We start from the raw sequence: 84,523 nt of genomic DNA on the forward strand, positions 1-84,523 counted from the left end.
TCGAGCGTGTTGTCGTTCAGGTCCACGTGGGTCAACTCGACTTCGCTTGGATTCAGCGAATCTGGATCAACGGCGAAGTTGTGATTGTGTGCCGTGATCTCGACCTTGCCGGTGCGCAACTGCTTCACCGGATGATTGCCACCATGGTGTCCGAACTTGAGCTTGTAAGTCTTGCCGCCCAGCGCGAGTCCGATCAACTGGTGTCCCAGGCAGATGCCGAACACCGGAACGCGCCCGATCAGTCCGCGAATGTTGTTCTGCGCATAGGTGACCGGCTCGGGATCGCCCGGGCCGTTCGAGAGAAAGATTCCGTCAGGCTTCATTGCCAGCACGTCTTCCGCGCTCGTCTTGGCCGGGACCACGGTCACGTCGCAGCACGAGCCGGCGAGCATTCGCAGAATGTTGTGCTTGATGCCGTAGTCGTACGCGACGACTTTGTACTGCGGCGCTTCCGGCGTGATGATCCGGCCTGGATCGATCGGCCCCTCGCTCCACGAATATTCTTTCTTGGTCGTGACCACGGACGCGAGGTCGGTACCGTCCATCTTGCGAATTGCACGCGCACGAGCCACTAACTTGTCGGCGTCTTTCTCGGTTGTTGAAATCACACCCCGCATTACGCCGTGGTCGCGCAAATGCCGCACCAGTGCACGCGTGTCGATTTCGGCCAGCACCGGAATTCCGTTGCGGTCGAGGTAATCGTCGGCGACGTTCTGTGAGCGCCAGTTCGAGGCGATGGGCGAGAACTCGCGCACGATCAGCCCTTCGATATAAGGCTTCTTCGATTCCTCGTCTTCAGGGTTGGTACCGTAATTGCCGATTTCGGGATTGGTGAGAACGACGATCTGCCCGGTGTAGGAGGGGTCGGTGAAGATTTCCTGGTAGCCGGTTATGGAAGTATTGAAAACGACTTCGCCTTGACAGTCAGCTATTGCGCCGTACGCTTTGCCGCGGAAGATTCTGCCATCTTCCAGGGCCAGGATTGCCTGCATCTCTACCCCAAGGAGTGGATTTCATAGATTTTATCAGGAAGGTACTCAGGCCGGAAGACCGGCTACACGGAAATCGTCGGAGTTTTCCTCAACCACTCGTCGGACGTGACCTGCTTCAGCATGAAATCGGCGACGTCGGCACGATTGATCCAACTTCGCACCGAAAGCCGAAGTCCTTCCCCGGCGCGGTAATTCCCTGTCTTCGGCCCGTCGCGAAGAGCCGGCGGCCTCACGATCACCCAATCCAGCCCGCTCGACATGACTTCCGGTTCCAGAACCGCCTTTTCGTGGTATGCCCAGCCCAGCAGCGTGCTCGTGACCAGCTTCAACCCGGGACTCGCGAATTCACGGCTACTCCCGGCCGCATAAGCGCTCTCGATGATCAGTCGGCGCACGCCGAGTTTTTTCATCGCGACAATAATATTGTGAGTTCCCTTCCAGACGTCACCTTTGCCGCTGAAAGGGTTTCGGCGCCCAAGACACGAAAGAACCGCGTCCGCCCCGGAGATGGTCTCCTCGACGGCCGCCATGTCGAGCACATTGCCCTTCACGATCCGCAGCGAGGAATGCTGAATTACGAGTTTGCCAGGAGTGCGCGCAAGGGCGGTGACCGAGTGTCCCTGCTCAAGCGCCTGCTTTACGAGTTGCTGTCCGGTAGGTCCGGTGGCACCGAAGACGGCGAGTTGCATAACTCACCTCGACAGAATGACGAAATGACGAATGAAAAGCCGAAATTGACGATTGACGATTTTCTCATTGACGATTAAGAGGCTACAACCTTCGGAAACGGTCTTCAATCGTCAATCAGAATCGTCAATCCGACAATGCTTCTTACTTGATCCACCCGCCCCCGGCAACGATATCTCCCTCATAGAACACCACCGCTTGCCCGGGCGTAATCGACCGCTGGGGCTCGTCGAAGGTGACCTTCACCTCGTCCTTGCCGGCGCGCTCGACGGTTGCCGGGGCTGGCTGGTGCTTGTGGCGAATCTTTGCCTCGACGCGAATCGCCTCGCGCAACTCAGGGATGGCGATCCAGTTCATGCGGTGTGCGCGCAGTTCGCGCGAGTAAAGATCGTTCTGTGAGCCGACAACAACTTCCTTCTTGTCGCCGCGAATACCGATTACGTATAGTGGCGAGCCCGTCGCAACGCCTAGTCCCTTGCGCTGGCCAATGGTGAAGTTGTGTATGCCTTCATGCCGGCCGATCACTTCGCCCTCGGAGGTCACGAGTTCTCCGGACGTATCCGGAAGAGCGCTGCCCTGCTCGACCAGGTAAGCGTCAAGAAACTGCTTGTAATCCCCACCCGGGACGAAGCATATCTCCTGCGAATCCGGCTTTTCGGCGAGCACGGTCAGGCCCTGCTTTCGCGCTTCGTCGCGGACCTCGGGCTTATGCATATCGCCCAGCGGAAACAGCGTACGCGACAACTGCTCCTGCGTGAGACCGAACAAGAAGTACGTCTGGTCCTTCGCCCGGTCCGCCGGACGCTTCAGCAGCCACCGGCCGCGCTCGGTGTCATACTCATTCCGAGCATAGTGACCAGTCGCAATATACTCGGCCCCAATCTGTCTCGCCACAATCAGTAGCTGATCAAACTTCAAGTGATTGTTGCAGAGTGAGCACGGTATTGGTGTGCGGCCCGAGAGATAGTCCTGCACAAACGGCCGCACCACGTCCTTTTCAAACCGCTCTTCGTGATTCACGACGTAATACGGAATCCCCAGCCGCTCCGCCACCCGACGCGCGTCGTAAACGTCATCGATCGAGCAGCAACGACCCGTCACCCCCTCTGGCATGCCTTCGTGCCCCGCTAAGCGCCGCTGATTCCACAACTGCATCGTCAAGCCGATGATCGTGTGCCCTTCCGCGCGCAGCATGGCCGCGACGGTGGAGGAATCGACTCCACCGGACATGGCAACGGCAATGGTCTTAGTTAACTGCATAGAATCGTTATTGAAGCACTTGGGTACGAAGTGCTAGGTACGAGGTGCGAGCGACACCAACATCAGATACTCCAATCATCACCTCGTACCTCGCACCTCGCACCTCGCACCTGCTCATTCCACACCGGACTCAATTCTCGGAGTCTGGCAACTGTTTCCGGAACTCTTTTCAAAACAAACTCAATATCCTCTTCCGTCGTCTGCTTGCCGAGCGAGAAGCGTATGCTCGCACGAGCGTCTTCTCCGCTCAGCCCCATTGCGGTCAGGACGTGAGATGGCTCAATCGCGCCTGATGAGCAGGCTGCTCCCGTGGAAACGGCCACGCCCTTCAGATCCAGAGCGATCACCAGCGCTTCGCCCTCGATGCAGTCGAAAACAATATTCGACGTGTTGGGTGTACGGGGCGCGGCGCCGCTGTTAACGCGCGTTCGCTCCACTCGCTCGAGAATTGTTCGCTCCAACCGGTCACGCATGGCCGACATCACGCGATCGCCGCCGCTGGCCAGCCAGTCGCGAGCGATTTCGGCCGCGCGTCCCAGCCCGACGATTCCCGGCAGGTTCTCCGTTCCGGCACGTCGCGAACGCTCGTGTCGGCCACCATAGAAGAGCGGCTTCAAGTGCGTTCCGCGCCGGACGTATAGCGCCCCTGTCCCCTGTGGCCCATGCAGCTTGTGTCCGGAGATGGTCAGCATCTGGCATCCGATCTCTTTCACATCGATGGGAATCTTCCCTGCCGCCTGCACCGCATCCGCATGAAACAGAATTCCCCGCTCCTGCGCGAACTTCCCGATTTCCGCGACTGGCTGCACGACCCCGGTTTCGTTGTTGGCCATCATGATTGAAATCAGCCGCGTTTTGGCACGAACCGCCGATGCGACCGCGGCCGGATCAACGAGCCCATGCCCATCCACCGGGACATATGTGACGTCAGAACCCATCTGCTCCAGATGCTTGCAAGCGTTGAGAACCGCATGGTGCTCAATCGTGCTGGTGATGACGTGATCGCCCGGATCAACAACGCCGAAGATCGCCAGGTTATCGCCCTCGGTTCCGCCAGAGGTGAATACGATCTCCGCAGCCCGGCATCCCAGCAATGCCGCAACGTTCTCCCGTCCCTGTTCGACCGCAGCCCGCGCCTGTTGCCCCTGCTGGTGGATCGAGGACGCGTTTCCAAACTTCTCCAGGAAGTATGGGCGCATGGCCTCGAACACCTCGGGTAAAAGAGGTGTGGTGGCATTGTTATCGAGGTAGACACGCTGCATGATTACGGCTCTTCCTCTATTGTACGATGGCCTTGCGGCGCTTCAGGATTCAGGCGTACGTTCTCGGGCAGCAGCACCCCTAAGCACTTATGATCCGCGTTGCAATATCGCTCTTGGCCATTGTCCTGCTTTTTGCGGGTTTGATCGGCATTGTCTTCGCCGGCCGCTGGCTGATGAGGAAGCTGCTGGGACTGAGTCCCGAGGAGCAAGCCCTTGAGGCGGAGAAGAGAGGGCGCGAAAGGCTGTTATCGCCGCGCTGGTCGGACCTGGAGCAGCACCATCGGCGCGCAATCCCCAATATCATCAAGGATCTGTATTCCGATCAGGACGTCATAACTATGCGGGGTATTACCCTGCGGAGGACCGACGGGAAGCTATGGTCGATCCGTGAATTCCTGCCCGCCGATCTGCGGACCGTTTCCGACCTCCCGGCGGAGCTTCGTTCCACAGACATTTTCCCTTTTGCCACCAGTACGTCCGGGGACGTTTATTACATCGCGCTTGACCAGGGCAGCTACCCAGTGAAGATGTCGTGCAAACTGGGCGGCGAGGAACTGGTCGCACCCAAAGTGGTGGATTTCATCGCCGGCCTGGATCGCGCACGAGACGTCAAGAAGAAGGCTCGCGGCGTCTAAGCCTTGCGAGCGCGCGAGCGATTGATTTAGCCGATCAGGCGGGCGAGTTGAAGAACTTCTGTATCTCCGGCCAGTAGCGCTGCACCGTCGGCTGCGTGCCCAAATGCCCCCCGCGCGCAAACAGCCGCAGTTTGACGCCGGTTTTTGTTGCAAATCGCTCAACCGAACGCCAGGGAACGTACGGGTCATCCTTCGCATGGAAAAGCAGGACCTTGCCGGGGATGATCTGGCGCGCATGATGTGCCGGGTTGTAGAACGTCCCCGTGCGAAGCTTGTTCCAGTTTTTTTCCGTGATGCGGTAGCCCTCTCCGAACGCCTCGCGAATGTAGGCGACGTAGCTCTTGTTCGATGTCTCCTTATGCTCGCTGTGCGCCAGGATCGACCAGTCCGCTACGGGGCAGGTCGCAACCACTTTCTTTACGCGCGGATCCAGGGAAGCCAGAATCGCCGCCGCTCCACCGAAGCTTCCGCCGATTACGAAGATTTCATCGGGTTCGATATCGAACTTCTTACCGAACGTAACCTCGGTCATACCCTTCGGCAACTCGTCGATCACATCCAGAATGTCTTCATGGGGAGACCTCTGCAGGAAGATGCCGCCACTTTCCCACGCGCCTCGATAACGCGGGTAGAAGACCCAATACCCCTTGCGGGAAAGAAACTCGGACAGCGCCTGCTTGCGCGGTATCGACGGCATTCCGTCGCAGAGGATGATGACGCGCTGCTTCTTCAAGTTCCGCCTGGGCGGTAAGAATTCCGCAACGATTTCCTTCTTGAATCGAGTCCGATACATAGGTTATTCCGATTTTCCGATTACCGGATTATTCGTTGCTTCCGAACAGTACCGTCTTCGCATGAAACAACGTTCCAGCTACACGGGTCGCAATCGCGATGAGCTCTGCTTGACGCTGAAAAACTTTCACGAACTTCGCGGCCGAGTAATCCGGCAGGTTCACCGCGCGTCCATTGCGAATGTATCCGGCGATCTCGTCCGTAACCGTCACCGCTGGCATCTCCGGCAGCAGCAGGCGGGGATGAATCAGTGCAGTAGCCCTCTCGTCCCCCATGGACTCGAGGGCATCGAGTGTATGCGCATCCTGGATCGTGAACTCCCCCGCCTTCGTCCTTCGCAAGGCGCTCAGGTGCGCCCCAACGCCCAGCACATTTCCGAGATCGTGCGCCAGACTCCGTAGATACGTTCCCGACGAAACGAGCGCCCTGAACCGTGCGCGCCCATCCATAAAGTCCAGGATCTCGAACTCGAATACTTCAATCGGAGCCGCCGCAAGTTCTACCGCCTGGTTCTTGCGAGCATGTTTATAAGCAGGCACTCCCTTGATTTTCTTGGCCGAAAAAGGCGGTGGCGTTTGCTCCTGCTTTCCTATAAATCTGCGCGAAACATCAAGTATAACTTTAAGTGTCAATCGATCGGTTCCACGCATCGAGGTGGTCGGTTCTCCGTCGGCGTCGTAAGTGTCGGTGGCGAAGCCAAACCGGATCTCTCCCTCGTAACCTTTAGTCGAATCGCCGTAGAACTGCGCGAGCCGGGTGTAGCGCCCGAGCACAACGGGCAATACGCCGGTCGCCATCGGGTCGAGGGTTCCAAGGTGGCCGACTGACTTTTCCCCAAAGATGCGCCTGACGCACGACACTACGTCGTGTGACGTCATCCCGGACGGCTTGTCGAGTACCAGCGCCCCATTCAGCATCACTTCTATGCTCTACGACGCCGACGCGGAGGTCAAACTTCGGTGCGAATACCGCTCCCGCCCCACTCCCGGAAGCTCTCAAAATCCTGTAAGGTAGACTGTTCTTCGGGCGCAGAACTCATCGTATGATTCCGCTGAAAGACGACGCACCGCGTTATCGAACGCCGTTCATCAATTACTTCCTGATAGCGGCGAACGTCATCGTCTTTCTTTACGAGGTCACTCTCCCCAGCCACGCCGCTCTCGACTCCTTCATCATGCAGTTCGGCGAAGTTCCCGGCCGCCTTCCACTTTGGCTCGCCGGAGGTGAAGTCCCCGCTCGCTTCGTCCACCAACTCGGTGAACGGTACGTCACTACCAGTTCAGCCCTGCTCCCGATCTTCACTTCCATGTTCCTGCACGGCGGCTGGCTGCACCTCATCTCAAACATGTGGGTGTTGTGGATTTTTGGCGACAACATTGAAGACCAGCTCGGGCATTTCGGTTATCTGCTTTTCTACCTGGTCGCGGGGATTCTCGCTTCGCTGACGCACATAGCGTTTAACTTCTACTCCCTCATCCCAAGCGTCGGCGCCAGTGGGGCCATCGCGGGCGTCATGGGGGCCTATTTCATTCTCTTTCCATCCGCACGCGTACTCACATGGGTATTCCTGTTCTTCGTATGGCTGCCCGCATGGATTGTTCTCGGCTACTGGTTCGTAGTCCAGTTCATGACCGGCGCCGCCACGGCAATCGCACCTACCGCCCAGACCACCGGCGGCATAGCCTTCTGGGCCCACGTCGGCGGATTCGTTGCGGGTATTGTTATGATCAAGATGCTGCCGGTGCGTCCCCGCCGCTATCGTTACGGCCTCTAGAACCGACTCACCGCGTGGCTCTGTGGCAAGTAGGTTTTCAAGACAACAGCCGCCATCAAACTCGCCTCCAACCTCAATCCCACCACAGGAGGTGAAACATGGCAGAGAAGAACCGCACTGGCGATTTGCGTCCGAACCGAAAGGACGACATTAAAGACCGCGATCCCGAGTTTGAAGTTCCCGATCCGGAGCAGGTTGAAGAGGATCGCGAAGAAGCCGAACGTATCTACAACGACCAACCGAAGAAACCGGCCGCCTAAAGATTGATTCGCGGCTGCCGATATATATAGAGAGAGTGGTCTGCATTTGAGAATGCGCTACCAAAGTAGCAGGCGGGAATTACCCACGTAATCTCGACCACGCTCGAATGCAGACCTATCTTGGAGCTAACCCGCGAGGTGGGCCAATATGGACCACTTGAGCAACATGGCAGCTGAACATAAACAGGGACACGAAGCTCGGAAATTCCAAAGGTATCGCGTAGACATCCGGCTGCGAATGATCACCGGACCAGCCAATAACAACCGCACAATTTTCGCCCGCGGCTCCAATATCAGCGAAGGTGGCCTGCGCGCCTTCGTACCGGCCGACCTGGCTCTCGGCGATATGGTCACGATCGAGTTGATCCTTCCCTACTCCGACAAGAAGATTTCCGTGCGAGGCATGCTGCGCAACCGGGAAGGTTTCAGCTACGGTGTCGAGTACGCAGCCTCAACGACGCAGGAAGAACGCGAGCACATCGCGCGCGTCTGCAACACGCTGGCGCTGATCCAGTAATCCCGCCCTGACCAATTACAACCCGAACACTCTAACGGAAATGGTTCCGATCGCGCGGTGGCTCGTTCGCCCGATGGCACGATTCCTACAGCGGTCCGCCCGTTGGCGTAATCTCCAACTGCGACACCGTGGTATCTGCTGGCATCTTCAAGGCTGCGACGAGCGCAGTGGCGATGCTCTCCGCCGACATCATCTTCTCCCGCGGCGCTTCCGGCCAGAAGTGCTGCCAGATGTCCGTGTCCGTCGCTCCCGGCAGTAGCGATATGACGCGAATTCCACGCGGTCGAAGCTCTTCCCGCAGCGAATCCGTTAGGCCCAGGGCTCCATGCTTCGAGGCGTTGTACGCCGACATTCCTGGGAAAACCAGCTTGGCCGAAATGGACAGGTTGTTGATGATCGTTCCGCCCGCATGCATCAGCGGCAGCGCGGCCCTCGTGACGAGGAATAGGCCCGTGAGATTGGTTTCGATCACCTCGCGCCAGGCCTCGATCGGAAGTTGGTCCACGCTCGCTGTTGCATGCGCGATTCCCGCGTTGTTCACCAGAATGTCGAGCCGTGCGAACTGTTTGCGAATCGCCGTCGCGAGAGCCGCAACCGATTCAGCGCTGCGCACATCGCAGTGCCGCGCATAAACGGCACCGCCCTTGCGCGTGACCGCTGCCGAGACCACTGCGAGCGCCTGCTCGTCGCGACCGGTGATGATGACCTTGCAGCCCTCGCTCGCCAGCGCCTCGGCAATCGCGCGCCCAAGCCCGCGGCTGCCGCCGGTCACAAGGGCAATCTTGCCCTTCAGTTCGGTACCTTCGCGGTTCTTTGTGGATGATCTTTTGCTACGAGATTTTCTTGATGTAGAAGTACCCGCCATTGTTCGCTCGCTAACGGCAGGATTGTACACTCAGCCAAGGTTCGTCTGATATTGCGATGGCACGATCGCACGATGGCACCATTTTACGGCCCGTGGCCGTTCTTCCCATTGCGAATGAGGGATAAGAACTCCGACCGCGTATCGAGGTCGCGGAAAGCACCTAGCATCGCCGAGGTCACCGCAGCCGAATGCTGTTTTTCGACGCCGCGCATCATCATGCACAGGTGCCGCGCCTCGACGACAACGCCGACGCCTTGCGGCTTGATCGTCTCCTGGATGGTCTCCGCGATCTGCGTCGTCAGGCGCTCCTGCACTTGCAGCCGGCGTGAGAAGACTTCAACGAGGCGCGGCAGCTTGCTCAGGCCGATCACTTTTCCGTTCGGGATATACGCGATGTGAACCTTGCCGAAGAACGGCAGCATGTGATGCTCGCAAAGGCTGAACATCTCGATGTCCTTCACGATCACCATTTCGTCGTAGTTCACCGTGAACAGCGCGCTATTCAGGATCGTCTCCGGATCTTCCTGGTAGCCACGCGTCAGGAACTGCATCGCCTTGCGCACCCGCTCCGGAGTCTGCCTCAAGCCCTCCCGGTCGGGATCTTCTCCCAGGCGAACCAGCATCTCGCGCACCAGTTCTTCATAGCTTGCGCTGGTAATCGTCGTTTCCTGGGCTGTAGATTTCATGGTTATCTCCGTGTCAGTGGTACTTTTTCAGACCCGTACTTCCCGCCCCCCGGCGTATTCAAAACTATTCAGCATGGTCTCTTCGATTCTTACCTTTTCTAGATGCGCGGCCCGGAACCTTTGTTTCAGAATCTCGAATACCCGGACCGAAAGCACTTCGGTAGTCGGCACTTCGCCCTCAAAATCCGGCAGCGTATTCAGGTTCGCATGATCGAACCTGTCGAGAATCTCCCGCTGGACGCATTCGTCGATATCCACCAGGTTGCACACCATTCCCGTTCGCGGATCCACCTGGCCACTCACGGTCACTTCCACAAAATAGTTGTGTCCGTGCCCGTGAGGATTGTTGCACTTTCCGTATGTCGCCCGATTCTCCGCCTCGCTCAGCCCATCACAATGCAGCCGATGCGAAGCGGAGAACATGTAGCGACGAGTGAGGTATGCCTTCATAAACTCCGAATTTCTCGGTCATTCCTCCCCATAGAAGTCCGCCCACAGCTCCGGTGTCTCATACACACGGACTCGATGCAGCTTCGCGACGCTGAGCTTTTTCTCCATCCGCTTCCAGGCCGCAATCGCGATGTTCTCGGTCGTCGGAATCTGATTCTTGAACTCGGGTACTTCTTTGTTTAAGTAGCGATGATCCAGAGCCTCGATCACCTCGCGATTCATCACTTCCTTGAGTTGTTTCAGATCGACGACGAATCCTGTCTTGCGGTCCACCTCGCCCTTCACCGTGACTTCGAGCGTGTAGTTATGTCCGTGACCGTTGGGGTTGTTGCACTTTCCAAAAATGCGTTGGTTTTCTTCCGCCGAGAATTCCGGATTGTGGTAATGATGCGAGGCCGAAAACTCAGCCTTTCGTGTCAGGTAGACCATGCCTCTCCCGTTGACTTATGAAGAATGCGAGTCCGAATTAGCCGGACCGGCTCCTACGACGTGTTCTGATGACCTCTCGTTCTCAACCGATTCGAGACCGGAGTACTCGCGCCCCTTCCACCATATCGAGTGATGCCGATGCGCGGCCACGGAGCGCAAGAGCAGCCAACTGAACATCGGCAGGCCGAAGATCGCCAGCACATTGTTGAACCACCCCGAGTGCGCCTTCGCGATCCGCCGGATGAAGTTGATCCACACCAGCACCGCCAGCACCGCCGCCCACAGTGCCAGCGCCGGATGCCGCAGCAGTGCCATCTCTTCCGCGATCAGCAGCAGGGCCCACATTACCGTGAATTCCGTCACCCGCTGGTAAGCCAGCGTCTTCGCGTTCGGAAACAGCAGCGCCAGGTTCTTCGTCCAGCCCTCTACAAGTTGATCCAGGGTGCGGTACATGCGCGCGCTAACCTCGCCAATCCCGACGCGAAAGCGCAATTTGCCGCCGTCTTCTTTCACTCGGACCGCCAACGCAACGTCTTCCAGCAGATCGCCCGCAACCGCTGCGTGCCCGCCTGCCTTGTGGTACACAGCACGCCGGATCAAGAGGTACTGGCCGTTCGCGGCCGCCACCGGCGACGTCGGATCGCAGACTTCGCGCGGCTTATACTGCGTCGCCAGTTCCGAGAAAACCACCGGCATCAGCATCCGCTCCGGCAACGAACCCAACTCCTGCTTCGGCGAATAGGAAAGCAGGTCCGCGCCATGCTTTTCCGCCTCGGCCACCGCTCGCGCCAGCGACCCTTTTTCGTGAAACGTATCCGCATCGGTGAAGAGCAACCATTCGCCGCGCGCGTGATTCACGGCCGTCCAGATTGCGTTCGCCTTTCCCGTCCACCCTTCCGGAATCGGTGTGCGGGCCTCAAACGCACGCACATCAGCAAGCGACGGATTCTTTCCGATAAATGGGCACTCTTTCACTCCGGCGAAGAACGCGATGATGTCGCGCGTCCGGTCGCTCGAACCGTCGTCCACCACCAGCAACTCAAATGGCATCCCCTCCTGTTCGACGATGGACCGCAGGCACCGCTCGAGCGTTTCCTGCTCGTTCCGTGCTGGAACAATGACCGAAACGTGGGGTGTCACGGGTGTGACGCTAGTTACAACGGAAGTGTGATCGTCTGTCATAGGAGCCCCAAGCCGCTACGTACTATTATAGAAGGCGTGAAACGTCTTCTCTCTTTCGTTTTCGCGGCCCTCTTGCTGACGTTCGTCGGCTGCAAGAGTGATAAGCCGGCGCAGATCGGGACACAGGCGCCTGACTTCACCGTCTCCGATGGCCAGAAAACCGTCACGCTAAGCCAATTTCGGGGCAAGCCGGTGGTCCTGAATTTCTGGGCCACCTGGTGTCCGCCCTGTATCGAAGAAGTTCCCTCGATGGTCGCGATGCAAAAGGAAATGGGAAGCAAAGTCGTCGTCCTTGCCGTCTCCATCGACGTCGACAATGACGCCTACAAGAACTTCACCCAGAAGCGCATGCCCGGCGTGCTCACCGTGCGCGACGGCGACCAGAAAGCCGCCAATTTATTCGGAACCTTCGGCTGGCCTGAAACCTACATCATCGACAGCAAAGGCATTATCCGCCGAAAATTCATCGGCGCCCAGGACTGGACCAGCCCGGAAATTATCGACTATCTGAATAAACTGTCATCCTGATCATCTTGACGCACTCTGGCTTGGCCCTGGGGGTCTTTGGTGGTTAAAGCTTCGCTGTCCTCAGCCTTAGCGCATTCGTAATCACCGACACCGAACTGAAGCTCATTGCTGCGGCCGCAATGATCGGGCTCAGCAACAGCCCGAAGAACGGGTAGAGAATGCCCGCCGCAAGCGGCACCCCCAGCGAGTTATAGACGAACGCGAAGAACAGGTTCTGCCGGATGTTGCGCATCGTCGCCTCGCTCAACCTTCGCGCCCGAACGATGCCCCGCAGATCGCCTTTCAGCAGCGTGATGCCCGCAGACTCCATCGCTACATCCGTCCCAGTCCCCATCGCAATCCCGACATCGGCCTGCGCCAGCGCGGGAGCGTCGTTGATGCCGTCGCCGGCCATTGCAACCCGCCGACCTTTCGCCTGAAGCGCCTTCACGATTTCCGACTTGCGTTGCGGCAACACTTCCGCATGGAACTCCTCAATTCCGAGTTCTCCCGCGATGTGGGAAGCCGTCGCCCTGCTGTCGCCCGTAAGCATGACGATGTGGACTTTTTCCGATTTCAGTGCCGCTAGCGCTTCCCGAGTCGTGGACTTAATTGGATCCGCTACTTCGATCCTGCCTGCAAACTGCTTCCCTACCGCAACATTCAGCGCGGAACCGTTTGCCGCGTCAGTTGCAGAATTTACTCCAACTCCCAGTTCCCGCAACAGCGCTTCATTGCCGACGGCGACTTCCCTGCCGTCCACGGTTCCAACCACCCCGCGTCCCGTAAGCGAACGGAACTCGCCCACTGCCGTAAGCGTCAATCCCCGGCGCTCCGCCTCAAGCACGATGGATGCCGCCAGGGGATGTTCGCTCGCGCGCTCCAAACTTGCGGCCAATCGCAGGACGTCGTCCTCGCTGTATCCAGCAGCGGCTTTCACCGCCTGGACCTTCGGCTTCCCTTCCGTCAGCGTCCCGGTCTTGTCGACGACGATGGTGTCAACCTTTTCCATCGTTTCCAGCGCCTCGGCATTGCGAATCAGCACGCCGGCATGCGCGCCGCGTCCTGTGCCGACCATGATTGCCATCGGGGTCGCCAATCCCAGCGCGCACGGGCATGCAATGATCAGCACCGCCACGGCATTCACGATCGCATGCGCAAGCCGCGGCTCCGGCCCGACAAAGAACCAGACGATGAATGTCACGATCGCCGTACCAACCACAGCAGGAACGAAAATCCCCGCCACCTTGTCCGCGAGCCTTTGGATCGGCGCGCGGCTGCGTTGCGCCTCGCTCACCATCTTGACGATCTGCGCCAGCATGGTTTCCGAGCCGACGCGCTCCGAGCGAATCAGCAGGCTTCCGGTGCCATTCACGGTTGCGCCGATCACGCGCGTGCCTTCGTTCTTCTCCACCGGTACCGACTCACCGGTAATCATTGACTCGTCCACCGAACTCGCGCCGTCGAGGACCACACCATCCACCGGAATTTTCTCGCCCGGCCGCACCCGAAGCGTCTGCCCAACCTGCACCGTCTCGAGCGGAACATCGTGCTCGGCTCCATTCGCCTCCACCACTCTCGCCATCTTCGGCGAGAGATCCAGCAGAGCGCGAATGGCGCTCGAAGTTCTGCTGCGGGCTCTCAATTCCATAACCTGCCCGACCAGCACCAGAACGGTAATTGCCGCAGCCGCCTCGTAATACACACCCGGCTGGCCGTGCATCCCGCGCAACGTTGGCGGGAAAATTTGCGGCGCGACAGTCGCCACCAGGCTGTACCCGTACGCCGTGCCCACGCCCATGCCAATCAGCGTGAACATGTTCGGCGAACGGAACTTGATCGAGTTCCACGCGCGCTCAAAAAACGGCCACCCGCACCAGAACACGATCGGAGTAGACAGCAGCAACTCAATCCACGCCACGGTCCGCTCGCTATGGGCGAACAGCCCGAACGACATGTGCGCCATCGCCAGGCCCAGCAGCGGAATCCCCAGCACCAGCCCGATGACGAGCCTCCGCGTCATGTCCTTCAGTTCGGGATTCTCCTCCTGCGCCGCCGTGACCACACGCGGCTCCAGAGCCATGCCGCAGATCGGGCAGCTACCCGGTTCGTTGCGAACAATCTCCGGATGCATCGGGCAGACGTACTCCACCTTGCCCGACTGCGCCACCGGAAACTCTGCCTCCAGCGCCATCCCGCACGAAGGACACGCCGCCGGAACCTCCGACCGCACCTCTGGACACATGGGGCAGATGTAAGCCGGCTTCTTCGCGCCCTCAGAACTCTTCTGAACCGGTGCCGCATATCTGCCCTCTTTTGGCAGATGTGGGTCCGATGCAGCATGATCATGCGGACTGGCCGCCGCCCCAATTGTCACCGGCTTGGCCCCGAGTTGCACCATTCCGCCGCCCATCGCGTGCATACCCGGCTTGTAATTGGGATCGAGGAATTTCTCCGGCTCTGCCTGAAACTTCTCGTTGCATCGTGGATTGCAGAAGTAGTACGTCGTGCCCCTGTGCTCGAAACTGCCACCGCGCGCCGCCGCAGGATCCACCATCATTCCGCATACCGGATCCTTCACCCGGGTGGCCTCCGCCGTTTTCGGCGCGAGAAACTTCTCCGGCTCTGCCTGAAACTTCTCGTTGCATCGTGGATTGCAGAAGTAATAAGTCGTGCCCTTGTGCTCGAAGCTGCCGCCCCGTGCTGCCGCAGGATCCACCATCATTCCGCATACCGGATCCTTCACTCGTACAGTCTCTTGCGTTTTCTGTTCTGGATTCATGATCGCTCTACCATTCCAAGATGCTCCCCGCAACAATCCGATGCAACTCCGCTCGAGCAGGCACTTCCCGCAGTCCCGCACCTATAGTAAATTCGTAAGTAGAATTGGGAGTTACATTCGGAAGGATTGAATGACTTCAGTCGACGTCGTTTTCAAATACCTGTACCCGCCAACTGAAACCGTCATGCGCGCCATGGACGACGTTCGCGAGGTCTATGGCATTCGCCGCATTCGCTTCAATGAGGCGGAGCGCACCATGCGCGTCGAATACGATGCCACCCGCCTCAACCACGACACCGTCGCCGCGCTCTTGCGGCGTACCGGCCTGGAACTCGGCGAAAAACTGCAGTTGGTCTGAGAAACGAATTTAGATCTAGGCGGGATACCAGGGTTGGTCTAACATATTGAAAGGGGTCCCCCGAAAGCCTCTGGCCGAGTAACCTTTCGGAAAACCCCTTTACGCGCCACTTCGTCTGCCCTTGCATAATGCAAGGGCATTGCCATTTCTGGGCTATCGGAAATAAAGGAGTTAAGTGACGCCATTCGGAAATTTCAAGGAAGGAATTGCGCCTTAGACGGCAACTTTTACGGAGAAAGCTCCTGCATTCGGGCCCTTTTTGACGTACTCAGCAGATGGACGAAGCTAAGCAATTCCGGAGTTCTTGGTCAACAAATAGCTGGCTTGCGAATCCGCAAATTCCACCCCAACCGCCGCATAGCCCTCAGCAAAATAGTCTTGAAATTGCCGCCGAATCCGCTCCTGGATCGCCGCCGCGTTCGCCGAACCTGATCTCAGCAGCTCCGTCGCATTCCGCGGCAAGGAAATTCGAATCTCTCCTGTTTCTTCCGGCGGATTCTTACCCTCAGCTCTCGCAACCACGCGCGGCGAGTCCAGCCACCACTCGGCCACCAGGCGGTCGGTCGGAATATTCCCGTGCAGCGGGCTGGACGTGACGCCGTAGACATTTAACAAGTAGCGCCGCACGATCGCGCCCAGCCGATTCAGGTTGAAGTGCGCGTTCATCAGCGCCAAGGGATCGAAAGTCCACTCGATCCGTCGAATCCCACGCATCAGGGCGTCGTCCCTCTGCGCCAGTTTCAGTAGGCGCCCTATCCCCGCTCCCTGGTACTCCGGCAGCACTGCGGCAAAGTGCGAATGCAAATACATGTCGCGATCGTGTGCCGCCATAAATGCCAGCGTGAAACCGACCTGTCGCTCACCATCAAACGCTCCAATGATTTGCCCGCCCGTCTTCTGCGCCACGACAAAGATGTCAGACGGCACCAACTCCGACTCGGAAAAATGCCAGACCTCGCGCTGAATCCGGACACACTCTTCCAACTCGTCGAGCGTTGTGCACGAACGAACTGTAATGTTCAAACCAGATTTGTCGTTGTGAAGTTGTGGACTAATCATGGATCGGTTCGGTCACCTGCCCCGGGTAGGCGCGCGAATCGCAGTCTGCAACTATGGCGACCCCGGCAGGACTCGAACCTGCAACCCTCAGTTCCGAAGACTGATGCTCTATCCAGTTGAGCTACGGGGCCACCCATCAGTTGCATAAACACCAACACTCTACACGATTCCCCAATCCATCGCACACACGAATCTACCAGTAAGTCATTTCCTTTCAGCGCAGAATCTTTGTTCCGTGGACGCACCCAGCAATGTGCAAACCGCTCAACCCTGCATTAATAGCGCATGAAATCGCTACACAGTAAGTTTTTCCGTGCCCATTTCCACAAAGGTGTTGAAAATGGGTGGGTCGTTTTGGCACAGAACGTGTGTACCTGTTTATCGATTCCCAAAATGGTATAAGAGTCTCTCCATGCCTCCCGCCAAAACGATCGTAAAGAAAGCCAAACGAAGAAGAAAGTCTCCTGCCGCGAAAATCAGAAAGTCGTCCCGGCCACAGAACCCCGACGCACAGCCACAGGAATTCCCCCTGTCCCACGCCACGCTCCGCGCCATGTATGACGCCATGCTCGAAAGCCGCCTCTGGGCACAGTCACGCAATGTCGCTCCGGTGATCAGCGAAGCGACTGCGATCGCCACGGCTACGGTCCTGCACCGTATCGACACGCTGGCCGCTCCCGCCGACGGTCGCACCCTGTACCCTGTCGTTCATCCCGAAACCGCAATCATTCCGCTGGAGATCGCCAAAATTACTATTGCCTGCAATTCTGCGAAGCAAAACCGCCACAGCGCCGTCATTGCCATCTGCCCCGAGGACGCCTTCCGGTCGGCATCCTTTCAAGAGCTCATGGAGGACGCCCGATCGCGCGCCTGGCCACTGGTTTGTGTCGTGTTGACCAACAGCTTTTTCAATCCTCGGGCGGCAATTCCGGAAATCGATGTTGACGGCCACGACGCCGTCGCCATATTCCGTGTCGTCAGCGAGTCCGTCCGCCGAGCGCGCAATCACCGCGGCCCCGCAATCGTTCATGCTCACAATGCAACGAACACGCAAATGCCCGATCCGCTAGGGGACCCGCTCATTCGCTTCCAACGCTACCTGGCTGCAAAGGGATTAACGACAGAAAAGATTCATGTCCTTCACACGGCCGGAAACTAAGCCTTGAAAGGTGATCCGGAATTACCAGCTGATATTTGAAAGCTACCGCGCCATCTCCATCCGCGTCCCTCCGCGAAAATCCGCGGTTCGAGTTGAGTCTTGGCGTACTTCTACTTCGTTAACTGTTCCTCTCGGGCCGCGACTCCAGTCGCCAGAACTTGAAGGATTGCTGGCAGGAAGTGCGGAAGGTCAGCAGTCGTCCGGCTGGTTATGACATTTCGATCCACCACAACCGAAGCATCCTCGACTAATGCTCCCGCATTTCGCAAGTCGTCCAGGATCGCCGGACTGCCCGTCATACGAAGCCCGCGGCAAATCTCGGCGGAAATCGCAACCGATCCACCATGACAAATCGTCGCGACCAGTTTGCCCGCGCGGAAGAATTCGCCGACCAGCATCTTCAATTTTCCATCGATTCTCAGTCGAGCAGGCGCCCAGCCGCCCGGAATGACGATGCCGTCGCATAGCCGCGCCTGTATCTCCGTAAATGGCAGGTCAGTCCTGCACGGATACCCGTGTCGCCCGAGATAGGTTTCTTGGCCCTTTGGGCCGATCACAAACACTGGGTAACCTGCCTCTTCGAGGCGGTACTTGGCATACAGGGCTTCGATTTCGTCGAAGCCTGCGTCGATCGCCACGACTACGGCGTGCTTTGTTCTACTATCCATGACGGATCTCCTGGTTCAGGAGAGAGGGAGCCTTCGCGGTGTTGACGATCAATTCTGTCACCGCCTCGATTCCGATCTTGGCATTGATCCACAGGTGATACAGCAACGGATCCTTCCATTCGGTGTCGTGAAATTCGCGAATGTAGGCGGAACGTTCCTCGTCGACACGGGCAACAGCCTTCAGCAGCTCTTTCTCGCTGGCATATTGCCGGCGCAATCGTTCCAGCCGGTACTCAAGTGGAGCAAAGAGGAAGACATGCAGTACGTCGGGCCGGTCTCGCAGCACGCACTGGCCGCCTCGACCGACGATCACGCACTTTCCCCGGTAGCTCGCTTCCAGGATCGCGTTGCGTGTGAACTCGTGAATGTTTTCGGCGTCAGCCACGTCGACCGTGGTACCGCCCGTCTCGAGCCACACTGCCCGCGCGATGCGCTCCAGCCACCACGTACCGCGCCCGTCGAGTTCCCGCGCGGCTCTCGGACTAACATGAAATTTTTCGCTGATTTGGTCGATCAGGCTGCGATCGATCAGATCCCATCCCAGGCGTCTGGCGACGCGCTGTGCTATTTCTCCGCCACCGGTTCCGTATTCGCGGGCAAGTGTAATCGTGCGAATCATTGGTGTGACCTCCAATCTCCGCACTACTTTTCACTTTAAACACTTTCGTGCCCCCATGCAGTGATAGCGGTCACGCATCCAGCGCTAATAAAAAACCGCGCATGGTGCGCGGTTTTCAGTCGGTTCACTCAATCTTCAATTCTTCGGTCGCTTGCTTACTGCTGCTTCTTCTGCTGCCCGTTATTGTCGTCTCCGTAGATGGAGTACTGGTGCGCCGGTGGGTCCAGCTTGATCACAATCTCCTGCGAGGGCTGGCTGATGTCGAAGTCTTGGCCGTATGTCTGGAACCCGCGCGCAATCACCTGCACACGCAGCTTCCCATAGGGAACGCCTGGAAACGAGGTCTTCCCTTCCATATCCGTCTTCAGGTTCACTCCCCCTGATTCCTGGTTGCCATCTTTGTCCACCGGATGCAGAATCACCGCCGCAAACTGCACCGGCTTACCATTCGACGCCTTCACGACAGAAAATTTCAAGTTGCTGGCGTTACTCTCGTCTTTCTTCTTCTTATTCTTCTGCGCGAAGGAAATCCCCAGCAACAGAAGTACCGCAACAATAAGAATGGAGGTCTTCCTCATCTAAAGCCACCTCGCATTCTATTGTAAGCGGCTGGATTGCCCCTGTCATCAGGGCTGGCCAAGCTTTGGACGTCTCAGGATCGGACGATCGCTGTCCTTCGCCCCACTGACGTTCGTCTGATCGCTACCGCCCTTGTGCTCGGACTTCAGGAGGGTTGGGCCATTGGATTTCTTTTTCAGCAGCGTGCGCTCATTCAGGATTGAGGCCAGGCGCGCCTTGATGTTCTGGAACTCGCTCGTGTCGACAATGTATTCCGGCCGCGGCGGCAGGTACTCCGCGATCTCTCTTTGTGCGCGTTCTACCCTGTCCGCCGTCATCGGGTGTGTCGAGAACGCCTTCGCAATGAAGTTCTTCTTGTGCTTCTCCTGCGCTTTTAACTTTTCGAAAAAGTTCACGAAACTTGTTGGATCGTACCCGGCCTTGTACTCGTACTCGATCCCAAGCAAATCGGCCTCGCGCTCGTTGTCACGGCTGAACTTCAGGAAACCCATCGGAACCGCGAGCCCCGCCGCCTCTTCCACCGCGAACCCCACCGGACCGCCAATGAAGATCAACGGAATCGAAGCGACATTCCATATCTGGCCTCGCGTCATGTTGCGCGTCGCATGCCGCGCCGCCACGTGCGCGATCTCGTGTGCCATCACCCCGGCCAGTTCCGACTCTGATTCCGCCGCCATGATCAGGCCCGTATCAACGTAGAAGTAGCCACCCGGCAGCGCAAATGCGTTGATCTCATTGTCTTCGATTATCTTGACTTTGAATGGCACCACCGCGTCGGAGTTGCGCACCAGGTTCTGTGCCAACCGATTGACGTATTCGTTGATCACGGGATCCTTCAGGATGCGCGCGTTCTGATCCACTTCCTGCGCCATCTCGCGTCCAAGCGCTTCTTCCCTCTGGATCGAGTAAAAGTTGATTCCTTTCCCTATTCCCCGATCGCCAATCAGGTGGACGTCGTACTTCTTGGGGATATGCTTCTTCAGTTTGGCCCCGGTGATCGGTGTCGCCGGTGGAGTAATGGCCTGTGAAGTCGCTTCCGCCCACTGCAGACTAATCTCTCCGGTTCGCGGATTTTCAATCTTCGAAAGCTCCCCCATCATTGCAGGCGGTTGCGCAACCTGGGCAGTGAGCGGCAATCCAACACAGCATAGAATCAGCGGCAATAAGTACCGGACGAACTTCGCAATTGTGAACAGGAGCGGACGCGCTGGGGAGGGCGGGCGAAGCATTTGCAATTACCGATGCGGATGACAGCAGCCTGACCATTAAGAGTCATGGCATAACCAATGACGTTGCCCACTAAGTAGACTCGATGGTCCTCAATGAAAGCAGCAGTGTCATTCACCGAGCTGCTCGGCAGCGAAGGTGTACTCGCGAATGACACCGACGGTTACTTCTGGGAAAAATTGAATACCCGGGTTGAAGACCAGCCCCGAAGGCGGCTAATATCAATGCTGACGGTAATTGGTAGTAAGTCTCTGCCAATCAGATACTTACATTGAATTTCAATCGCTTCTGCTTGACAGCTAAACCTGGAGTCATTTACATTAGCACTCGCTGAGCCTGAGTGCTAACAACCGCTCGGCCCCGAAGTTCTGCCCGCCCCCGCGGGCCAAATTTAAACCGCAAAGATACCCAAAGCACACACTTCGAAAGGAGTTGCAGAATGTCAACGAAGCTCACACCTCTGCATGACCGCATCGTGGTACGCCGCGTTGAGGAGGCCGAAACCACCCGTGGCGGAATCATCATCCCCGACACCGCCAAGGACAAACCGCAGGAAGGCGAAGTAATCGCCGTCGGCCCTGGAAAGAGCAATGACGAGGGCAAGGTGTTCCCCCTGCAGGTGAAGGCAGGCGACCGCATCCTGTTCGGCAAGTACGCCGGAACCGAAATCAAGATTGATGGCGAAGATTTCCTGATCAAGCGCGAGGAAGAAGTCCTCGGCGTCCTGACCGGAACCGCCAAGAGCGTCAAGAAGGCGTCGTAATCCGCTTCGCGCTCTGATGCTGCACCGTGATGTCCAGCCCTTTGTCATCACGACCGTAGCAAGGGATCTGCTGTTCAACGAATTTTGAAACTTGAGGAGATTTTGATATGGCTAAGCAGATTGTTCATGGCGAAGAGTCGCGGCAGGCTATCCTGCGCGGCGTCAACATTCTCGCCGACGCAGTCAAGGTGACACTCGGTCCGAAGGGCCGCAATGTTGTCATCGAGAAGAAGTTCGGTTCGCCGACCATCACCAAGGACGGCGTTACCGTCGCAAAGGAAATTGAACTGAAGGACGCCCTCGAGAACATGGGAGCCCAAATGGTCCGCGAAGTCGCCAGCAAGACCAGCGACGTGGCCGGCGACGGCACCACAACCGCCACCGTTCTGGCGCAGTCCATCTTCCGTGAAGGCGTGAAGACCGTTGCCGCCGGCGCGAACCCGATGGCCCTGAAGCGCGGCATCGAGAAGGCCGTCGCCGCGGTCATAGGCTCTGTGGACGCGGAAGGCAACCGCATCCCAGGCGCACTCGACAAGTTCTCCAAGAAAGTTGATCGCGACGAACTCATCGCCCAGGTCGGCACCATCTCGGCCAACAACGATGAGACCATTGGCCGCATTATTGCCGAAGCCATGAAGAAGGTCGGCAAGGACGGCGTCATCACCGTCGAAGAAGCGAAGACCATGGAGACGCAGCTCGAAGTCGTCGAAGGCATGCAGTTCGATCGCGGCTATCTCTCGCCGTACTTCGTCACCGACCCCGAGCGCATGGAAGCTGTGCTGGAGAACGCGATCATCCTCATCCACGAGAAGAAGATCAGCTCGATGAAGGACCTGCTCCCGCTGCTCGAGCAGATCGCCAAGAGCGGCCGTCCGCTGCTCATCATTGCGGAAGACGTCGAGGGCGAGGCTCTGGCCACCCTGGTCGTCAATAAGCTGCGCGGCACCCTGCAGGTTTGCGCCGTGAAGGCGCCTGGCTTCGGCGATCGCCGCAAGGCCATGCTGCAGGACATCGCGATCCTCACCGGCGGCAAAGCCATCACCGAAGACCTCGGCATCAAGCTGGAAAACGTCCAGATGGCCGACCTCGGCCAGGCCAAGAAGCTGACCGTCGACAAGGACAACACCACCATCGTCGAGGGAAAGGGCAAGTCGTCCGAGATCGAAGGCCGTGTGAAGGAAATTCGCAGCCAGATCGAAAAGACCACTAGCGACTACGACCGTGAGAAGCTGCAAGAGCGTCTGGCGAAGCTCGTTGGCGGCGTTGCCGTAATCAAGGTCGGCGCGGCTACTGAAACCGAAATGAAGGAAAAGAAGGCGCGCGTTGAAGACGCGATGCACGCAACCCGCGCGGCTGTCGAGGAAGGTATCGTTCCGGGCGGCGGCGTTGCCCTGGTTCGTTGCATCTCGGCCGTCGAAGCCCTGAAGCTTGAGGGTGACGAGGCCATCGGCGCCAACATCGTGAAGCGCGCTCTGGAAGAGCCTCTGCGCCAGATCGTCGGCAACGCCGGCGAAGAGGGCGCGGTCGTGATCGGCAAGATCCGCGATCACAAGGAGCCTTCCTACGGCTACAACGCGCAGAGCGGCGAGTTCACCGACCTCGTGAAGGCCGGCGTCATCGACCCGACCAAGGTTACCCGCACCGCGCTGCAGAATGCGGGCTCTATCGCCGCACTGATGCTGACGACCGAAGCACTGGTCGCCGAACTGCCGGAAGAAAAGAAAGCTCCGGCAATGCCCGGCGGACACGGCGGCGGCATGGGCGACATGTACTAAACCGAGCAGTTTCGTTGAAAGTAGGTGCCCCATCCTGGCCTCAGTTGCCAGGGTGGGGCTTCTTCTTTGGAAACTGCAATCTGCTTTGGCCGAAAAATCAACTGGGTACCGGAAATCGGCGAAGTCAGGCTACAGTCCTGTCGCTGACCGCTGTGCGATTTTCCACCGCCCCCTTCGCCCTGTTTCTGCTCGCGATGCGGGCGCTCGATTGTGGCTGATGGACTTGGCGCCTGCACACATGGTGGCGTCGAGCGCAAAGCGGCTTTCCCTCAGGACAGGAGTTCTCCTTTGAAGCCAAAGCCTCTCGTCCTTCATCTAGTATTCGTAACTTCGCGAAGGTGGCATGATGTCTTCCTTTCCCGTACCCAGCGCGCTCGATGCTCGCACGCAGATGTTTCCTGCTTTGACCGAAGCCCAGATCGGTCGTATCCGCCCAATCGCAAAGCAGCGAAAGGTAGCACCTGGCGATGTCTTGTTTCGTCCCGGAGAGACCCGCGTACCATTCTTCGTTCTACTCTCCGGCAGCATGGAAATTGTGCAGCCGTGCTACCAAGGCGACCGGCTGATCGTGCAACACAACGCTGGAGAATTTACCGGCGAGGTGAACATGATTTCCGGCCAGCCTTCACTCGTTCTTGGACGCATCACCGAGCCGGGCGATTTCCTCGAACTCAGTCCCGAGGGACTTCGATCGCTGGTTGCCCGCGATGCCGAGTTGAGCGAAATCATGATGCGGGCGTTCATTTTGCGACGGTTGGCGCTCATCACAAACGACCTCGGCAATGTGATAATTCTCGGCTCGCGCCACTCGGCGCACACCCTTCGTCTCCGCGAGTTTCTCAGCCGTAACGGATATCCTCATCATTACGTCGACCTCGATACCGATAAGATGTCTCAGGAACTTCTTGACCGGTTCGAAGTCAGGCTCGACGAGATCCCGGTCGTCATCTGCAACGGACAGACAGTGCTCCGCAATCCGTCCACGCAATGCCTTGCCGAGTGTCTCGGCATGAACCAGCACGTCGATAGCGGACAAGCACAGGACCTTGTTATCGTTGGAGCCGGGCCTGCGGGCCTCGCCGCCGCTGTCTATGCCGCCTCTGAAGGCCTTGATGTTTTGCTGGTTGAAACGGAAGCGCCTGGAGGCCAGGCGGGATCAAGCTCCAAAATCGAAAACTATCTCGGTTTCCCTACTGGCGTTTCTGGCCAGGAGCTGGCGTCACGAGCTACGCACCAGGCACAGAAGTTCGGCGCCAAAATGATGGTCGCCCACAGCATCGTGAAACTCGATTGCGAACGAAATCCCTACAAGGTTTTTCTTGACGACGGCCGCGTTCTTTCCGCCCGCAGCATCGTGATCGCCACCGGAGCGCAGTACAAGAAACCGAACCTGCAAAACCTTCGCAAATTTGAAGGCCAGGGCGTTTATTACGGAGCGACCTTCATGGAATCGCAGCTGTGCGAAGGCGAAGACGTCATCGTTGTCGGAGGCGGTAACTCCGCCGGACAGGCTGCGGTATTCCTTTCGCAGACCGTGCGCAAGGTCTACATGCTCGTGCGCTCCGGGGGCCTCGCCGACACCATGTCGCGTTACCTCATCCAGCGGATCGCGGAAAACCCTCACATCGAGATTCATTACAACACTGAAATCGCCGACATCCAGGGCGTCGGTCATCTCGAATCTGTGTCCTGGATCGACAAGACTACCCGCGAGACCTCGACGCATCCGATTCGCCATGTCTTCATCATGGCTGGAGCGTCACCGCGAACCGAGTGGCTGCGCGGCTGCCTGGCGCTCGACGACAAGGGATTCATTCTTACCGGGCGCGACCTCGACACATTGAGAGGGGCGCCCGCACCCGGTTGGACTCTGACGCGCACTCCGCTAATGCTCGAAACCAGCCTTCCCGGCGTCTTCGCCGTCGGTGACGTTCGCTCCGGAAGCGTCAAGCGCGTCGCCTCAGCCGTCGGCGAAGGCGCTATCTCAGTTCACCTGGTGCATCGCGTTCTCGCGGAGCTTTAAAGAGAATACTCAGGAGTTCGACCATGTCCATCCGACCCGTCCGACGTCTCATCAAATCCAAGCCAACCCTGGAAGGTGCGGGTGTCCATCTACGTCGCGCATTCGGCTTCGGCAACACTAAAGACTTTGACCCTTTTCTTCTGCTCGACGACTTTCGCAACGATGTTCCCGAGGACTATTTGGCTGGTTTTCCCTGGCATCCCCACCGTGGAATTGAAACTATCACCTACGTTCTCGCGGGGACCGTGGAGCATGGTGACAGCATCGGCAACAAGGGAGTGATCTCGGCGGGCGATGTCCAGTGGATGACCGCCGGCAGCGGCATCATTCACCAGGAAATGCCGAAGGGCGATCCAGCAGGGAGAATGCACGGCTTTCAACTCTGGGGAAATCTCCCGGCATCTCAAAAAATGGTTTCACCGCGCTACCAGGAAGTGAAGGCTGTCGATATCCCTTCCGTCACAGATGACGACGGCACGCATGTGCGCGTCGTGTGCGGAGAGTTCTGGGGAAAGAAAGGTCCGGTGGACGGCGTTGCCGCAGATCCGATCTATTTGGATGTTTCGGTCTCGCCGGGCAAGAGAAAAACCCTGCCCGTCGAAACGACTCGTCATGCCTTTGCCTATGTCTTCGGCGGGAGTGGAAAATTCTGCAACGCGTCAGACCCCTTGGCTGTGCCCACTGAAACGGTGAAGTGGCTCGACACGAACCCACCCGTCGAGGCTGACAACCGTTCGTTGATCCTCTTCGATTGCGGCGATGAGGTCACAGTGCAAGCCTCGGACGACGGTATTCGTTTCCTCCTCGTCTCAGGAAAACCGCTGGAGGAGCCGGTCGCATGGTACGGTCCAATCGTGATGAACACACAGGAACAACTCCGCCAAGCGTTTACCGAATTGCAGCAGGGTACGTTCCTTAAGGACAAGCGCTAGTCCAATCCGGACTTCCGGGTGCACCGTGGCGATCAGGCCCTGTCATCAAGCCATCCAGAAACTCGCATACATTCTCTGGGAGATGCGCGGCCGCCCTGAAGGCGACCCAGAGGCGGACTGGATAGCCGCCGAGCGCGAGTTTACCGACGCACTCAATGATGGCCGCTTGGACGGCTTCGATCAGGCCTATGTGAACAATACCGCCACTGCCGGACAGCTGCGGCGTTCGCTCGGCAGTTCTGTCGCTGAGCCTGGCCGAATTCCCTGCTTACCTCAGAACGACAATCTCAACCCGCCGAAAACTTCTCTCAGCGGCCCCGGCTGATAAGAATTCCCATCGGGATCGGGCTCGGTAAACGCAATGTAGTTGGTCGCCGTCAGGTTCCTGCCCGATACAAACAATGTGCAACTCAGTTTGCCGCAGTGCCATTGCTTTGATGCTCGCGCATTCAGCAGTCCGTAGCCATCGATATAGGCCTGGTTCGTTGGATCGATGAATGCCCGCGAATACGCCTGCGTTCCCGCGCTCAACGTCAGGTCATGAGGCAGGTTGAAAGTCGCATCGAAGTAGAGCTGCTGATTCGGCGAGTTCGGCAGCCAGTGCCCAACGAGGTTTCCGGGATAGTTTTGGCTTACGTATTGCTTGTAAACAAAATGTGAGTAAGTGTAGGCCCCGGAAAGCGTTACGAGATGCGTCGGAATCCATCGCATTTCGGTTTCCAGCCCGTAGCGACTGGTCTCTCCTGCATTCCCGTAGAACGTCTCCAGCGGACGACTGGAAATCCTATAGCGCTCGAAATCGTTCTTCGTGTCCAAATGAAATACCGCCGCATCGTAGAACAAGCGATCGCGAATGTGTCCCCGTATTCCACCCTCCACTCCCCAAGACGTCGCCGGCACCAGGTGGGTATTGAACCCGCCAAGCGCATCGGGATTGGCGTACAACTCTTCCGTCGCTGGCGGCAAAAATCCCTGCCCCCACGATGCATAGAACCCAGTATCCCTGCGAGGATTGAACGTCACGCCAATACGCCCCGTCGCCCGGTCAAACGTCCGCTGCCCGGATAGATCGAGTCCATTGGCTTGCAGGTAATCTTTCAATTCATTGCTGATGTGATCTTTGCGGGCGCTCGCCAGAATCGACCACTTCCCGCCGATCATCATCCTCTCGGTCACGAAGCCTGCAATTCGTCGTTCCGTTATGTGCTGGTTTGCGAGCAGGTCGGAGCTCTGCAGCCCGCCGCCAAGATTCGGGTGGCGAAAATCGTCTGCCATCTGTGCATCAAGATCGAAGCCGACGCTGAGATGGTGTCTCACACTTCCGCTGCCAAGATCTGCGTCGTATTGCGCCGAACCACCTGGCGAACCGATATCCTGGTGATCCACCGACGACGGCACCGACTCATCATAGTGCGTGTAACGCCCATACGACGAGAACGAGATCTTCTGGTTTTCAGCGAACGTCCACTGTCCGGTGAGTGCACCCGTGCCGCGCTTCGTCTTCTGGTATTCGTTGAAAGTCAGCGCATCGGGGTTGGGCTGGCGCGGATCTTGCTCGACTTGCTGAAGGTTCAAGCCTTCCGGATTCTGATTGAAATACCCAGTACCGGAACCGATCAAATTCAGTTGCAGACTGCGTCCAAACTTGAAGGTCAGCTTGCCGTAGAGATTGTTCCCATAGAAACGCGTGTGAACCCTGTAGCCATCTCCTGCCGCGCGTGCCGCCGATAGAAATAGCGATGTTTCTCCGAACCGCTGTGAGTATTCTGTCCGCCCCTTATAAAAGCCGTTCGAACCGCCGAGCGCCGAGAGTTCTCCGTGCGGATCGTCTCCCGCGTTGCGAGTCGAAATATCGATAACGCCGCCCGAAGATCCTCCGCCATAAAGAAACCCCACTGGGCCGCGCACGACATCGACTTCGGAGACGCCCCCCCAATCCACATCAAACAGATCAGGCGCGAACCCTGTCGGATCGTTCAATGGAATGCCATCCAGCAGAACCTCAATGCCGCGTATTCCGCGCTCGCTCAGAATCCCCTGTCCCCGCATTGAGACATGCACGCGCTCCTGGTTCGCCTGGTTATCCACCTTCACGCCGGGGACGGCAGCCAGGACTTCTTCCGCAGCAACCGATCGCGGGAGGGCACGCAACGTTTCGGGTCCCACGACTCCGGTGGCTGCCGGAGTCTCCGACAGCGGCAACTCAAGCCGGGGCGCGTCGACTGAAATCTCCTCCTGCACCAGCACGGTCCGCGCCAAGGTCAGGTTGAGTTCGCTCGTCTTGGAGAAATCGATTGTCAGCGTCTGCGGGTAGAATCCCGGTGCAACAACCGTCAGTTGCGCTGTTCCAACTGGCGCAGCATGAATCGTGAACGCACCCGTTTCATTCGTAACAGCCGTGACTCCCGATTTCGCGATTGCGACATTGGCACCTTCAACTGCACGACCTTGCGAATCCTGCACGACGCCGTGCAATGTGCCTGTCTTTGACTGTGAATTAACCTCGGCAGGAAAAGATATGAATATGAGGACGATGGTGCCGAGTAAAAACCTGGAACTTCGGCCTATTTTATTGGTCAGCAAAGGAGGCCCCCTATAATCTAGCCTAGCACTGAAGGCACACCGACTACATGGCAGCAATCCCGCCGCTGCTCTCGATACCCTTTACCACTTCTCAGAAGATTCTGCTGTGATGAACTGGCAAAGTAGGTGTTCTTTCAGTTTCATCCCAGTGCGCCGAACCCGCGTCTCGGCTGCCCCCTTCAAATAAAAAGACTCGGACTTCACCGATTGAAGTCCGAGCCGTTTTATCCGTTGCTGGCGACCGAGCAGGTTCGCCAGCAGTTAGCAACCGCCTTGTGCGGCCAGCGCTTCCGAACGCACCGGCTTGTGTTCCATCTCGGCTGCCTCAACGACTGCAAGGGCTGCCGCGTTGACGATGTCCTCGACCTCGGCACCGCGCGCCAGCAACTGCACTGGCCGCTGCATGCCCATCAGGATCGGGCCCAGGGACCGTGTGCCGCCCAATTTCGGCAGCAGCTTGGCGGCGATGTTGGCCGACTCCAGGTCTGGGAAGATCAGCACGTTTGCACCGCCCTTCAGTGAGCTGAACGGGTAGTCTTGCTCCAACATCTCCGGTGACAGAGCAGCGTCCGCCATAATCTCCCCATCCACTATCAGCGTTGGATCCGCTTTGTGCAGCAGGGTGACGGCCTTGCGTACCTTCTCCGCGAGTGGATGGCTCGTGCTCCCGAAAGTCGAGAATGAAAGCATTGCGACTCGCGGTACAACGTCGAAGTGCCGGGCCATTTCCGCGGTGCAAAGCGCTATTTCCACCAGGTCTTCCGCCGTGGGTTCGATGTTGACAGTGGCGTCTGCGAGGAAATAGAGATCTCCAGCTTGGGTGATCATTCCATAACAGCCGGATACCTTATGCAGGCCTTCCCTCATCCGCACAATCTGCAACGCTGGGCGGATGACGTCCGGGAAGTGCTGCGTCTCGCCGGAAACGAGCGCGTCGGCATCTCCCATGTGTACCATCATCGAACCGAAAACGTTGGGATTGTTGATAAGGGTAGTCGCCTCGCTCAGAGTCACGCCTCGACGCTGCCGGAGTTGGAATAGCTCGCGACTATAGGCGTCCCTCAATGACGAAGTGTTCGGGTCTACAATGCGCATTCCGCCGAGATCCAGCCCAAGTTCGGCAGCCTTCGCGTCGATAATGGAACGATTCCCGATCAGGATCGGCGACGCGATCTTTTCCTCGGAGAGGTAATGGCACGCCCGCAGGATCTTATCGTTTTCTCCCTCAGGGAATACCACCGTCTTCGGGTGATGCTGTGCCTTCTGGATCATCATGCGCGAAACTTCATGCGCCTTGCCGAGCCTTCGTTCGAGTTGCTCACGATACTCGTTGATATCGATTGGTTCCTGTGCCACGCCCGTGCGCATTGCTGCTTCTGCAACTGCAGCGGCTTCCCAAATCAGGACGCGGGAGTCAAATGGCTTCGGAATCAGGTACTCAGGACCAAACCTCAGCGAGTCGACTCCATACGCCCGGCATACGGACTCCGGCACATCCTCTTTCGCCAGGGCCGCCAGCGCGCGAGTCGCTGCCAGCTTCATTTCTTCGTTGATGGCCGTTGCGCGGACATCGAGCGCACCGCGGAAAATGAATGGGAAGCCGAGAACATTGTTCACCTGGTTGGGATAATCGGAACGCCCAGTGGCCATGAGCAAGTCTTCGCGGCAGGCCCTGGCGGTGTCGTAATCGATTTCTGGATCTGGATTAGCCATCGCGAATACGATCGGCTTCGGTGCCATCGAGCGCACCATATCCGGCGTAACCGCTCCCTTGACCGAGAGTCCCACGAAAACGTCCGCGCCTACCATTGCTTCTTCCAACGTGCGGAGTTTCGTATCGACGACAAAACGCTCCTTGTATGGATTCATCCCGCTCGTGCGGCCCTTGTAAACGACTCCCTTTGTATCGCACAGGATGATGTTTTCGCGCTTCACGCCAAGCCGTACGTAGTGTTCAGAACACGCAATGCCGGCGGCGCCCGCTCCATTCACGACGAGCTTGATCTTCGAAATGTCTTTTCCGGCGAGCTCTACTGCATTCAGCAGCGCTGCTCCGGAAATGATTGCGGTCCCGTGCTGGTCGTCGTGGAAGACCGGGATCTTCATCGTCTTCTTTAATGTCTCTTCGATGTAGAAGCATTCCGGAGCCTTGATGTCTTCGAGATTGATCCCGCCAAATGTCGGCTCCAGCAATTGGCAGAGCTTGATGATTTCGTCCGGATCGTGCGTGTTTACTTCGAGATCGAACACATCGACATCGGCGAATCTCTTGAAGAGGACACCCTTGCCCTCCATGACGGGTTTACCCGCAAGCGCACCAATATCCCCCAACCCGAGCACTGCGGTCCCGTTGCTGACCACGGCGACGAGATTGCCTTTCGCCGTGTATTTGAATGCATCATGTGGATTGTCGGCGATTTCGAGACACGGAACCGCCACACCCGGTGTATACGCCATGCTCAAATCATGCTGAGTCTGGCAGGGCTTCGACGGGCGAACTTCAATCTTCCCCGGACGATTCCCATGGTGATAATCAAGAGCCTGCTGTTTTATGACGGCCATTTGGCCCTCCTGGCATATGAATCGGCGATATGAATTTTCAAAATGGCGGTGCTGTCGCGAGGTTCTACCAGGCTTCCGAGTCGCTGTCGGGATCGTGCTCGGCGTTCGTGCCAATCATCGTCCGATCCCCCCAAAGCAACTCCGCCAGAACTCCACAATGTGGGCAGTACAACTCGATCACGTGATTCGGTGTGACCTCTCTCGTCACCACGCCCTCGCTACCACATTGCAGGCAGAACTTTATCTGTACACCTCTCATCGCGGCTTCTCCTTCGTCCCTTGGTTCGTTAATGGCCGGACATACTTCTCCGGCTTCGTTCCTATACCTATGCACGTAAGGGACAAATCTCGCCGCGAGTCGTGTTCCTTGTTTAACAATGTCTTACCGGCAGCCGATTGATCCAGCGCTGCACTTTGCAGCACTGTCGGCAAGCCGCACCACTGCAAATTGCAGCACCCGACAAAATAAGGCGACCGTCCGCTGCAGCACCTCAATCTAGTAGACAGTCACATCACCCATGGTGCTGTTATCTGGCACACGTACGCACGTGATAGGGGTCACTGCACAGACGGACGGGCGGATTCATGTTTAATGAGTGGCTGTCTCTTCCCAAGTCTCGGTCCGACTTGCAGATTCGAGCCGTATGCCGTATACGGTCCTGATCGTTGATGACGAAGAGCTTATCCTGCGCACCATCTCCAATGGCCTGCGCCAGGAGGGCTTCGAAGTCCTCACTGCTGCATCCGGCGAGGACGCCGTTCAACTCTTCACCCAACATAACCCCGACATCGCACTCGTAGACGTCATCCTTCCGGGAATGAATGGCATAGAACTCCTGCGCGAGATCAAGGGGGCAAACTCGGCAGCGGTCGTCATCATGATGAGCGCGCATCCCGTGATCGATCAGGCCGTCGAGGCCATGGAACTTGGCGCCTTCCATTACCTCGGAAAACCATTTCGGATGGCAGATCTCCTCGGCACTATAAAACGGGCGACGGAAGTACTCGCGCTGCGGGTCCGCGTAAATGAGACCGTCGAGACCGCGAAGGGTGCTTACAATTTTGGACGAATTTCGACCCAAAACGGCGACACCAGCGAGACGCTGGAACGGGCGCGCAAAGCCGCCGACTCAGACCACACCACCATCCTGATCCAGGGCGAAAGCGGAACCGGCAAAGGCGTCCTCGCACGCGCCATCCACTATGCCAGTCCGCGCGCCTCAATGCCGCTGCTGGAACTGAATTGCGCGACCTTGCCGGACACGCTGTTGGAAAGCGAATTGTTTGGCTTTGAGGCTGGCGCCTTCACCGACGCTCGTCACCGCAAGAAAGGCCTGCTCGAGCGCGCGCATGGTGGCACGGTTTTTCTTGACGAGATCGGAAACATGTCCCCGAGCGTGCAGGCGAAAGTTTTGCAGGTACTGGAAGACGGCACATTCTGGCGCCTGGGCGGGACACAATCCATTAACGTCGACGTGCGCCTGATCGCCGCAACCAATGTGAACCTGAAGGAAGCCATCAGCGCCGGGCAGTTCCGGGAAGATCTCTTCTACAGGCTGAACGTGGTCCCGCTCTCGATTCCTCCGCTGCGCCGCCGCAAAGAAGACATTCTGTCGCTCGCACTGGAGATGATGGAGCACTTCAACCGCGAGTTGGGCAAGAAATTCACGGGATTCACCCCTGCCGCCGCCCATCTTCTTCGCCAGTATCCGTGGCCCGGAAACATCCGTGAGTTGAAGAATGCCATTGAACACAGCATGATCCTCTCAACCGAAGGCGTTCTGGACGCCGACGACCTTCCGGAAGAGATTCGTGCGACGGCCTCTCCTGTGGACGTCATGATCGCGCAATCCAGTGCGCTCCCGCCGGACCTCAGCAAGTTCGTCACACTACGCGAACTCGAGGACGACTACATCGAACAGGTTCTCGCCGCAACCGGCAACAACAAGAGCCTCACCGCCAGGATCCTCGGCATCCATCCCACATCCCTGCTCAGGCGCTTCAAGAAAAAAGAATCGTAGATCAGAAAAGAATTGGGATTGGTGCGCCACATCTGCGCATTTTCGCAGATGTGGGTCTGTTGAATTCGGTAGTCGTTACTCGGTGCTCTCTGCTTTTGTTCTTTCTGCTTCCAGCAGCTCCCTTTTTCTTTCCGCACCCCATCTATATCCCGAGAGATTCCCGTCTCCGCGAACCACGCGATGACACGGTACGAGCATGGCGACGTGGTTGGTTGCGCACGCGCGCGCCACAGCGCGACTCGCCGTGGGACGCCCCAATGCCTCCGCAACCTCCGCATAACTCCGAGTCGTTCCGGCAGGAATCTTGCGAAGCTCCTGCCAAACCCGTTGCTGGAACAACGTTCCACGAAGATCGATCGGAAGTGAAACGCGCAACGGGCTCCCCGACGCCAGTCCACGGATGGCCTCGGTAATTTCCTTCGGGGGTCGGTCCTCGCGGACCAGCATCGCGCGGGGGAATTCCGCTGCAAGCGCTGTCTCGGGCTTACTTCCATCCAGGAACTGTACGCAGCAGATCCCCTTCTCGGTTGAAGCGACGACGACCTCTCCCAATTCGGTATTTACCATCGAATAGTTAATCGTCAGGCCTTCGGCTCCGGCGGCATATTGGCGCGGGGCCATGCCCAGTCTGGGTTGCGCCTGTTCATATAGCCGACTGGTTGAGCTATAACCTGCATCCATCATCGCTCTCGTCACATTGGCTCCCTTCTTCAAGCCGCTCTTTAATGTTCCAAGACGGCAGCTCTCGACGAACTGCCGGGGCGAAATGCCCAATTCGGACTTGAATCGGCGATGCAGTGCAAATGGACTCACGCCCACAGCTTTCGCGACCCGCGCAAGATCCAGCTTGGCATCCAGGTGCTCGCGAATGTATTCCGAGGCACGATGAACAAGACCCTGTTCGCGGGGTTGATCGGGACGGCACTTGCGGCAAGCGCGTAGTCCCGCCCTTTTAGCATCTTCCCCGCTCGCGAAGAACCGAACGTTCTCTCGAAGCGGTTGGCGCGAACTGCACGATGGTCGGCAATAGACTCCGGTCGTCAGTACGCCATAGACAAAGCTGCCGTCGCTGCGCTTGTCGCGTTCCTGCACGGCCTTCCAGCGAGTTTCTTCTCTCTGCATCATGAGGCAACGATAATCGAAGCCAGTTTACGGCGATATCCGAAGCTTGCGGGTAATTCCAAAAGATTAAAGATCGCCGCTCGGGACACTACGAAAACAACCGGACCTGAGGCAGTGGCGCCTCACGCTGGGCGACATCTTTAACTTAGCAGATGTAGCGCTCCCGCCGGGATTAGCGCTGAGCAGTTACTTTGTCCCGGCTGCGGCGGTAGTTGTAGCAACTTGGGGGTGCTGCGCAGGAGGTTGTGCAGCTTCCAGAAGCGGCATCCACTTGTCGCGCACTTCTTTGAACTCTGGCAAGTCCTTCTTCGCGACCGGGAAGGCCGGCGGCAGGTGCATGCGCTCGAAGTTCACGAATTTTCCGTAGCGACGAAGGCGGAAATCGAGGTGGGGCCCCGTAGCGAGTCCGGTCGCTCCGACCAACCCGATTCGCTGTCCCTGGCGCACTTTCTGCCCCGCACGAACTAGCCTCCGCGACAGGTGCATGTAGTAGCTGACGTAACCGTTCGCGTGACGGATCTCGACGTAGTTTCCGCCGCCTCCCTGGTACGTCGAAGCTATGATGCTGCCGCTCGCGACCGCCTGCACCGGCGTTCCCACCGGCGCCGCGTAATCGGTCCCAAGGTGGGGTCGATAAATCTTCAAGATGGGATGATACCGGCTATAGCTAAAGTGGGAACTGACACGCGCCGCGAACTTCAGAGGTGACCGCAGAAACGCCTTCTGCAACGACTGGCCAGTATCGGAATAATACCCAGGCTCGCCATTGGGATCGTGGAACAGTACCGCCCGGTACCTATGTCCCGCATTGTCATATTCCGCCATCAGAATGCGGCCGTACGCAGAAGGCTTCCCATTCTGATATTCCCGGCGCTCCAGCACGACCCGAAATGTATCTCCCGGCCGCGGGTCGGTGTAGAAATCCAGGTCGTACGTAAAAATCTCGGCCAGCCGCACCGCCAGTTCCGGTTGCTCACCGATCTCCGCGATGCTCTCAAACAGCGAAGAGTCCAATCTCCCGGCGATTGCCTCGACCTTCGTAGTGCTCGGCAATTCGTTCAGTTCGGCCTTGTACGTCCCATCAATCTCGCGCGAAATCGACAGTTCGTGGTCGCGGTCAACCTCGCAAATCATCGACTCCACATCGCCCTTGGGCGAGCGCGTTACCGTGATGCGATTGCCCTCGCGTAACCGCCGGAAATTGAATACCGGTTTGGCCGCCTGAATGATTGCGCCTACGTCGCTGTCGGAAAGATCGAGCCCGCGGAGAAGTTCGTCAAAGCTGCTTCCGCTCGTGACGACCAGGTCGGATGTAACTTCGCGCTCGACAGCCGCTTGCGGCATGGTCTGAGCCGCAATTTGCGCTTGCTCGGAAAATTTACGGTCCGCCGAATGCCGTAGGTAAAATGACGCGCCCAGTGCGAGAAAAGCCACGGCCACTACGATCAGTGTCAACACCGAGGGCAGACGTAGCTTCATTCGGACTCCAAATCCACATTAGCCGACACGTTCGTGGCCTGCTCTGAAGTTAACGGCTCTGCTCTTTCAACGTCAATACAGTGTTCAGGGTACGCGTGCCGAAACCGTTTAAACTCTTCAACATTTGCCTTGGAACCTTTTGGCGGAGAATTCGTACTACGATCATGGCCAGCGTCTCCGAACCTGTAGTTCTCACAAAATCGGATACTACTTCTCCCTTCACCAGTGGAACCGCCATCATCCTCTACGTCGCGCTCGTTCGAATTATCCTGTATTTGATTGCCGGGCCCAACTATGGCTATTTCCGTGATGAACTCTATTACCTCGCTTGCGGTGAGCACCCTGCCTGGGGTTACGTCGATCAGCCGCCGTTGATCGCCTGGACCGTGTGGCTGCTCCGGCACTCCATTGGAACTTCACTGTGGGCGCTCAGATTGCTCCCGGCACTATCCGGCACTGCTACTGTAATTCTCTCTGGTCTCTTGGCTCGAGAACTCGGCGGGCGACGTTGGGCCATGTTCCTGGCCTCTCTTGCGACGCTCATGGCGCCGATCCTGCTCGGTCTGACTCATCTGTTCACGATGAACGCGTTTGATCCCCTGCTCTGGACAGCAATCGCCTGCGTGGTCGTCCGAATCGTGAAGACGGGCGAGCAGCGTCTTTGGGTCGCAGCAGGCGTTCTTCTCGGGATTACGATCTTGAACAAGTACGGGATCGTATTCTGGGTTTCGGGATTATTGGTCGGCATCGTCCTCACCCCACTTCGAAAGTCTCTATTGAGCGCCTGGTTTTGGCTTGGCGGCGCAATCGCGGCCCTGATGGTGCTGCCCAACTTCCTCTGGCAATGGCGTCATCAGTTCCCCTTTCTGCAATTGATGCACAATATCCGCGAGCATCATCGCGACATCAACCTCCCACCTCTTGCCTTCCTCAAAGCACAGTCGGAGATGCTTGGCTACGTCGCCGCCGTCCTCGTTGTTCTTGGCGTGCTGTTCTTTTTCGTCAAGCAAGGACGTCCGTATCGCGTATTGGGATTCGCTTATCTTGTCTTCCTGGCAGAAATGATGGTTCTGCACGGCAAAATGTATTACCTCGCGCCAGTCTATCCAATCATGTTTGCCGCCGGCGCTGTCGCAATTGAAGCCTGGACAAGGAATAACAAATGGGCTTGGACGAAACCTCTTCTGGCAGCTGGAATCGCAGTGGTGAGCGGTATATTCGCCCCCACGGTTCTGCCCATTCTGCCTGTTCCCGTCTTCCTCGCATATGAGCATAAGCTGGGAATCCGGCAGCAGAAATTCGAGAATCAGCCGCAGGGCGTATTACCGCAGATTTACGCTGATATGTTTGGCTGGGAGGAAATTGCTCAGCGCGTAGCCGCCTACTATCACACTCTCTCCCCAGAGGAGCAGCGCAAGACCGCCATCTTCGCCAACAACTACGGCGACGCCAGCGCAATTGATTTCTTTGGCCCCAAGTACGGCCTTCCCAAGGCCATCGGCAATCACCAGAACTACTGGATCTGGGGTCCACGCAACTACACGGGGGAAAGCATCATCGTCTTGGGCGACGATGACGAGCGCAACATGCAAACGAAATGCACGAGCTACTCCATCGTGGGCAATACCAAGGATCCACTTTCGCGACCGGATGAATGGCTTCCGATTTATCACTGCCGCGGATTCAAATGGAACCTGCAGAAGATTTGGCCGAGCATGAAACACTGGGACTAGGCAGAATGGAAACCCACATCTGCCTTGACGCAGATGTGGGTACGCCCGAGTAGTCTACGAGCCAACTGGGATGCGTCTCCCGCACACGAACTTACGCAGCCTTCCCCAGGCTCGCAGCCTGCGGCACCTCAATCAGTTTTCCGCTCTTAACGTCATAGATATAGCCGTAAATGCTGATGCTCGCAGGAATCAGCGGATGTTCACGAATCCGCTGCACGTCGTCGCGAACGCTCTGCTCCTGATTCGAGATCGGGAGCCACTCAATGAATTCGCCTTCGCGTGATCCCGGCCCGCTGCCTACGTCTGTAAAACCGTGCTCCGTGAGTTTGGCCGTCTCCAGGCTGTTCGCCAGCAATTGCCGTATCTTCTCATTCGTGAAGAACAGCATCCCGCATTCCGTGTGGTGAACCACGAACCATTCGCGTGTGCCTAGCAGTTTGTAGCTGATCACGATTGATCGAATCGCATCATCGCTGGCGCGCCCTCCTGCATTGCGCACCACGTGTGCGTCGCCTTCCGCCAAACCGGCAAATTTCGCCGGATCGAGCCGGGCGTCCATGCAAGTGAGAATTCCAAAATGCCGCGCCGGGGGAATTGCAAGTTTGCCCTTGTCCCCAAACTCCGCACTGTACTTCTGGTTAGCTGCGATTACTTGCTCAAGAATCTTGCTCATGCTGAATCTCCTTTGACCAAAAGAAAAACCCACCCGCCAGCGTCTCCGGCGAGTGGGTTATTGGGAAATCGCGATTGCTAAATAGCTACTTCACGACCCTCACGCCAGAGCGGATTTGCCCGCAACAAGTGCAGACAGTAATCCGACAGCTCTGGCAGCAAGGTGACATGCGATGTAATCCGGCACAGGCCGGAATGCCGATTGGATGAGCACCACACCTTCCGGATTCACAGAAATGTTGTTGAGGGTGGCCCGCACAGATGACTCGAGCACGTGTCCCGCAAAGTGCGCCAAACCCCACAGTGAACTCCAGTCATTCGACTCGAACTTCGCCGGCTTGATTGTCAACCCCATATTCTCAGAGTTAAGCCATTAAGAGTCATAGATTTACCGGGAAAATTTCCGTAAATCTATCAAGACAATAGATCGCGAAAGTAGGGGTGGGGCCATCGATGCGCGGTTCGTCGTATGCACCTCCGAAGACACTGGCCGCCCTTGCAACTGCTCGTAAATCGCGCTAGCCTCTAAGCTAGCTCTAGCGGTATCTCCCTTCCTTTTGCAGTGGCCTCACTGGACGACAGGATTGCGCCTGACCATTTTTCCGCAGTGAACTTGGCCGTTTGAGACGTTTTCTTCCCGTCCGGAAGCTGGTCTCCTTCCTCATCAGAGGTCTATAGAAACCTTCAGAATTGCGCAGTTGCTGCAACTCTGGTGCAATAAGATGGGGTTTTCAACAGGGATACACCATATGTCGTGTATTCCTGCTTGACCTTGGCAGGAACGCTGGATAAAGTTAGCTCAACTTGCGCGGCGGAAAGGCCGAAGGGCGTGGTTGCGCACCCCTAAAAGCCGGAATACCAGCCACCGTTCGCGACGTGTTTCAGGGCCCCGGAGCTAGCTCGAACAGATGGGCCTGTAAGGACTTACCCAAATTGGTTCGCCAGAACCGCGGACCGAAGCGGGCCACAGCCATCCAAGTTGAGGATGGCAGCGCGAGCACGCAAGGAGTGGGAAGTTGCTAAAACTTAAAAAGCTCCAGATCCTGGGCTTCAAATCGTTCTGCGACCGTACGGAACTCAAGTTCCCCGGCGACGGCATCACTGCCATCGTCGGTCCCAACGGTTGCGGCAAGTCGAACATCTCGGACGCCATCTCTTGGGTACTGGGCGAGCAGTCGGCAAAGTCGCTGCGCGGCGCTCGCATGGAGGACGTCATCTTCGCTGGCACGCGCGACCGTAAGCCGACGGGCATGGCCGAGGTCACCCTGCACCTCATCGATCCCGAGGTCTACGAAGGCACCGTCACCGAACCCGAGATCGATATCCAGAACGAGATGCCGGAAGAGGACGACTGGGACGAGGCGTCCCTGCGCTCCTCTCGCGCCGAAGAAGTTGATCAATACACCGAAGAGGTCCGTCCCGGGCAGCGCGAGGAGGTCGAGGTACATCAACCCGCCACTTCGCAGCAGGCTAGTGCTGAAGGCGCTGTCGCGCCGGACGGATCTGCTCCCGCCGCCGAAAATGTAACCGCCACTCCCGCTGAAGTGATGCCGGACACTGCTCCAACTGAGGTTTCTCCGAACGAGCCTGCCCCGGTCGCACAGGCCGCCATCCAAGGCGGGCCGCAGGTTGTACTGAAAATCCGCCGCCGCAAGTTCAACACGCAGAAATTCGGTAAAGGCGAAATCGTTGTCACCCGCCGCCTCTTCCGCTCCGGCGAAAGTGAGTATCTGCTGAATGGCAAGCTCTGTCGTCTGCGCGACGTGCACGACATCTTCATGGGCACGGGCCTTGGGCCTGAGTCCTACGCCATCATCGAACAGGGACGCATTGGCCAGATCCTCAGCAGCAAGCCGACCGATCGCCGCTCCATCATTGAAGAGGCCGCCGGCATCACCAAGTTCAAGACGCGCAAGCGCCTCGCCGAAGCCCGTCTCGAAGACGCCAAGCTGAATCTCAACCGCGTCAACGACATCTTTGACGAAGTCACGCGGCAGATGAATTCGCTGAAGCGACAGGCCGCCAAGGCCGAACGCTACGCAAAGCTTCGCGACGAGATGCGCGCGAAACTCCGCGTCGTCCTCGCCAGCCGCTTCCACGAGTTGCAGACTCAGGCCGCTGACCTCGAGGCACAGATCACGGCACTCGCCGAAGAACTGCACATCAAGGGCGACGCCGTGCAAGTGCTCGATAACGAGCATGGCGAGCGCACGCAGCGCGGTTACGCGGTTGAATCCGAAGCCCGTCAAACTCGCGAGCGCCTGAACCAAATCAATCTCGAGATGGATCGTGCGACCGCGCGCCGCCGAAATAATGATGAACGTTGTGCGGAACTCGTGGCGCGCTCGGCTGGAGCCGAAGCCGAAATCTCCCAGACCGGTGAGCAGTTGGCACGTCTCGAAGGTGAACTTGGGCAGAACCGCGAAGTGTTGGCCTCCGCAGCCGCCGACGTCGCCGCCGCGCAGGAACAGCTACGCACTCGCCAGGATGACTCGCGTGCCGCCGCCAATACACTCAGCGAAGTCGAGCGTCAGCAGGAGCAGCAGCGGCGAGCCATGATGGAAGCCGTCGCCGTAGCTTCCAACGTCCGCAATCGCATCACGCAGGCCGAAGAGCGCATTGCCGCACTGGAGCGTGAGGCACTTCGCCTGCAGACCGAGATTACCAACGCCAACCAGCAGGTGGAGACATTCGGCGGACAGCGCGGGCAGATTAGCTTCGAATTCGAATCGGCATCGCAAAAAGTAGCGTCAATGGCCGACCAAATCACGGCGACACGCGCCTCGTTGCAGGAAAAGCGCCAGGCCGAGGCCGAAGGCAAGCGCTACCTGGATACTATGCGTGCCGAGTTCGCCACGCTTCAAGGCAAGCGCGCCTCGCTCGACGCCATCATCGCCGAACACGGATACTCGACGGACTCCGTCCGCCGCCTCTTCCAGTCCGGAGCGCTTTCTGGCGGCCGCGCCCCTGCCGGAGTTCTCGCCGACTTCCTCGAAGTTGATGATCGCTTCGAAAACGTTGTCGACGATTTCCTGCGCGATGAATTGAATTTCGTCGTCGTAAAGTCTTGGGATGCCGCCGATGAAGGCATGCGCCTGCTGCGCACCGACGTGGACGGCCGCGCAACCTTCCTCGTCCATCCGAGCGACTCGCAAGCGAAATTCTCGTTCGTCGCCGAAGAAAGCCTCGAGTTCGAAGCCAACCATCACGGCATCGTTCCTCTGAAGAATTGTGTGCGAGTGTTGAACGGTTTCGGGCGCTCGCTTGAGGTTGTGCTGCCGAAGCTCGGCAATGGCTACATCGTTCCCGATTCCCAGACCGGACGCACCTTGGCCCTGGAAAATCCGGACGCATTCTTCCTCGCCCACAATGGGGAATGCTTCCACAACGTAACCGTCACCGGCGGCAAGCAACGCAGCGAAGGCCCGCTATCGATGAAGCGCGACCTGCGCGAAGTGCAGCGCAACATGGAAGGCATCGAACGCGCCCTCCGTGACCAGGAAGCGCGCGTAGCGTTGCTCGGCAAGGAAATCGGCGAACTCACTTCCCTGCTCGACAACCTTGAGGCCGAGAAACGAGAGGCCGAAAAGCAGGCAATGACCAGCGGTCACTCATTGCAGCAACTCGATCAGGAAATGTCTCGGGTCCGGGAGCGCATGACCACCTACGAGAGTGAGATGCGCCGCGTCGCCTCGGAACGATCCGATCGCGAACAGTTCATCGCGCAGCAACGGCAAGAACTTGACGGGTGCGAGCTTCGAAAAATCGAACTCGAAACCGAAATGGCCGCCGCGCAGGAGAACCTGCAGAATCTCCGTATCGCTCGCGACCAGGCCGCCCAGGCGACTTCCGAAGCCATGGCCACCGTCGCCGGACTCCAAGAGCGCCATCGCGGAGCATCAGCTTCCGTCAGCCGCATTGAGGCGATGGTCACAGAAGTCCACAACCGCGTGAACGCGCTGCGCGGACAGCTTCAATCCGCCGCAGCCGAGAAAGCTGAGCGCGAGCAGGAGAACGAACGTCTCGCCGCGCAACTCGTCGACTGGAACACCGAGCGCGAAACCGCCCAGGCTCGAGAAGCTGAACTGCTTTCAGAATCTGAGCAAGTCCGCTCGCGAATTGCAGCTATCGAGGATGAACTCAAAGCGGCGCGTGCCGAACTTGATCAGCTCCGCGACCGTCGCGGCGAACTCTCCGCTCACGCCGCCAAACTCCAGAGCGATCTCGAGCACATGGCCGAAACCTGCGTCCAGGAGTTGAGCACGACGAAAGACGATCTGCTCGCCGACGAAATGCTGCCTCGCCTCACCGGAGAAGAACTCGCGGCCGAGGACACCGCCTATCGCGAAATGCGCACGCGCCTCGATAACATGGGCCCGGTCAACATTCTCGCCCTCGAGGAATACAAAGAGGTCGCCCAGCGCCACGAGTTCCTCGAAACCCAGCGCAAAGACCTGCTCGAGTCGATCGAGAACACGCAAAACACGATCAGGGAGATCGAGGCAGTTTCACGCCAGAAGTTCGAAGAGGCCTTCACCGCCATCAACGAAACCTTCCAGCACACGTTCAAGAAACTGTTCGGTGGCGGCCAGGCCTTCATGCGCCTCACCGACGAGGAGAACACTGCGGAAAGCGGCATCGACATCGTCGCCTCGCCGCCGGGCAAGAAGCTCCAGAACGTCCTGCTGCTCTCTGGCGGAGAGAAAGCACTCACCGCGCTATCCCTGCTCGTAGGCATCTTCAAGTACGCACCCAGCCCCTTCTGCATCCTCGACGAAGTCGACGCGCCGCTCGATGAAATCAACGTCGGTCGCTTCAACGAACTCGTGAAAGAGATGAGCATGGGCACGCAGTTCATCATCATCACGCACAGCAAGAAGACGATGTCGATTGCCCCCGCGATGTACGGCGTGACCATGCAGGAACCCGGCGTTTCAAAAGTCGTTTCGGTGCGCTTCGGGGGTGAGGAGAAAAAAGAGATTCGTTCGGCCACAGCGTAGAACAGGGCCCTGACTTGTATTGACGAAGCATTCGGCTCCATCCAACTTGCGGCTGAGGCTCGCATTCGCGCGAGCCTCTTTTTCCTTTCCGAAAAATTTCTTGCGCAACTCGCTCGGCTTATGCTTGCTTCATTTGCGGTGATGGAATTCACTCGCCCTATTTTTCCACCGGCTTCCACAGGTCCGGAACTCCTCATCTGGCGCGGCTTTCAAGCCAGCTGCTATTCTGTCAATAGTTTTTGCGAGGCTATTGGCAGTAACCAACTCTGAATTACCGATGTGGCGTTGACAAATTTTCTTCGGCGACTAGAATGACCAACGCTTTCATCATCTAACTAAGCCGTGACTACTCAAGCCCAACAGGTTCTGCTGAAAACTGATTTTCCCGGACTGGAACTATACGCCAGCGGGAAAGTTCGAGACATTTACCGCGTCGATGATCAGCATTTGCTCTTCATCGCCACCGACCGCATCTCCGCATTCGACTACGTTCTCGCCTCGGGCATTCCCGATAAGGGACGTGTGCTGACGCAACTGTCGCTCTTCTGGTTTGATTTCCTGAAGGATGTCATCTCGAATCATCTGGAGACCGCGAACGTCGACGAATATCCCGCGCCGGTGAAGAAGTACGCTTCCGATCTGCGGGGACGCTCGATGCTCGTCAAGAAGGCCGAGATGGTGCAGATCGAATGTGTCGCGCGCGGCTATCTCTCGGGCTCGGGATGGAAGGAATACCAAAAGACCGGGAAGGTCTGTGGCATTCCCCTGCCCTCGGGACTGCGTGAGTCAGACAAACTGCCGGAGCCGATCTTCACCCCGGCAACCAAGGCTGTGACGGGGCACGACGAGAACATCTCGTTCGACCAGATGGTGGACATCGTCGGCCGCGAGATGGGCGAGAAACTCCGCGACCTGACGCTGCGGATCTACAGCAAGGCCGCGGACTACGCGCGCACGCGTGGCATCATCATAGCGGACACAAAGTTTGAGTTCGGCCAGACGTCGAAGGGCCTGGTCCTGGCGGACGAAGTCCTGACGCCTGATTCGTCCCGCTTCTGGCCCGCCGACACGTACAAGCCGGGTGGCGCCGTAGACTCGTACGACAAGCAGTACGTGCGCGACTACCTGGAATCCATTAAGTGGGATAAAAAACCGCCGGCACCCGGGCTTCCCCCGGAGGTGCAGGCCAACACGAGCGCGAAGTACGTCGAGGCCTATCGCCAACTGACCGGCAAGGATTTGCCCTCGTAGGCGATGAACTGGCTGGATTGGACAATCATAGCGATTGTTGTGCTGTCGGTCATCGGGGCCGCGGCACAGGGGTTCTTTTTTGAATTGTTTTCACTGGCGGGCGTGATCCTCGGTTATCTGCTCGCTGCCTGGAATTACAAGCGGGTTGCTCTCTGGTTCCTTCCGCACGTGAAGAGCGATTGGGCGGCCAACGCTGCTGGGTTTCTGGTGATCTTTATCGCAGTCGCGATCCTGGCCGGTGTGGCAGGGCGCATCGCGCGATGGGCCGTGAAGGAAGTCGGCCTTCGCTGGTTCGACCGTTTTTTGGGTGCGGTGTTCGGACTGGTGAAGGGGGCACTCGTTGTCATGGTGCTGGTCATGGCCATGGCTGCATTCGGTCCGGCATCTAAGTCGCTGGCAGAATCGCAGTTTGCACCTTATTTCCTTGTTGTCGGACGCGCTGCATCCTGGGTTGCTCCTTACGAACTTCGCGAGGGACTCCGCCAGGGAGTTAAGGCGATCGGCACGATGAAGACCGTCGCACCCGAGAGCAGTTCTAAGCCTTCCGGCGCTGCCGCTGGCAAGTAGCTCGCTTGCTTGCCTCTGAGACGCCCGGGATGAGCACTGGCGCCGCCGCGCCATTTATAGAAGAGAAAGGGGTCAGACGTGAAGGATCAGTTGGAAGCCCTCATCCTGCAGATGTACAACAGTGGGATTCTTTATTCGGAAGCCGTACGAGAGTTCAAGAAGCGCTTCATCCTCACCGTTCTTCAGGAAAACAATGGCAACCAGTGCAAGGCCGCGCGCCAGCTCGGCATGCACCGAAACACTCTCAGTCGCACAATAACGGAACTGAAGCTTGATGTTCGCGCCCTGCGGAATGGCGGCCGTAGGCCACCCCGCAGCGCTCGACCGGCAACTGCGCTTCTCATGGAGAAGAAAGCCGCGCGGTAGGTTCGACCCTCTAAAGGTATTCATACAAATCCTGGCAGCCGCAAGGCTGCCTTTTTCTGTCGCTGCAACCGATTGCCCACATGCGTGATCGGTCAAGGACGATCCAAGAAAAAGGCGGCCAGAAGGCCGCCTTCTCATCACAATTCTTGACAAAGCTACTGTTTCTTATGGGCTGGAGCCCGGCGTCCCGCTGCAGGCTTTTTGGCCGGCGCAGGAGCCGCTTTCTGCAGCAGCGTCCCATTCGTCATGACCATCATGAACGGATTGGGCGTGTAGCTATCCGGCTGGCCCTCAAACAGAAGCGTGCTATTCGCCTTCGGCAGCAGCTTCGCCGGGATCGGCGCTGTCATGTTCAGCGTGATCTCCGGCGTGTTGGCATTAATAGCGTCTTCCGTTGCCGCAATCTTCAGCACCGTGGGCGTCACTTCGAGGACCTTGCCCTGCATCTGCAGCTTCTTGCCCTTTATGGCGTTCCACACGGTGTCAGAGCACTGCTGGTTACCCGAGGTGAAGATGAACTCCCATTCGCCGAAGCCCATCTTGTCCGGGGCCGTCTGGGCGCACATCTGGGCTGCCTGATCCGCCGGCGATGGCGCCGGGGCAACCGTGAACCCTGCAGGCATTGTTGCGGCGGTCTGGGCGGTCTGCAGCAACTGGTCAAACCCATCTTCCGCTCCGTGATACCGGGCATACTTGCTCTTTACGTACTTTTGGAACTGCGCGGCCGCTGCCGGGTTCTGTTTCTGTGCCAGGTCAACGGCTTTTGCGCCCCAGAACAGTCCATCGACCACGATAGGCTTCTGCTCAAGATAGGCAACCGCCAACTGGTAGGTCGTAATGTAGTCGTTTGGATTGGCCTTCAGGGCTTCCATCAAGTTCGGAATCGCCGCCTGGTAGTTCTTTTGGTTCAGTTCCATGTTCCCGACAGCAGCCGAGAAGATGGCCTTGAAACTGTCCTTCATCTTGGCCCAATCCGCGTCGCTGTAGCCTTCAGGTTTGTTTGCGGTCTGCAACTGCTGCAATCCGCGCTGGCCGTATTCGCCCGCCTGTGACAAGAGAGCACCGGCCTGGGTGACATCTGTCTGCCCCAGGCCCTGGTAACGCTTCAGGTAGGCCATCAACGCCAGAGCCGTCAGGTTGTTTGGGTTCACCTGGAGGAGTTTCTGCCCCGTTTCTTCGATCTTGGGAACGTTGTTGAGCTGCTGGTAGGTCTTCATCAGCAGTTCCAGGGCGTCTTCCTTGATCACGCTGTTGGGGTACGTCTGCAGGAATGATTCCAGCGCTGCCGCTTTGGCATTGGGGTCTTTAGCATTTACCGCTGCCATGTAGGCGTTGTATTCGGCGGGATCCTTGATCTGTTTGTTAGATTGCGCGGGCTTCTGCTGTCCAGCGGCTTGCTGTCCCGCGGCTCCTGCCGCCGGTTCCTGCGCCGGTGCCGCCTGGGCCAGAGCGCTTGCTGCGACTGCAAGCACAAGCAACATCATCATCAGCGACTTTCTCATTCGTCGGCTCCTTAGAACTTTTTCGATTGCGACCCGGCGCCCCAGCTCGAACGCCGTCGACTGCTCAGGGCTCTTCGCCCGCACTATATCAGTGCACTCCACGACATCTGACTCCATAGAGCCTGACAATGTTCCAATGAAATCGTGGAGACCGCGATTATAGGAACGTAGGACACTATAAGGCAAGCATCCTAATCCCCGCAGTCATAAATTTCTGGAACGCTGCCCAAATATGATGCAGTGTTGTCACCGGATGGATGTTTTTCACCCCTAAGAACTGCCCGGCCGACCCAATCCACCCGATTGCGAAAATCCGAACCTCTCCGATTCGGTGTGTTGAGCATGACCTGCTTGGCGAGACTGTCGGCCTTTTTCCATCCTGGCAGCCCCTTTTATAGCGATCTGCCCCTCAATCTTTCTCCCTCGGCCAGACTGCACGGACGCATACGCAAAAAAGGCGGTCGCTTGATCGCGAACCGCCTTTTCAATCCGAACTGGGGGCTAGAACCGGAACTGTGGGCCCGCCGTAAATCGGAAGTTATGGTTGGCACCATTATCGAAATACATTTCGTCACCGGCTTCCACGCGAACGCCGAACCAGCCAATGAAACCCTCTACGCCAGCGCCCGGATAGAAGACACCATTGGTGTCGCCGTTTGCAATGTTGCTGAAGGTCCCGTTAACGCTGTTGGTTACGTTAAAGTTGAGGAAACCGCCCTTCACGGTCACAAACGGCCGGAACGCTCCGTGGGTAAAGTTGAACTTCGGTCCGAATAACCCATGCACCAGACGAAGCCTCGATGTGGTTATGGTCGTTCCGCCCCCAATATCCGTGAGGGACGAGGTGACGTTACGATTCCAGTCGTAAGCTCCTTCAGCCTCCAATTGAACGTTCGGGGCAATATTGAACGAAAGGCGGCCGCCAGCCCCATAGAAGTTGGTGCTGGTATGAGCCAAGCGGTTGAAATCAAAAAATGCGCCTACTTCTCCGTGATTGTAGTTGTCATTGTCCTGCGCAAACAGGGCCGGCGTCACCGCCAGCAAAGCGCAAAACATCATCACCAGTACGGTCCGTTTCATCAAAGCTGACTCCGTTCAGTCCTCACCCGGCGCACACCTGAATCGTGTGTACCGGGCCGGAAGTTTTGAATGGGGCTGCAGGAATTGGATGGCTGCCCCTGAGCCGAGGTGGGCCGCTTGGGAGATGATTCGAAAGCTGCTGAATCGTTGGCGCTGCTAACCGGCAATCAATTTTTCAAGCTGTTCATAAAACATGGGATACGAGATAGCAACACAATTGGCGTCGTTGATGACCGTGTCACCGTCAGCGCGCAGGGCAGCAACGCTGAAGGCCATCGCAATCCGGTGATCGCCAAAGCTTTCCAACTCAGCCCCGTGAAGCGTCTGGCCACCCGGCACTCGCAGCCCGTCTTCGAATTCTTCCACCGTTGCGCCCATCGCGCGGAGATTCTGCACGACAGCAGCAACCCTGTCCGACTCCTTCACTCGCAGCTCTCGCGCATCCCGGATCTCCACCCCATCTTCCGTATAGGGGCCGATCGCCGCCAAGACCGGCAGCTCGTCGATGAGTCCGGCGACTTGCGCTCCGGAGATTCGTGCTCCCTTCAACTTGCCAGGCTGGAATCGTACCGTACCGATCAGTTCATAGTGCTGCTGCTCAACCTGCAGAAACGAAATCCGGCCACCCATCAGCGTGAGTACGTCAAGAATCCCTGCCCGCGTCGGGTTCAGCAGCACGTGATCGAGAATGAGGTTGCTCTCCGGGAACAGCGCCGCCGCACATAAGAAGAACGCCGCGGACGACAAATCCCCCGGAACGTAGGCTTCAATCGCCTTCAACGGCCCTCGGCCGGCGACACTGACGCGCGTCTGTGTTCGCTCAACCTCGGCTCCAAATGCACGCAGCGCAAGTTCCCCATGGTCGCGCGTCCGCACCGGTTCCTCCACCGAAGTCTTCCCCTCGGCAAACAAGCCGGCGAAAAGAACGCATGTCTTCACCTGGGCACTCGCAATTTTGGAGTTGTACTCGAGCGCCTTAAGGCTTCCACCGCGAATATGCAGCGGCGGTTTGTTTTCGACAGTTCCGGAGATCTGTGCGCCCATCGCCCGCAAAGGCTCGATAATGCGCCCCATCGGCCGCTTCATGAGCGACTCATCGCCCACCAGTTCGCTCTCGAAATTCTGTCCCGCAAGAATGCCCGCCAGCATCCGCATCGTCGAACCGGAATTGCCGCAATCGACCGCACTCGTCGGCGCCGACAATTCCCTACCTCGCCCTTCGATCTCCACGCGCCCATCTTGCTGAACCTTCACTCCAACGCCAGCGAGGCAATTCAGCGTGCTCTGGCAATCGGCCGCCGCGGAGAAATTCTCGAGTTTCGTGACGCCCTCCGCCAAGGCGCCGAGCATGGCATAGCGATGCGAAATGGATTTGTCCCCCGGTAGCCGTACGCTGCCGTTGACATTTTGTGCTGGATGGATGACACGGTTGTTGCCACTACTCATTAAGGTTGCCTTGTACCTGCCCCAAATTTCTGAACAGCTTTCAAAGATTGTACTAGGAAGAACTAAGGTCGAGGACAACTCGCTAAAAGCTGCTACATCAGATGACATAGCGCGACGGAAGATGCCGCGCCGAGTGGTTTCGATCTTCAGGTCTTAGGCCCCTGCTTCGACCCGACTTCGCCCTCGAGCTTCAAGATAGAAGGAAAGTCTCGATGCACGTCCGGGGTTTTGCTGTTTTACTCTCCCTATTCGCAATCGCCCCCCTTCTCGTCGCTCAATCCATGTCGCTTCCAGATTCCACCTCGCTGGTGGATCCCACGATGTTTGGCGGTCGTGATCGAGCCAGTTTTAGCTTCACAAGTATTTCCGGTTCTCTACTTGGAATAGATGGCCACCCAATCAGCAATACCCGGATTACGCTCCAGTCAGTGACCACCGGCAGGATGATTGCAATCGCCGTCAGTAGCGTCAACGGCTCGTTCGAGTTCTCCGAGGTACCCCCAGGCGATTACGAAGTCGTCGCTGACAAAGGCCTCGCCCAGGCACGCCAACGGGTCCATTGCATGGAGGGGCTCAATAATGTCACCCTGCACATGGATGCCCACGGGTCTTCTGACCTCACCGGCGGCGATACGATCTCTGTGGCCGCCCTCCGTGTGCCGCAAAAGGCGCGCGATCTCTTCAAAAAAGCCCAGCAGAACTTCCAGAAAGAGAAATTGAAGGACGCCTGGAAATTCGCCGAGAAGTCGCTTGTCGTTTGCCCGACCTATTCTGAGGCGCTCACTTTACGCGGTATACTCCGCGTGGCGAACCGCGATATCCCTGGCGCAGAGAAGGATCTGCAGGCCTCCATCACCAGCGATAGCAACTACCCGCTCGCCTACTTCGCGATGGGAGCCCTTCAAAATATTCAGGGTAAATTTGCCGCAGCCCAGCAGACGCTTGAGCAGGGCTTGAGAGTACAGCCAACCTCCTGGCAGGGATATTTCGAGTTGAGTAAGTCAATGCTCGGCCAGGGAAACTACCGTGACGCCCTGAAGGATGCCGTGCAGGCCGAAAACATGGGGATTAAGTACGCACCGATTCACCTGGTAAAGGCGAACGCGCTGATGGGTCTGAAGTTTTATGGCGAAGCCGCCAACGAGTTCGCGCGCTTCCTCGAGTTGGACCCCGGAGGACCTCATTCGGCAACCGCACGCAAATCCATGGAGGCAGCAAAGTCCTTCGCGGAAACCGCGTCAAACTGAATAAAGAAAATCGCATAACGGCGGAAAGACGCGGATCATAGCTACTCTTTGATCCGCGTCATTTTTTTATTCGAACTTGTCGATCTGCGTAGATCCGCGCAATCTGCGGTCACGCTTCCCTTGCTTTTTCCCGGGCCTCGGCCAGTATCTCCCCCGGCACTTCCCTCATTCTCAGATCGAAAACGAACCTCGGCTCTTCAGGTCCGCGTCCCCAGCGATTCACTTCCCAATGCGCCCTTACAAACCGCACATCCGCGCGGTCCACAACGTCGAGAAGGATCGGCGTCTCGCTCCGGTAAAATTTCTGCGGGAAGCTAAGGAGCGGCTTCGGTTCCCACGCCGTCCCATCCGCCGAGCCAAAAATCATGACATCAAGCGCCTCCTGCTCCACGGTTTCAGAAATCCTGAGCACAAGCAGGAACACGCGTTCGGCCGCGCCGCTCAGATCAATGGTTTCGCCGTCTCCCTTTACTGTGACGGTCGTATTTTCAGGGACGAGATAGGTGTCGAACATGACAGGAGATTGTACTCGGTGCCCCACATCTGCCGCAGTTAACAGATGTGGGTCTTCACCCCACGTGCTTTACGCTCATCAGGAACTCGCGAAGGATCAACGCAAATTCTTCCGACCTCTCCAGCGCCGCAAAATGCCCAGCTTGATCGATTACCCTCAATTTGCTCCCGCGAATCCCCCGGTGGATGCGCTCGATCTCCGCTGTGGGTGACGGAATATCTTCGGTGCCACCGACACAAAGCGTCGGCACTTCAATTGTTCCCAACGTTGAAATCGAGTCCTGTCGCTCGGCCATCCCAAGCTGATTGGCGATAACTCCCTTGCTCGCTGATGCCAGCGCCATCCTCCTCGCTTCGGCAGCAATATCCGGCCGATTCCTTCGCGTCGTTTCACCCAGTAGCTTCGGCAGCAGGTTGTCCATGAACATCTCTGTCCCGCGTTCCTCGATCTGCTTCACCGACTCGAATCGTCCCTTCTGCCCCTCGTCAGTGTCCGCGCCCGCGCGGGTATTGCAGAAGCCAAGCGCTGTCACTCGCTCGCGAAACCGCCGCCAGAACTCGAACAAGATGTACCCGCCAATCGACACTCCGACGAAAACGGCTTTCCCGACGCGCGCGTCATCGCAAACTCTGCGCACGTCCTCTGCATGCTTCTCCATAGTCGCTGGACCATCGCCCGGCGCAGAGTCACCCAGTCCGCGCAGGTCCGGCATGATCAGTTTGTATTGTGGAGAAAGCCGCTCGGCAACCGGCAGCCAGAAACGATGGTTCAGCGGAAAAGGATGGAGCAGGACGACAGGGGGGCCGTCGCCCTGCACGGAATACAAAATATCAGTATCGTTGCTCCGGACTTGCATGTCCGGATTCTACCCCTGTGGTGGATGACTCGCAGGCTCCGACGCCGGCGGCGCATAGTAGACACGCTCCGATTCGTTCGGCATAACAACCCACGCAATCAGGTACGCAATGAACCCACCGCCACCTAACAACGCGACAATCAGCCACACAACACGAACCATCGTGACGTCGAGATCGAAGTACTCAGCCATCCCGGCGCACACACCTGCGATCTTGCGGCCGGCCCTGGGCCGCAGCAGTCGCCGCCTGCCCTCAACCGGGCCCACTCGCTTGCCGCAATATGCGCAAAGATTCGCGTCGTCCTGGATCACCTTCCCGCAGTAATTGCAGTACATATCGTCCCCCTTACGAGTAGGATACGCCGATGCCTCCCAAAAGGTTCCCCAATCCGAGCAGCTACTCCGGACTGCTCTGCGCCTTGCTGAGCGTCTTCTTCGGCTGGGGCGGCATTTCCGTTTCGTACTGCACATTGATAGTCACGTCGGAAGCCGCACAAGGAGGCGCTGGCGGTTGAATATCGGGCGGAAGAATGGAGAGCGTGATCCTCGTCCCAGATGGAAACGGCAGGTGAAGGTCGCCACTGTCCGTGTAAGTATCAAATGCCTTACTCAGGAAAGCACCTGACATCGGTACAGCCTGAGTGACGGCTCCATTCGTGATGATGATGATGAACTGCTTGGGGCATGTTTTTGCCGGTGAGACCTCCTGAAGACCCTGGGTCACCGATGACTGTCTTGGCCCCAACATACTGAAGGCCTCGATCCTCCGTACCATTATCGGAACTGCGGGTGTCAGGACCGATATGGTCTGGGCCGTGGGCGTCTGCTTGATCGGCCCCGAATAGAGGGTTGTCGAAAACTGCCTGCCATATGCAGTCCAAGTTGACAGTATCTTTCCATGACCCGAGTTCGTTTGCGCCATCGAATCCAGAAAACTGAATAAAAGAACAATTGGCAGCCACCGTGGAATCCGCACGTTAAGCCTCCTTCAAAGGCGCGAAAACGCAGCGTCTCTCCCGGATAACGGTAACTCTGAATGCAAGACTTAGCGAATGAATTGATTGAGGTCTGACCGGCTAGTCGTAGTGATACGGCTTTCCAAGATGCTTCTTCGCCAGTTGCCCTTCCGGGCTACTGGCATCTGCCGCCAGCACTTCCTCGTACTTCTCGACTGCGCGATCACGTTCTTTCAGAGTGTCGTACATTTCCCCAGCCGCCAGGGTTGACCTGATTACGATCCGCGTCTCGGATTCCGGAAAGCTGGCGACCATTCCGAACGCCTTGGCGGCTTCATCGAACCTTCTCTGCCCGCGCAGCGTGATCCCCAGCCCGAACGCCGCCGCCTGCGGGTTGGCCGTCGGATACTTCCTTTCCTTGTAATTCTCCAGAATTTTCCTGTAACTTGCGATCGCGTCATCGGCGTGTCCCGAAGCATTCTCCAGGTTCGCGTACTCAAGCGCCACCATGTAGTTCTTCGGATACTCGTCCATCATCGACTTCACTACATTCAACGCTTCCGGATACTTCTGCTCGCGCCGCAGGAACAGGGCCAGGGCGATACGTGCGTCCATGCTCGCCGCGCAATTGGAGTCGGCAACTTCACGAAGGTAGTTGAGCCCCTTCTGCTTGTTTCCTGTGACGCCTGTAACCGCAATCATCGTTCGGTAGAACCAGTTGAGGCTTCCGATGATGTAGTTATGGACGCCGATCGTCATCTTGGCGTCGACGAACTTCGGGTCCAACTGCAACACCCGTTCGTGATCGCGCCGCGCCGCCAGCGCCGAGCGTATCGCCGACATCCACGCCTTCTGCCCCATTCCCATGAAGGTGGATCGCAGTCCGCGCTCAACTCCTCGCGCATAGAGAGCATCGATGTCGTTTGGGTTCTTGTCGAGGCGAGCGTCGCAGAGTTTCTCGCTCCGGTCCAGCAACTCGTTAATGCGCTTCGTGGTTTCCGGGTTCAGTGGCCGTTTGGCCTTCAAGTCAAGGAAGCTGTCTGTCGCATAGGTCTCGGTATCGAGCGCTCCGATGCGGTACATCTCTCCGAACACAACCGCCGCCGCCAGGTAGTTGTTGGCGATCGGATTTTCTGGGTATTCCTTCTGCAGCTGCTCGAACTCTCGTATCGAGCGTTCGTACTCCATGTCGTAGAAATGATCGAAAGCGCGCCTGGAAAGCTGGTTGTTCGCGGGATTAACCGCCTTGAAGTCCTCTCCGCCGTATGTAGAAGTTGCTAACAGTCTGAAGGAGGTTAACAGTAAGAGGGTAACGATAGCGATTCGACAATAGGGTTTCATGACTGCTGCGGTATTAGGAGTTTACCCGATTTGACATCTACTCTGGAACAGGTACAAACATCGTGTCCCCCAGGGGAGCACGAACATTATGGAAACGAACAACCTGGCTCACAACTCACTGTCGGAATTTGAGGCGGCGCAGTGGTTGGGCATCACCATTGAGGCCTTGCACAAACTTCTCGACGAGCATGTCTTCAACAATGGAACTCCTCGCCCGAAAGGTATTCTCTTCACCCATGCCGACCTACTCATGCTTTCCTATTGGTGCAAGCCGCCAAGGTCTAAGGTCCTTTCCATGCCAAGACGCCCGCATTGATCATCCGGATTCCCCCTTGCAACACAGTTGCCAATTTGCCAGCGTCGCGTAATTTCTGCCCGCTCGCGATCCATCAACCTGCCGTTCCTGATGCGCTATCTCATTGAAAATTAAGCGTTTCCCTGAATTTTCATTTGGCCCCTCCCGTGCCTCTTCATCAGTAAGTCGAGAGGAAGGCAATATGTCGGACGGAGTTCGTAACATCACTCAGGAGTATTGGCGACCCGTGCAGCCACCCCAAACGGAAATACGCAGCGTCGCCGCGGAAACGCTTTGCAGCAACTGCGGCTCGGAATACGCCATTGGAGCCCGCTTCTGCCACGTCTGTGGCAACGAGCGCGAACCCGAAACAAATTTGAGCACCCGCTCGCGCTTCCTCGACCTCATTGATTTCGACCAGATTTGCGAACGCCTTGGCCTGAGTGCCATTGCCCTGGTCTTCACATTCGTCGGCTTGGGCTGCGTGATCGGCGCCATCATGGTCGGCCTGATCTACACCGCCGACACTGTTCTCGATTGGCAGGCCGTCCAGATCTGGCGTATCCAGTGGATGCTCGGCGCACTCGTAGCCTTCGCTGCCGCCATCTTGCTGAACAAGAAGAGATCCGCGTAAGAGTTAACCACACAGAAGCGATAAGGCGCGCTGCAAAGCGCGCCTTTTTCTCATTCCTTGCAACAACGGCCGTCATCCCGAGCGCAGCTGCGCGCCCTTCGCACAGCGGGTCGAGGGACCCGAATCTACTTCGGCTGCATCGTCTGCGCCACCATCACCTGCTTCTTGAAGCTCTCCACCATATCTTCGTTCAGCCGAACTTCCGTGGGCCGCTTCGCAATGGACATGGTGTCAATCTTATCCTGCAGCTTCAGCAGCGCATAGAAGAGGTTCTCCGGCCTCGGCGGGCACCCAACCACGTAGACATCCACCGGCACGATTCGGTCCACTCCCTGCAGCGTCGCATACGTATTGAACGGCCCACCTACCGACGCACACGCGCCCATCGAAATCACCCACTTCGGCTCAGGCATCTGGTCGTAGATGCGCTTCACCACCGGCGCCATTTTCAGCGTCACCGTCCCGGCGACGATCATCAAGTCGCTCTGCCGCGGGCTCGGTCGGAACACTTCGGAGCCAAAACGTGCAATGTCAAACCGCGAGGTCGACGAAGCGATCATCTCGATCGCACAGCAGGCAAGGCCGAACGTCATGGGCCAAATCGCGGACTTCCGCGCCCAGTTGAAAACGTAATCGACCGTCGTAACCAGGAAATTCTTTTCGAACCGATTCTCAATCCAGCCCATGCAAACCCCTTAGCAAAACATCAACCCTAGCTGCCGTCATCCTGAGCGAACCACTTTCTCCGCGATGCCCAAACAGGCGTCATCCTGAGCGGAGTCGCGTTAGCGACGGAGTCGAAGGACCTGCATTTCATCCGCCCTCGACACCCTAGTCTCGCCTACCCCCTTACCCCTCGGCTGTGATTCAGGTCACAAGCATACTCCAAATCCCGAGCCGTAGCGCCGGGAGCCCTCCAGCCCGAAAGGCATTCTTCTCAGCGGTTTCGGCCGCATAGATTGCCTTTACCCAATTCGCGAAGACCATTAACATCTTCGCCATGGCGCCCAGCCGCAAACTCATTATTCGCCTCTTTCTGCCGCTCCTCTCGTTCGTGCCTATCTGCCACGCCGGGACGTACTACCGAACCGTCATTCACCGTCCGAGTGGCACCGCCACCGTTGACGCATGGAGTGACGGGCAGAAAGCCAAGTTCCAGGTTGTCGAGAGTGATGATCCGACTATGCCTGTGGATTGGAAAATAGTAACTTCGGGCACATCAAACCTGGCGCTCACGAAACCATCCGGCGACTGCGTTCAGATATCCCGCGATCGTTATGAAGAGCTGATGAGAAAACGAATTGGCCTCAAGCCGGTCGGCGGCGTAAAGCTCGAAAAACTACTCGAGGAAGACGGCGGAACAATCGCTGGATTCCCTGCCAGGCATTTTCGTTTTCGCATTTCTCTCAATTTTCAGGCCCAGGATGCCGCAGCGGCCTCGCAACAATTCGGGATCGAAGAGGATTTATGGGTAGCGCCTTCCATTCCGCAGCCCCCGCCTGTCCTCAACATGATGTTCACTCAAACTACCGGTTTCGATGAAGTCGACAAGGTCATGCAGTTCGCCGACATTAAAGGCTTCCGTCTGAAACGCACCGTCGTTATTACCCTCAACGGAGAATACCAGGGCCAGAGCGCAATAGAAGTAAAGCAGCTTCGCGAAGAATCCTTGCCACCGTCAATCTTCGCCCTGCCGGCGAACTGCTCGCCTCTTCAAATGCAATAGATTCCTTCACGCGGCATTCACATCACCGCCCAACTTCGAAGGTGCCGGTAACTTTGGCGCCGCTTTCCTCGTCCGCACAAAGGCGCTCGTTGAGAACCCTTGCCCCACGTCCGCCGACGTGAAAGGACGCGCGAGCCTGCCCGAACTCCGGAGATCCGCCACATTCTCTGGAATCTCAAAGCAGGCGACGCCTACCAGCTTGCCCACGAGGTAAGGAATGCACTGAATCAGATGGATGTCGCCTGGTTGACCTTCTGTTCCCCTGCGTTGCTGCATCCCACCCTCTTGCCCTGTACAAGCGGGTGGGATGATTTTTTGATGTACGCGGCTTGCGATTCTACGAAACTTCCGTAAACACGTACTCGTGCTGCCCATCGCGAATGATGAGCGCGCGTTTCCCTTGCCGTTCGGCGACGACGAATTCGAATCCATCATTCGTCGGGTCCGTGGTGATGAACGAGATTGTGCCGTCATCGTTCTTGCGCGACGCTACCTTGCTCTTCCACTCGCCGAAATCGAACGTGACCACGCCGTTGTTGTTCAGTACGGCGATCTCACCGAGTTCCTTGCTGACATATTTCTTCGCCAGCTTCTGAACCTCGGACGGGTCCGCCGGAACGACCAGTCGCTCGCGATCTTTCTTCAGCCGCGCCTTATATCGTGCAGCTTGCGCCGCGACATCCGCCGCCGCTTCCGGCTTGCCGTCATACACCACCTCGAGCAAACGTCGCTGGAAACCTCCCAGCAGGTACCCGCCCGTGTCGGAATTCGTTAGCAGCACGGCGCCGATCCCCGCATCCGGTATCGCCCACCAGTTGCTCTTGAATCCCGCCATGCTGCCGCCATGGCTGATCACCGATACGCCATAGCGATGGCTCTCTTCCAGTCCCATCCCGTAGCTCGCATCCTCCCCAAGCATGATCTGTGGGGTCCGGCGCATCAGCAGGTTCTCTTCCGAAACCAGTTGCTTTCCATTCGGCAGTTTGCCTTTCGTGAGTTCCAGTTCCACGTAGCGCGCCAGGTCGCTGGCCGAAGTCCACACCCCACCCGCCGGTCGCGCCGGAAGCACCGCGTAGTTGAACGCCATACTCGCCACACTGGGAGTACCGTCAATGTCGTCCCCATGCGGGCTCGCATGATCCCCCGCCAACGCGCGCTTGTAATCGAACGTCGTCGACTTCATCCCCAGCGGATCGAATACTTCTTCCTGCATCGCCCGGTCATAGGCTGTTCCAAGGTCAAGATTCGGGTACAAAATATGTGCCCCGATATAGCCCGCCGCCGACGCCATCAGGTTGCTGTACTGGAACACCTCGCCGAATTTACTCGTCGGCTCCATTGTGCTCAGCGTTGTGAACGTAGTCTCCGGCTTGGCTTGTTTGAATTCGAATATCCATTCAAGATCCTGCCTCGGCAACCCCGTGCATGCACAGATGAGATTCTTCACCAGCACTTTCTTGGTCGTGTCCTCGCTCCCAAGTTTGAAGCTCGGATAGACATTGATCACCGGCTCGTCCCACTTCAATTTCTTCTCGTCCACCAGTCTCGAAAGGAGCAGAGTTGTCATGCCTTTGGTATTCGAGGCCGCCATGAATAGCGTGTTCTCGTCCACCTTTTCCGGCTCGCCCAGTTCGCGTACGCCGAATCCGCCCTCGTACACCACGTTGCCGTGATCGATCAAAGCCATTGACGCGCCCGGTATGCCAAGCTCTTTCATCGAGGTCTCGACGAACTCTTTCAACTGCGCGATATGCGCCGCATCCAGCGTATGCGGCTTGCGACCCGCAAACGTCTCGCGCTCATACCCTTTCGGCCGCAGGCTTGCGAGAATCAGTCCTGCCGGCGCGCTGCGCTTCTCAAAAGTCATCTCTGTCCCGTCCAGTATCACGACGGTCCATTTCGTCCCTGCACGAAGCGCAATGGCCTGCACCACTGCCCGCTCATTCGGCGAGGTTTCGTACTCGAACAACTGCCGCTCGTCCCAACCCTCGCGCCCCGGACGCGGCGTCGCCAGTTTCAGCGGACGCTTAGACTCCGGCTTGTACTCGGCCCAAGCGAACGCCACTGCTGCCTTCGCATCTGCACCCTGCGCATCCACAACCACGATGTGCGTATCCGGTTCAGGCGGAGTCAGTGTGACAATGTTCTTGCCGGTCTCGATAGACCATCCTGCCGGCACTTTGAATGCAGTTCCGCCCGGCGTGGTGCGGGCAGTCTCTACATCCACCTTCTCGACAGCAGGCTTTGCCTGCGCCTGCTCCTGGCGCGCCGGCGTGATAGCGATTGAAATTTGCGTGAGAACAAAAAGAATGGAGAGGACTGGGATCAACTTCCGGGAAACCAACATAGCGTTGCTCCTTCCGGAGATGAATACTTTTTCGCGCACCACAATACTGCCAGTCGCCCCGCCTTACAAGTTCGAGGGCAACTCTCCTCCCGGTATGGTCATCAAAATTCCTCGCTTGGCACGGTCTGTGGTGGTGAGAACAATGCAAAGCACAACTGATTCCTCCGAATCCGGCATGGAACTCAGGGATCTTTTGCAGGATGAGGAGTTTCGCTTTCGGAATCGCCGCCCACGTGGACGACAGGCCGGCATCGAAGCCTTCCACCGTCTCGCTCACGTTTTCGCGGCCCAACCCGCCGTGCTTTTGCAGGAACTCTGCGATGCTGCGGTTGAGTTCAGCGGCGCAGACAGCGCCGGAATAAGCTTGGAAGAGGCCGGTGCTAATGGTGAGTTGCGGTTCCGCTGGGTCGCTATTTCGGGCAGTTTTGCCGCCTTTCTGAACGGCACGACTCCGCGCTTCTTCAGTCCCTGCGGCACCGCCCTTAGCGCCGCCAGACCTCAGCTCTATCGTGTCACCCGGAAATACTACGACTTGCTGGGTATTGAAGCCGAACCGATCACTGACGGCATTCTCATACCCTGGGTTGCGGATTCGATGCGCGGCACGCTATGGTGCGTATCGCACCACAGCCGGGAAGCCTTCGATTTCGATGACTACAAACTGCTGAACGGCCTCGCCGATTTCGCCGCCATCGCCATTCGCCATCAAAAACAACAGGAAATCCTTCTCAGCCGCCAAAAGGCGGCGGCCTACGTTGAGGCCGCCAGCGAACTCGCGCATGAACTGAATAACCCTCTTCAGAGCCTCACCAGCGCCCTCTATCTTCTGGAACGCGGCCCCGAGGACAGCCGGCGCTTCGTCAAACTCGCATCCGCCGAACTTATCCGCCTCGCCGACATCGTCAGAGAGCTACTGAATCTAAAAGAAGCCGCCTGAGGCCCGTCGGTCAGCCCCGTTCGTACTTCCAGTTCCGCGACTTCCCTTCCGCCAGCCACTGCATCGACGTCGCCAAGCGCTTCCTCCGCGTCTCTTCCGTCTTCGCCTCGCCGACCCACTCCACATAATCCTTCTGCTTGGCATAGCTGAAACCGTCGAACGTCGTCTTCGCCTTCTTGTCCTTTTTCAGCGCGGTCTGAAAGTATGGCGGCACGATCAAGTCCTTCTTCTGCCTCTTCGAGCGTTCCGCAATCGGCGAGCCCACGCCTTCCTCGTTGAGCTGTTTCGCTTTCTTTAGATAACCAACAAGAACCTTTTTCGCAGGCAGGTCCTTCACTGACTTCAACCGTCCAAACGCTCCCATTGCACCCGCCGATTTCCCGCCCTCCGGAAGAATATGCTTGCTCTTCCACAACACCAGCGCACAATGCGCCTTGAAAGCCGACATCCCGCAAAGAATCCCCTGGTATTCGAAGAAAGGCATTCCCCACTTCATCGTTTCTTCCACCTCAGGGACGGCCTCGTGCACGGTCTCGCGAATCTGGCGAAGGATCGGCTGCGCAAATTCAGCAGCTTTGGTGATGTATGCATCGACGCGTTTATCAGTGCTCATACCGCCGCAAGTCTACCGGCAAAACACCCGTGAAACCAGCAAAACACAACTCACCAGAGTCCGAGGTCCTTCGTCAATGTCCTTGGTTTTATTTTCCAAGCGTGGAATTCTGCAATTTCCTGCGCTCTATCTCATCCTGAAGGTGCGCCTTCAGTTCTTCCGAAAGCCGCGCCGTTGCAAGTACCTCCCGCAACGCCTGGCTCGACAGTTGTTCTGAGAAGTACACGGCGCGCGACATCGGCGTATGCACGTTCTTCAACAGCGCAATCTGTATTTCCTTTCGCAACGACCACTTCGTATGCCGGCACACCGCGTGAACAAAGTGTTGCGGAGCGTCTTCGCGCATCAGCGCCCTCACTACAAACTGCTCCGTTAATCGTGAATTCAACAGCGCAGCGTCGCTGACGCGAGCCTCCGAATCAACCAGCAGCGCCGCGGCGATCCGAGTACTCCCTTCCTTCGCCAGCGTCAGCCGCTCGCCGCTGCTGATGGTCTCCAGCCGGTTGATGATCGCCCCCTCGGCAATCATCTTGACGTCAGCCGGCACCGGCGGCAGCAACGCAATCTTCATCAGCTCAAACGTGTACAGCCGCCTTGCAATCGGCAGAGAGACGTAGCGCGGTGTTCTCGGGTGACACACCAGCCCGACGATCACCTTCCGGTGCTTCATCACCGCCACGTTTTTCGAGAGTTCTTCCAGGACATCGCCGCGCAGGTCGCGTCGAACCAGCAACGCGAGCGCCAGGTCTTCCGTCATCCGCCGATCCATGGCGGCCGCCCGTATCTCTTCCGCGACCTGCGAGTGCACCATTAGCTCGAGTTCGGGAGGTGCCGCCGCTTTTTCACGGGGATCAACGTTCATTCGTCGTACCGCACGCGTAGGTTCAAGTCGGAGTGCGCCATGCGTCGCGCCATCATGATCGCGCCCATCACCGGTGGCAGCGTCGTAAGCCGTACCTGCGATTCCGGCCGCTCCGCGTGAATGGAATTGTAAAAAGCGATCCGGACGGTGGGCGAGTTACGGAAGATGCCTCCTGCCATGGCCACCCGAACATGATTGGCCCGAGGCCACAGCTTTCGCGCAACCAGCTTTGCGATCGTCGCCAGTTCGGCTCCAGCCTGCGTCAGCAGATCCTGTGCAATCGAATCCCCTGCGGCGGCCGCCGCCTGCACCGCGGGAAACAGCCGCGAAAAATCGTTCGGACCCGCCCGCGCGCACTTCGCGACCAGGTCGTCGGCATCCTGAATCTGCCAGAGCGGCAGCAGGTACTTGTCGAGACGCGTCTCCTGGTCGCCGTCCCACGCCCGCAGCAGCGCACTCACGGCTTTTCGCCCAATCCACGTCCCCGAGCCTTCATCGGACACAATCGGGCCACGCCCACCCGCACGCGCATTCTCCCCATCGCCGTTGATCCCGAATGCGATCGACCCGGTCCCGGAAATGACCATCACTCCCTCGGAACCGAAGAACGCCGCCTCGTGCGCGATCAACATGTCACCGACGATGGCGAATTGGCCCTCGATCAGCTCTGAGATGATGCGGTCGACAAGTTGACGCCCCGCCTCAATCGCCATTCCGGCCGAGCCAATGCAGGCAAAGTTGATGTCATTACGGGTTACGCCGGCCTTTGAGCAAACGTTTTCGATCCCGCTGCGCAGAACCCTCTGCACCGTGGCATCGTCATTGCGTGTAGGACTGGAACCGCCCTCGGTTACCCGGGCGAGAATGTAGTCTTCATCGGCGAGCGCGAAACTGGTCTTCGTCCCGCCGCCATCAATTCCGAGGTATAAGGGCATCTGAACCGAATTGTGCCACATCAACCCGCCAGATTTCCCACACAAGTTGCCCTCCATCCTTGATAATGGCGGCACCTCCTCGAGGAGACGGCATTTTTAATGGGACTCGGCTGGCTCGACCTGGCAATCATTCTGGTGTATCTGGCCGGCATTACGCTGTTCGGCCTTCGCTTTCGCAAAGCGCAACGCACCCTGCGCGACTACTTCCTCGCCGACAAGAATATTCCCTGGTGGGCGATCATGTTGTCCATCGTCGCCGCTGAAACCAGTGTGCTCACCATCATCAGCACGCCCGGTCTCTCCTACCAGGGCAACATGATGTTCCTGCAGGTCGTGATCGGCTACCTCATCGGCCGCATCGTGATCGCCGTGATCATGCTCCCGCACTACTTCAAGGGCGACCTCTTCACCGCCTACCAGCTCATGGAGCGCCGCTTCGGCCAGAAATTACGCTCGCTCACAGCCGGTCTTTTCCTTGTGACGCGTTCGGTTGCCGAAGGCGTGCGCGTGTTTGCCGTCGCCATCGTGGTCAGTATATCTCTGGGACAATTTCTCGGCGGCTTCTCGGATCTCAACCGCGACCTGATCTCGATCGGCATCGTGACCGCGCTGACTCTTATCTACACCTTCGAAGGCGGCATGGCCGCGGTCATCTGGACCGACGTGGTGCAGATGGCGATCTACATCGGCGGGACACTCGTCGGCTTCGTCATGCTGCTTCACTACATACCCGGCGGCTGGCACCAGGTAGTCGCCGTTGGCGCGAGCGCAGGTAAGTGGAGGATCTTCAACTTCGCGCCGGACTTCTTCCAGACCTACACCTTCTGGGCCGGCGTGATCGGCGGCGCGTTCCTGACCACAGCAAGTCACGGCACCGACCAACTTATCGTGCAGCGGCTGCTCGCGGCCCGCTCTGAGCGCCAATCCAAGATCGCGCTCATCGGCAGCGGCATCGCCGTACTGATCCTCTTTGGGCTGTTCCTCACCCTCGGCGTCATGCTCTTCGCTTATTACGGGAAACCGGCAGCCGACTTCGGCGGCCAGGACCGCATATTCCCCACGTTCATCGTCACAAAAATGGAGCACGGCATATCAGGATTGATGATCGCCGCCATCCTCGCCGCCGCTATGTCCAACCTGAGCGCAGCGCTAAACTCGCTCTCTTCCAGTACAATCGTCGACTTCTGGCTGCGGCGCAAAGGCACCGCAAAAGACGATAAATCCATGCTGCGCGTCTCGCGCATGGCCACATTCGGCTGGGCCGTGCTGCTGTTCGGACTGGCGATCCTCTCCCGGCGAAGCCAGAGCGTGATCGTAGTCGGCCTTTCAATCGCCTCCGTCGCCTATGGCGCTCTGCTCGGAGTCTTTCTCCTGGGCCTGTTAACGAAGCGCGCAACCGAACGTGGCGCCATGGCTGGCATGCTGGTCGGATTCTGCGCCAACATGTACATCTGGATCAGCACGCTGGTGAAGCCCGGTTCCATGCCCCTGGAATTCACCCGTCGGATTCCGTGGACCTGGTATGTAATGATCGGCGCCTGCCTGACGTTCACGGTCGGCTACCTGGCAAGTTTCGTGATGCCACCTAATACGATCGATAAGTCGATGGAGGCACACCGTGGCTGAAGGCGCCGCCCGCACGACCAAACCCGGCCTCATTCGAGACCTCGGCGTGTCGCAAGCCGGCGCCATCGTCGTCGGAGTAATCATCGGCAGCGGTATTTTCCTGGTGCCCAAGCGGATGATGGAAGCGACCGGTTCAGCCTCGGTCGTGTTCCTCGTGTGGATCGTCGGCGGCCTGCTCTCCTGGTTCGGCGCACTCACCTACGCTGAACTCGGCGCGATGAAGCCCGAAGCCGGCGGCGAATACGTCTACATCCGCGACGCCTACGGACCACTTCCCGGATTCCTAAACGCCTGGACCTGGTTCACCATCGCAAAACCAGCATCGATCGCGACCGTCGCCGCCGGTGTCATTCGAATCCTGGGCGAGTTCGGCGCCTTTGCTTTCCTGAAGACGACGTTCGTCCATGGTGCTGTCCCGGTCAACTGGGGACATGTTCTCGCCGCGGCCATGATCGTCGTTCTCACCTGGGTGAATTACATCGGCGTACGCCGCGCCGGAAACTTCCAGCTCTTCTTCACATCGCTGAAAGTCCTGATGATTCTGGGAATCATTGTCGCCTGCTTCACCGCCAGGGCCGGGACGATGTCGAATTTCGCGTCTCACTATTCTGGCGCAACCGGTGGCATTGCGGGATTCATGGCTGCGCTCATCGCGGCACTCTGGGCCTACGACGGCTGGAACAACCTCAATATGGTCGCCGGCGAGGTTCGCGAGCCGCAGAAGAACATCCCTCGCGCAATGATCGTCGGCATCGCCCTCGTCGCAGCGCTCTACATGTTGATGAACGCCGCCGTACAATATGTGCTCCCCGCCACCATGTTAGCCGCTGCCGAGCGTCCCGCCAGTATGGCGTTCCAGTACGCCGCGGGAGCGGCAGGCGCTGCCATTCTCTCCGCTGGCATTGCGCTCTCCATGTTCGTCAGCATCAACGGCCAGATTCTAACCGGTGCACGCATCCCTTACGCCGTCGCGCGCGACGGCTATTTCTTCGATACGCTCGCCGGCGTCAACGCCCGCTACCACACGCCTGGCGGCGCACTGGTCTTCCAGGCCTTCATGAGCATCGCTCTGGTCGTTCTCGGTGGAGCCTTCGAAGATCTCTTCAACCTCGCCATCTTCTCCGAATGGCTCTTTTACATGATCACGGCCAGCACCATCTTCGTTTTCCGTAAGCGATACTCCGCCAGCGAAGCTCCCTACCGCATCTGGGGATACCCGATCGTTCCGCTGCTCTTCATCGCCGCTGCGGCTGTGCTGCTCTACTTCAGCTTCGTACAGAACCTGCGCGACTCCATAGGCGGCGCCATCGTGATCCTCGCCGGAATCCCCGTATTCTTCTGGTTCGCCCGCAAACACCGCACAGCCTCGTGACGGCGGCATCTTGCCGCCGCTCATTTACCACTTGCCCCCAAACGACCCCACTCCCCGTTTATACTGACAGGTACATTCGTGTACCGCGATTGCAATACCAGCACGCCAACTTTAGAACTTGAAGGAACCTCATGCGAAAAATTCCCGCGCTCCTGATGCTCATCCTCGCCATTGCAGTATTCAACGCTTGTGAAAGCAAGAAGGAGACGCCCACTCAGAGCGAGACCGCCAAGCCCCAGGCCGAAGCTCCCGAGTACGAAACCGGCCGTCTGGCATTCCAGAAGCTCTACGTAGCCGCGCGCGGCTTCGCCCCGGACATCCAGCCCTTCCGCCTCCAATCCAGCTACACCAAGGGCGCTCCCGTCGAAGAAGGGAAGGAAGGTATCTGGCACGCGAGCTTCGCTTCTCCCTCAAAGCGCGAACTCAAGTCCTACACCTGGTCAGGCGTCAGCGGCCCTGACATGCCCGACCGCGGCGTCAGTCACGGCACCGAGGACGATTACAACCCGTCCAACTCCGCAACCCGAGTTTTCGACCTGCAATTCCTTAAAGTTGACACGGACAAGGCCATCAAGGTTGCCAACGAACATGGCGGCGCCGCACTGATGAAGAAGGATCCGAACCAGCCTGTGAACTTCCTGCTCGATTGGAATGGAAAGAACCAGTTGATCTGGCACGTCATCTACGGCGAGAGCCGCAGCACCGCACCCCTGGTCGTCGATGTGGACGCTTCCAGCGGAAACTATATCGGCAAGGGACAGTAGATCAAGAAGAACCGAATTGACGATTGACGATTGATCCAATGACGATTGACTAGCCCTTTCCTTCGGCGGTCCTGCTTTTAATCGTCAACGAGAAAATCGTCAATCGTCAGTTGCTTTTCTTCTTCTCTTTCTTTCCTTGTTTCGTATCCGCCACCGGATTCGTCAGCCGATCGATGGCCTTCTCCGCGTCTTTTGCTCTCGGCCCATAAGGGAGAATTTTCAGATAGCTCTGATAGGACGCCAATGCCTCTTCTTTCTCGCCTAGTTTTTCCTGCGACTCGCCCAGTTTGTAGGTAGCCTCTGCGTCATTGGGTTTGTATTTCAGGGCCGATTCGTAACGGCTTTCTGCCGCCTTGTAGTTCTTCAGGTTGAAATAGAAATCTCCGACCTCGATGTCCTTTTCCGCCCTGTGCGGATTGTAAGGATGCATCTCCATCACGTCGTCGACATCGCTGTTCGGATGCATCTTTGCATCCCCCGCTGGCGGACTGAGGTCGATCCGCGTGTCGTTGCTCGAACTTACTCCCGGCTCCGAGTCCGAGCGCGGCGGTGCCTGGTTTGGCGGAATCGAGGGCTCCTGCGATGACTGCGCCAGGCAGGGTGCGGCCGCAAGCAATATGGCAGCGAAACAGAAGAGGAACGTACGACGGGCCATGCAGTAGATTGTAACTCTCGTCATCGGTCAGTCTGAACCGCGCCGCCGACGCCCTTAGCTCAAAGGTGTGGTTCCATCTTGGTCTCGCGTGCACGACCCTCGCCCGTAATCCGTCCCCACGAACTGGTTTGCCAGTTATCCGGGCGCCCCTCGCGGATCCATTCCGGCAGCGGCATCATCAGCATCTCCGAGAGCGCACGAAGGTAGGGCTCATACATCGAGCGCAGTTCCGCCAGCCGCTGATCCGCTTCGTCGCCCCGGTGCAGTTGAACCCCAGCCTCAGCCAGTATTGTCCGCAAGCGTCCGAGATCTTCCGCCGAAAGCCGATCTACCTGCTCGAAATTCGGTGATCTGCCAAGCACCTGCGACAGATCCACGAGGGCATGCCGTGCAATCGCGAACGTCAGTTGCGCCTGCTTCTGACACGTGTCGTCGATGCCGACCATTACAAGGGCGCTGCTGTCCAGGATCGTCGCAACCGCCGCAAGCCACGATTCGTTGTCGTGCTGCGAGCGGAAATAGCAAAGCACCGGGTAGGAAATGTGGCTCTCCAGCAGTTCGGCGCACCATCGTTCCCAGTCTTTCAGCAATCCGTGAAGCTCTCCGTAGTCTCCACCGCCAATCATCCGCCGGAGCAGTTCCGCCGCACTCGGCGGAGACCCTGCCCGCGCGTCCAGCAGTGAAATCTGCGCCTCGCGTCGCGAAAATGCCTGGTACAGCACGGGAAAATACCCGACGACAATCGCAAGGAATCCCAACCCGACGAAAGCCTCAACTACGGTAAACAGTCGCGATGCGGGTGTATGCGGCGCAATGTCACCCAACCCCAGCGTGAACAATGTCGACCCGCTGAAGTACATCGCCATCCCGAGCCGTTGCAGGCCTGTTGTTCCCATCCGCGCCACCGAACCATCCACCAGGTGTAGCAGTGCGAATCCGAACAGCAGTAGCACGCCCCAGAAAACAAGCAGCAGCACAAAGGACAACGGTCCATAAAAACTCAGTAGCCGCTCGCGGCCTTTCTTCGGACATGGCCGCACCATAACCGAATACGGACGCCACGTCGCGCGATAAAACAGTCGCGTCAGCCGCCACCGCCGCGTCACCTGCCGCGGCAGAATGATCGTCTCAAACGCCTCCAGCAGCACGAAAAGAATGATGCAAGTGCCCGCGATGGCCAGGAATATAGTCACGGCTGTCTAAGATGGGAACAACCGGAAGGAAGATTCACAGACATCATCCGAACCGCTGAAACAGCGGCCAGAACTTGTACCACGGTATTCGCATCTGCCGGCACAAGAAAATGTCCGGATGATACTGACTCTCCTCATTGATCACCCCGTAGGAATTCGTGTTGTGTGCCACCAGTTCGCACGACTGAAAAAGCCTATTGACGTCATCCGCATCCCACCCTACTACAATCAACGTCTGCGGTTCCGTCTTCGGATACGTCCGGTACCACAGTGAATTCGTCCCGCTGATCGCCGCTGGCAATCCGTACCTCGGCCCCAAAAGATCGATCGCTCCAGCCTCGCCGTAATTCCCCACCATTATTCCCGTTCGTGACCGTTCGTCCGCCGGAATCGACTCATACACGTGCGCGACGGTCTGCACGAGATCCGTCCAGCCGATCTCTTCAACGTAGTTCTGTTGCACCTTCGCTGTCGCTTTGAAAATTGCCGAGTTCACCGGCGCAATGGGCGTGAAAAGCGCGAATGTCAGAACGGACCCAGCCGCTACGAATAACCACGTCACTGCCTGGATCCCAACATTCACCCCTCGTGAACGCGTCCACACCCACCGCTCCCACAGAACTGCTCCAGCCGCCAGCACCATCGGATACAGCGGCCCCAGGTAATACGAGCGCGCCCGCGCAATCACAAACAAAATCAGAGTCCCGAGGAACATCCACCCGAGCGGGCGATATTTCCGGCCGTTCGTGAAATAGAACCACAGCCCCATGAACACCAGCGGAAGCATCAGGATATTGGTGCAAACAAACGTTTGCTCCGGCAGGAACCCCTTCGTCCGTCCCCACCTTATATCCCGTGCATGAATGTATTTCAGGAAGGTCAGAGTAATGAAGTCGTGCTGCACCTGCCAGATCAGGTTCGGCAGGAAAATCAGAAGCGAGAGCACGACGCCAATCAATAGCCACCGATTCAGCAGCAACCGCCGTGCCGGAGTCAAAAGGACACCAACCGCAAGTCCCACGACGAAGAACGCCATCGTGTACTTGTTCATCATTCCCAGCCCGATCACCGCGCCGATCGCAACCCACCAGCGCGGATCTTGGGAATTCAGCAACCGGACGACGCAGTAAGTGAGCAGAACCCCGAACAGGTAGTCGAACGAAACGTACTGCAATACATTTGTCTCGATGGAAACGATGGGCACCATCGAGACCGCGACTGCCGTGAGCACTTGCGCTTTCCGTCCGCCGCCCAGCTCGCGGGCGATCAGCCCGCTTACAAACACAACCAGCGCCAGCGCCAGCGTCGGAACCACGCGCACTGCAAATGTCGAAACCCCGAAGAGCGCCATCTCCAGCCGCCCGATTGCGGGCGCAAACGGTGGATATGCGACAAATCCCCACGCCATGTGTCGCGCGTCATCCAGCGTAGCCAGTTCGTCGCGGTGAAAACCGTAAGCACTGTTGGTCGCGAAGTGCGCGATAACAAACAGAACAGCGATCAGAAACAGAATGCCCTCATCGGATCGCAACCACTTCTCCACCCTCATGAAACTCCTTACGATTTGCTTCGCAGAATAGTCCCGCCCCGTCCGTCGGTGCCCCACGTCTGCCAAGCGGTGCCCCCACATCTGCGCGCATTTCGCAGATGCGGGTCTTTCTTCCCCAACATCAACTCACTTTATCCCCGCCCACTTCTCGATTACTCCAATCGTCGCCGCATAATCGAGGTCCTTCCACCCTTCCGCTACACTCGCCTCGTACACCTCTTCCACCTTTTCCAACCCGGGCAGTCTCACCCCCGCCGTTTCAGCCGCGTCGAGCATGATATGAATGTCCTTGTGCATCAGCCGTAGCGGGAAGTTTGGCGAGTAATCTTTGTTCAGCACGAACGGCGCCTTATAGTCCGTTACGCCGGACCGGATCATCGACGCCTGGATCAGTTCGACCAGCTTCTCACGCGGAACCCCCAGTTTGCTGGTGAGCGTCAACCCTTCCGCAAAACCTTCAAAGATCAGTGCGATCATCAGGTTCATGCCGATCTTCGCTGCTTCACCCAGGCCCTGCTCGCCCACGTGAATGTACTTTTTCCCCATCACGGCAAATAGAGGCTTCACCTTCTCGACCGACTCCGCCCGGCCTCCAACGATGAACAGCAACGTTCCCTGCTCTGCCCCAATCTTCGATCCCGTTATCGGCGCATCGACGAGATCGGCGCCCTTCGCCCGAATCCGCTCCGCAAACTCCTTGCTCGCGCTCGGCAGAATCGTGCTCGAGTCCACCACGATCATTCCCGGTCGCAGGCTACCCTCAACCCCGTCCTTGCCGAACAGGACCTGCTCCACCGCCTTCGTATCCGCCACGCAGATCCACACTACGTCAGCGTCTCTGGCCGCCTCCGCCGGAGTGGCAGCCGCTTTCGCCCCCGGCACTTCCTTTCCCTTGCTACGGTTGTACGCTTTGACCTCGTGCCCTGCTTTGACAAGGTTGGCCGCCATCGGCCCGCCCATAATTCCCAGCCCTACAAATGCAATCCTCATTGCGAGCACCTCAAACAATTTTTAACTTTCTTTGGATTAAAAATGAGGAACAATGAACCGTGCAAGTGGGAACGGTTTTCTGCGGCAGCCGCATCGTCGGAACCGTCGTGAGCGTCTAATTAGAAGTAGTCCATGCTCAACATCACGCTTCGCCGCAAGGCCAGGCAGTTCAGCAAACTCGTGAAGCACTCGGCCCTGACGCCGCGCACCGGCGTGAGCCGCAAGCCGGTGCTTGCCCAAAAAAGCCAACTCGGCATCACCTTCATCGGACACTCGAGCTTTTTCCTGCAACTTGCTGGAAAGAGCCTCGTTGTCGATCCAAATTTCGCCCGCTGGCTGTTCGTTCTCAAGCGCCTCCGGCAACCCGGACTCCGCATTGCAGACCTGCCACCCATCGACGCCGTTCTCGTCACGCACGCTCACTTTGATCACCTGCACCGCCCATCTCTGCGCGCCATCGCCCGTGCTACTCGCCGCAAGTCCGGACGCCGCCCATTAATCATCGTCCCGCAGCATGTCCGCGACATCGTCTTCGACCTCGGTTTTGAGGATGTGATCGAGATGAACTGGTGGGATCAATTCCGCCTTGGGGATCTTTCAATCGCCCACACGCCCTCTAACCACTGGGGCGCCCGTGTCATCCGCGACATGCACCGCGGCTTTGGCGGATACGTAATCCAGAACGGCAAACGCTCCGTCTACCATGCCGGAGACACTGCTTTCTTCGAGGGCTTCCACGAGATCGGACGCCGCTTGAATCCCGAAATCGCGCTCCTTCCCATCGGTGCCTATGAACCTCCATCCTTCCGCCGCGTACACACCTCCCCGGAAGATGCCGTCCAGGCCTTCGTCGACCTCAAGGCCGAGCGCATGATCCCCATGCACTACGGAACGTTCAAGCTCTCCCACGAACCCATGGAGGAACCCGTCCAGCGACTGCGTGCCGATGCCGAAAAACGTGGAATCGGCGACAAAATCACAGTCATGGAAGAGGGCGTTACGAGTTTCTTTTGATTCAATCCGCGAGTATCCGCGAAAATCCGCGGTTACGTTATTCGAAACTCACGACTGGAACTTTCTAAGGAGAGTTCTACGTGGCCTTAGCCGGCCCGTTCTTCGGTTCGGCAGTCTGGGTTTCAGGAACCTGCTTTTCCGGCGCTACTGATTTTGCAGGAAGCTCTTTAGTTTTCTCTTTATCCTTCTCTGCTTCTTTTGGCTCAATCTGCAACCGGTTGATAACGGACTTCACACCGGGGGTTCCGGCTGCAACCGTCGCCGCCCAGCCAAACTGCTCCTGGTTCTTCACCTTCCCGTTCAGGATTACCGTCATCCCGTCGAAATCGAAATCGATGCTGCTTCCCTGCAGACGGTCGTCCTTGGCGAGCCGCGCCTTCAGATCTTCCGACACTTTGTAGATGCTGGGTTTTTCCGTGACCGTCGTGGCAGGAACTGTCGAGCCCCCGTTGCAGGCCACCAGTGAAAATGTCAGTAACACCGTCGAAACAAAGATGATGGATCGTTTGAGCATTGGAGAATGTGTGAATTCAGCTTACCCCTTTCGCGGCAAACTGCAAGAGCCAATCCTATTTCGTCACCGATTTAGCACTCTTCCGCGGGGGCTTTTCCGTTGCACTTTTCTCTCTTAGTGCTGCGAAAGCTCTGCGACGGCGGATCTTCTGTTTGCGAAGACGATTGTGCCGTGCCTTGTCACCGTTGCGATTCGACATGAAGCATTCCTCGGCTGATGAGTCAGTTGTTTGAACAGTACTCGGCCCACACTAAGCTGTCAAACCCAGCGCCTTCCGAATCACCCTGACCGTCGCTTGCTTCATCTCCAGATTGCCGGCCTCTTCACCGGTCACCCATTTCGCTTCGCTCACGTCGCTCCCCGCTCGCAGGTCGCCGCCGCTCGGCCGGCACAAGAAATCAATCAGCACGTAGTGATACTGCGTTCGCCCCTCACGATCCGGAAAGATGCTGTCGAATACATCCAGAACATCGAACACTTCCACCTCGAGCCCAGTCTCTTCCTTCACTTCGCGCGCAATCCCCTCGCGCAGCTCCTCCCCCAATTCCAGCATCCCGCCCGGAATTGACCACTGCCCTTTCAGCGGCTCCGTCGCTCGACGCACCACTAGCGCGCGCCCGCCATCTACCACCACCGCGCCCACCCCGACAATCGGCCGATCCGGATAATCACGTTTCAAGGTTTTTTGGACTCCTCGATCAATTCACTGCATCGGCACGAAGCTTCTTGACCAGCATTCCTTCGCGTCTTCGTAGTTTCTTTCACTCTCACTGAAAGAAATCTCTCGGCGTGAAATTCACGATCTTCCACCCCTTTTTCCCCGCCGCGAACTCGAACCGTACCTGCCCTTCCCTCCGCACAGGCAAGCCCGACTGCGGAGTCTCCTCAATCTGCCACTCCGCTATCGCTGCCTCGTGCCCGCCTTCCTCTGACGTCTGCAGCAGGCGAAAGTACGCCCGGAAGTCCTGGTATTGGGCAAAATACCCGTAAAGCCGGTCTTGAAAGACGTAGTACCCATCCATCTTCTCTTTGTCGAAGACCGCCAGCATCTGCCGCGGATTGTGCCCCAGCAACGCCTGCCGTATCTGGCCCAGCACCTGCTTCGCGACCTCGTCAGAAAACTCTGTCGGAATCGCCTTCTCTGGTTTAGATTTCTTCGTCTCGGCAGCTTTGCCGGTGGCCGCCGGCGGAGGCGTAGATGTCTGCGCGAAAAGCGCGTACGCAAAAATGATGATGCAGCAAATAAGGACGACTCGTCGAATCATGAAGCAAAAGGTACAAGGTGCAAGGTACAAGGTGCAAGAGCTGTCACCCTGCGTTCGAATCCGTTAGAGGATAATAAGGCTGGGATAGTCATATGACTAACCACTCAATTGCATTCTTCGCTGGCGCTCTACCATGGTGGTTCATGGTTGCAATGTATCTAGGCATAGGAGTTTTTGTAGCCCTGGTTTTGCGGGGTAGTAGAGCGCTCATTCGATTCGTTCGAAAGTAATTGCCTCAACGACTGATTTCGCGTTCTTGCACCTTGTACCTTGCACCTTGCATCTTCTTCTCCCATGGCCCTCGAAGAATACCGCCGCAAACGCGACTTCAAAGCGACGCCCGAACCGCCGCCCAAACTCGACCCGCGCAAAGGCTTCCGCTTCGTCGTGCAGAAACACCGTGCCTCGCACCTGCACTACGACTTCCGCCTCGAAATGGCCGGCGTGCTTAAATCCTGGGCCGTCCCCAAAGGACCATCTCTCGATCCCGCCGACAAGCGTCTCGCCATGATGGTCGAAGATCACCCCGTCAGCTACTTCGATTTCGAAGGCACGATTCCCGAAGGCAACTACGGCGCCGGAACCGTCGAAGTCTGGGACGCTGGAACCTGGTCGCCACTCATGCCGCCCGGCAAACACTCGCGCGCTGAGATGGAAAAAGCCGCCGACGCCCTGCTCAACAAAGGCGACTTCAAGTTTTCGCTCAAAGGCCGCAAGCTCCAGGGCGAATTCGTTCTCGTAAAGACCCGCTCACGTCGCCCAGGCTCCAAAGGAAACGAGTGGCTCCTCATCAAGCATCGCGATGAACACGTCGAAGAGGGCTACAACATCGACTCGCACGACGGCTCCGTCCTCACTGGCCGCACGCTTGACCAAATCGCCGGAGACGCAACCTCCCGCGAATGGACCAGCAGCCGCCCCGCCGCCAAAGGGAAAAAATCCTGGCTGGCAAAATCGCTAGCTGTTCACGATAAGAAGGTTGCGAAAGAACGGGAGGCCAACGGCAAAACGGCAAAGCAAAAAAAGGCAAAACCGAAACCAAGTCAAAGGGCAGAAGTCAAAGGGCAGAACGAAAAACCAGGAAAGAAAAGCGCAGGCCTCAAAAGCTCCACGAAACATTCCGCCGCGCCCTCTGCGGCCTCTGCGTTAACCCGTCTCCCCGGCGCAGAGAAACGCCCCATGCCTAATATCATCCACCCCATGCTCGCCACCCTCGTCGACGAGCCCTTTGACGACGCCGAGTGGTTCTACGAACTCAAGTTCGACGGCTACCGCGCCATCGCCTTCATCGAAGATGGCGACGTGCGCCTCGTCTCGCGCAATCAGAACGACCTCACCGCCGGATATCCCGAACTCTCCGTCATTCCCGAGGCCATCCGTGGCAAGCAGGTTATTCTCGACGGCGAAATCTGCGCCCTCGACGAAAACGGCCGCTCCAGCTTCAGCCTGATGCAGCAGCGCACCGGCCTCACCTCCGACGGCCCGCGCAAGATCCGCAACGCTCGCCCCGCCATCCCTATCATCTATTACGTCTTCGACCTGCTCTACCTCGACGGTTATTCCCTGCTCCGCGTCGATCTCGAGAAGCGCAAGGAACTCCTGCGCGACGTCCTCAAAGACTCGCAGCTCATCCGCTACTCCGAACACTTCCCCAGCGGCACGCGCCTTTACGCCGCAGCCGCCGAGCAACAACTCGAAGGCATCATCGCCAAGCGCAAAAGGAGCTGCTACATCGAGAAGCGCTCGCGCGAATGGCTGAAGGTCAAAATCACGCAGATGATCGAGTGCGTCGTCGGCGGCTACACCGAGCCACGCAACTCGCGCGAGCACTTCGGCTCCATCGTCCTCGGCCTCTACGACGACAAGAAACGCCTCATCAGCATCGGCCAGGCCGGCAGCGGCTTCACCCACAAAACTCTCGAAGAGACCTGGAAGAAACTGAAAGCGCTCGAAACTTCCAAGACCCCCTTCGCCACCAAAGTCGATTCGCCGCGTGAGACCCACTGGGTCAGACCACAACTCGTCGCGCAAATCAAGTTCACCGAGTGGACCCACGAAGGCGAAAGCGGCCAGGTCCGCATGCGCGCCCCCGTCTTCCTCGGCCTCCGCACCGACAAAAAACCCGAAGACTGCAGATTTGAAAAGGTGAAAAGCACGAAAGAGGAAGTGAAGAAGGCAGAGAGTGGAGATGCACCGTGAAGTTCTAGGCGTTACCCATCCGACGAGTCGCAATTCTCCAGAGCCCTAAATTGAACACAACGCCCGCGGCAGCCCACTCCATCCCAGTCACAAGGACCAGCAGAGATTCGGCAATGATCTCAAGAGTTGGATTGAGTCCGAAACATTGGTGTTCTGTGGTGAACAGACCCAGAATCTTATCGGCGTGCCAATTGAGGAAGGGATTGGTTAAGTAAGCGAGTCGGATACCGCCGGTTTCAGGCCATAGGCGAACCCACAGGCAAGCTGTGAGCATTAGCGTCGCGCCAGTTGCTGCCCACCACCGTGCGACCTTAAGCCAACGCCTCACAATATTACGGACACCAAATAGCTTAAGAATGTTTCGCGTTTGAAGGTTTACTGATTCTGCTAATGGCGTTTTTGCGAATAGCGAATGGCTACTCTCTATTCGCTATTTGCTTAACGCCTGCCCTGTATAACTCTTCTTGATCTTCGCCACCTGCTCCGGAGTCCCCTGCGCGACGAGTCTTCCGCCATCTTCGCCGCCTTCGGGCCCAAGATCGATGATCCAGTCGGCATTCCGAATCACATCAAGATGGTGTTCAATAATAATGATCGTGTTGCCGAGATCGGTGAGCCGGTGCAGCACGTCCAACAACTTACTCACATCCTCGAAGTGCAGCCCCGTCGTAGGCTCGTCCAGCAGATAGAGGGTGCGCCCCGTCTGGCGCTTGCTCAACTCGCGCGCCAGTTTGATGCGCTGCGCCTCGCCGCCGCTCAGCGTGACCGACGATTGCCCGAGATGGATGTATCCGAGCCCGACATCGACCAGCGTCTGTAGCCGCTGCTTCGCCTGCGGAATGTTTTCCAGCAGTGCCAACGCGTCCGTGATCGGCATCTCGAGCACGTCCGCGATCGAGTAGCCCTTGTACTTCACCGCCAGCGTTTCGTGGTTGTAGCGCTTTCCGCCGCACACCTCGCAGAGCACATACACGTCCGGCAGGAAGTTCATCTCGATGCGCCGCTCGCCCTCGCCCTGGCACGCCTCGCAGCGACCACCCGGCACATTGAACGAGAAGCGCCCGGCCTTATACCCGCGCTCGCGACTCTCCGGCAGCATCGCAAACAGCTCTCGAATATGCGTGAACACACCGGTATACGTCGCCGGGTTCGACCGTGGCGTGCGCCCAATCGGCGACTGGTCGATCCGTATCACCTTGTCGATATTCTCCGCGCCCTGTATCGCCTTGTGCGCCCCAGGCTCCTCTCGCGACCTGTACAACTGCTTCGCCAGTGCGCGATACAAAATGTCATTTACCAGCGTCGATTTCCCCGAACCCGACACACCCGTCACCACCGTCATCACGCCCAGCGGAAACGCAATATCCAGCGAGCGTAGATTATGCTCCGTCGCCCCAAGAATGGTGATCGCGTGCCCATTCGTCTGGCGCCGCTCGAACCGCGTCACGATCTTCCGCTTCCCGGCGAGATACTGTCCCGTCAGCGACTCCGGCGCCTTCTGCACCTCCGCCGGCGTCCCCGAAGCCACCAGTTTTCCGCCGTGCTTCCCCGCACCCGGCCCGAGGTCGATCACGTAATCCGAGCGCCGAATCGTCTCTTCATCGTGTTCAACGACGAGGACGGTATTTCCCAAATCGCGCAGCTCTTCCAGCGATTGCAGCAGCTTCTCGTTATCCCGCGCGTGCAGGCCAATCGACGGCTCATCTAGCACGTAAAGAACTCCGCGCAATTTCGACCCGATCTGCGTAGCGAGTCTTATTCGCTGCCCCTCGCCGCCGCTCAGCGTCGCCGCCGAACGACCCAGCGAGATGTATCCCAACCCAACGTGATTCAGGAATCCAAGCCGTTCCGCAATCTCCCGCACGATCCGTCCCGCCAGTTGTTCTTCGCGCTGGCTCAACTTGATCTTCCCCGCCGCCTCCACCGCACGCGCCACCGGCAGCGCCGTGAAGTCGGCAATCGAAAGCCCGTTCACCTTCACGCCCAGGCTCTCTGGCCGCAACCGCTTGCCGCCGCACGCTGGACACGGCGTCGCCGACATGTACTGCAACAGCCATTCGCGATACGTCTCGCTCGTTGCCTCTTCGATCGACTGCTTGTGCCAGGTGAGAATGCCGCGGAATCCGGACCGCCGCCCCGAAGTCTGCGGCCCATACAAAATCGCGTTCTGCTGGTCTTCCGTGAGCTGCTCGAACGGCTTGTCCAGATCGATTCCGTTGTCTTCGGCGAACCGCCTCGTCATCGACTGTAAGTACGCCGAGCCCGATCCCGGCCCCAGCCCTCCATCGAACAGCGGCTTCGACCAGTCGGTGATCACCTTGGCCGGATCGAAGTCATACTTCGAACCCAACCCATTGCACTCCGGGCACGCGCCATACACCGAGTTGAATGAGAACGAGCGCGGCTCCAGTTGCGGCACGTTGATGCCGCACTCCGGGCAGGCCAGTCGCGAAGAATAAAGATGCTCTTCGCCATCGACCACCACCACCTGCACCAACCCATTCGCGAGCTTCATCGCGACCTCGACCGAGTTCGCCAGCCGCTTCTCGATCCCCTGCTTCACCAGCAACCGATCGATCACCACTTCGATGGTGTGGTTCTTGCGCTTATCCAGCGCAACGTCCTCGTCGATATTCCGCAACTCGCCATCGATGCGCGCCCGCGTGAATCCCGCCTGCGCCAGTTTCTCCAGCTCTTTCTTGAACTCGCCCTTGCGCCCGCGCACTATCGGCGCCAGCAGCATCACCCGGTCTTCCGGCTTCAGTTCCATTACCCCGGCGACAATCTGGTCCACCGACTGCCGGCTCACTTCGCGCCCGCACCGAGGACAATGCGGTACCCCAATCGAGGCATAGAGCAAGCGTAAGTAGTCGTAAATCTCGGTGATTGTCCCGACTGTGGAGCGAGGGCTGCGCGAGGTAGTCTTCTGTTCGATGCTGATGGAAGGGCTCAGTCCGTCGATGGCATCGACGTCCGGACGCTCCATCTGGTCAAGAAATTGGCGCGCATAGGCGGAGAGCGTTTCGACGTACCGCCGCTGCCCCTCGGCATAAATCGTGTCGAATGCCAGCGACGACTTCCCCGACCCGCTCAGTCCCGTAATCACGGTCAGCGTGTTGCGCGGAATATCGACGTCGATATTCTTCAAATTGTGCTGGCGCGCACCGCGCACCGAAATCCGGGTAATAGCCATGCAAAACCTGATGTTTCAACCTTCTACTCAGGTGTCATCCTGAGCGGAGCGCGGCAGCACCGCGCGGAGTCGAAGGACCTTTGTTTGGCTTATCCCTCAAAACTCCACCGCCCCAGGCACGGGAAAACACCACCTTCCCCGAGGTACATCGACCCTCGGTGACGTGGACAGGTCCCCTTAAGTGGGCGGAAAGTAATCGAGACAAATCGACTCAAGTATCTTAGTTGGCAACAGTAATCAGCGTCAAACAGTGCTACTAAATACTGATAGGGAACGAACCACGGCGGCCTCAGGTGATTGGTTCCCGAGCCGATAGTAAGGGCGAACCAGGATGCGCGCGAAGCGCATCACAGGATGGCGGAATTGATCACAGTTTTCACAACTTTGTTCTTAATCGTTACCGTAATTTTGGCTCTATTCATTGGCATTCTTATGGGCTACGGCTCCATCGCCGGCATCCTTTGGCTATTCCAGCACAACCGCACCGCCCACAGCGGACCCCCGGCCCTTGCCCACAGCAGTACCGGAGATTAACAAGCTTCAGCACAACCACGCTGTCGTACAGCAAAGAGCCACGCTAACCCGCGTGGCTTTTTGGTTCTACAACCACTCAGGCTTTTATCGATAGTCCTTCTGTGGTGAGTAGGGTTTCAACGCTGCGGGGCCATTCACCTGCCCGAGTTCCCTGCTGAATGGCCGCGCTCTCGCTCATGGAGTTGCCGTCTCCCACGCGTAGCCTTCTTCTCCGTGTTGCGTCAGGTCCAACCCTTCAATCTCGTGTTCCTCGCGTACCCTCAGGCCGATCGTCTTGTCGACCGCGAACAATACGAGAGTCGTGCCGACAATCGCCAATCCGCACGCGATCGCCACACCCACCAACTGGTTCAGCAACTGGTGCGCATTTCCATCGATCAACCCAAGGCCCAGGGCATTCCCCTGCCCGTCCTTGAAGATCGGGTTAATCCCCTTGCTCGCAAACACGCCAGTCAAAATCGCGCCCAGTGCTCCACCCGCACCGTGCACGCCAAAGGCGTCCAGCGAATCGTCGTACCCGAAGATCGCCTTCACCTTCGCCACCATCATGTAGCAGAACACGCCGGCAACGGACCCCATCACCAGCGCCGACATCGGGCTCACGAAACCCGCCGCCGGCGTAATCGCCACCAGTCCTGCCACCGCACCCGAGATCGCGCCCAGCGCACTCGGTTTCCCGTTACGAATCCACTCTGCCGCGCTCCATCCTATTGCCGCCGCTGCCGCTCCGAAATGCGTCGCCACGAACGCGCTCGTCGCCAGGCTTCCCGCCGAGAGCGCCGAGCCCGCATTGAATCCAAACCACCCCACCCATAACAGACACGCGCCAATGAAGCTCAGCACCACGCTGTGCGGCGACATCGCCTCGCCTGGATAATCAATCCTTTTTCCGAGATACAGCGCGCAAACCAGCGCCGAAACTCCCGACGTGATGTGCACCACCGTCCCGCCTGCGAAATCGAGCGTCGGGAAACGCCCGCCCAGCGCGGCATTCAGCAAACCGCCCTTGCCCCAAACCATATGCGCCATCGGCGCATAAACAACCACCGTCCACAGAACCAGGAAAACGGCCATGCCGCTGAACTTCATCCGCTCCGCAAACGCACCCGTGATCAGCGCCGGCGTAATGATCGCGAACATCAACTGGTAGATCATGAATGTCTGCAACGGAATGGTCGGCGCATAGTCAGGATCCGGCGTCGCGCCCACTCCATGCAAAAAGACGTTGTGCAGTCCGCCGATGAACGACCCGCCCGGGCCAAATGCCAGGCTGAACACGACCACCCCCCACAGCACCGTGATCAGCGCCATCATCGCGAAGCTCTGCATCATCGTCGAGAGCACGTTCTTCTTCCGCACCAGCCCGCCGTAAAATAGCGCGAGCCCCGGCCCGGTCATCATCAGCACTAGGGCGGAGCTCACCAGCATCCACGCGTTGTCGGCCGAAGCTTTCGCATCGGCCACTGCGGCTTCCAGTTGTGCAATTTTGTCGGCGGAACTCGGCGGCGCCGCCGCTTGCGCCCACGCAGGCGCGCTCAAAAGCGCCAGATAGACTGCGACCAGCAAGACCACAAACAATCTACGCATACCGGCAATTGGCTCCCCGAATTCGATTCAGTGCGTGAGCACAAAAGGTATGCGTACTTTCTTACTAGCGACCGCCCCACACGTAAAATCCAAAGTATTTATCGGGGCTATCAGCGAATGTTATGGGGCAGAACTGAACGGCAAAACTCTCAGGATTCGCTTCGGCCTTTCAAACTGAGGCGTTCGACTTTAGACTCTCGACGACGTTCTCTTTAAACGCTTTCTCCCCGCAGAATTTTCACCGCGTCTGGGCCGTCACCATTCCTGCTCTTGCTTGCGGCGTCTTCCTGCTCCACGCTCTCCCCTTCACCCGGAGCCAGGAACAGGTTCTCCTGCAGCCCGTGCTGCTTCGTGTAAAGCTCGAAGTATCGCCCCTGAAGCGCATACAGCTCTTCGTGATCCCCCCGCTCGACGATTCTTCCCTCTTCGACGACGAGGATCTGATCCGCCCTCCGAATCGTCGAGAGTCTGTGCGCGATCACAAACGTTGTTCTCCCACGCATCAGGTACGAGAGTCCTTCCTGGATGAGTGCCTCCGACTCGGAGTCGAGACTCGAAGTAGCTTCGTCGAGGATGAGAATTCGAGGATCCGCCAAAATCGCGCGCGCAATGGACACCCGCTGCCGCTGTCCTCCCGAAAGCTTCACCCCGCGCTCTCCGATGATCGTGTTGTACTTGTCCGGAAAACTCTCCGCGAATTCATCCACCCTCGCGATACTGCACGCGTTGAGAATCTGCTCTTCCGTAGCGCCCGGCCGCGAGAACGCAATGTTCTCCCAAATCGTTCCATCGAACAGGAACGAGTCCTGCAGGACCACTCCGAGTTGGCTGCGATAGGAATCCAACCGAACCTTCGAAAGATCAACGTCATCCACCAATACTCTGCCGGCTGTCGGTTTATGAAATGCCGCAATCAATCCAATAATCGTCGACTTCCCCGACCCTGACGAACCTACCAGCGCCGTTGCCGTCCCTGGCCGCGCCTCGAACGAAATATTGTGCAGAATCGTCTTCGACGGATCGTATGCAAAGCTGACGTCTTCGAACCGGACATCCCCCACCATTTCCGGCAGAGTAACCGTTCTCTCCGGATCCTGGTCCTCGGGATGCTCGCTCAGGACTTCCTTCGTGCGCTCCAGTCCCGCAATCGCTTCCGTAATCTGCGTTCCCACGCCGACCACCTGGAACAGTGGCGCCGCCAGGAATCCCAGCAGCATTATGTATTCCAGGTACCCGCCAGGCGTGAGCTTTCCTGCAATCATGAGTCTGGCACCCATGTACATCACCACGGCGCCCACCATGCCCATCAGCATCGCTGAAGATAGACTCATCACCGAAACTGCCGTCAAGCTTCGGAACACGTTCTGTAGAAGTCTCTGCACACCCGCCGCGAACACCTCGTGCTCGCGATCCTCCGCATGGTATCCCTTCACCACGCGGACCCCGCCTAGCGTTTCGGTCAGCCGCCCTGTCACCTCGGCGTTGATCTTCGCGCGCTCGCGGAAAATCGGCCGCACGTACTTGAACGCCTTGCGCAGCACAAATCCGAACGTCACCAGCGCCGCGAACGCAATCATCGTCATCTGTACGCTGATCTTCATCAGGATGAAGAACGCGATCGTCGCCGTCAGCAGCCCGCCGGCAAAATCCACCAGCCCCGTGCCGATCAAATTGCGCACGCCTTCCACGTCGCTCATGATGCGCGACACAAGCGTACCCGTCTTGTTTGCGTCGTAATAGGCGACAGGAAGCCGCCCAATGTGTTCCTGCACTTTTTCGCGCAGCTCCGCGATCATCCGCTGCGCCGCCTTGGAGAGAGTTTGTGTGAGGGTGAAAGAGGTAATGCCCTGAACGACAGTTGCCGCTAGCACAACCCCAATCAGCGGGATCAACAACTGCATCTGGTGTTTGCCAATCACCGTGTCCAGCAGAAACTTGCTCGCCGGCGGCAACACCAACCCGCACAACCGGTTGATCGTCATCAGCGCCAGGCCCAGCGCGAGCAGACCGCGCCGCGGCCGCATCAGTCCCCAGATTTCCGGCAGCGCCTTGAAAATCTCCGTCTTCTTCTGAGGCGTGTCCGTCCGGATCCCGGATTTGCCCGTCGCCTTTTCGGCTGATCTTGTAAGTTCCCTTTCAGGTTTCACTATGAATTAGATTCTCTCACCAGCATCCCCGATTCGGAATTGCCCGATTTGCCCCGACAGACCGTCATCTCGGTGCCCCACATCTGCGCGCCTTTCGCAGATGTCGGTCTTTCCAACTCTCCGTGGGTCAGCCTCTCCGTGGCGCACGTCCGCCGGTCTCAGCAGAGGTTCGCCCCCCCAGCTTTGCGCATCAACATACCGACTCCAAGCATCCTTTATTACATGTTCAAGGATCGCTTCATTCTCGGCGCGCTCGGCGTATCCGCTTTCTCCTTCCTCATCACTTATTACGTCACGCATCGCCCACCCGCGCCGGCCGCGCCCGATCCCCCCGGCTCCGTCTTTATGGGCGCCCAACAGGAAGAACCCGGCAGAGTCCATCATATTAAGGTTAGCGATCTCCCCGCCCCGGCCCCCGACCAGTCCGTCGACAATGGCCCTGATGTGGTCGCCCGCCCCGCGAACGCGTGGCCCCAGGTTCCACCGGGATTCAAAGTCTCGCTGTACGTCGAGCACCTGCACACCCCGCGGCTCATTCGCACCGCGCCAAATGGCGATCTCTTCGTCGCCGAAAGCTATGCCGGCAACATCCTCGTTCTACGCGGGGTAGATAAAGACGGCCATCCTCAACAGAGCGAAGTCTTCGCCACCGGCCTGAACAAGCCTTTTGGAATCGCCTTCTATCCTTCCGGCCCGAACCCGCAGTGGGTCTACATCGGCGAGACCGACGCTGTCATCCGCTTTCCGTATCACGTCGGCGACATGAAGGCCACCGGCGCGCCGCAGCACATCGCCGATCTCCCCGGTGGCGGTCATCTCCGCGGCGGCGGTCACTGGACCCGTACCATCGTCTTCTCCAAAGACGACAAGAAGATGTTCGTCTCCGTCGGTTCCTATTCCAACGTCGATGACACCGACAACAACCCCCGCGAGTACCATCGCGCCGACATTCTCGAATTCAATCCTGACGGCTCCGGCGAGCGCGTCTACGCCTACGGCATCCGCAACGCCGTTGGTCTCGCCATCAATCCC

General features: G+C 57.9%; 76 protein-coding genes and 1 tRNA gene. 29 read left to right on the forward strand and 48 right to left on the reverse strand.

Going from position 1 to position 84,523, the window contains the following annotated elements; translation table 11 throughout:
- From carA to ROO76_22135, 4 genes are all read right to left on the reverse strand, one after another.
- Positions 1-992, reverse strand: a 992-nt coding sequence (gene carA, locus ROO76_22120) for a glutamine-hydrolyzing carbamoyl-phosphate synthase small subunit (protein ID MDT8070868.1), incomplete at its 3' end; no start/stop codon positions are given.
- 62 nt (positions 993-1,054) lie between these two features.
- Positions 1,055-1,681: an SDR family oxidoreductase gene (locus tag ROO76_22125; GenBank protein MDT8070869.1), complete on the reverse strand. Its 627-nt coding sequence runs from the start codon at positions 1,679-1,681 to the stop codon at positions 1,055-1,057.
- A 142-nt stretch (positions 1,682-1,823) separates the two neighbouring features.
- Positions 1,824-2,939, reverse strand: coding sequence for a tRNA 2-thiouridine(34) synthase MnmA (mnmA, locus tag ROO76_22130; protein MDT8070870.1), 1,116 nt, complete (start codon positions 2,937-2,939; stop codon positions 1,824-1,826).
- Positions 2,940-3,001: 62 nt separating this feature from the next.
- Positions 3,002-4,201, reverse strand: a complete 1,200-nt coding sequence (locus tag ROO76_22135) for a cysteine desulfurase family protein (GenBank protein ID MDT8070871.1) — start codon at positions 4,199-4,201, stop codon at positions 3,002-3,004.
- 89 nt (positions 4,202-4,290) lie between these two features.
- Between ROO76_22135 and ROO76_22140 the strand changes: the two genes are divergently transcribed.
- Positions 4,291-4,836, forward strand: coding sequence for a hypothetical protein (locus ROO76_22140; protein ID MDT8070872.1), 546 nt, complete (start codon positions 4,291-4,293; stop codon positions 4,834-4,836).
- 34 nt (positions 4,837-4,870) lie between these two features.
- Here ROO76_22140 and ROO76_22145 read toward each other — a convergent pair whose 3' ends face one another.
- On the reverse strand, positions 4,871-5,629 hold the full coding sequence (locus ROO76_22145) for a prolyl oligopeptidase family serine peptidase (protein MDT8070873.1): 759 nt from the start codon (positions 5,627-5,629) through the stop codon (positions 4,871-4,873).
- A 28-nt stretch (positions 5,630-5,657) separates the two neighbouring features.
- Positions 5,658-6,545, reverse strand: a complete 888-nt coding sequence (truB, locus tag ROO76_22150; GenBank protein MDT8070874.1) for a tRNA pseudouridine(55) synthase TruB — start codon at positions 6,543-6,545, stop codon at positions 5,658-5,660.
- Positions 6,546-6,670: 125 nt separating this feature from the next.
- Here truB and ROO76_22155 point away from each other — a divergent pair, with 125 nt between their 5' ends.
- The 3 genes from ROO76_22155 to ROO76_22165 all read left to right on the forward strand — a co-directional run bounded on the left by ROO76_22155 (position 6,671) and on the right by ROO76_22165 (position 8,179).
- On the forward strand, positions 6,671-7,402 hold the full coding sequence (locus ROO76_22155; GenBank protein ID MDT8070875.1) for a rhomboid family intramembrane serine protease: 732 nt from the start codon (positions 6,671-6,673) through the stop codon (positions 7,400-7,402).
- 98 nt (positions 7,403-7,500) lie between these two features.
- Positions 7,501-7,662 carry a hypothetical protein gene (locus ROO76_22160; protein MDT8070876.1) on the forward strand — a complete coding sequence of 54 codons (162 nt, stop codon included), beginning with the start codon at positions 7,501-7,503 and terminating at the stop codon, positions 7,660-7,662.
- A 166-nt stretch (positions 7,663-7,828) separates the two neighbouring features.
- A complete protein-coding gene (locus tag ROO76_22165) occupies positions 7,829-8,179 on the forward strand; it encodes a PilZ domain-containing protein (GenBank protein ID MDT8070877.1) in 351 nt (116 codons plus the stop codon).
- An 85-nt stretch (positions 8,180-8,264) separates the two neighbouring features.
- Here ROO76_22165 and ROO76_22170 read toward each other — a convergent pair whose 3' ends face one another.
- The 5 genes from ROO76_22170 to ROO76_22190 all read right to left on the reverse strand — a co-directional run bounded on the left by ROO76_22170 (position 8,265) and on the right by ROO76_22190 (position 11,791).
- Entirely contained in the window at positions 8,265-9,044 is a 780-nt protein-coding gene (locus ROO76_22170; GenBank protein ID MDT8070878.1) for an SDR family NAD(P)-dependent oxidoreductase, read from the reverse strand.
- An 83-nt stretch (positions 9,045-9,127) separates the two neighbouring features.
- Positions 9,128-9,730, reverse strand: a complete 603-nt coding sequence (folE, locus tag ROO76_22175) for a GTP cyclohydrolase I FolE (protein ID MDT8070879.1) — start codon at positions 9,728-9,730, stop codon at positions 9,128-9,130.
- A gap of 27 nt (positions 9,731-9,757) precedes the next feature.
- Positions 9,758-10,180, reverse strand: coding sequence for a 6-carboxytetrahydropterin synthase (locus ROO76_22180; GenBank protein MDT8070880.1), 423 nt, complete (start codon positions 10,178-10,180; stop codon positions 9,758-9,760).
- Positions 10,181-10,198: 18 nt separating this feature from the next.
- A complete protein-coding gene (locus ROO76_22185; protein MDT8070881.1) occupies positions 10,199-10,609 on the reverse strand; it encodes a 6-carboxytetrahydropterin synthase in 411 nt (136 codons plus the stop codon).
- Positions 10,610-10,624: 15 nt separating this feature from the next.
- Complete coding sequence (locus ROO76_22190) at positions 10,625-11,791, reverse strand: glycosyltransferase family 2 protein (protein ID MDT8070882.1); 1,167 nt, start codon at positions 11,789-11,791, stop codon at positions 10,625-10,627.
- 36 nt (positions 11,792-11,827) lie between these two features.
- Between ROO76_22190 and ROO76_22195 the strand changes: the two genes are divergently transcribed.
- Positions 11,828-12,319: a TlpA disulfide reductase family protein gene (locus ROO76_22195; GenBank protein ID MDT8070883.1), complete on the forward strand. Its 492-nt coding sequence runs from the start codon at positions 11,828-11,830 to the stop codon at positions 12,317-12,319.
- 43 nt (positions 12,320-12,362) lie between these two features.
- Here ROO76_22195 and ROO76_22200 read toward each other — a convergent pair whose 3' ends face one another.
- Positions 12,363-15,080 carry a heavy metal translocating P-type ATPase gene (locus ROO76_22200; protein ID MDT8070884.1) on the reverse strand — a complete coding sequence of 906 codons (2,718 nt, stop codon included), beginning with the start codon at positions 15,078-15,080 and terminating at the stop codon, positions 12,363-12,365.
- A gap of 130 nt (positions 15,081-15,210) precedes the next feature.
- On the opposite strand from ROO76_22200, the gene ROO76_22205 reads away from it, so the two are divergent.
- Positions 15,211-15,438, forward strand: a complete 228-nt coding sequence (locus ROO76_22205; GenBank protein MDT8070885.1) for a hypothetical protein — start codon at positions 15,211-15,213, stop codon at positions 15,436-15,438.
- A gap of 285 nt (positions 15,439-15,723) precedes the next feature.
- Here the strand turns inward: ROO76_22205 and ROO76_22210 are convergent, their stop codons facing one another.
- Positions 15,724-16,497, reverse strand: a complete 774-nt coding sequence (locus ROO76_22210) for a GNAT family N-acetyltransferase (GenBank protein ID MDT8070886.1) — start codon at positions 16,495-16,497, stop codon at positions 15,724-15,726.
- A gap of 54 nt (positions 16,498-16,551) precedes the next feature.
- Positions 16,552-16,628 (reverse strand) — tRNA-Arg (locus ROO76_22215).
- A 281-nt stretch (positions 16,629-16,909) separates the two neighbouring features.
- Between ROO76_22215 and ROO76_22220 the strand changes: the two genes are divergently transcribed.
- Complete coding sequence (locus tag ROO76_22220; GenBank protein ID MDT8070887.1) at positions 16,910-17,656, forward strand: hypothetical protein; 747 nt, start codon at positions 16,910-16,912, stop codon at positions 17,654-17,656.
- Positions 17,657-17,766: 110 nt separating this feature from the next.
- Here the strand turns inward: ROO76_22220 and ROO76_22225 are convergent, their stop codons facing one another.
- The 4 genes from ROO76_22225 to ROO76_22240 form a co-directional block, all read right to left on the reverse strand.
- Positions 17,767-18,324 (reverse strand): type 1 glutamine amidotransferase domain-containing protein, encoded by a 558-nt coding sequence (locus ROO76_22225; protein ID MDT8070888.1) that lies wholly within the window; start codon positions 18,322-18,324, stop codon positions 17,767-17,769.
- Entirely contained in the window at positions 18,317-18,943 is a 627-nt protein-coding gene (locus ROO76_22230) for a cytidylate kinase-like family protein (GenBank protein ID MDT8070889.1), read from the reverse strand. Before ROO76_22230 ends, ROO76_22225 begins: the two co-directional genes overlap by 8 nt.
- A 155-nt stretch (positions 18,944-19,098) precedes the next feature.
- A complete protein-coding gene (locus ROO76_22235; protein ID MDT8070890.1) occupies positions 19,099-19,521 on the reverse strand; it encodes a carboxypeptidase-like regulatory domain-containing protein in 423 nt (140 codons plus the stop codon).
- Positions 19,522-19,569: 48 nt separating this feature from the next.
- Entirely contained in the window at positions 19,570-20,751 is a 1,182-nt protein-coding gene (locus tag ROO76_22240; GenBank protein MDT8070891.1) for a M48 family metallopeptidase, read from the reverse strand.
- A gap of 437 nt (positions 20,752-21,188) precedes the next feature.
- On the opposite strand from ROO76_22240, the gene groES reads away from it, so the two are divergent.
- The 5 genes from groES (at position 21,189) to ROO76_22265 (ending at position 26,567) form a co-directional block, all read left to right on the forward strand.
- A complete protein-coding gene (gene groES, locus ROO76_22245) occupies positions 21,189-21,512 on the forward strand; it encodes a co-chaperone GroES (protein MDT8070892.1) in 324 nt (107 codons plus the stop codon).
- 107 nt (positions 21,513-21,619) lie between these two features.
- The gene (gene groL, locus ROO76_22250) at positions 21,620-23,287 is read left to right on the forward strand and encodes a chaperonin GroEL (GenBank protein MDT8070893.1); all 1,668 of its coding nucleotides are present in this window, start codon (positions 21,620-21,622) and stop codon (positions 23,285-23,287) included.
- Between the two features lie 343 nt (positions 23,288-23,630).
- Entirely contained in the window at positions 23,631-25,310 is a 1,680-nt protein-coding gene (locus tag ROO76_22255) for an FAD-dependent oxidoreductase (protein MDT8070894.1), read from the forward strand.
- A 23-nt stretch (positions 25,311-25,333) separates the two neighbouring features.
- Entirely contained in the window at positions 25,334-26,242 is a 909-nt protein-coding gene (locus ROO76_22260) for a pirin family protein (GenBank protein ID MDT8070895.1), read from the forward strand.
- Between the two features lie 25 nt (positions 26,243-26,267).
- Positions 26,268-26,567 (forward strand): DUF2934 domain-containing protein, encoded by a 300-nt coding sequence (locus tag ROO76_22265; GenBank protein MDT8070896.1) that lies wholly within the window; start codon positions 26,268-26,270, stop codon positions 26,565-26,567.
- Here the strand turns inward: ROO76_22265 and ROO76_22270 are convergent.
- The 3 genes from ROO76_22270 to ROO76_22280 form a co-directional block, all read right to left on the reverse strand.
- A complete protein-coding gene (locus tag ROO76_22270; protein ID MDT8070897.1) occupies positions 26,516-28,825 on the reverse strand; it encodes a TonB-dependent receptor in 2,310 nt (769 codons plus the stop codon). The genes ROO76_22265 and ROO76_22270 overlap by 52 nt on opposite strands.
- 261 nt (positions 28,826-29,086) lie before the next feature.
- Positions 29,087-31,387, reverse strand: coding sequence for an NADP-dependent malic enzyme (locus tag ROO76_22275; protein MDT8070898.1), 2,301 nt, complete (start codon positions 31,385-31,387; stop codon positions 29,087-29,089).
- A 64-nt stretch (positions 31,388-31,451) separates the two neighbouring features.
- Positions 31,452-31,646, reverse strand: coding sequence for a hypothetical protein (locus tag ROO76_22280; GenBank protein MDT8070899.1), 195 nt, complete (start codon positions 31,644-31,646; stop codon positions 31,452-31,454).
- A 385-nt stretch (positions 31,647-32,031) separates the two neighbouring features.
- Between ROO76_22280 and ROO76_22285 the strand changes: the two genes are divergently transcribed.
- The gene (locus ROO76_22285) at positions 32,032-33,408 is read left to right on the forward strand and encodes a sigma-54 dependent transcriptional regulator (protein MDT8070900.1); all 1,377 of its coding nucleotides are present in this window, start codon (positions 32,032-32,034) and stop codon (positions 33,406-33,408) included.
- 75 nt (positions 33,409-33,483) lie between these two features.
- On the opposite strand, the gene ada is transcribed toward ROO76_22285, so the two are convergent.
- Both ada and ROO76_22295 read right to left on the reverse strand, forming a co-directional pair.
- Positions 33,484-34,533: a bifunctional DNA-binding transcriptional regulator/O6-methylguanine-DNA methyltransferase Ada gene (gene ada, locus ROO76_22290; protein MDT8070901.1), complete on the reverse strand. Its 1,050-nt coding sequence runs from the start codon at positions 34,531-34,533 to the stop codon at positions 33,484-33,486.
- A 183-nt stretch (positions 34,534-34,716) separates the two neighbouring features.
- Positions 34,717-36,009: a peptidoglycan DD-metalloendopeptidase family protein gene (locus ROO76_22295; protein ID MDT8070902.1), complete on the reverse strand. Its 1,293-nt coding sequence runs from the start codon at positions 36,007-36,009 to the stop codon at positions 34,717-34,719.
- A gap of 164 nt (positions 36,010-36,173) precedes the next feature.
- On the opposite strand from ROO76_22295, the gene ROO76_22300 reads away from it, so the two are divergent.
- Complete coding sequence (locus ROO76_22300) at positions 36,174-37,742, forward strand: glycosyltransferase family 39 protein (GenBank protein MDT8070903.1); 1,569 nt, start codon at positions 36,174-36,176, stop codon at positions 37,740-37,742.
- 91 nt (positions 37,743-37,833) lie between these two features.
- Here the strand turns inward: ROO76_22300 and ROO76_22305 are convergent, their stop codons facing one another.
- Together ROO76_22305 and ROO76_22310 are read right to left on the reverse strand one after the other, a co-directional pair.
- A complete protein-coding gene (locus ROO76_22305) occupies positions 37,834-38,415 on the reverse strand; it encodes a carbonic anhydrase (protein MDT8070904.1) in 582 nt (193 codons plus the stop codon).
- A 99-nt stretch (positions 38,416-38,514) separates the two neighbouring features.
- Positions 38,515-38,763, reverse strand: a complete 249-nt coding sequence (locus ROO76_22310) for a hypothetical protein (protein ID MDT8070905.1) — start codon at positions 38,761-38,763, stop codon at positions 38,515-38,517.
- A 667-nt stretch (positions 38,764-39,430) separates the two neighbouring features.
- On the opposite strand from ROO76_22310, the gene smc reads away from it, so the two are divergent.
- The 4 genes from smc to ROO76_22330 all read left to right on the forward strand — a co-directional run bounded on the left by smc (position 39,431) and on the right by ROO76_22330 (position 45,598).
- Entirely contained in the window at positions 39,431-43,414 is a 3,984-nt protein-coding gene (smc, locus tag ROO76_22315; protein MDT8070906.1) for a chromosome segregation protein SMC, read from the forward strand.
- Between the two features lie 342 nt (positions 43,415-43,756).
- Positions 43,757-44,665 (forward strand): phosphoribosylaminoimidazolesuccinocarboxamide synthase, encoded by a 909-nt coding sequence (locus ROO76_22320; protein ID MDT8070907.1) that lies wholly within the window; start codon positions 43,757-43,759, stop codon positions 44,663-44,665.
- Positions 44,666-44,668: 3 nt separating this feature from the next.
- Complete coding sequence (locus ROO76_22325; protein MDT8070908.1) at positions 44,669-45,232, forward strand: CvpA family protein; 564 nt, start codon at positions 44,669-44,671, stop codon at positions 45,230-45,232.
- A 78-nt stretch (positions 45,233-45,310) separates the two neighbouring features.
- A complete protein-coding gene (locus tag ROO76_22330) occupies positions 45,311-45,598 on the forward strand; it encodes a helix-turn-helix domain-containing protein (protein MDT8070909.1) in 288 nt (95 codons plus the stop codon).
- Positions 45,599-45,753: 155 nt separating this feature from the next.
- On the opposite strand, the gene ROO76_22335 is transcribed toward ROO76_22330, so the two are convergent.
- From ROO76_22335 to aroA, 3 genes are all read right to left on the reverse strand, one after another.
- On the reverse strand, positions 45,754-47,100 hold the full coding sequence (locus ROO76_22335) for a hypothetical protein (GenBank protein MDT8070910.1): 1,347 nt from the start codon (positions 47,098-47,100) through the stop codon (positions 45,754-45,756).
- Between the two features lie 501 nt (positions 47,101-47,601).
- The gene (locus ROO76_22340) at positions 47,602-48,180 is read right to left on the reverse strand and encodes a hypothetical protein (GenBank protein MDT8070911.1); all 579 of its coding nucleotides are present in this window, start codon (positions 48,178-48,180) and stop codon (positions 47,602-47,604) included.
- Positions 48,181-48,336: 156 nt separating this feature from the next.
- Positions 48,337-49,626: a 3-phosphoshikimate 1-carboxyvinyltransferase gene (gene aroA, locus ROO76_22345; GenBank protein MDT8070912.1), complete on the reverse strand. Its 1,290-nt coding sequence runs from the start codon at positions 49,624-49,626 to the stop codon at positions 48,337-48,339.
- 212 nt (positions 49,627-49,838) lie between these two features.
- Here aroA and ROO76_22350 point away from each other — a divergent pair, with 212 nt between their 5' ends.
- Complete coding sequence (locus tag ROO76_22350) at positions 49,839-50,873, forward strand: tetratricopeptide repeat protein (GenBank protein ID MDT8070913.1); 1,035 nt, start codon at positions 49,839-49,841, stop codon at positions 50,871-50,873.
- Positions 50,874-50,982: 109 nt separating this feature from the next.
- On the opposite strand, the gene ROO76_22355 is transcribed toward ROO76_22350, so the two are convergent.
- From ROO76_22355 to ROO76_22375, 5 genes are all read right to left on the reverse strand, one after another.
- Positions 50,983-51,387 carry a hypothetical protein gene (locus ROO76_22355; protein ID MDT8070914.1) on the reverse strand — a complete coding sequence of 135 codons (405 nt, stop codon included), beginning with the start codon at positions 51,385-51,387 and terminating at the stop codon, positions 50,983-50,985.
- A gap of 55 nt (positions 51,388-51,442) precedes the next feature.
- The gene (locus ROO76_22360; protein ID MDT8070915.1) at positions 51,443-52,243 is read right to left on the reverse strand and encodes an alpha/beta fold hydrolase; all 801 of its coding nucleotides are present in this window, start codon (positions 52,241-52,243) and stop codon (positions 51,443-51,445) included.
- 9 nt (positions 52,244-52,252) lie between these two features.
- Positions 52,253-52,579, reverse strand: coding sequence for a PspC domain-containing protein (locus ROO76_22365; protein ID MDT8070916.1), 327 nt, complete (start codon positions 52,577-52,579; stop codon positions 52,253-52,255).
- A 61-nt stretch (positions 52,580-52,640) separates the two neighbouring features.
- Complete coding sequence (locus ROO76_22370) at positions 52,641-52,991, reverse strand: hypothetical protein (GenBank protein ID MDT8070917.1); 351 nt, start codon at positions 52,989-52,991, stop codon at positions 52,641-52,643.
- Between the two features lie 328 nt (positions 52,992-53,319).
- On the reverse strand, positions 53,320-54,540 hold the full coding sequence (locus tag ROO76_22375; protein MDT8070918.1) for a tetratricopeptide repeat protein: 1,221 nt from the start codon (positions 54,538-54,540) through the stop codon (positions 53,320-53,322).
- 88 nt (positions 54,541-54,628) lie between these two features.
- Between ROO76_22375 and ROO76_22380 the strand changes: the two genes are divergently transcribed.
- A complete protein-coding gene (locus ROO76_22380; protein ID MDT8070919.1) occupies positions 54,629-54,856 on the forward strand; it encodes a hypothetical protein in 228 nt (75 codons plus the stop codon).
- A 181-nt stretch (positions 54,857-55,037) separates the two neighbouring features.
- Positions 55,038-55,469, forward strand: a complete 432-nt coding sequence (locus tag ROO76_22385) for a zinc ribbon domain-containing protein (protein MDT8070920.1) — start codon at positions 55,038-55,040, stop codon at positions 55,467-55,469.
- A 125-nt stretch (positions 55,470-55,594) separates the two neighbouring features.
- Here ROO76_22385 and ROO76_22390 read toward each other — a convergent pair whose 3' ends face one another.
- Positions 55,595-56,155 (reverse strand): NADH-quinone oxidoreductase subunit B family protein, encoded by a 561-nt coding sequence (locus ROO76_22390; GenBank protein ID MDT8070921.1) that lies wholly within the window; start codon positions 56,153-56,155, stop codon positions 55,595-55,597.
- A gap of 314 nt (positions 56,156-56,469) precedes the next feature.
- On the opposite strand from ROO76_22390, the gene ROO76_22395 reads away from it, so the two are divergent.
- Entirely contained in the window at positions 56,470-57,195 is a 726-nt protein-coding gene (locus ROO76_22395; GenBank protein MDT8070922.1) for a hypothetical protein, read from the forward strand.
- A gap of 337 nt (positions 57,196-57,532) precedes the next feature.
- On the opposite strand, the gene ROO76_22400 is transcribed toward ROO76_22395, so the two are convergent.
- Complete coding sequence (locus ROO76_22400; protein MDT8070923.1) at positions 57,533-59,542, reverse strand: serine hydrolase domain-containing protein; 2,010 nt, start codon at positions 59,540-59,542, stop codon at positions 57,533-57,535.
- Positions 59,543-59,735: 193 nt separating this feature from the next.
- Between ROO76_22400 and ROO76_22405 the strand changes: the two genes are divergently transcribed.
- The gene (locus ROO76_22405; GenBank protein ID MDT8070924.1) at positions 59,736-60,479 is read left to right on the forward strand and encodes a histidine kinase dimerization/phospho-acceptor domain-containing protein; all 744 of its coding nucleotides are present in this window, start codon (positions 59,736-59,738) and stop codon (positions 60,477-60,479) included.
- 10 nt (positions 60,480-60,489) lie between these two features.
- Here ROO76_22405 and ROO76_22410 read toward each other — a convergent pair whose 3' ends face one another.
- The 3 genes from ROO76_22410 to ROO76_22420 form a co-directional block, all read right to left on the reverse strand.
- A complete protein-coding gene (locus ROO76_22410) occupies positions 60,490-61,092 on the reverse strand; it encodes a YdeI/OmpD-associated family protein (GenBank protein MDT8070925.1) in 603 nt (200 codons plus the stop codon).
- 88 nt (positions 61,093-61,180) lie between these two features.
- On the reverse strand, positions 61,181-61,954 hold the full coding sequence (locus tag ROO76_22415; protein MDT8070926.1) for a hypothetical protein: 774 nt from the start codon (positions 61,952-61,954) through the stop codon (positions 61,181-61,183).
- Positions 61,951-62,889, reverse strand: a complete 939-nt coding sequence (locus ROO76_22420) for a BadF/BadG/BcrA/BcrD ATPase family protein (GenBank protein MDT8070927.1) — start codon at positions 62,887-62,889, stop codon at positions 61,951-61,953. Before ROO76_22420 ends, ROO76_22415 begins: the two co-directional genes overlap by 4 nt.
- 99 nt (positions 62,890-62,988) lie before the next feature.
- Here ROO76_22420 and ROO76_22425 point away from each other — a divergent pair, with 99 nt between their 5' ends.
- The 3 genes from ROO76_22425 (at position 62,989) to ROO76_22435 (ending at position 66,651) form a co-directional block, all read left to right on the forward strand.
- The gene (locus ROO76_22425) at positions 62,989-64,515 is read left to right on the forward strand and encodes a sodium:solute symporter (protein ID MDT8070928.1); all 1,527 of its coding nucleotides are present in this window, start codon (positions 62,989-62,991) and stop codon (positions 64,513-64,515) included.
- A complete protein-coding gene (locus tag ROO76_22430; GenBank protein MDT8070929.1) occupies positions 64,508-65,887 on the forward strand; it encodes an amino acid permease in 1,380 nt (459 codons plus the stop codon). Before ROO76_22425 ends, ROO76_22430 begins: the two co-directional genes overlap by 8 nt.
- A 131-nt stretch (positions 65,888-66,018) precedes the next feature.
- A complete protein-coding gene (locus ROO76_22435; protein MDT8070930.1) occupies positions 66,019-66,651 on the forward strand; it encodes a hypothetical protein in 633 nt (210 codons plus the stop codon).
- Between the two features lie 106 nt (positions 66,652-66,757).
- Here ROO76_22435 and ROO76_22440 read toward each other — a convergent pair whose 3' ends face one another.
- The 4 genes from ROO76_22440 to ROO76_22455 form a co-directional block, all read right to left on the reverse strand.
- Complete coding sequence (locus ROO76_22440; protein ID MDT8070931.1) at positions 66,758-67,306, reverse strand: tetratricopeptide repeat protein; 549 nt, start codon at positions 67,304-67,306, stop codon at positions 66,758-66,760.
- Positions 67,307-67,365: 59 nt separating this feature from the next.
- A complete protein-coding gene (locus ROO76_22445; protein ID MDT8070932.1) occupies positions 67,366-68,499 on the reverse strand; it encodes an ion channel in 1,134 nt (377 codons plus the stop codon).
- Between the two features lie 43 nt (positions 68,500-68,542).
- Positions 68,543-70,048 (reverse strand): glycosyltransferase family 39 protein, encoded by a 1,506-nt coding sequence (locus ROO76_22450; protein MDT8070933.1) that lies wholly within the window; start codon positions 70,046-70,048, stop codon positions 68,543-68,545.
- Positions 70,049-70,174: 126 nt separating this feature from the next.
- Complete coding sequence (locus tag ROO76_22455; protein MDT8070934.1) at positions 70,175-71,038, reverse strand: NAD(P)-dependent oxidoreductase; 864 nt, start codon at positions 71,036-71,038, stop codon at positions 70,175-70,177.
- Between the two features lie 132 nt (positions 71,039-71,170).
- Between ROO76_22455 and ROO76_22460 the strand changes: the two genes are divergently transcribed.
- The gene (locus ROO76_22460; GenBank protein ID MDT8070935.1) at positions 71,171-72,052 is read left to right on the forward strand and encodes an MBL fold metallo-hydrolase; all 882 of its coding nucleotides are present in this window, start codon (positions 71,171-71,173) and stop codon (positions 72,050-72,052) included.
- A 76-nt stretch (positions 72,053-72,128) separates the two neighbouring features.
- Here ROO76_22460 and ROO76_22465 read toward each other — a convergent pair whose 3' ends face one another.
- From ROO76_22465 to ROO76_22475, 3 genes are all read right to left on the reverse strand, one after another.
- Entirely contained in the window at positions 72,129-72,566 is a 438-nt protein-coding gene (locus ROO76_22465) for a BON domain-containing protein (GenBank protein MDT8070936.1), read from the reverse strand.
- A 250-nt stretch (positions 72,567-72,816) separates the two neighbouring features.
- On the reverse strand, positions 72,817-73,245 hold the full coding sequence (locus ROO76_22470; protein ID MDT8070937.1) for an NUDIX hydrolase: 429 nt from the start codon (positions 73,243-73,245) through the stop codon (positions 72,817-72,819).
- A gap of 88 nt (positions 73,246-73,333) precedes the next feature.
- Positions 73,334-73,831 (reverse strand): hypothetical protein, encoded by a 498-nt coding sequence (locus ROO76_22475; GenBank protein MDT8070938.1) that lies wholly within the window; start codon positions 73,829-73,831, stop codon positions 73,334-73,336.
- A gap of 294 nt (positions 73,832-74,125) precedes the next feature.
- Here ROO76_22475 and ligD point away from each other — a divergent pair, with 294 nt between their 5' ends.
- Entirely contained in the window at positions 74,126-76,030 is a 1,905-nt protein-coding gene (gene ligD, locus ROO76_22480) for a non-homologous end-joining DNA ligase (GenBank protein MDT8070939.1), read from the forward strand.
- A gap of 430 nt (positions 76,031-76,460) precedes the next feature.
- On the opposite strand, the gene uvrA is transcribed toward ligD, so the two are convergent.
- The 3 genes from uvrA to ROO76_22495 form a co-directional block, all read right to left on the reverse strand.
- Positions 76,461-79,223, reverse strand: a complete 2,763-nt coding sequence (uvrA, locus tag ROO76_22485; GenBank protein ID MDT8070940.1) for an excinuclease ABC subunit UvrA — start codon at positions 79,221-79,223, stop codon at positions 76,461-76,463.
- 708 nt (positions 79,224-79,931) lie between these two features.
- Complete coding sequence (locus ROO76_22490) at positions 79,932-81,344, reverse strand: ammonium transporter (GenBank protein ID MDT8070941.1); 1,413 nt, start codon at positions 81,342-81,344, stop codon at positions 79,932-79,934.
- Positions 81,345-81,556: 212 nt separating this feature from the next.
- The gene (locus ROO76_22495) at positions 81,557-83,368 is read right to left on the reverse strand and encodes an ABC transporter ATP-binding protein (GenBank protein ID MDT8070942.1); all 1,812 of its coding nucleotides are present in this window, start codon (positions 83,366-83,368) and stop codon (positions 81,557-81,559) included.
- 171 nt (positions 83,369-83,539) lie between these two features.
- Between ROO76_22495 and ROO76_22500 the strand changes: the two genes are divergently transcribed.
- Positions 83,540-84,523 (forward strand): PQQ-dependent sugar dehydrogenase (locus tag ROO76_22500; protein MDT8070943.1); only part of this gene is annotated, 984 nt, incomplete at its 3' end.

This window comes from Terriglobia bacterium (assembly GCA_032252755.1).
GTDB lineage: Bacteria > Acidobacteriota > Terriglobia > Terriglobales > Acidobacteriaceae > JAVUPY01.

Bases quoted from the DNA above. Each gene is read 5' to 3' on its own strand.
- truB (MDT8070874.1), bottom strand. From the start codon at position 6,545: ATGCTGAATGGGGCGCTGGTACTCGACAAGCCGTCCGGGATGACGTCA.
- ROO76_22350 (MDT8070913.1), top strand. From the start codon at position 49,839: ATGCACGTCCGGGGTTTTGCTGTTTTACTCTCCCTATTCGCAATCGCC.
- ROO76_22225 (MDT8070888.1), bottom strand. From the start codon at position 18,324: ATGGATAGTAGAACAAAGCACGCCGTAGTCGTGGCGATCGACGCAGGC.
- ROO76_22165 (MDT8070877.1), top strand. From the start codon at position 7,829: ATGGCAGCTGAACATAAACAGGGACACGAAGCTCGGAAATTCCAAAGG.
- ROO76_22180 (MDT8070880.1), bottom strand. From the start codon at position 10,180: ATGAAGGCATACCTCACTCGTCGCTACATGTTCTCCGCTTCGCATCGG.
- ROO76_22415 (MDT8070926.1), bottom strand. From the start codon at position 61,954: ATGAACGTTGATCCCCGTGAAAAAGCGGCGGCACCTCCCGAACTCGAG.
- ROO76_22240 (MDT8070891.1), bottom strand. From the start codon at position 20,751: ATGCTTCGCCCGCCCTCCCCAGCGCGTCCGCTCCTGTTCACAATTGCG.
- ROO76_22255 (MDT8070894.1), top strand. From the start codon at position 23,631: ATGATGTCTTCCTTTCCCGTACCCAGCGCGCTCGATGCTCGCACGCAG.
- ROO76_22450 (MDT8070933.1), bottom strand. From the start codon at position 70,048: ATGAGGGTGGAGAAGTGGTTGCGATCCGATGAGGGCATTCTGTTTCTG.
- ROO76_22335 (MDT8070910.1), bottom strand. From the start codon at position 47,100: ATGAGAAAGTCGCTGATGATGATGTTGCTTGTGCTTGCAGTCGCAGCA.
- ROO76_22460 (MDT8070935.1), top strand. From the start codon at position 71,171: ATGCTCAACATCACGCTTCGCCGCAAGGCCAGGCAGTTCAGCAAACTC.
- ROO76_22235 (MDT8070890.1), bottom strand. From the start codon at position 19,521: ATGAGGAAGACCTCCATTCTTATTGTTGCGGTACTTCTGTTGCTGGGG.
- ROO76_22370 (MDT8070917.1), bottom strand. From the start codon at position 52,991: ATGTTGGGGCCAAGACAGTCATCGGTGACCCAGGGTCTTCAGGAGGTC.
- ROO76_22395 (MDT8070922.1), top strand. From the start codon at position 56,470: ATGGCGCCCAGCCGCAAACTCATTATTCGCCTCTTTCTGCCGCTCCTC.
- ROO76_22495 (MDT8070942.1), bottom strand. From the start codon at position 83,368: ATGCGGCCGCGGCGCGGTCTGCTCGCGCTGGGCCTGGCGCTGATGACG.
- ROO76_22425 (MDT8070928.1), top strand. From the start codon at position 62,989: ATGGGACTCGGCTGGCTCGACCTGGCAATCATTCTGGTGTATCTGGCC.
- ROO76_22160 (MDT8070876.1), top strand. From the start codon at position 7,501: ATGGCAGAGAAGAACCGCACTGGCGATTTGCGTCCGAACCGAAAGGAC.
- groES (MDT8070892.1), top strand. From the start codon at position 21,189: ATGTCAACGAAGCTCACACCTCTGCATGACCGCATCGTGGTACGCCGC.
- ROO76_22185 (MDT8070881.1), bottom strand. From the start codon at position 10,609: ATGGTCTACCTGACACGAAAGGCTGAGTTTTCGGCCTCGCATCATTAC.
- ROO76_22190 (MDT8070882.1), bottom strand. From the start codon at position 11,791: ATGACAGACGATCACACTTCCGTTGTAACTAGCGTCACACCCGTGACA.
- ROO76_22400 (MDT8070923.1), bottom strand. From the start codon at position 59,542: ATGTTGGTTTCCCGGAAGTTGATCCCAGTCCTCTCCATTCTTTTTGTT.
- ligD (MDT8070939.1), top strand. From the start codon at position 74,126: ATGGCCCTCGAAGAATACCGCCGCAAACGCGACTTCAAAGCGACGCCC.
- ROO76_22325 (MDT8070908.1), top strand. From the start codon at position 44,669: ATGAACTGGCTGGATTGGACAATCATAGCGATTGTTGTGCTGTCGGTC.
- ROO76_22230 (MDT8070889.1), bottom strand. From the start codon at position 18,943: ATGATTCGCACGATTACACTTGCCCGCGAATACGGAACCGGTGGCGGA.
- ROO76_22420 (MDT8070927.1), bottom strand. From the start codon at position 62,889: ATGCCCTTATACCTCGGAATTGATGGCGGCGGGACGAAGACCAGTTTC.
- ROO76_22475 (MDT8070938.1), bottom strand. From the start codon at position 73,831: ATGATTCGACGAGTCGTCCTTATTTGCTGCATCATCATTTTTGCGTAC.
- ROO76_22375 (MDT8070918.1), bottom strand. From the start codon at position 54,540: ATGAAACCCTATTGTCGAATCGCTATCGTTACCCTCTTACTGTTAACC.
- ROO76_22455 (MDT8070934.1), bottom strand. From the start codon at position 71,038: ATGAGGATTGCATTTGTAGGGCTGGGAATTATGGGCGGGCCGATGGCG.
- ada (MDT8070901.1), bottom strand. From the start codon at position 34,533: ATGATGCAGAGAGAAGAAACTCGCTGGAAGGCCGTGCAGGAACGCGAC.
- ROO76_22170 (MDT8070878.1), bottom strand. From the start codon at position 9,044: ATGGCGGGTACTTCTACATCAAGAAAATCTCGTAGCAAAAGATCATCC.
- ROO76_22280 (MDT8070899.1), bottom strand. From the start codon at position 31,646: ATGAGAGGTGTACAGATAAAGTTCTGCCTGCAATGTGGTAGCGAGGGC.
- mnmA (MDT8070870.1), bottom strand. From the start codon at position 2,939: ATGCAGTTAACTAAGACCATTGCCGTTGCCATGTCCGGTGGAGTCGAT.
- uvrA (MDT8070940.1), bottom strand. From the start codon at position 79,223: ATGGCTATTACCCGGATTTCGGTGCGCGGTGCGCGCCAGCACAATTTG.
- ROO76_22380 (MDT8070919.1), top strand. From the start codon at position 54,629: ATGGAAACGAACAACCTGGCTCACAACTCACTGTCGGAATTTGAGGCG.
- ROO76_22135 (MDT8070871.1), bottom strand. From the start codon at position 4,201: ATGCAGCGTGTCTACCTCGATAACAATGCCACCACACCTCTTTTACCC.
- ROO76_22140 (MDT8070872.1), top strand. From the start codon at position 4,291: ATGATCCGCGTTGCAATATCGCTCTTGGCCATTGTCCTGCTTTTTGCG.
- aroA (MDT8070912.1), bottom strand. From the start codon at position 49,626: ATGAGTAGTGGCAACAACCGTGTCATCCATCCAGCACAAAATGTCAAC.
- ROO76_22125 (MDT8070869.1), bottom strand. From the start codon at position 1,681: ATGCAACTCGCCGTCTTCGGTGCCACCGGACCTACCGGACAGCAACTC.
- ROO76_22435 (MDT8070930.1), top strand. From the start codon at position 66,019: ATGCGAAAAATTCCCGCGCTCCTGATGCTCATCCTCGCCATTGCAGTA.
- ROO76_22440 (MDT8070931.1), bottom strand. From the start codon at position 67,306: ATGGCCCGTCGTACGTTCCTCTTCTGTTTCGCTGCCATATTGCTTGCG.
- ROO76_22365 (MDT8070916.1), bottom strand. From the start codon at position 52,579: ATGTACTGCAATTACTGCGGGAAGGTGATCCAGGACGACGCGAATCTT.
- folE (MDT8070879.1), bottom strand. From the start codon at position 9,730: ATGAAATCTACAGCCCAGGAAACGACGATTACCAGCGCAAGCTATGAA.
- ROO76_22260 (MDT8070895.1), top strand. From the start codon at position 25,334: ATGTCCATCCGACCCGTCCGACGTCTCATCAAATCCAAGCCAACCCTG.
- ROO76_22300 (MDT8070903.1), top strand. From the start codon at position 36,174: ATGGCCAGCGTCTCCGAACCTGTAGTTCTCACAAAATCGGATACTACT.
- ROO76_22465 (MDT8070936.1), bottom strand. From the start codon at position 72,566: ATGCTCAAACGATCCATCATCTTTGTTTCGACGGTGTTACTGACATTT.
- ROO76_22285 (MDT8070900.1), top strand. From the start codon at position 32,032: ATGCCGTATACGGTCCTGATCGTTGATGACGAAGAGCTTATCCTGCGC.
- ROO76_22385 (MDT8070920.1), top strand. From the start codon at position 55,038: ATGTCGGACGGAGTTCGTAACATCACTCAGGAGTATTGGCGACCCGTG.
- ROO76_22295 (MDT8070902.1), bottom strand. From the start codon at position 36,009: ATGAAGCTACGTCTGCCCTCGGTGTTGACACTGATCGTAGTGGCCGTG.
- groL (MDT8070893.1), top strand. From the start codon at position 21,620: ATGGCTAAGCAGATTGTTCATGGCGAAGAGTCGCGGCAGGCTATCCTG.
- ROO76_22360 (MDT8070915.1), bottom strand. From the start codon at position 52,243: ATGCAAGTCCGGAGCAACGATACTGATATTTTGTATTCCGTGCAGGGC.
- ROO76_22205 (MDT8070885.1), top strand. From the start codon at position 15,211: ATGACTTCAGTCGACGTCGTTTTCAAATACCTGTACCCGCCAACTGAA.
- ROO76_22145 (MDT8070873.1), bottom strand. From the start codon at position 5,629: ATGTATCGGACTCGATTCAAGAAGGAAATCGTTGCGGAATTCTTACCG.
- ROO76_22355 (MDT8070914.1), bottom strand. From the start codon at position 51,387: ATGTTCGACACCTATCTCGTCCCTGAAAATACGACCGTCACAGTAAAG.
- ROO76_22490 (MDT8070941.1), bottom strand. From the start codon at position 81,344: ATGCGTAGATTGTTTGTGGTCTTGCTGGTCGCAGTCTATCTGGCGCTT.
- ROO76_22390 (MDT8070921.1), bottom strand. From the start codon at position 56,155: ATGGGCTGGATTGAGAATCGGTTCGAAAAGAATTTCCTGGTTACGACG.
- ROO76_22210 (MDT8070886.1), bottom strand. From the start codon at position 16,497: ATGATTAGTCCACAACTTCACAACGACAAATCTGGTTTGAACATTACA.
- ROO76_22200 (MDT8070884.1), bottom strand. From the start codon at position 15,080: ATGAATCCAGAACAGAAAACGCAAGAGACTGTACGAGTGAAGGATCCG.
- ROO76_22155 (MDT8070875.1), top strand. From the start codon at position 6,671: ATGATTCCGCTGAAAGACGACGCACCGCGTTATCGAACGCCGTTCATC.
- ROO76_22305 (MDT8070904.1), bottom strand. From the start codon at position 38,415: ATGAGCAAGATTCTTGAGCAAGTAATCGCAGCTAACCAGAAGTACAGT.
- ROO76_22220 (MDT8070887.1), top strand. From the start codon at position 16,910: ATGCCTCCCGCCAAAACGATCGTAAAGAAAGCCAAACGAAGAAGAAAG.
- ROO76_22275 (MDT8070898.1), bottom strand. From the start codon at position 31,387: ATGGCCGTCATAAAACAGCAGGCTCTTGATTATCACCATGGGAATCGT.
- ROO76_22410 (MDT8070925.1), bottom strand. From the start codon at position 61,092: ATGAGCACTGATAAACGCGTCGATGCATACATCACCAAAGCTGCTGAA.
- ROO76_22340 (MDT8070911.1), bottom strand. From the start codon at position 48,180: ATGAAACGGACCGTACTGGTGATGATGTTTTGCGCTTTGCTGGCGGTG.